General features: G+C 62.9%; 101 protein-coding genes (2 of these 101 cut by a window edge). 56 read left to right on the forward strand and 45 right to left on the reverse strand.

The window, feature by feature from the left end:
• Positions 1-343: the 3' end of an alpha/beta fold hydrolase gene (locus ACFSJC_RS01895; protein ID WP_386022397.1), read on the forward strand. It extends 530 nt beyond the left edge of the window; only the last 343 of its 873 coding nucleotides appear in the window; the start codon falls outside the window, past its left edge; its stop codon occupies positions 341-343.
• A gap of 18 nt (positions 344-361) precedes the next feature.
• On the opposite strand, the gene ACFSJC_RS01900 is transcribed toward ACFSJC_RS01895, so the two are convergent.
• Positions 362-1,021, reverse strand: coding sequence for a thiopurine S-methyltransferase (locus ACFSJC_RS01900; RefSeq protein ID WP_386022400.1), 660 nt, complete (start codon positions 1,019-1,021; stop codon positions 362-364).
• A 246-nt stretch (positions 1,022-1,267) separates the two neighbouring features.
• Between ACFSJC_RS01900 and ACFSJC_RS01905 the strand changes: the two genes are divergently transcribed.
• From ACFSJC_RS01905 to lysS, 3 genes are all read left to right on the forward strand, one after another.
• Positions 1,268-2,161 (forward strand): HDOD domain-containing protein, encoded by an 894-nt coding sequence (locus ACFSJC_RS01905; RefSeq protein WP_386022403.1) that lies wholly within the window; start codon positions 1,268-1,270, stop codon positions 2,159-2,161.
• Positions 2,162-2,223: 62 nt separating this feature from the next.
• Positions 2,224-3,322, forward strand: a protein-coding gene (gene prfB, locus ACFSJC_RS01910; RefSeq protein WP_386022406.1) for a peptide chain release factor 2 whose coding sequence is annotated in 2 segments (ribosomal slippage) — positions 2,224-2,298 and positions 2,300-3,322 — 1,098 coding nt in all. Because the reading frame shifts where the segments join, the coding sequence is not laid out codon by codon here.
• 20 nt (positions 3,323-3,342) lie between these two features.
• On the forward strand, positions 3,343-4,884 hold the full coding sequence (gene lysS, locus ACFSJC_RS01915) for a lysine--tRNA ligase (RefSeq protein ID WP_386022409.1): 1,542 nt from the start codon (positions 3,343-3,345) through the stop codon (positions 4,882-4,884).
• 53 nt (positions 4,885-4,937) lie between these two features.
• Here the strand turns inward: lysS and ygfZ are convergent, their stop codons facing one another.
• The gene (ygfZ, locus tag ACFSJC_RS01920; RefSeq protein ID WP_386022412.1) at positions 4,938-5,942 is read right to left on the reverse strand and encodes a CAF17-like 4Fe-4S cluster assembly/insertion protein YgfZ; all 1,005 of its coding nucleotides are present in this window, start codon (positions 5,940-5,942) and stop codon (positions 4,938-4,940) included.
• A gap of 296 nt (positions 5,943-6,238) precedes the next feature.
• Between ygfZ and ACFSJC_RS01925 the strand changes: the two genes are divergently transcribed.
• The gene (locus ACFSJC_RS01925) at positions 6,239-8,065 is read left to right on the forward strand and encodes an RNB domain-containing ribonuclease (RefSeq protein WP_386022414.1); all 1,827 of its coding nucleotides are present in this window, start codon (positions 6,239-6,241) and stop codon (positions 8,063-8,065) included.
• 179 nt (positions 8,066-8,244) lie between these two features.
• Here ACFSJC_RS01925 and mepK read toward each other — a convergent pair whose 3' ends face one another.
• Entirely contained in the window at positions 8,245-8,772 is a 528-nt protein-coding gene (mepK, locus tag ACFSJC_RS01930) for a peptidoglycan L,D-endopeptidase MepK (RefSeq protein ID WP_386022417.1), read from the reverse strand.
• A 357-nt stretch (positions 8,773-9,129) separates the two neighbouring features.
• On the opposite strand from mepK, the gene ACFSJC_RS01935 reads away from it, so the two are divergent.
• Positions 9,130-9,828, forward strand: coding sequence for a transglycosylase SLT domain-containing protein (locus ACFSJC_RS01935; RefSeq protein ID WP_386022419.1), 699 nt, complete (start codon positions 9,130-9,132; stop codon positions 9,826-9,828).
• 30 nt (positions 9,829-9,858) lie between these two features.
• Here the strand turns inward: ACFSJC_RS01935 and ACFSJC_RS01940 are convergent, their stop codons facing one another.
• A complete protein-coding gene (locus ACFSJC_RS01940; RefSeq protein ID WP_386022422.1) occupies positions 9,859-10,077 on the reverse strand; it encodes a hypothetical protein in 219 nt (72 codons plus the stop codon).
• A gap of 354 nt (positions 10,078-10,431) precedes the next feature.
• Here ACFSJC_RS01940 and sat point away from each other — a divergent pair, with 354 nt between their 5' ends.
• The gene (sat, locus tag ACFSJC_RS01945; RefSeq protein ID WP_386022425.1) at positions 10,432-11,622 is read left to right on the forward strand and encodes a sulfate adenylyltransferase; all 1,191 of its coding nucleotides are present in this window, start codon (positions 10,432-10,434) and stop codon (positions 11,620-11,622) included.
• Positions 11,623-11,653: 31 nt separating this feature from the next.
• Here sat and ACFSJC_RS01950 read toward each other — a convergent pair whose 3' ends face one another.
• On the reverse strand, positions 11,654-12,508 hold the full coding sequence (locus ACFSJC_RS01950; RefSeq protein ID WP_386022428.1) for a pentapeptide repeat-containing protein: 855 nt from the start codon (positions 12,506-12,508) through the stop codon (positions 11,654-11,656).
• A 248-nt stretch (positions 12,509-12,756) separates the two neighbouring features.
• Between ACFSJC_RS01950 and ACFSJC_RS01955 the strand changes: the two genes are divergently transcribed.
• Positions 12,757-14,037 (forward strand): bifunctional O-acetylhomoserine aminocarboxypropyltransferase/cysteine synthase, encoded by a 1,281-nt coding sequence (locus ACFSJC_RS01955; RefSeq protein ID WP_386022430.1) that lies wholly within the window; start codon positions 12,757-12,759, stop codon positions 14,035-14,037.
• Positions 14,038-14,059: 22 nt separating this feature from the next.
• Entirely contained in the window at positions 14,060-14,965 is a 906-nt protein-coding gene (locus tag ACFSJC_RS01960) for a bile acid:sodium symporter family protein (RefSeq protein WP_386022433.1), read from the forward strand.
• Positions 14,966-15,033: 68 nt separating this feature from the next.
• On the opposite strand, the gene ACFSJC_RS01965 is transcribed toward ACFSJC_RS01960, so the two are convergent.
• Positions 15,034-15,624, reverse strand: coding sequence for a hypothetical protein (locus ACFSJC_RS01965; RefSeq protein ID WP_386022436.1), 591 nt, complete (start codon positions 15,622-15,624; stop codon positions 15,034-15,036).
• A 322-nt stretch (positions 15,625-15,946) separates the two neighbouring features.
• Between ACFSJC_RS01965 and ACFSJC_RS01970 the strand changes: the two genes are divergently transcribed.
• On the forward strand, positions 15,947-17,341 hold the full coding sequence (locus tag ACFSJC_RS01970; protein WP_386022438.1) for a ribulose-bisphosphate carboxylase: 1,395 nt from the start codon (positions 15,947-15,949) through the stop codon (positions 17,339-17,341).
• A gap of 151 nt (positions 17,342-17,492) precedes the next feature.
• Positions 17,493-18,524, forward strand: coding sequence for an alpha/beta fold hydrolase (locus tag ACFSJC_RS01975; RefSeq protein WP_386022441.1), 1,032 nt, complete (start codon positions 17,493-17,495; stop codon positions 18,522-18,524).
• 31 nt (positions 18,525-18,555) lie between these two features.
• Here ACFSJC_RS01975 and ACFSJC_RS01980 read toward each other — a convergent pair whose 3' ends face one another.
• Positions 18,556-19,494 (reverse strand): DUF808 domain-containing protein, encoded by a 939-nt coding sequence (locus ACFSJC_RS01980; protein ID WP_386022443.1) that lies wholly within the window; start codon positions 19,492-19,494, stop codon positions 18,556-18,558.
• A 127-nt stretch (positions 19,495-19,621) separates the two neighbouring features.
• On the opposite strand from ACFSJC_RS01980, the gene ubiT reads away from it, so the two are divergent.
• On the forward strand, positions 19,622-20,089 hold the full coding sequence (ubiT, locus tag ACFSJC_RS01985) for a ubiquinone anaerobic biosynthesis accessory factor UbiT (RefSeq protein ID WP_386022446.1): 468 nt from the start codon (positions 19,622-19,624) through the stop codon (positions 20,087-20,089).
• A 164-nt stretch (positions 20,090-20,253) separates the two neighbouring features.
• Here ubiT and ACFSJC_RS01990 read toward each other — a convergent pair whose 3' ends face one another.
• The gene (locus ACFSJC_RS01990) at positions 20,254-20,907 is read right to left on the reverse strand and encodes a cytochrome b/b6 domain-containing protein (protein ID WP_386022448.1); all 654 of its coding nucleotides are present in this window, start codon (positions 20,905-20,907) and stop codon (positions 20,254-20,256) included.
• The gene (locus ACFSJC_RS01995; RefSeq protein WP_386022450.1) at positions 20,907-22,541 is read right to left on the reverse strand and encodes a tetrathionate reductase family octaheme c-type cytochrome; all 1,635 of its coding nucleotides are present in this window, start codon (positions 22,539-22,541) and stop codon (positions 20,907-20,909) included. Before ACFSJC_RS01995 ends, ACFSJC_RS01990 begins: the two co-directional genes overlap by 1 nt.
• 329 nt (positions 22,542-22,870) lie before the next feature.
• Here ACFSJC_RS01995 and ACFSJC_RS02000 point away from each other — a divergent pair, with 329 nt between their 5' ends.
• Positions 22,871-23,389: a TIGR00645 family protein gene (locus ACFSJC_RS02000; RefSeq protein ID WP_465324565.1), complete on the forward strand. Its 519-nt coding sequence runs from the start codon at positions 22,871-22,873 to the stop codon at positions 23,387-23,389.
• A 33-nt stretch (positions 23,390-23,422) separates the two neighbouring features.
• On the opposite strand, the gene ACFSJC_RS02005 is transcribed toward ACFSJC_RS02000, so the two are convergent.
• The 4 genes from ACFSJC_RS02005 to ACFSJC_RS02020 all read right to left on the reverse strand — a co-directional run bounded on the left by ACFSJC_RS02005 (position 23,423) and on the right by ACFSJC_RS02020 (position 27,416).
• Positions 23,423-24,589, reverse strand: a complete 1,167-nt coding sequence (locus ACFSJC_RS02005) for a GGDEF domain-containing protein (RefSeq protein WP_386022455.1) — start codon at positions 24,587-24,589, stop codon at positions 23,423-23,425.
• Positions 24,590-24,757: 168 nt separating this feature from the next.
• Positions 24,758-24,937, reverse strand: a complete 180-nt coding sequence (locus ACFSJC_RS02010) for a YgaP family membrane protein (protein WP_386022458.1) — start codon at positions 24,935-24,937, stop codon at positions 24,758-24,760.
• 184 nt (positions 24,938-25,121) lie between these two features.
• Positions 25,122-26,333, reverse strand: a complete 1,212-nt coding sequence (locus tag ACFSJC_RS02015; protein ID WP_386022461.1) for a Bcr/CflA family multidrug efflux MFS transporter — start codon at positions 26,331-26,333, stop codon at positions 25,122-25,124.
• A gap of 291 nt (positions 26,334-26,624) precedes the next feature.
• The gene (locus ACFSJC_RS02020) at positions 26,625-27,416 is read right to left on the reverse strand and encodes an alpha/beta fold hydrolase (RefSeq protein ID WP_386022464.1); all 792 of its coding nucleotides are present in this window, start codon (positions 27,414-27,416) and stop codon (positions 26,625-26,627) included.
• Positions 27,417-27,760: 344 nt separating this feature from the next.
• On the opposite strand from ACFSJC_RS02020, the gene ACFSJC_RS02025 reads away from it, so the two are divergent.
• Genes ACFSJC_RS02025 through ACFSJC_RS02035 form a run of 3 tightly spaced genes read left to right on the forward strand, consistent with a single transcriptional unit; the run spans position 27,761 to position 31,324 of the window.
• Complete coding sequence (locus ACFSJC_RS02025; RefSeq protein ID WP_386022467.1) at positions 27,761-29,005, forward strand: paraquat-inducible protein A; 1,245 nt, start codon at positions 27,761-27,763, stop codon at positions 29,003-29,005.
• Positions 28,998-30,680 carry a PqiB family protein gene (locus ACFSJC_RS02030; RefSeq protein WP_386022469.1) on the forward strand — a complete coding sequence of 561 codons (1,683 nt, stop codon included), beginning with the start codon at positions 28,998-29,000 and terminating at the stop codon, positions 30,678-30,680. Before ACFSJC_RS02025 ends, ACFSJC_RS02030 begins: the two co-directional genes overlap by 8 nt.
• Positions 30,681-30,709: 29 nt before the next feature.
• Positions 30,710-31,324, forward strand: a complete 615-nt coding sequence (locus ACFSJC_RS02035) for a PqiC family protein (protein ID WP_386022472.1) — start codon at positions 30,710-30,712, stop codon at positions 31,322-31,324.
• Here the strand turns inward: ACFSJC_RS02035 and ACFSJC_RS02040 are convergent.
• Complete coding sequence (locus ACFSJC_RS02040) at positions 31,312-32,988, reverse strand: methyl-accepting chemotaxis protein (protein WP_386022474.1); 1,677 nt, start codon at positions 32,986-32,988, stop codon at positions 31,312-31,314. The two genes, ACFSJC_RS02035 and ACFSJC_RS02040, sit on opposite strands and share 13 nt — an antisense overlap.
• A 535-nt stretch (positions 32,989-33,523) precedes the next feature.
• Here ACFSJC_RS02040 and ACFSJC_RS02045 point away from each other — a divergent pair.
• On the forward strand, positions 33,524-34,729 hold the full coding sequence (locus tag ACFSJC_RS02045) for an ammonium transporter (RefSeq protein ID WP_386022477.1): 1,206 nt from the start codon (positions 33,524-33,526) through the stop codon (positions 34,727-34,729).
• Between the two features lie 2 nt (positions 34,730-34,731).
• Here ACFSJC_RS02045 and ACFSJC_RS02050 read toward each other — a convergent pair whose 3' ends face one another.
• The 6 genes from ACFSJC_RS02050 to ACFSJC_RS02075 form a co-directional block, all read right to left on the reverse strand.
• Positions 34,732-35,034, reverse strand: a complete 303-nt coding sequence (locus ACFSJC_RS02050) for a TusE/DsrC/DsvC family sulfur relay protein (protein WP_386022480.1) — start codon at positions 35,032-35,034, stop codon at positions 34,732-34,734.
• Between the two features lie 79 nt (positions 35,035-35,113).
• On the reverse strand, positions 35,114-35,896 hold the full coding sequence (locus ACFSJC_RS02055) for a DUF3050 domain-containing protein (RefSeq protein WP_386022483.1): 783 nt from the start codon (positions 35,894-35,896) through the stop codon (positions 35,114-35,116).
• Positions 35,897-36,004: 108 nt separating this feature from the next.
• Entirely contained in the window at positions 36,005-36,973 is a 969-nt protein-coding gene (locus ACFSJC_RS02060; RefSeq protein WP_386022485.1) for an energy transducer TonB, read from the reverse strand.
• Positions 36,970-37,344, reverse strand: a complete 375-nt coding sequence (locus tag ACFSJC_RS02065; RefSeq protein ID WP_386022487.1) for a biopolymer transporter ExbD — start codon at positions 37,342-37,344, stop codon at positions 36,970-36,972. The genes ACFSJC_RS02060 and ACFSJC_RS02065 overlap by 4 nt, the downstream gene beginning before the upstream one ends.
• On the reverse strand, positions 37,341-37,766 hold the full coding sequence (gene exbB, locus ACFSJC_RS02070) for a TonB-system energizer ExbB (RefSeq protein WP_386022490.1): 426 nt from the start codon (positions 37,764-37,766) through the stop codon (positions 37,341-37,343). The genes ACFSJC_RS02065 and exbB overlap by 4 nt, the downstream gene beginning before the upstream one ends.
• A gap of 359 nt (positions 37,767-38,125) precedes the next feature.
• On the reverse strand, positions 38,126-38,857 hold the full coding sequence (locus ACFSJC_RS02075) for a hypothetical protein (protein ID WP_386022493.1): 732 nt from the start codon (positions 38,855-38,857) through the stop codon (positions 38,126-38,128).
• A gap of 153 nt (positions 38,858-39,010) precedes the next feature.
• Between ACFSJC_RS02075 and ACFSJC_RS02080 the strand changes: the two genes are divergently transcribed.
• From ACFSJC_RS02080 to rluB, 7 genes are all read left to right on the forward strand, one after another.
• Positions 39,011-39,886, forward strand: coding sequence for a PHP domain-containing protein (locus ACFSJC_RS02080; protein ID WP_386022496.1), 876 nt, complete (start codon positions 39,011-39,013; stop codon positions 39,884-39,886).
• 21 nt (positions 39,887-39,907) lie between these two features.
• Positions 39,908-40,531 (forward strand): L-threonylcarbamoyladenylate synthase, encoded by a 624-nt coding sequence (locus tag ACFSJC_RS02085; RefSeq protein ID WP_386022498.1) that lies wholly within the window; start codon positions 39,908-39,910, stop codon positions 40,529-40,531.
• Positions 40,531-41,202, forward strand: a complete 672-nt coding sequence (locus ACFSJC_RS02090; RefSeq protein ID WP_386022500.1) for a site-2 protease family protein — start codon at positions 40,531-40,533, stop codon at positions 41,200-41,202. Before ACFSJC_RS02085 ends, ACFSJC_RS02090 begins: the two co-directional genes overlap by 1 nt.
• A gap of 66 nt (positions 41,203-41,268) precedes the next feature.
• Entirely contained in the window at positions 41,269-42,486 is a 1,218-nt protein-coding gene (locus ACFSJC_RS02095) for a tryptophan--tRNA ligase (RefSeq protein WP_386022503.1), read from the forward strand.
• Positions 42,487-42,599: 113 nt separating this feature from the next.
• Complete coding sequence (locus ACFSJC_RS02100) at positions 42,600-43,442, forward strand: segregation and condensation protein A (protein WP_386022925.1); 843 nt, start codon at positions 42,600-42,602, stop codon at positions 43,440-43,442.
• Positions 43,423-44,028: an SMC-Scp complex subunit ScpB gene (gene scpB / locus ACFSJC_RS02105; RefSeq protein WP_386022506.1), complete on the forward strand. Its 606-nt coding sequence runs from the start codon at positions 43,423-43,425 to the stop codon at positions 44,026-44,028. The genes ACFSJC_RS02100 and scpB overlap by 20 nt, the downstream gene beginning before the upstream one ends.
• A 111-nt stretch (positions 44,029-44,139) precedes the next feature.
• Positions 44,140-45,030: a 23S rRNA pseudouridine(2605) synthase RluB gene (rluB, locus tag ACFSJC_RS02110; protein WP_386022509.1), complete on the forward strand. Its 891-nt coding sequence runs from the start codon at positions 44,140-44,142 to the stop codon at positions 45,028-45,030.
• On the opposite strand, the gene ACFSJC_RS02115 is transcribed toward rluB, so the two are convergent.
• The 6 genes from ACFSJC_RS02115 to ACFSJC_RS02140 all read right to left on the reverse strand — a co-directional run bounded on the left by ACFSJC_RS02115 (position 45,027) and on the right by ACFSJC_RS02140 (position 51,205).
• Complete coding sequence (locus ACFSJC_RS02115; protein ID WP_386022512.1) at positions 45,027-47,444, reverse strand: putative bifunctional diguanylate cyclase/phosphodiesterase; 2,418 nt, start codon at positions 47,442-47,444, stop codon at positions 45,027-45,029. The two genes, rluB and ACFSJC_RS02115, sit on opposite strands and share 4 nt — an antisense overlap.
• A 9-nt stretch (positions 47,445-47,453) precedes the next feature.
• Positions 47,454-47,903, reverse strand: coding sequence for a hypothetical protein (locus tag ACFSJC_RS02120; RefSeq protein WP_386022515.1), 450 nt, complete (start codon positions 47,901-47,903; stop codon positions 47,454-47,456).
• On the reverse strand, positions 47,903-49,120 hold the full coding sequence (locus ACFSJC_RS02125; RefSeq protein ID WP_386022518.1) for a hypothetical protein: 1,218 nt from the start codon (positions 49,118-49,120) through the stop codon (positions 47,903-47,905). The genes ACFSJC_RS02120 and ACFSJC_RS02125 overlap by 1 nt, the downstream gene beginning before the upstream one ends.
• Positions 49,121-49,374: 254 nt before the next feature.
• Positions 49,375-49,596, reverse strand: a complete 222-nt coding sequence (locus ACFSJC_RS02130) for a SlyX family protein (protein WP_386022520.1) — start codon at positions 49,594-49,596, stop codon at positions 49,375-49,377.
• 13 nt (positions 49,597-49,609) lie between these two features.
• Complete coding sequence (gene trhA, locus ACFSJC_RS02135) at positions 49,610-50,224, reverse strand: PAQR family membrane homeostasis protein TrhA (protein ID WP_386022523.1); 615 nt, start codon at positions 50,222-50,224, stop codon at positions 49,610-49,612.
• Positions 50,225-50,230: 6 nt separating this feature from the next.
• Positions 50,231-51,205, reverse strand: coding sequence for a serine hydrolase (locus tag ACFSJC_RS02140; RefSeq protein WP_386022526.1), 975 nt, complete (start codon positions 51,203-51,205; stop codon positions 50,231-50,233).
• A gap of 284 nt (positions 51,206-51,489) precedes the next feature.
• On the opposite strand from ACFSJC_RS02140, the gene ACFSJC_RS02145 reads away from it, so the two are divergent.
• Positions 51,490-52,641 carry a GTPase family protein gene (locus ACFSJC_RS02145; RefSeq protein WP_386022529.1) on the forward strand — a complete coding sequence of 384 codons (1,152 nt, stop codon included), beginning with the start codon at positions 51,490-51,492 and terminating at the stop codon, positions 52,639-52,641.
• Between the two features lie 102 nt (positions 52,642-52,743).
• Positions 52,744-55,188, forward strand: a complete 2,445-nt coding sequence (locus tag ACFSJC_RS02150) for a methyl-accepting chemotaxis protein (protein ID WP_386022531.1) — start codon at positions 52,744-52,746, stop codon at positions 55,186-55,188.
• Here ACFSJC_RS02150 and ACFSJC_RS02155 read toward each other — a convergent pair.
• The gene (locus ACFSJC_RS02155) at positions 55,170-58,724 is read right to left on the reverse strand and encodes a sulfite exporter TauE/SafE family protein (RefSeq protein WP_386022533.1); all 3,555 of its coding nucleotides are present in this window, start codon (positions 58,722-58,724) and stop codon (positions 55,170-55,172) included. The genes ACFSJC_RS02150 and ACFSJC_RS02155 overlap by 19 nt on opposite strands.
• A gap of 152 nt (positions 58,725-58,876) precedes the next feature.
• Between ACFSJC_RS02155 and ACFSJC_RS02160 the strand changes: the two genes are divergently transcribed.
• On the forward strand, positions 58,877-59,212 hold the full coding sequence (locus tag ACFSJC_RS02160) for a hypothetical protein (RefSeq protein WP_386022535.1): 336 nt from the start codon (positions 58,877-58,879) through the stop codon (positions 59,210-59,212).
• 9 nt (positions 59,213-59,221) lie between these two features.
• Here ACFSJC_RS02160 and ACFSJC_RS02165 read toward each other — a convergent pair whose 3' ends face one another.
• Positions 59,222-59,872 carry an Lcl C-terminal domain-containing protein gene (locus ACFSJC_RS02165; RefSeq protein WP_386022537.1) on the reverse strand — a complete coding sequence of 217 codons (651 nt, stop codon included), beginning with the start codon at positions 59,870-59,872 and terminating at the stop codon, positions 59,222-59,224.
• A 370-nt stretch (positions 59,873-60,242) separates the two neighbouring features.
• Here ACFSJC_RS02165 and ACFSJC_RS02170 point away from each other — a divergent pair, with 370 nt between their 5' ends.
• From ACFSJC_RS02170 to ACFSJC_RS02190, 5 genes are all read left to right on the forward strand, one after another.
• A complete protein-coding gene (locus ACFSJC_RS02170; RefSeq protein WP_386022539.1) occupies positions 60,243-60,815 on the forward strand; it encodes a copper-binding protein in 573 nt (190 codons plus the stop codon).
• Positions 60,816-61,356: 541 nt separating this feature from the next.
• A complete protein-coding gene (locus ACFSJC_RS02175; protein WP_386022541.1) occupies positions 61,357-65,364 on the forward strand; it encodes a hypothetical protein in 4,008 nt (1,335 codons plus the stop codon).
• A gap of 130 nt (positions 65,365-65,494) precedes the next feature.
• Positions 65,495-65,932, forward strand: a complete 438-nt coding sequence (locus ACFSJC_RS02180; RefSeq protein WP_386022543.1) for a hemerythrin domain-containing protein — start codon at positions 65,495-65,497, stop codon at positions 65,930-65,932.
• The gene (locus tag ACFSJC_RS02185; protein WP_386022545.1) at positions 65,925-66,200 is read left to right on the forward strand and encodes a DUF2249 domain-containing protein; all 276 of its coding nucleotides are present in this window, start codon (positions 65,925-65,927) and stop codon (positions 66,198-66,200) included. Before ACFSJC_RS02180 ends, ACFSJC_RS02185 begins: the two co-directional genes overlap by 8 nt.
• On the forward strand, positions 66,194-67,486 hold the full coding sequence (locus ACFSJC_RS02190) for a hypothetical protein (RefSeq protein ID WP_386022548.1): 1,293 nt from the start codon (positions 66,194-66,196) through the stop codon (positions 67,484-67,486). Before ACFSJC_RS02185 ends, ACFSJC_RS02190 begins: the two co-directional genes overlap by 7 nt.
• On the opposite strand, the gene ACFSJC_RS02195 is transcribed toward ACFSJC_RS02190, so the two are convergent.
• The 3 genes from ACFSJC_RS02195 to ACFSJC_RS02205 form a co-directional block, all read right to left on the reverse strand.
• The gene (locus tag ACFSJC_RS02195; protein ID WP_386022551.1) at positions 67,467-68,315 is read right to left on the reverse strand and encodes a sirohydrochlorin chelatase; all 849 of its coding nucleotides are present in this window, start codon (positions 68,313-68,315) and stop codon (positions 67,467-67,469) included. The two genes, ACFSJC_RS02190 and ACFSJC_RS02195, sit on opposite strands and share 20 nt — an antisense overlap.
• Positions 68,316-68,318: 3 nt before the next feature.
• Positions 68,319-68,828, reverse strand: coding sequence for a YbaN family protein (locus tag ACFSJC_RS02200; RefSeq protein ID WP_386022554.1), 510 nt, complete (start codon positions 68,826-68,828; stop codon positions 68,319-68,321).
• Positions 68,829-69,110: 282 nt separating this feature from the next.
• On the reverse strand, positions 69,111-69,551 hold the full coding sequence (locus ACFSJC_RS02205; protein WP_386022556.1) for a hypothetical protein: 441 nt from the start codon (positions 69,549-69,551) through the stop codon (positions 69,111-69,113).
• Between the two features lie 160 nt (positions 69,552-69,711).
• Between ACFSJC_RS02205 and ACFSJC_RS02210 the strand changes: the two genes are divergently transcribed.
• Entirely contained in the window at positions 69,712-70,794 is a 1,083-nt protein-coding gene (locus tag ACFSJC_RS02210; protein ID WP_386022558.1) for an adenylate/guanylate cyclase domain-containing protein, read from the forward strand.
• A 14-nt stretch (positions 70,795-70,808) separates the two neighbouring features.
• On the opposite strand, the gene ACFSJC_RS02215 is transcribed toward ACFSJC_RS02210, so the two are convergent.
• A complete protein-coding gene (locus ACFSJC_RS02215) occupies positions 70,809-71,810 on the reverse strand; it encodes a hydrolase (protein WP_386022561.1) in 1,002 nt (333 codons plus the stop codon).
• 222 nt (positions 71,811-72,032) lie between these two features.
• On the opposite strand from ACFSJC_RS02215, the gene ACFSJC_RS02220 reads away from it, so the two are divergent.
• The 5 genes from ACFSJC_RS02220 (at position 72,033) to ACFSJC_RS02240 (ending at position 79,385) form a co-directional block, all read left to right on the forward strand.
• Positions 72,033-73,376, forward strand: coding sequence for a TolC family outer membrane protein (locus ACFSJC_RS02220; RefSeq protein ID WP_386022563.1), 1,344 nt, complete (start codon positions 72,033-72,035; stop codon positions 73,374-73,376).
• Between the two features lie 2 nt (positions 73,377-73,378).
• Complete coding sequence (gene aroC, locus ACFSJC_RS02225) at positions 73,379-74,485, forward strand: chorismate synthase (protein ID WP_386022566.1); 1,107 nt, start codon at positions 73,379-73,381, stop codon at positions 74,483-74,485.
• Between the two features lie 109 nt (positions 74,486-74,594).
• Positions 74,595-75,740 carry an MFS transporter gene (locus ACFSJC_RS02230; RefSeq protein ID WP_386022569.1) on the forward strand — a complete coding sequence of 382 codons (1,146 nt, stop codon included), beginning with the start codon at positions 74,595-74,597 and terminating at the stop codon, positions 75,738-75,740.
• Between the two features lie 174 nt (positions 75,741-75,914).
• The gene (gene glgX / locus ACFSJC_RS02235; RefSeq protein WP_386022573.1) at positions 75,915-78,005 is read left to right on the forward strand and encodes a glycogen debranching protein GlgX; all 2,091 of its coding nucleotides are present in this window, start codon (positions 75,915-75,917) and stop codon (positions 78,003-78,005) included.
• A gap of 195 nt (positions 78,006-78,200) precedes the next feature.
• On the forward strand, positions 78,201-79,385 hold the full coding sequence (locus ACFSJC_RS02240) for a glycoside hydrolase family 57 (RefSeq protein WP_386022576.1): 1,185 nt from the start codon (positions 78,201-78,203) through the stop codon (positions 79,383-79,385).
• A gap of 411 nt (positions 79,386-79,796) precedes the next feature.
• On the opposite strand, the gene ACFSJC_RS02245 is transcribed toward ACFSJC_RS02240, so the two are convergent.
• Positions 79,797-79,988, reverse strand: a complete 192-nt coding sequence (locus tag ACFSJC_RS02245) for a hypothetical protein (protein WP_386022579.1) — start codon at positions 79,986-79,988, stop codon at positions 79,797-79,799.
• A gap of 72 nt (positions 79,989-80,060) precedes the next feature.
• On the opposite strand from ACFSJC_RS02245, the gene ACFSJC_RS02250 reads away from it, so the two are divergent.
• Positions 80,061-80,510, forward strand: a complete 450-nt coding sequence (locus tag ACFSJC_RS02250) for a hypothetical protein (RefSeq protein ID WP_386022582.1) — start codon at positions 80,061-80,063, stop codon at positions 80,508-80,510.
• 69 nt (positions 80,511-80,579) lie between these two features.
• Positions 80,580-82,046, forward strand: a complete 1,467-nt coding sequence (locus ACFSJC_RS02255; protein ID WP_386022585.1) for a glycogen synthase — start codon at positions 80,580-80,582, stop codon at positions 82,044-82,046.
• Here ACFSJC_RS02255 and ACFSJC_RS02260 read toward each other — a convergent pair.
• Positions 82,043-82,537, reverse strand: coding sequence for a PilZ domain-containing protein (locus ACFSJC_RS02260; protein WP_386022588.1), 495 nt, complete (start codon positions 82,535-82,537; stop codon positions 82,043-82,045). The two genes, ACFSJC_RS02255 and ACFSJC_RS02260, sit on opposite strands and share 4 nt — an antisense overlap.
• A 175-nt stretch (positions 82,538-82,712) precedes the next feature.
• Here ACFSJC_RS02260 and folP point away from each other — a divergent pair, with 175 nt between their 5' ends.
• From folP to ACFSJC_RS02285, 5 genes are all read left to right on the forward strand, one after another.
• Positions 82,713-83,543: a dihydropteroate synthase gene (gene folP, locus ACFSJC_RS02265; RefSeq protein ID WP_386022591.1), complete on the forward strand. Its 831-nt coding sequence runs from the start codon at positions 82,713-82,715 to the stop codon at positions 83,541-83,543.
• A 317-nt stretch (positions 83,544-83,860) separates the two neighbouring features.
• The gene (locus tag ACFSJC_RS02270) at positions 83,861-86,257 is read left to right on the forward strand and encodes a penicillin-binding protein 1A (protein ID WP_386022594.1); all 2,397 of its coding nucleotides are present in this window, start codon (positions 83,861-83,863) and stop codon (positions 86,255-86,257) included.
• Between the two features lie 140 nt (positions 86,258-86,397).
• Positions 86,398-87,600 carry an alanine transaminase gene (alaC, locus tag ACFSJC_RS02275; protein WP_386022928.1) on the forward strand — a complete coding sequence of 401 codons (1,203 nt, stop codon included), beginning with the start codon at positions 86,398-86,400 and terminating at the stop codon, positions 87,598-87,600.
• 146 nt (positions 87,601-87,746) lie between these two features.
• On the forward strand, positions 87,747-89,063 hold the full coding sequence (locus ACFSJC_RS02280; RefSeq protein ID WP_386022597.1) for a homoserine dehydrogenase: 1,317 nt from the start codon (positions 87,747-87,749) through the stop codon (positions 89,061-89,063).
• A 114-nt stretch (positions 89,064-89,177) separates the two neighbouring features.
• Complete coding sequence (locus ACFSJC_RS02285; protein WP_386022600.1) at positions 89,178-91,316, forward strand: diguanylate cyclase; 2,139 nt, start codon at positions 89,178-89,180, stop codon at positions 91,314-91,316.
• A gap of 36 nt (positions 91,317-91,352) precedes the next feature.
• Here ACFSJC_RS02285 and ACFSJC_RS02290 read toward each other — a convergent pair whose 3' ends face one another.
• The 3 genes from ACFSJC_RS02290 to ACFSJC_RS02300 form a co-directional block, all read right to left on the reverse strand.
• Positions 91,353-91,916, reverse strand: a complete 564-nt coding sequence (locus ACFSJC_RS02290) for a cytochrome b/b6 domain-containing protein (RefSeq protein WP_386022603.1) — start codon at positions 91,914-91,916, stop codon at positions 91,353-91,355.
• 194 nt (positions 91,917-92,110) lie between these two features.
• Complete coding sequence (gene rsgA / locus ACFSJC_RS02295) at positions 92,111-93,121, reverse strand: ribosome small subunit-dependent GTPase A (protein WP_386022606.1); 1,011 nt, start codon at positions 93,119-93,121, stop codon at positions 92,111-92,113.
• A gap of 4 nt (positions 93,122-93,125) precedes the next feature.
• Positions 93,126-93,410 (reverse strand): cytochrome c, encoded by a 285-nt coding sequence (locus tag ACFSJC_RS02300; RefSeq protein WP_386022609.1) that lies wholly within the window; start codon positions 93,408-93,410, stop codon positions 93,126-93,128.
• Between the two features lie 179 nt (positions 93,411-93,589).
• Here ACFSJC_RS02300 and orn point away from each other — a divergent pair, with 179 nt between their 5' ends.
• From orn to ACFSJC_RS02315, 3 genes are all read left to right on the forward strand, one after another.
• On the forward strand, positions 93,590-94,138 hold the full coding sequence (orn, locus tag ACFSJC_RS02305) for an oligoribonuclease (protein WP_386022612.1): 549 nt from the start codon (positions 93,590-93,592) through the stop codon (positions 94,136-94,138).
• Between the two features lie 302 nt (positions 94,139-94,440).
• Positions 94,441-95,823 carry a KamA family radical SAM protein gene (locus ACFSJC_RS02310; protein ID WP_386022615.1) on the forward strand — a complete coding sequence of 461 codons (1,383 nt, stop codon included), beginning with the start codon at positions 94,441-94,443 and terminating at the stop codon, positions 95,821-95,823.
• A gap of 121 nt (positions 95,824-95,944) precedes the next feature.
• Positions 95,945-96,730 carry an FRG domain-containing protein gene (locus tag ACFSJC_RS02315; protein WP_007040577.1) on the forward strand — a complete coding sequence of 262 codons (786 nt, stop codon included), beginning with the start codon at positions 95,945-95,947 and terminating at the stop codon, positions 96,728-96,730.
• Between the two features lie 60 nt (positions 96,731-96,790).
• Here ACFSJC_RS02315 and pap read toward each other — a convergent pair whose 3' ends face one another.
• Complete coding sequence (pap, locus tag ACFSJC_RS02320) at positions 96,791-98,341, reverse strand: polyphosphate:AMP phosphotransferase (RefSeq protein WP_386022618.1); 1,551 nt, start codon at positions 98,339-98,341, stop codon at positions 96,791-96,793.
• Between the two features lie 289 nt (positions 98,342-98,630).
• Here pap and ACFSJC_RS02325 point away from each other — a divergent pair, with 289 nt between their 5' ends.
• From ACFSJC_RS02325 to ACFSJC_RS02350, 6 genes are all read left to right on the forward strand, one after another.
• The gene (locus ACFSJC_RS02325; protein WP_386022621.1) at positions 98,631-101,405 is read left to right on the forward strand and encodes a molybdopterin-dependent oxidoreductase; all 2,775 of its coding nucleotides are present in this window, start codon (positions 98,631-98,633) and stop codon (positions 101,403-101,405) included.
• Between the two features lie 13 nt (positions 101,406-101,418).
• Positions 101,419-102,036 carry a 4Fe-4S dicluster domain-containing protein gene (locus ACFSJC_RS02330; RefSeq protein ID WP_386022623.1) on the forward strand — a complete coding sequence of 206 codons (618 nt, stop codon included), beginning with the start codon at positions 101,419-101,421 and terminating at the stop codon, positions 102,034-102,036.
• A 3-nt stretch (positions 102,037-102,039) separates the two neighbouring features.
• A complete protein-coding gene (gene nrfD, locus ACFSJC_RS02335) occupies positions 102,040-102,999 on the forward strand; it encodes an NrfD/PsrC family molybdoenzyme membrane anchor subunit (RefSeq protein WP_386022626.1) in 960 nt (319 codons plus the stop codon).
• Positions 102,993-103,580 (forward strand): TorD/DmsD family molecular chaperone, encoded by a 588-nt coding sequence (locus tag ACFSJC_RS02340; protein WP_386022629.1) that lies wholly within the window; start codon positions 102,993-102,995, stop codon positions 103,578-103,580. The genes nrfD and ACFSJC_RS02340 overlap by 7 nt, the downstream gene beginning before the upstream one ends.
• Positions 103,567-104,130, forward strand: coding sequence for a [NiFe]-hydrogenase assembly chaperone HybE (gene hybE / locus ACFSJC_RS02345; RefSeq protein ID WP_386022632.1), 564 nt, complete (start codon positions 103,567-103,569; stop codon positions 104,128-104,130). The genes ACFSJC_RS02340 and hybE overlap by 14 nt, the downstream gene beginning before the upstream one ends.
• Positions 104,131-104,362: 232 nt before the next feature.
• Positions 104,363-104,548, forward strand: a complete 186-nt coding sequence (locus ACFSJC_RS02350) for a hypothetical protein (protein WP_386022635.1) — start codon at positions 104,363-104,365, stop codon at positions 104,546-104,548.
• 126 nt (positions 104,549-104,674) lie between these two features.
• Here the strand turns inward: ACFSJC_RS02350 and ACFSJC_RS02355 are convergent, their stop codons facing one another.
• The 5 genes from ACFSJC_RS02355 to ACFSJC_RS02375 all read right to left on the reverse strand — a co-directional run bounded on the left by ACFSJC_RS02355 (position 104,675) and on the right by ACFSJC_RS02375 (position 107,696).
• Positions 104,675-105,556, reverse strand: a complete 882-nt coding sequence (locus ACFSJC_RS02355) for a nucleotide-binding protein (protein ID WP_386022638.1) — start codon at positions 105,554-105,556, stop codon at positions 104,675-104,677.
• Entirely contained in the window at positions 105,553-106,413 is an 861-nt protein-coding gene (locus ACFSJC_RS02360) for an ATP-binding protein (protein ID WP_386022641.1), read from the reverse strand. Before ACFSJC_RS02360 ends, ACFSJC_RS02355 begins: the two co-directional genes overlap by 4 nt.
• 3 nt (positions 106,414-106,416) lie before the next feature.
• On the reverse strand, positions 106,417-106,890 hold the full coding sequence (locus ACFSJC_RS02365) for a NifB/NifX family molybdenum-iron cluster-binding protein (protein WP_386022644.1): 474 nt from the start codon (positions 106,888-106,890) through the stop codon (positions 106,417-106,419).
• A 70-nt stretch (positions 106,891-106,960) separates the two neighbouring features.
• The gene (locus ACFSJC_RS02370; RefSeq protein ID WP_386022647.1) at positions 106,961-107,323 is read right to left on the reverse strand and encodes a NifB/NifX family molybdenum-iron cluster-binding protein; all 363 of its coding nucleotides are present in this window, start codon (positions 107,321-107,323) and stop codon (positions 106,961-106,963) included.
• Complete coding sequence (locus ACFSJC_RS02375) at positions 107,295-107,696, reverse strand: DUF134 domain-containing protein (RefSeq protein ID WP_386022650.1); 402 nt, start codon at positions 107,694-107,696, stop codon at positions 107,295-107,297. Before ACFSJC_RS02375 ends, ACFSJC_RS02370 begins: the two co-directional genes overlap by 29 nt.
• A 278-nt stretch (positions 107,697-107,974) precedes the next feature.
• Between ACFSJC_RS02375 and ACFSJC_RS02380 the strand changes: the two genes are divergently transcribed.
• On the forward strand, positions 107,975-109,540 hold the full coding sequence (locus ACFSJC_RS02380) for an ArnT family glycosyltransferase (RefSeq protein WP_386022653.1): 1,566 nt from the start codon (positions 107,975-107,977) through the stop codon (positions 109,538-109,540).
• A gap of 109 nt (positions 109,541-109,649) precedes the next feature.
• On the opposite strand, the gene ACFSJC_RS02385 is transcribed toward ACFSJC_RS02380, so the two are convergent.
• Complete coding sequence (locus ACFSJC_RS02385) at positions 109,650-111,662, reverse strand: sensor histidine kinase (protein ID WP_386022655.1); 2,013 nt, start codon at positions 111,660-111,662, stop codon at positions 109,650-109,652.
• An 11-nt stretch (positions 111,663-111,673) separates the two neighbouring features.
• Positions 111,674-112,375, reverse strand: a complete 702-nt coding sequence (locus ACFSJC_RS02390) for a response regulator transcription factor (RefSeq protein WP_386022658.1) — start codon at positions 112,373-112,375, stop codon at positions 111,674-111,676.
• A 179-nt stretch (positions 112,376-112,554) separates the two neighbouring features.
• Between ACFSJC_RS02390 and ACFSJC_RS02395 the strand changes: the two genes are divergently transcribed.
• A protein-coding gene (locus ACFSJC_RS02395; RefSeq protein ID WP_386022660.1) for a PspA/IM30 family protein crosses the window boundary here: on the forward strand, positions 112,555-113,068 show its 5' portion. Its footprint extends 32 nt past the window's final position; only the first 514 of its 546 coding nucleotides appear in the window; the start codon lies at positions 112,555-112,557; its stop codon lies off the right edge, out of view.

Genomic DNA, 113,068 nt, shown 5'->3' on the forward strand with positions numbered 1-113,068 from the left:
CGGTCGATCCTTGACGGCTGGCGTTCCTTCGGACTTGATCGATTACGCCTACGCGACCGCACACCAACCGGGCGCGAGACATGCCCCGCTGACCTTCCTCTCGACCCAGCTCTTTACCGCCAACGCGGTCGCCTCTCTCTATGATCGTCTGACGGATCTGCCGGTTCTGGCGATCGCCGATCGCGACCCCTACGTCACCTTCGAGCACCTGCCCGAGCTGTTGGCCAGACGGCCGAATTGGCGTTCGGTCTCGTTGGCGCCGAATCTCGGGCTTCCGCATTGGGAACGGCCCGAAGAGACGATGAAGGCGCTCGACGACTTTTGGTCGACCGCTCTCGGCTGACCGCATCTCGGTCTCGGATCAGGGTCCGGGGCTGAGTCGGTAGACCTGCTCATGCAGGCACGTCATGCGTCGCTTGAGAAATGCCGGAGATTCTTCGAGAACGTCCAGCCTGGCGAGGGATTCGACTCGGTAACGCGCATCGAAGAGCGCATGAACCTCCTCCGGCTGAACGGAGAAGGGCGGTCCAGGCCGCTCATGTTGGGCGTATTCCAGCGTCACGAGCAGGGTCGGGACCGGGATCGGCATCAGAGAGGCGAGCGTGTCGGCGTATCGCTGGCGCATCTCGGGCGGGAAGGCGATCAGCGAGGCCCGGTCGAATAGGGCGCCTACCCCGGCCAGATGCTCGGGCGTGAGCGCAAAGAAGTCGCCGCATAGGATGCGGAGCTCGTCGAGCTGATAGAGCCGAAAGGGTGGGATGTCGGTGACGATTGGCGTCAGTCCCTGCTCGGCGAAGATCTCTTGGACGGCCGTCTCGACCAGCTCGACCCCGATCACGCGGTGTCCCTGGCTGACCAGCCAGAGGAGATCCAGTGTTTTGCCGCACAGCGGGACGAAGACCAGGGTGTTCGCATCCACGCCGAGACTCGGCCAATATTCCTGAAGATGGGCGTTGATGTCGTCCTGGTGCCAGCCGATCTCGCGGCGCTGCCATCGTTCCAACCAAAATTCGGCGTCCATCGTGTGCGCAGGCCCTCTACCGTCGTCGTGAGTTGAAGCGCATCATCATAGGGCGTGTCTCGATATGGCGGTAGGTCTCCGCTTCTTCTGTGCACGCCTTTGTCCGTATCGCGCACGGTTGCTTTTCGCCGACCTGTTGACTTGGGTTAAGCTTGGGCGTAACTCGATCGCCTCATGCATGCGATGACGGCGTGACCCACTCCTCGCATCCGCTCGAACAGCGTCATATACGCGAACAGAATCATCATGTCTGAAATGCCTTCCGATCATTCGATGCCGTCCGCTTCCTGTCGATATCCACCCAAGCCCGATCTGGAGCTTGCCTTTCAGGCCGTGCGCAAGGCCCGGATTCCGCAGATTCCGGATGTCGTGTTCGCCTTGCGCGATGAGCTCGGACGTCCCGAGCCGGATATTCGGGTGGCGGCCGAACTCATTTCACGGGACGTGTCTCTGACCGGTCAGGTCATGAAGGCGGTCAATTCGCCGCTGTTCCGCTGTCGCACCAAGATCACCAATATGCATCAAGCGGTCACCATGATGGGGATCGCTCGCCTGACGAATCTGGTGACCGCTCAAGCGATCCAGCGCATGCTTGGCGTGACCGAGGGGCCGGCGCAGGTGGTTTGGGACGGCATGATGGTACGCGCCCGGGCGATACTCACGGTCGCCGAGGTGGTCGGCGGCGTGGCGCCCGACGAGGCGTTTCTGTTCGGCATCATGCAGAATGCCGGCAGCCTGATCTTCGTCGAGATGGCGCCCGACTATGGCGCTGAATGGGTGCTGCGCAACGAGACGGATCCGCTCGGTCTGATGGATTACGAACGTAAGCGTCTCGGTGTCGACCATGTGACCGTCGGTTTCCTGTTGGCCGGCAACTGGCGGCTTCCCGAGCACATCGCCTTGGCCATCTATCATCACCATGATTCGAATTTTGATTTTTCCGCCGATTCGGCAGTTGGTGTTCTGGTCGCGCTGTCCAAGCTTGCGCACTCTCTGGTCGCCATGAGTCTCGGCAACCCCGAGCATGTGGAGCTGCCGGCGGATCAGGAGCGCGCACTGCGCGACCTGGCGATCGATGACGAGGATTGGTTGGCTCTGTGCGATCGGGCCCAAGCGGGGGAGTGGGCCGCGCAATTGTGACGGATTGGCGCCCATCCAGGGATAGCCGCTATACTGCCTGGTTTTACCGGCCGGAGCCCACCATGATCGACATCAATCCGATCGCACACCAAATCAACGACCTGAAGGGACGCCTGGAGTCCCTCAGGGGGTATCTTTGACTACGCGGAACGTCAAGATCGTCTGACCGAGGTCCTGCGGGAGCTCGAAGATCCCGAGGTCTGGAACGATCCCAGTCGTGCGCAGGCGCTCGGTCGTGAGCGCGCGACCCTGGAGGCCGTGGTGTTGACCATCGACGAGATGACCTCAGCGCTGACGGATGCGGACGAGTTGCTCGAAATGGCGGCCGAGGAGGCCGACGAGGAGACGCTCACGTCCCTGGTTGCGGACCTCGAAACCTATGAGTCGCGCGTGGCCGAGCTCGAATTCCGTCGGATGTTCTCCGGCGAGATGGATTCGAAGAACGCCTTCGTCGACATCCAGGCCGGTTCCGGCGGAACCGAGGCCCAGGACTGGGCCGAGATGCTGCTGCGCATGTATCTGCGCTGGGGCGAGCGTCGCGGCTTCAAGACCGAGCTGATGGAGGCATCCCCAGGCGAGGTCGCCGGCATCAAGTCCGCGACCGTCAAGTTCGAGGGCGAGTACGCCTTCGGCTGGCTCCGTACCGAAACCGGCGTGCATCGTCTGGTGCGCAAGTCGCCGTTCGATTCGGGCAACCGTCGGCATACCTCCTTTGCCTCCTTGTTCGTCTCGCCCGAGGTCGATGACAGCGTCGAGATCGAGATCAACCCGGCCGATCTGCGCATCGACGTCTATCGCGCCAGCGGCGCTGGCGGTCAGCACGTCAACCGGACCGAATCGGCGGTGCGTATCACCCATTTGCCGACGAACATCGTGACCCAGTGTCAGAACGACCGCTCGCAGCACAAGAACAAAGACCAGGCCATGAAGCAGCTCAAGGCCAAGCTCTACGAGCTGGAGATGCAAAAGCGTCAGGCGAGCCAGCAGGCACTGGAGGACACCAAGTCCGACATCGGCTGGGGCAGCCAGATCCGCTCCTACGTGCTGGACCAGTCACGTATCAAGGATCTGCGTACCGGGGTGGAGATCGCGAATACCCAGTCCGTGCTGGACGGCAATCTCGATCCCTTTATCGAAGCCAGTCTCAAGAGCGGGCTCTAAATCCCAGAGAATTCATGCCGATGAGCCAACAGGCAGAACAGAACCCGAACCCTGACTCCAAGCCAGGCGCCAGCGAGGCGCTGGACGAGAACAAGCTGATCGCGCAACGGCGCGAGAAGCTGGCGCAGTTGCGCGCCCAGGGTGTCGCCTTCCCCAACGATTTTCGTCGCGATGCGCTCGCCGGCGACCTCCATGCCGCGCATGGAGACACGGATGTCGAAACCCTCGAAGCGCAGGGCGTTCGGGTCCGGATCGCCGGCCGTCTCATGACGCGCCGCGTCATGGGCAAGGCGAGCTTCGCCCACATCCAGGACATGTCGGGGCGCATCCAGCTCTTCGTCCAGCGCGATCAGATCGGGCAGGATGCCTACGCGTCCTTCAAGCGCGACCTGGATCTCGGCGACATCCTCGGTGCCGAGGGCGTGCTCTTCAAGACCAAGACCGGCGAGCTGTCCATCCGCTGCGAATCCATTCGGTTGCTGACCAAGGCGTTGCGACCGCTACCGGAGAAATTCCACGGTCTGACCGACATGGAGAGCCGCTATCGTCAGCGGTATCTGGATCTCATCATGAACTCCACCGCGCGCGAGACCTTTCGCGTGCGCACCGCCATCGTTCAGTTTATCCGCGATTATCTGAACGCCCGCAGCTTCCTGGAGGTCGAGACCCCAATGATGCAGGTGATTCCGGGCGGTGCCGTGGCGCGTCCCTTCGTCACCCATCACAATGCGCTCGACATGCAGCTGTTCCTGCGCATCGCGCCCGAACTCTTCCTCAAGCGTCTGGTGGTCGGCGGATTCGAGCGGGTTTACGAGATCAATCGCAATTTCCGCAACGAAGGCTTGTCGACGCGTCACAATCCCGAGTTCACCATGCTGGAGTTCTACGAGGCCTATGCGGACTACCGCGACCTCATGGACCTGACCGAGGACATGCTGCGCCGCATGGCCCTGGAAGTGCTCGGTCGCACCGAGATCCAGTATCAGGGCGAGAGCTACGACTTCGGCAAGCCTTTCGCTCGCATGAGCGTGCGTGACTCGATCCTGCGCTTCAATCCGGATCTGACCGCCGAGGATATCGACGATCTGGACCGGGCCAAGCAGGTGGCGGAGCGGCTCGGCATCAAGCTGAAACCGACCTGGGGGTTGGGCAAGGTACAGATCGAGATCTTCGAGATGACCGTCGAGAGTCGTCTCATGGATCCGACCTTCATCACGCGCTATCCGACCGAGGTCTCGCCGTTGGCGCGACGCAACGACGAAGATCCGTTCGTCACCGATCGTTTCGAGTTCTTCGTCGGCGGACGCGAGATCGCCAACGGATTCTCGGAGCTGAACGACGCGGAGGACCAGGCCGAGCGGTTCCGTCAGCAGGTGGCGGAAAAGGACGCGGGCGATCAGGAGGCGATGTACTACGACGCCGACTATGTCCGCGCTCTGGAGCACGGCATGCCGCCGACGGCGGGCGAGGGGATCGGTATCGACCGGCTGGTCATGCTCTTCACGGATTCGCCCTCGATCCGTGATGTCCTGCTGTTCCCGCACATGCGTCCGGAAACCTGATGCGATCGATCGCGAGGACGCGCCTCTGGACGCGTCCTCGCGGTGCACGATCATCAGTCCTTGCTGGGAAAGCCGTAGGGTGGGGGCTGTAGCTGGAGGGTCGGGCCGTCGTGCCCGAGCCTGGTTTCGCCGCTCTCGGCAGCGGCGATCTCGGCCACCGCCAGCAGGGCGAAACGTCCCTCGGACAGGGGGGCCGCATCGACGATCCAGCCGTTGCCCTGCTGCGAGGTGCTGGAGGATGCGTAAAGCTCGTCGCCGGGTTTCGGCTGGGCGGGCAGATCGGCCTCGGCCAGATACATGCGGCGTTTGAGTTTGCCGAGGAACTGCATTCGGGCGACGACCTCCTGGCCGGTATAGCAGCCCTTGTTGAAGCTGACGCCGTCGATGTGCTGCAGATTGAGCATCTGCGGGATGAATGTCTCGGCCGTCTCCGAATAGACGTTGGGTAGACCGGCCTGGATATCGAGTCGTCTCCAGGTGTCCGCGTTTGCCACGCCGCTCTGGTCGCTCAGGCGCTCCCAAAGCTGGCGCATGGGGTCGAACGGACCCAGGATTTCGAATCTGGGGACGTCGCCGGGGATTCGAATCAGCGTGATCCCATCGGCGGCGGTCACGTCATTCTCCATCTCGGGTACAGGCAGGTCCTGGTCCGCGAGTCGACGTGGTGCATCCTCGCCCGCAAGGCCGATGCGGATGCAGGTCTCGCTGGCGTCGGCGAGCGTCACCTTGCTGCGCAGCACGAAGATGCTCAGGCGTTTCAGGATGTCGGGGACGCGTTCGGCCGGTATCTGGAGATAGAAGGTGTCGTCGCGGCGGATCATGCGGAAGAGGGCAAGCAGGCGGCCCTTGTTGCTGCAATGACCGCTGAGCTGGCTACGGGTCGGCGAAAGCTCGCGGATGTCGTTAGTGAGCTGGCCTTGGAGAAAGGCCTCGGCATCGGCGCCCTGAATGGCGACGAGTCCGAGATGGGTGAGATCGATCAGCTGGCAGTTGCCGCCTGGACTCGCGTCTCTCTCTCGGGGCTGCTCGGCGAGAAAGGCTTGCCATTGTTTCATCATGTGGATGGGACCTCGATACGGATGATGCCGACGCGCGGCGTATGGATCGCTCGTTGAAGGCCGGATTCTGGTGACCCTATGCCGCTGGACGCCGCCGACTGGAGGCTGGCCTGTTCCGGTCGGGATGATACGCAAGGATGGTGGCGAACACCGAACGGCTCGTGCTGCCTGTAGCGGACGCGGAGCCTTCACTTCAGCTCGGCGTCGCGCATGGCCCGCCGAGACTATTGCACATTGTCCTCGCATTCGGGTCGATCACGGTCGAGCCCGGCTGCTCATACGGAGATAACAGCGTCTTGGCGACACATCAAGCCAATCCACCTGTCGACAGTCTGGTTCTCTACAAGAATCGGCCCGCCCGCGTTGCGAGCGTCGGCGAGAAGATCGAAATCGAGCTCGATGGCGATCAAAGCAAGCGGGTGCGTCCCAAGGACGTGGAGCTGCTTCATCCCGGTCCGCTACGCCGTTTGGCCGACCTGATTCCTCAGGAGGGCGAACTGACCGAGGCATGGGAACTGCTCGAAGGCACCGAGACGACTCTGCGGGATCTCGCCGAGTTGGCGTTCGACAGCTTCACCCCCTCGACGGCTTGGGCTGTCTGGGAGCGCGTCGCCGAGGGTTTGGCATTCGTCGGCACGCCATCCGCGATCCAGGTGCGCTCGCGCGAGCTCGTCGAGCGTGAGCGTGCCGAGCGCGAGGCGAAGCAGACCGCAGAGGCGGACTGGAAGGCGTTCCTGGAGCGCATGGGCGCCTCGGCGCCCACGGCGGAGGATGCCAAGCGTCTCGGCGAGGTGGAGCGGCTTGCGCTGGGCCGGATCGAGCACAGTCGTATCTTGGAGGCGCTGGGTCATCAATCGAGTCCGGAGAATGCCCATCGCGCATTGGTTCAGGTCGGCTACTGGCTCAAGAATCACAATCCCCATCCGTTGCGTTGTGGTGCGACGCTCGTCGACCCGGATCTGCCTGTTCCAGAACTCGGCACGGAGAACGCGCGTCTGGATTTGACCCATCTTCCCGCCTACGCCATCGATGACGAGGGCAACCAGGATCCAGACGATGCGCTGAGTCTCGACGGCGATCGGCTCTGGGTGCATGTGGCCGATGTCGCGGCCTTGGTGGAGGCCGGTAGCGATTTGGAGCGGGAGGCGCGCACGCGCGGCGCCAATCTCTATCTGCCCGAGGGCGTCGTCAATATGCTGCCCGCCGCTATCACGGAGCGGCTCGGTTTGGGACTGCACGAGGTTTCGCCCGCCTTGTCATTCGGGTTCCGTTGCGATGAGCAGGGCGAGCTTCGGGATATTCAGGTCGTGGCCTCTTGGGTTCGGGTCGAGCGGTGTACCTACGAGGGTGTCGAGACCCAGCTCGACCAATCGCCGTTCGCCGAAATGCTGGCGGTGGTCGAGCGCTTCCAGTCGCGGCGCAAGGCCAATGGCGCGAGCAGCCTGGCGCTTCCCGAGGTCAGCGTTCGCGTTCTGGATGGGCGGGTCACGATTCGTCCCTTGCCGCGTCTGCGCAGCCGGGAACTGGTGACGAATGCCATGCTCATGGCGGGTGAGGTGGCGGCACGGTTCTGTGCCGAGCGCGAGATCGCGATTCCCTTTGCGACCCAGGCGCCTCCGGACTCGGGAGCAGAGGCGGAGGATCTTGCGAGCATGTTCGCGCGCCGACGCTGCTTCAAGCCGACCCGTCTGGCGATGACGCCCGAGCCGCATTCGGGTTTAGGGCTTCCGATCTACACTCGGGCGACCAGTCCGCTGCGGCGTTATTCGGATCTGCTCGTCCATCAGCAGATTCGCGCCAGCCTCGCCGGACGCGACCTGCTCGGTGCCGAGTCTGTCCACGAGCGCGTGGCCGAAGCGGATGTGGCTTCCAAGGTGATTCGGCGCAGCGAGCGCTTTTCCAATCAGCATTGGAAGCTGGTGTTCCTGCGCGATCACTCGGGCTGGAAAGGAGAGGGTGTGGTCGTGGGAATCGAGGACAGAAAGGCGGTCGTGCTGGTTCCGGAGATTGCCCTTGAGACCCGAATCCGGTTCCGCGATCCGGTTGCGCTGAATCAGCGTGTACGCATCGCCCTGAACGAGGTCGATCTTCCCGGTCTGACGGCAAGCTTCCGCATCCTCTGATAGAGGCCGTCGGCGTGCTGGATTACTTGATTCAGGTCAATTGAGGCTCAAACGGGATCCGCTTAACCTTCGGGGCAAGGCGGATCCCGTTTGTTTTGAAAATTCCTCGGGGCGATTCGCGCGGCGTACCCGTATCCCTTACGTTCGGCTAAGCTCGAACCGGAAGAGGATGACCCGATTCAGGCTCGCCACTGACGCACTGCGCCGGTATCCAGATGCACGAAATTGGAGCGCGGATAATAGCCCACGCCGCCTCTGCTGAGTTCGATTGCCGTGTCGCGCAGATGTCGCGTCGACAGATCAGGGAAACGAATATCGATGGCCTGTCCCTTCAGATGAAGGCTTTTCTTGGCCACGCCGCTCGATGAGCGTCGCAACATGTTGTTGGTCGCAGGCGAACGGTAGGCGCTCAGAACGTGATAGCGGGCATCCGGGTCTCCGAGCGTGATCTTGAGGTCGTAGAGCAGATCGAGCAGACGGGGATCCATGGCGATGGTGTCGCCAGTGCGGAAATCGCGGAAGAAATAGTTGAGCCGCTGAAGGGCCGATCGCTGGTAGCGGTCACCGATGCGGTAGGTGACGTCGATACGGTCTTCGGTATGCAGGTGATAGAAGGATAGGACGCGAGGCTTATCGAAGGTCTTTCGTGCGAAAACGGGTGTTGCCGCTGTCGATAAGGCGAGTCCCAGGAAATAACGTCGATTCATGTTCCCCCCGGTACATTCGGGACGTTAACTAGCTAGAAGGCTCAAATTATAGAGACCGAGGCGCATAAATCAATTGAAATCGACATCCGGCGATGCGTTTGAAAAACTTAAAGTGTTACATGAAGAAAAAAATATAAATATTATGATTTGGAGGCGTTCTGTGTGCGTAGTTGATAAATAACGTAATTCGACCTTAAATGCATTGATAATTGTGATTTTTATGGCATTTTGTGTGTTTTGGTCGGGTATTTCGACCTTGGTACGTTGAGATTTTTCACTGAGCTGTATCGATGCGTGGGATACACTAGTACGGTCGATGGACTGGATAGTCATGTTCGCTGATTGCGGGGGTAAGCGATGCGCGGAACGAAGCGGATGCTTGGGGGACGGACGAGGGCGGTCGTGATCGCGGGGGCGATGGCGTTCCTAGGGCCAGGGGGGGCGGTTGCGGACGTCTTCAAATACGTGGACGGTTCGGGTAACGTCTATTTCACGGATACGCCGCTGAAAGGAAGCAGATACAAACTCGCATGGCATCGCGAGGCGAAAAAGCTCGTTCGCGAGAGCAAGCGGAAGTATGCCAGTTTGACCCAGGGTCGAACCCATGGCCAGGTCCGCTCCAGCAAGGCGCTACGCCAGCGGCGCGCGAGCTACGAGCATCTGGTGCAGGCGAACGCGCGCCGCTACAGACTTTCGCCGGCCTTGCTGCATGCCGTCATCCGGGCCGAATCGGCCTACAATCCATCGGCCGTCTCCTCCGCCGGGGCGCAGGGCATGATGCAGTTGATGCCGGCCACGGCGGCCCGTTACGGGGTTTCCGACAGCTTCGATCCGGTCGAGAACATCAGAGGTGGGGCGGCCTACCTGCGTTATCTGCTGGATCTCTTCGATAACGATCTACAACTGGCGGTCGCGGGCTATAACGCAGGCGAAGGGGCCGTGATGAAGTATGGCCGCAAGATTCCGCCCTATGCCGAGACGCAGAGCTATGTGCGCAAGGTGCTCCAGTACTATCGCGCCGAGCAGCCTGCCAGCATTGCCATGACCGTGCGCTGAGGAGCGCGATTCGTCCTTCGCTCGTCCCCCTCAATCCTCTCCGATCACGCGCTCGTCGCGCGGGATGGAGAGGAGCTTCTCCGCTTCTCCTTGCTGTTTCGCGAAAATGAGCCGGTATTCGATGCCCGTCTCGCGCGGTTCGTTGAGCCGTCGGTTGCGGACGATCTCACGCGCGTCTTGATAACGCTCCTTGGTGTCGAGGTGTTCAAGCTGGCGGGGCGGGGATATCTTATAAACAAAATAGGGCATGGCTTCGAGCGTCTTATGCGTTGAAATTCTTATGGTTACATCGGAATATTCGCGCGTTCGCGCGCTCCTTCCGTATGGTGTCGCCGCGTTAGTGCACAGGGCTCGGGGCCAAGTCTAACCCATCTCGTCGCGCTTCGATCCATTAGACCTCGGTAAAATTGTTGAGCGCATAAAGACAACCTGGGAGAGTCGGGGTTTCACGCGTGGTAGGGTTTCTCCGCCGATGTCCGTGTCCGCCAGGCGTTATCCTGGACGCGGGTTTGGAAGCAACTCGTACAGAAAACCGTTTCATCCGCTGCGTTCCATGTCGTACTGGGCGCGTCGCGATGACGCTGTCGAAAGGAGAGCCGGGCAATGATTACTCCAGTGGGTTCCGATGTCCTGAAGCCCTTGTTCGTCGACGATCCTGATCGCCATCAAGCCCTGATGCGCGAGGCCGAGACTCTTCCTCGGGTCGTCATCAGCTCCCAGGCCGCCGGTAACGCGGTCATGATGGGCGGCGGCTATTTCAGTCCGTTGGCCGGGTTCATGAATGTGGCGGATGCGGTGAGCGTCGCCGAGTCGATGCACACTCGGGACGGACGCTTCTTCCCCGTTCCGATCCTCTGCCTGCTTCAGGATGTGGATGCCATTCGCGGGGCGGATCGAATCGCGCTGCTCGATCCGAGCCTCGACGGCAACCCCCCGCTCGCGATCATGGACGTCGAGGCGATCGAACCGGTCACCGATGCCCAAATGGCTCTGATGACCGAGAAGGTCTACCGCACCCTGGATCCCGAACATCCGGGTGTCGCGACCTTCAACGCTCAGGGACGGTATGCCGTTTCCGGCTCCATTCAGGTCTTGAATTTTTCCTATTTTCAGAACGACTTCCCGAGTACATTTCGCACGGCGGTCGAGATCCGCAACGAAATCGCCGAGCGTGGCTGGAAACGGGTCGTCGCCTTTCAGACCCGCAACCCCATGCATCTCGCGCACGAGGAGCTCTGCCACATGGCCATGGAGCGGCTGGATTGCGACGGTCTGGTCATCCACATGCTGCTTGGCAAGCTCAAGCCGGGCGATATCCCGGCCTCGGTGCGCGACGCGGCCATTCGCACGATGGTCGAGCTCTACTTTCCGCCCAATAGCGCCATGGTGACGGGCTACGGCTTCGACATGCTCTACGCGGGTCCGCGCGAGGCCGTACTGCATGCCTATTTCCGCCAGAATATGGGTGCGACCCACTTCATCATCGGTCGCGATCACGCCGGTGTAGGCGACTATTACGGCGCCTTCGATGCCCAGACCATCTTCGAGGACGAGGTTCCGGAGGGTGCGTTGCAGATCGAGATCTTCCGTGCCGATCACACGGCCTATTCGAAGAAGCTCAACCGCGTCGTCATGATGTGCGAGGCGCCGGATCACACCAAGGACGATTTCGTCCTGCTGTCCGGAACCCGGGTGCGCGAGATGCTGGGGCAGGGTATCGCCCCGCCGCCCGAGTTCTCGCGCCCCGAGGTGGCGCAGATCCTGATCGACTATTACCAGACGCTTGATGCCTGAGCGTCTGGATCTGGCGCGGGAGAGATGCCGGTCAACGCAGGTTCTGCTTATAAGAGGGGATCTGGGCGTTGCGGGCCTTGGAGATGTTGGCGAATTCGAGCGTGACGCTCGCCAGTTCGACCCCTGAGAAATCGGTGTTGGTGAGGTTGGTGCGATGGAGGATGGCCCCGCCGAGGATGGCGTTGGTCAGATCGACATCGGTCAGGTCGGCGCGACTGAAGTTGGTATCCTGCGCCGAGATGTTGCGCAGCTTGGATCCGCGCAGGTCGGCACCCTCCAGATTGGCCAGATTGATGACCGCGAAGCCGTCGGGGGTGAGGCTGGTCAGATCGGCCTCGTGCATGCGGGCCTGGACCAGATTGGCGTCGTTCAGATGGGCGTCGCGCAGATCCGCGCGGCAGAGGTCGGCCTCGCGCAGATTGGCGCGGATCAGGAGCGCCTTGATGGCGACCATGCGCGACAGATCGCTGCCGTGGAAGTCCGTTCCGCGCAGGTCTGCATGGCTCACATTGGCGCCCTTGAGCGTGGCGTAGCGGATCTCGGCGCCACGTAGATCGGCACCGGTCAGTTGTGCGTCTGAGAGATCCGCGCCGTTCAGCATCGCGGCCCGCGAGGGTTGCTCCGATCCAAGGCGGGCGCGCGAGAGATCCGCCGAGCGCAGGTCGGCACCCTTGAGATTTGCGCCAACCAGGATTGCGTCGGCCAGCCGCGCGTGGGACAGGCTGGCGCCGGCTAGATCGCTCGATGTCAGATTGGCTCCGGTCAGATCCTGGCCGCTCAGGTCTGCGCCATTCAGGCGCATGTCGCGTAGGTCGGCTCCGGCGAGCGTCGACCCGTCGATGGCTTCCAAGACCTCTCCCGTTTCGCGATGCTTGATCTCGATCATGTCGCAGTTCCTGTGGATGGCGTCCGGGGGCGTCGGATCGATCGGCGGCAGGGATCCGATGCGATGATCCGACCACCTCACTATAGGCCATCCAGTATTCGGGCGGCGTTGCGGACGCAGATCGACAGTCGAGGTTTCCCTGGATACCATCCCACGGGTTTCGCGGGCGACGGGCCACATCACTGACCCTGGACCTTCGCGCGCGATCGACGCCACGATGACAAAGACCACCGAAGAGGCACATGACCATGAAGCTCGAAACCCTCGCCATCCACGCGGGGTTCGCCCCTGACCCGACCACTCGGGCAGCCGCCACGCCGATCTATCAGACCACCAGCTATACCTTCGACGATACCCAGTACGGTGCCGATCTGTTCGACCTCAAGATTCCGGGCAATATCTACACCCGCATCATGAACCCAACCAGCGACGTGCTCGAACAGCGTGTTGCAGCGATGGAGGGTGGCGTTGGCGGCTTGGCGGTGGCATCCGGTATGTCCGCCGTGACCTATGCCATCTTCACCCTGGCCCAGGCCGGCGACAACATCGTGGCGGTCTCCACGCTTTACGGTGGGAGTTACAACCTCTTCGCCCATACGCTGCCTCGGCTCGGAATCAAGGTGCGCTTCGCTGCGCCGAACGACATCGCCGGTATGGAGTCCCAGATCGACGCCAATACCAAGGCGGTTTTCTGCGAATCGATCGGCAATCCGGCCGGCAACGTGGCCGACATCCAGGCGATCGCCGACATGGCGCATGCGCACGGTGTGCCGCTGATCGTCGACAATACGGTGCCGAGCCCCTACCTCTGCCGTCCGTTCGAGCATGGTGCCGACATCGTGGTCCATGCCCTGACCAAGTACCTGGCCGGACATGGGACCACCATCGGCGGCATGCTGGTCGACTCGGGTAAGTTCCCCTGGGCCGAGCACGCCGATCGTTTCCCTATGCTCAACGAGCCCGACGTTTCCTATCACGGTGTGGTCTACACCAAGGAGTTCGGCCCGGCGGCCTTCATCGGGCGGGCTCGCGTGGTGCCGCTGCGCAACATGGGCGCAGCCATTTCGCCCTTCAACAGTTTCCTGGTGCTCCAGGGCATCGAGACCCTGCCGGTGCGCATGGATCGCCATTGCGAGAATGCCGTGACCGTCGCCAATTTCCTCAAGGACCACCCAGGCGTCGAGTGGGTGCGTTATGCCGGTCTCCCGGACAACCCGGACTATCCGTTGGTGCAGAAATACATGGATGGCGGCAAGGCGAGTTCCATTCTGTCATTCGGCATCAAGGGCGGTCGCGAGGCCGGGGCCAAGTTCGTCGATGCGCTGAAGCTCATCCTGCGTCTCGTCAACATCGGCGACTCCAAGACGCTCGCCTGCCATCCGGCGACCACCACGCATCGCCAGTTGTCGTCGGAAGAGCTGGCCCGGGCCGGGGTGTCCGAGGATCTGATCCGGCTCTCGATCGGCATCGAGCACGCCGACGACATCATTGCCGACCTGGATCAGGCCCTGGCCGCCGCCGCTCAGTGAAATCGGTCCTCGAGCCGCGACGATGAACGCGATCACCGGTCTCTTTCCGTTTTGGGCGCTGCTCGGGGTCGGTTGCGCCACTCTGTTCCCCGAGTGGTTCGTGGGCGCCAAGCCGGCGATCGTGCCGCTGTTGGGGCTGGTGATGTTCGGCATGGGGGCGACCCTCGATTCGAGCGGCTTCGCTCGGGTCGTGCGCCGTCCGCGCGGGGTGCTGATCGGTTTGGCGCTCCAGTACGGCGTCATGCCGCTGGCGGGTTGGTCGATCGGTATCGCCTTCGGGTTTCCGCCGGAGCTGCTGGTCGGGTTCGTCCTGCTCGGGGCCAGCCCCGGCGGGACGGCCTCGAACGTCATTTGCTATCTCGCGCGGGGCGATGTCGCCCTCTCGATCACGCTGACCACCGCCTCGACCCTGCTGGCGGTCGTGCTGACCCCCGCCTTGACCTGGCTCTATGTCGGGGAGCGGGTGCCCGTGCCCGCGTTGGATATGCTCTGGTCGATCGCCGAGATCATTCTCCTCCCTGTGGCCGCAGGTTTGCTGGTGCGGCGCTGGCTCGGGCCACGCATCGCGCCCGTGGAGCGGGTTTTCCCGTCGATCTCGGTTGGGGCCATCGTCCTCATCATCGCCATCATCGTGGCGCTCAACCGCAATCATCTCGCCGAGGTCGGATTGGTCGTCGCGTTTGCCGTCGTGCTGCACAATGCGATCGGTCTGGCGGTCGGCTATTGGATGGCCCGTGTGCTGCGAGAAGACGCGCAAAGCGCGCGGACCATCGCCATCGAGGTCGGGATGCAGAACTCGGGGCTCGCGGTCGCGCTCGCCATCAAGTATTTCTCCGCCGCGTCGGCACTGCCGGGCGCCATCTTTTCCATCTGGCACAATCTGTCCGGATCGCTCCTCGCCGCCTGGTGGTCGCGCCGACAGGCGTAGCCTGGGCGGAGCGCAGCGAACCCCAGGGTTCTACCGCGCTCGCCGATTCATCCGACAGCGGCACCACCTCATACCTCTGCGGCATCCCTGGATTCCGCTCGCGTTTCATCCAGCCTACAGGGTCTCAGGACGAGTGATTGCCGCATGCCGCAATGCGGGCAGACGGCTTCGGCATCGGGCAGCAAGCGGTCGCAGAGCGGGTTGACGCACCGCACCGCCGATTGGCTGGCGACGGTTTCGGCCATCTCGCTGGAGATTTTGCTCGACGAGGGCGAGGGACCTGATCTATCCGCCGTGCTGCTGGATCTGGGCTTGGAGCGGGGCTCTCCTGGGTGCTCTGACGCCATCTCGTGCGCGAGGCTGTAATACATTTCCTGGGACCAGAGTCGATCGCGGATCTCGCGGGTGTGATCGGCCGTATCCAGATTGGCCCGGATCCATTGACCCAGCGCGACGACCAGCAGACCCCCGAACGCTCCAATGCCCCCCAGGATAGCGACGAGCGGATCGCGCAGATGCCACGCCAATGCCGCCCCGAGCGTGAGTAGGACGACGAGTATCGACCAGCCAATGCCGGAGATCAGGCGCGCGACGAGCCGTGCCGTGCGATAGCTCGGGCGGCGTGTCGGATGGTGAGGCCCTCGACTCTGTTTCCGCATGATGTCTTCTTCTGGTGCTCGGTCGCGTCCGAGATGTGATCCGGCGATATTCCACCGTCTCAGCGATTGTCTCGCAAGGCGAAGGTCTTCCTGGGGCGGGCATCCGGGTCCCTTCGGTCGGCCAGGGCGGCAAAGATAGATTTTTGCTTATAGTTTAGATAAGAAATACGAAATATATTTATGCAAAAATTACCTGTAATCTTCATGGAAATATCGAGAGGGGGACAGGCCGAAGGACGCTCGAATCCCAAGGCTTCCCGTTGATATCGAGGGCATTCCGCCCGGTACAACAATCAATAACGACAACGAAGAGACGAATCACATGGCACTCGACCAGTCCAAGCGTTACGCCGATCTCAGCCTCAAAGAAGCCGATCTGATCGCCGGCGGCAAGCATATCCTCTGCGCCTACAAGATGAAGCCCAAGGTCGGCACCGGGTATCTGGAGGCCGCCGCGCACTTCGCCGCCGAGTCCTCGACCGGGACCAACGTCGAGGTCTGCACCACCGACGATTTCACCAAGGGCGTGGACGCGCTGGTCTACTACATCGACGAGAAGACCGAGGATATGCGCATCGCCTATCCGCTGGATCTCTTCGATCGCAACGTCACCGACGGTCGTATGATGCTGGTGTCCTTTCTGACGCTCACCATCGGCAACAACCAGGGCATGGGCGACATCGAGTACGGCCAGATGATCGACTTCTGGGTGCCGCCTCGCGCGCTCCAGCTGTTCGACGGCCCGTCCAAGAATATCGCCGACCTCTGGCGCATCCTCGGTCGTCCGGTCGAGGATGGCGGCTATATCGCCGGTACCATCATCAAACCCAAGCTGGGTCTGCGTCCCGAACCCTTCGCCGAGGCGGCCTACCAGTTCTGGTTGGGTGGCGACTTCATCAAGAACGACGAGCCGCAGGGCAATCAGACCTTCGCCCCGATCAAGAAGGTCATTCCTCTGGTCTATGACGCCATGAAGCGCGCTCAGGATGAGACTGGCGAGGCCAAGCTGTTCTCCATGAACATCACCGCCGACGACCACTTCGAGATGTGCGCCCGCGCCGATTTCGCGCTGGAGACCTTCGGTTCCGACGCCGACAAGCTCGCCTTCCTGGTCGACGGTTTCGTCGGCGGCCCCGGCATGATCACCACCGCGCGCCGTCAGTATCCCAACCAGTACCTGCACTATCACCGCGCCGGTCACGGCATGATCACCTCGCCGTCGTCCAAGCGCGGCTACACGGCCTTCGTGCTGGCCAAGATGGCGCGCTTGCAGGGCGCTTCAGGCATCCATGTCGGGACCATGGGCTACGGCAAGATGGAGGGTGGGGCTGATGACCGCGTCATCGCCTACATGATCGAACGCGATGCCTGCGAGGGTCCGATCTACTACCAGGAGTGGTACGGCATGAAGGCCACCACCCCGATCATCTCCGGCGGCATGAACGCATTGCGTCTGCCCGGCTTCTTCAAGAACCTGGGCCACGGCAACGTCATCAACACCGCCGGCGGTGGCTCCTACGGCCATCTCGATTCCCCGGCGGCCGGTGCCAAGTCGCTGCGTCAGGCCTACGAGTGCTGGAAGGCTGGTGCCGATCCGATCGAGTACGCCAAGGAGCATAAGGAGTTCGCGCGCGCCTTCGCCTCCTTCCCGCACGACGCCGATGCGCTCTTCCCGGGCTGGCGCGAGCAGTTGGGGTCCTTCGCGACCGAGGCCTGATCCGCCTCCGCAAGATCGACCTGGAGCCCCCGCGATGCGGGGGTTTCGCGTTTGGGGCCGGCGGTTCCGAGACTGGTTGCCGTTTGGCTTTTGCGCGCGTCGCACCAAGATCCCGACGGAACATCGATCGTGCGATATTTGGAGGAGCACTATGACCCGCACCGTCGCCACGCTGCTCGGCCTCGCCCTGTTCTTGCTCGTCGGATCCGGACTGGCGCGCGCAACCCCGGATCTCGGCGCCAGACTCGAAGGCTTCGACTATCCCTATCAGGTCAGGTTCTACCGCTTCGATTCCCAGGGCCAATCCCTGGAAATGGCCTATCTGGACGTGGCACCGTCCGAGGGGCGGTCGAACGGACGCAGCGTTCTGCTGCTGCACGGCAAGAATTTCTGCGCCGCGACCTGGGAGGGTGTCATCTCGGCCCTGCATGAGGCCGGCTTTCGGGTCATCGCGCCCGATCAGATCGGTTTCTGCAAATCCTCGAAACCGCGTCGCTATCAGTTCAGCTTCAACCAGCTCGCGGCCAACACCCATGCATTGCTCGATGCGCTCGGGGTCGAGCGGCCGATCGTCATGGGGCATTCGATGGGCGGCATGCTGGCGGTGCGCTATGTCCTCCAGTATCCCGATCAGGTCGAGCGGCTGGTGCTGGCCAATCCGATCGGGCTGGAAGACTGGCTGGAGAAGGGCGTTCCCTATCGCACGATCGATCAGTGGTACCAAGGCCAGTTGAAGACGAGCGCGGACGGCATTCGGGCCTATCAGCGAGACACCTATTACGCGGGCGGCTGGGAGCCGCGCTACGATCGCTGGGTCGAGATGCTCGCCGGGCAGTTCGAGGGCGATCGGGATCTGATGGCCTGGGAGTCGGCCTTGACCTACGACATGATCCTGACCCAGCCGGTGGTGCACCAGTTCGGCGATATCGCCGTGCCGACCCTGCTGCTGATCGGCGAGCAGGACAACACGGCGATCGGCAAATCGGTCGCCCCGGAGGCGGTCGCGCGGACCCTCGGCGACTATCCGGTGCTCGCCCGCGAGGCCGCCGCACGTATCCCGAACGCCACCCTGGTCACCTTTTCCGACCTGGGGCATTCACCGCAGATCCAGGATCCGGAACGCTTCAATCGCACGCTTCTAGATCATCTCCTCAAGACGTCTCCCGGCGCCGCGCCGAGATAGGCGCGTCGTCGGGCGCCAGTCTCTTGGCGGCTCAGCCCTTGCCGAGCATCCGCTGGATCGGGCTGTAGACCGTGAGCGCGGCGGCGCCCGCCAGCAGGCCGGCGAGGGCGTTGACGAGCAGGGGCGCGATGGCCGACAGGGCCGGTCCGATCGCGGGGATGGCGTTGAATGCCGCGCCGATCTGATCGGTCAGATGGTGGGTCATGGGGAGGCCGTGCAGGATGATGCCGCCGCCGACCAGGAACATGGCGATGGTCCCCGCGATCGAGAGCCCCTTCATCAGGAGCGGTGCGGCGTGTAGCAGTCCGCGTCCGATCCCGCGCAGGGTCTCGCCGAGCGGGCCGTCCTGATCGCGTCGGCTCAGATAGAGCCCGGCATCGTCCAGCTTGACGATGCCGGCGACCAGTCCGTAGACGCCCGCAGTTATGAGGATGGCGATGCCGCTCAGGACCAGGAGTTGAGTGAGTAGACTCGCCGATTCGACCGTGCCGAGTGTGATGACGATGATCTCGGCCGAGAGGATGAAATCGGTGCGGATCGCGCCCTTGATCTTGTTGCGTTCCAGTGCGGCCAGGTCGGTGTTCGGGTTTGCGAGCGCGGCCGCCAGCTCGGCGCGTTGCTGGTCGTCCGAGGGTCGATGGCGAACGGCGTGGGCGACCTTTTCGAATCCCTCGAAACAGAGATAGAGACCGCCGACCATCAGCAGCGGCACGATGGCCCAGGGCGCCAATGCGCTGATGGTCAGAGCGAGCGGGACCGGGATCGCCTTGTTGATCAGCGAGCCCTTGAAGACGGCCCAGACCACGGGCAGTTCGCGCTCGGCGCGGACGCCTTGCACCTGCTCCGCGTTGAGCGCCAGGTCGTCGCCGAGCACGCTGGCGGTCTTGCGGGCCGCGACCTTGGCGAGTAGCGAGACGTCGTCGAGAACGGAGGCGATGTCGTCGAGCAAGGCGAGCAGGCTGGTGGCCATGATGCGAGTGCGTCCTGTGGTCGGGGAGTGATCGCGGAAATCTGTCACAGCAGGGCGACTTGTGTCGAGCGTCGCGAGGCGCGAGAATCCGCTGCTATTTTTGAACGATTCCATCGAGATGACGACCATGCCTGATCCACAACGCTTTTTATACCCATTGACCTTTCCGCTACGGCTGGTGCCGGGCGTGCTGCACAGTCGGGCGCTCGCCGGTATTCTCAACCAGGTCATGAAAGAGGCATTGGCGGAGGGTGAGCTCGATTTCCTCGAAGGGCGTCGCATGGCGATCGAGATCGAAGACATCGGCGTGCGTTACCGCCTCGGTCTGACCGAGGGGCGCATCCGGGGCTATGGTGACGATACGCCGCCCGATTCCAGCATCTCTGGCGGACTGCACGAGTTCCTGTTGTTGGCCGCCCGTCGCGAGGACGCGGACACGCTCTTCTTTCAGCGCCGGTTGCGGATGTCGGGCGACACCGAACTGGGGCTGTATCTCAAGAACTTCCTCGATGCCTTCGAGCCGCCGGAGAAGTATCAGCCCTTGATGCGGGGGCTGGAGAAGATGGCGAGCATCCGCTTTCCGGGCAAGTCCTGATTCCCGCAAAACGCCTGTCTCGACGGTTGTGAGCCGTCGATGAGCCGAGCTGGCATGCCGCGCGGAGTTTTTGGCTTCCGGTTGCGCGTTCGGCATCAAAAAAGGCGAGCCGGGATCCCCGGCTCGCCCTCATGCGAGGCCAATAGCGCGCCTTCGTTCCTGTCTCAGCGAATAACCCCCGGTTCGTCCTTGAGCAGATAGGCCTCTTCCTCGGGGCTCAAATCCACGTCGTCGAATCCGCTGATCATGGGCATCACGTGCTCTTTGAAGGAGTGCCCCGTGGTGAGCATGTAGACGTGGATCATGACGAAGACGAGGATCGTGAAGGCCGCACCCGTGTGCACCAGCGCCACGCCGTTCAGCAATTGGGTGGCATGGGGGATGTCCCGCCACAGGAAATAGAAGAGATAGACCAGGCCCGAGATCCAGATCAGCGGGAAGAGCACGATCTTGAGCATCAGATAGGCCAGTGCCTGTAGCGGGTTGTGCTTGCGCCAGTACGCCTTGCGATAGGGATGATGCTCGCCCTGAAAGATGCCGAAGCTGTAGAAGCGCAGCACTTGCCACATGCCCTTGACGGTCGGGATGAAGTGGCGCCAGTTCCGGGTGGTGAAGAGCCAGAAGATGCTGAAGGCCCAGAGCAGCAGGAGCAGGAAGGCCGCGAGTGTATGGATGGTCACCGCCTGCTTGAAGTCGAGCAGATGATGGAATCCGTGCAGCCCGAATCCGCTGAACATGAGGACGAGGATCAGAAACATCTGCGTCCAGTGCCAGAAACGCTCGAACAGGCTGAAGATTCTTACACGACGAATGGTCATCAGTGCTTGGCTCCCTTGGGCGAGAAGAGGCGGACCAGGGCGTGGCCCAGGATCACGAGGAAGGTTCCGGCAACCGAGATGATGCCGATCAGATCGAGCCAGCGGTTGTTGTCCCGGCCCGGCATGTAGACGCCTTCGACTCCTTGGAGTCGTCCATTCTTGGAATGGCAGTCGGCGCAGTCGAGGGCCTGTTCCTTGGGTGCAACCATGTGGGTGATGGGCCAGTAGGAATAGGTTTCGACGAATCCGTATTCGCCCGAGTAGGGAAGATTGAACGCCTTCATGCCATGGGCGATCGATTTGCCCATGTCATAGTTGCCCCAGTAGGAATCGTCGTCCTCGCCCCAGAGATGGTTGTAGACCAGTGTGCCGTTACCCATGTCGGCAGGCATCCAGGTCGTCATCTTCTTGAACGGCCAGATCCGCGACCTGGAATCCTCGCGCGAGCCGGTGAAGTCGTTGATCGCGACGGGCTTGGTGATGTCGAACTTGGTGTCGATGGTGGTGTAGTTCATCTGGCCGTCGAACCAGCGATAGAGCGGTACCAGATTCTCGCCGTAGGTGAAGGTCCCCTTGATCGACTTGTAGGTGTAACGCTCCTCGCCGTTGCCCTGGGTGTAGCCGTGCTCGTGATAGCCCTCGCCGTTGCGGGTCTTGCCGGCGGTGCGCCAATCCCAGTCGGTGATGGTTGCCACGCCGCCGCGGGCGAACTCGGGGATGTGGCAGGTCTGGCAGGCGACGCTGGAAATATGATCGTTGAGCTTGAAGGGCGCCAGCGAGTTGATTGGGTGCGGGGATGTGCCATGACAGGATTCGCAGGTCGCCACGTCGCGGCGTTCGCCTGGTTTGCCGGTGCCGCCTTGATCCTTGGCGATGACGTGATAGCGGCTGCCGGCCCAGACGTGGGATTTGGTGATATGGCAGGCGGTACAGGCGAAGTTGAGCCCCTTGGCGTCCATGTGCACGTCGAGCTCGCGGGGTGGATCCGTCATGGCCGAGGAGAGGTCGCCGTGCTTGACGTTGTCTCCGCCGCCTCCGTGGAAATGACAGGTGCCGCAATTGGCACGCTGCGGCAGGCCAACGCTTTCGGCGACCAGGTTGTAATCGATCGGGGCGCGTCCTTCGAACATGACCGAGCAGGCGGGGCTTCCGGCGCTGTTGGGCGTCTTGTAATAGGTTCCGGTCGTGTCGTGACAGACCAGACAGTCGATGTTGTCTTCGTTGGTGAAGTCGAAGCTTTCGTCCTTCCAACCGTAGCCTGCATGGCATTGGGCGCACATGCCTTCGTTGCCGCGTGCATTGGTGCAGAAATTGTTGATGAGGTGCTTCTTGCCGAGCAGTTGACCGGTGTCTGGATTGCGATACTCCCAAGTCCAGTGGATGTTCTTCATGAAGTGCTTGCCGGTCTCGGTGTGGCAGCTCAGGCAAGCCTTGGTGACCTCCGGGCCGGAGGCGAAGGGCTGCTTTAGGACTTCGTACTTGGTGTGATCGCCGGTGCCGCCGGTGAGCGGTCCGGAGACCTGATCGGGCGGCTTGGACGCAGGTGGCGTGGGCCATTGATCCGTGGCTTGAGTCGTAGTCAGTACGAGCGTGCCCAGCAGGCATGCCAGGACGTGTCCGGAAAAGGGTCGCATAGCGCGTGCTCCGCAAGTAATGGCCTGATGGACCTGGTGCATCGGCGATCTTGACGTCGCCTGACGCACACAATGCAGTCGCATGCTGATGTCACGGACTCGACATGTCCATGACATACGACAAGCTAGAGGCTTGGGCTGAGGTGCTATGGCTCTGGATTGCCCGACGGGAAGGGGCTGGCGAGACGGCGGGCTGAGTCATTACAATGCATCGAATCGCCCCGGATCTTGAGTTCCTGCGTCGATTCCTTCTGGCGCCGCCGTTCGTGTCCGAGCCGCGCGGCCTTCCCATACCCTTAATCCCTCTATCTGCACGGAGACATACTCAGGTGCTGGAACGTTTCGTCGAACGTCTGCTCTACGGCAGCCGCTGGCTGTTGGCGCCCATCTATCTCGGACTGGCCCTGGTGCTGGTTGCGATTGGCGTCAAATTCTTTCAGGAGATCTACCACCTGCTCACCCATCTTCTGGAGATGACCGAGTCGAACATGGTGCTCCTCATTCTGGGGCTGATCGATCTGTCGCTGGTCGGGAGTCTGGTGGTGATGGTCATGTTCTCCGGGTACGAGAACTTCGTCTCCCAGATCGATATCGAGGAAGGGGACGACAAGCTAGCCTGGCTCGGCAAACTGGATGCCGGCACCCTGAAGCTGAAGCTGGCGGCCTCGATCGTGGCCATCTCGTCGATCCATCTGCTGCAGGAGTTCGTCAACATCCCCCATGTGCCGAGCGAGCAGCTCATGTGGTACGTCATCATTCACCTGACCTTCGTGGTCTCGGCGCTGCTGCTGGGGCTGCTGGACCGCATGTCGTTCGCCAGCCATCGCGACCACGGCAAGGATCATTGATCGGGGCTGGGGCCGAGTGTCTTCCACCCTTGGTCAGATCGTGATCCCTTGGGTGACGAGGCGGTCGCGGCCCGAATTCTTGGCTTGGTAAAGCGCCTTGTCGGCTGCCTGGAGCCAGTCGCTGGATGTGGGGCTCGCATTGAGTTCGGCGATGCCGATCGAGACGGTGATGCGCAGGGTTTCCTGCTCGTACTCGATTTCCATGTCGCGTACCACGTCCAGCAGACGCTCGGCGAGCTGGACCGCCGTTTTGGTTGTGGTGTCCTGCAACACGACGGCGAATTCCTCGCCGCCGTAGCGGGCGACGAAGTCCGTCTTGCGCGGAAAACTCTGTACGCAGCAGTTCGCGAGCCGTTTCAGCACCAGGTCTCCCGCCGGGTGTCCGAAGGTGTCGTTGATGCGTTTGAAGTGATCCGCGTCCACCATCATCAGGCAGGCCGGCTGTCCGGAGAGCTTGCAGAGTTCGAAGACGCGTTCGAGTTGGATATCGAACGCCTTGCGGTTGTAGAGCCGGGTTAGCGGATCCAGCTCCATCTCGCGCTGGGCGGCATCGAGTTCGCCGCGCATCTCCTGCAGCTTGCCGGTGAGCTCGCTGAGCAGTCCCTGATTGCGTCGGGCGCGTTCCTTGGCGATATCTGTGATGAGGTCGATGGCGTGCAACGCCGTCTCGCTCAGCGTCTCGATCGGGGCGTTATCCTCGATGGCGGTGCGCAGTTGTCCGATCGCCGAGAGGACCCGTGCCTGTTCCTCCTGATCCTCCGCCAGCACGCGCCCCAGGGTCTGGACGAAGTCACCCATGACCTGCCGCGTTCCGACAACCTGTCGGTTGACGTATGACTGCTCGTTGCGTCTGAGTCGCGAGACGAAGGCGTTCAATCCCGGCCAGTCGCGTCGCGCGGTGCGTTCGGGATCCCCATCCCCGCTCTCATCCTCTGGAGCGGGCTCCAGGCCGGGACGCGGGGTGGCCATGAGGATGTGACGCACCCAGCCATCGATCTGCTCGTTGATGCTGCTGGCCTTGATCTCGTCCAGATCGAAGGCGTACTGACCCCAGGTCTTGAGAACCGCAGCCAGCTGGTCCAGCGCGGTCCGTTCCATCACCGGCGCGGTTGGGGTCGCCTTCTGGCTTTTCTCGTTCGAGTCCTGGGTGGCCTCGGGTGATTCCGATGCGCTCTTGCCTCGCTTCCAGAATTTCGCCATCTCGCGTGCCACGGAAGAAGTGTCTTGGGAATCGCAAGACTAGCGGTTCTTGCCTTGTTCGACGAGCCTTGGAAACGAACAAATTGCCGGGACTGGATCGGCGGGGGTGTCGACACGTCCATGTGTCGCGGTCTTGGGCGCGGTTGAAGCGCCCAAGACCGTTTGGACTCAGCGCGTGGTATCGACATCCATGGGGATGTAGACCGGGCACCAGCGCAGATAGGCCGTTGCCAGCAGGGCGAATCCAATCAGGCCCCAGGCGTTGCCGGTGGAGAGGCCCCACAACAGGAATAGGATACCCGCGATCGCGCGGTACTTGCGGTCGTTGTCGCCGATGTTCTTGTTCATGTCGATGCTCCAGTCAGGCTCGATTCTTAATGATGGCCCGCTGGCTCGGTATGGCCGCAGGCCGACCTGGATCGGTTGCTTCGTTCTTCGTGACGCATGGTCACGAAGCTGCAACCATAAAACAAATAGGGTATCTGTGAAAAGCGGTCGCGCCACATTGGTGAGGTGGATGCCGCCAGGCCATTCAGCCGGTGTCGTCTGTTGTCTGTCCGCCGAACTGGGGCCGGGAGCGGCAGAGCGTCGCGTAGGCGGTCAATCCAAGGATTCCGCAGATGCCCATGCCGATCAGCAGCGGGGCCGACGTACCGTTGTGGGCGACGCTGACGAGCGTTCCCATGGCAGCTCCGGCGCCGAATCTGGCTGCGCCGGCGAAGGCCGAGGCGGTTCCCGCTGCCTTGGAAAAGAAGGCCATATAGCCCGCCATGGCGTTTCCGAGCACGATGCCGGTCATGCCCAGAAAGAGGACGGCCATCAGTGCGATCGCCCAGAGGGGCGGAGAGCCCGCCAGGAGGAGCGCGAAGGCCATCAGAGCGGATAGACTCTGTACGCTCAGGGCCCAGAGCAGCAGACGATCCGCGCCGAGTCGCTTCGCGAAACGTGCATTGAGCGCCGAGAACAGCATCCCCACGGCGACATTGGCGCCGAAGGCGAGCCCAAACCAGGTCGCTGGAAGTTGATGGAGCTCGATGTAGACATAGGGCGAGGTGACCACGAAGGTCATCATGCCGGCGAAGCTGCAAACCCCGGTCAGCAGATATCCCACAGCCGCCCGGTTGCGCATGATCCGCAGATAGTTGCGCAGGATCAGTCCGGTATCGAAGGTATGACGATGCTGAGGGTGGAGCGTCTCTCTGACCAGAGCGAAATAGAGCGCCGTCGCGATTAAGGCGATGGCGAATAGGGCCAGGAATACGATTCGCCAGGAGGCGAAACCGATGATCAGCGAGCCCAGGCTGGGTGCGACCAGTGGCGCCATCGCCATGACCAGCATCACGAGCGACATGACGCGGGCGTAATCGTCCTTCTCGTAGAGATCCCTGACCAGCGCGGGGACGGTCACCGCGACGGCCGCACCGCCGAGCGCCTGGAAGCCGCGTGCGATGAGTAGGACCTCGATTTGGGGCGCGAGCATGCAGGCGAGGTCGGCTGCGAGGAAGAGGAAGAGTCCGCCGCCGATGGTCGCGCGTCGGCCCAGCACGTCCGAGAGCGGCCCCAGGAAGAGATGCGCGCAGGCGAAGACGCCCAGATAGATGGTCACGCTGAGCTGTGCCACCTCGATGGAGGTGCCGAGATCTTTCGCGATCGCGGGCAGGCTCGGCAGATAGAGGTCGATCGCGAAGGGCGTCAGACCGGACAGAAGTGCGAGCACGATCAGGAGGCTGGGTCGGATCTGCATGGAGGGCTCGCTTTCGGGACTGACCACCGGTCCGACGCGGCCGTGGATCGAGCCGGCGCTGGCCGCAGGTGTGATAAGGGGTCGAGGCCAGTGGATCATAGCCTCCGTCTCATCGGCGCGAAAGGATGCTGGATGGGGGGCTGATGGATCCGTCGAGCACCTTCTCGGCTAAGGTGCCGATCGAGGGCCGCTCGGCGAAGATGTGGGATGCCTGATGGAGACCTCATCCGTACCGCAGGGGGTGACGCGCGGTCCGGATGAGGTGAGTGCGAGACCCGTTAGTATCGATTCTTAGCGGGTTGGATCGGGGTAGAAGAGCTCCCGCAGTCCGCTACGTTCGAACGGCTTCCACTCGCCCTCGGGTTGCGCCAGGCGGTCGGCGACGGCATAGAGCACGGTCGGATTGACTGCGAGGCCGAGATGGCTGGATTCGACCTCGATGTTTTCCGCCGACGCGCCCTGGTGCGTTTGGCTGCTGTTCCAGGGAACGATACCGTCGGTTCGGCTATAGATAGAGGTCGTGGGCACGGGGGGCGAGGTCTCCAAGGGGCCGCTGTTCTTGGGTAGGCCGATGTGGTCGCCGGTCAGGTCCTCGTAGGCATTCCATATCTCGGTTGGACTCGGGTGGCCGGCGAATGGCGAGCCCAGCGTGATGACCTGCCGTACCTGATCCGGGGCCAGCTTGGCAAGCTCCCGGGCGTAGAGCCCACCGAGGCTCCAGCCGATCAGGCTCACCTTGCGTCCGTAGCGTTTTTCCAGGGTGGTCAGTCGACGCAGACAGGCCGACATGACGCCCGCGCGCGGCCCCATATTGACTCCCAGTTCCCAGGGATGGGCCTCATAACCCATCTGGCTCAGGAAGGAGCGCAGTGGCTGGGTCGAGAAATCGCACCCGAGCAGTCTCGGCAGGACCAGAACCGGATGTCCGTCACCGTGTGGCGCCATCGTCAGTAACGGCTGGGTTGCGAGCAGTGCGCCGAACTCCCAGGTTGCGCGGCTTTCGAGTGCAAGGCGCCAGGGAGCGGTCGCTAGGTTCCAAAATTCGTCGAGGGCGGTGGGCGTGAGCTGAGCGGCGTGAGACAACGGGAACTCCTTAAGGGTGCTGTTTTGTGCGGATCGATCGATGCCTGAGCATCGGTTTGGGTGGATGGTTGATGCCGGTGTTGGTCGGCATTGCTTTCGGTGACGGCCGGGTGATGAGGCGGTTTCGTCGTTTGCATCGTCAGGCCCGGACTGGCGATCGCCGGCGGGTGATGGATACTCCAGGAAGATGTGCGATTATGCTCCCTTTACGTCCTTTTGTGCAGTCGCAGCAAAATGTCGATCCTGGGCGGACTCCGGACCTCCTCGGGAGGTATCCCGCGCTCGGCTGTCATGCGTCTGCCTTTTCGCGCCTCGCTGTGCGTGTCGTCCCGGATTATTGATCCATGAACCGAGATGCCTTGACCGAATGCCTCGAATGCGGGCTGTTGCAGCGCAATCCGGCACTTCCTCCGGGCGGGACGGCGGTGTGCGTGCGTTGCGGCAACGTGCTGCATCGCGATCGTCCCGACAGCCTCAATCGGACCCTGGCCCTGACGATCGCCGGCATCGTGCTCTTCGTCATCGCCAACGCCTTTCCCTTCCTCGCGTTCGAGATGCGCGGGCAGGAGACGCAGACGACGCTCATGACCGGCGTCATGGATCTCTGGCGGGGCGGAAATGTCTTCATCGCCTCGGTCGTTTTCTTCACCAGTGTCCTTGCACCCGGGTTGCAACTGGTCCTTTTGCTCATGGTGCTGGTGCCGCTCATGCTGGAGCGCGTGCCGCCCTGGCTCCCGAGACTGTTTCGCTGGGTGCGCACGCTCACGCCCTGGGGCATGATGGATGTCTTCATGGTCGGGATCTTGGTCTCGGTGGTGAAACTGTCGGAGATGGCGACCATGGTGCCCGGGGCCGCACTGTTCGCCTTCGGGGCGCTCATCCTGGTCCTGGCGGGTGCCCAGTCGGCGCTGGATCCGGATCAGGTCTGGTCGCGCGTGCCGTTGGCGCAGGGGGGGGCTAAACCGCCCTGTGCGGGCGATGGTCACCTGACATGCGACGTCTGCGAGCTGGTGATGTCTCGCGAATCGGCTCTATGGGACGGAGGTCATCTGCGCTGTCCGCGCTGCACCGATGTGCTGCACGCCCGCAAGCCGAACAGCTTGCAGCATACCTGGGCGCTGGTCGTGGCGGCGATCGCCTTCTATATCCCGGCCAATCTGCTGCCCATCATGACGGTGACCTCGCTCGGGCAGAGCCAGTCGGATACCATCTTGAGCGGGGTCATCTTTCTCTTCGAGAATGGGATGTGGCCCCTGGCCGTCATCGTCTTCATCGCCAGCATCTTCGTCCCGATCCTGAAGCTCCTGATCCTCCTGTCGCTACTGCTCTCGGTGCAATTCGGCTGGCGCTGGAGTCCACGCGAACGGACCCGGCTCTACCGGATCACCGAGGCGATCGGGCGTTGGTCGATGGTCGATATCTACGTGGTCACCATCCTGGTCGCGCTGGTGCGTCTCGGGAATCTGGCCTCGGTCCAAGCCGAAGCAGGGGCCGTTTATTTCTGTGCCGTGGTCATGCTGACGATGCTCGCGGCGATGTCATTCGATTCCAGGTTGATCTGGGACGGTTTGGAGCGAAAGCATGTCTGAGACCCAGGGCGGTCGAAGCGCGACGAATGAAGACGGGGCGGGCGCCGACGCCATGCCGCAGGCGGTTGTCAGGCCGGCCAGCCGTCTGTCTCTGGTCTGGCTGATCCCCTTGATCGCTGTGGCGGTCGGCGCCTGGCTGGCGGTCAAGACGCTGAGCGAGCGGGGACCGACGGTCACCATCGAGTTCAAGACCGCGTCCGGGTTGTCGGCCGGGCAGACCAAGGTCAAGTTCAAGGACGTGGATGTCGGTCAGGTCACGGCGATCGACGTGGGGGCGGATCTCAAGACGGTGATCGTGACCGCAGAGCTCAAACATGGCTTCGCCGAACATCTGAGCGAGAACACCCGTTTCTGGGTCGAGCGCCCAAGGGTCAGCGCGAGCGGGATCTCGGGTCTGGATACCCTCTTGTCCGGCGTCTTCATCGCCATGGATCCTGGCGAGAAGGGGCGTGACCGACGCCGCTTCAAGGGCTTGGAGGAGCCGCCGCTGTTCAGCACCGCCGAGCCCGGCACCCAGTTCGTGCTGCGTTCGCCCACCCTCGGATCGCTCAACATCGGTTCGCCCGTCTATTACCGTCAGATTCAGGTCGGACAGGTCGTTGGCTACTCGCTCGATGCGGACGGACGCGCGGTGAGCATCGAGGTCTTCGTGTCCTCGCCCCACGATGCGCTGGTGTCCGGCGATACCCGCTTCTGGAACGCCAGCGGAATCGATTTCTCCATGTCGGGCGCCGGATTCAGTTTCGACACCCAGTCGCTGCTTTCGATCGTGATCGGTGGCATCGGATTCGACACTCCAGAGACCATCGGTTCGGCGGCCTCTGGCAGTCCCGTGCCGGAGAATTTCCCGCTCTATGCGAGCCGCGAGGCGGCCCATGCCAAAACCTATTCGCGCAAAGAGCGGTATCTGCTGTTCTTCGAGGGCTCGGTACGCGGACTTGTCATCGGCGCACCCGTTTTGCTCAAGGGGATCGACATCGGCAAGGTGTTGGATATCCAACTGCAGTACAGCGTCGAGAATCTGGCCTTTCAGATTCCGGTGCTGGTCGAGGTGGAGCCGGATCGCATTGCGATCCGAGGCGATTCGACCGAGCTGGAGGGCGTCAATCTGGTCGATCGCCTGGTGTCGGGCGGTCTGCGGGGTCAGCTCAAATTCGACAGCCTGCTGACCGGCGATCTCTACGTGGACCTCGATGTCTATCCCGACGCCCCCGCCGCGACGGTGGCCAAGTACGGCGGTTACGACGTGATTCCGACCATTCCGACGCCGCTGGAGGCCCTGACCACCAAGATCACGGACATCCTCGGCAAGCTGGACGCGATTCCGCTCGATCAGATCGGTCGCGATCTCGCCTCCGCCGCGTCTGGTGCCAACGCGCTGGTGAACTCGCCCGAACTCAAACAGACGCTCGACGAACTGCAGGGCACGCTGAAACAGGTGCGCGGGACGGCGGAGCAGCTCAATCTCAAGATCGCGCCCGAACTCGCGAAGACCTTGGAAGAGGGGACGCGTGCGCTGGAGCGGGCCGGGTCGATGCTCTCGACGACCTCGTCCTTCCATTCGGACATGCAGCGCATGTTCCAGGAGGTCTCATCGGCCGCGCGCTCGGTGCGGCTCATGGCCGACTATTTGGAGCGGCATCCGGATGCATTGTTGAAAGGCAAGGGGAGGTGAGGATGAGGCGCTGTCTTTGGGCTGGATGGATGTCGACCGGTTGTCTCGCGGTCCTGCTGCTGCTCGGCTGCGCGAGTACCCCGCCGTCGAGCTTCTATACGTTGACCTCGCTGTCGCCCGACACCGTCGGCGGCAAGGTGGTCCCTGGGGCTGAATTGAGCGTGGGGCTCGGCCCCGTTTCCTTTCCGGTGTTTCTCGATCGCCCGCAGATCGTGGCGCGCGAGGGCGGTAATCGTCTCACGATCGACGAATTCCACCGCTGGGGTGGAACCCTGCAGGACGATTTCCTGCGCGTCTGGAGCGAAAACCTGGCCCTGTTGCTCGGAACCAGTCGCATCCTGGTGTTTCCGAGCGATATCCGCTATCCGCTCGATTTTCGGGTCGCCGCCGAGGTGCTGGCGTTCGAGGGCACCCAGGGCGGCGACGCCGTGCTGAAGGTGCGCTGGTTCGTCCTCGACCCCAATCTCGACCGGGTGCTTCTGGTGCGGGAGGCGCTCTATCGGCGCCCCTGGGATAGCTCGGGCGATCCCGGCGCATCGATCGCGGCGCTGAGCGGTGCCTTGGCCGACTTCAGCCGGGATGTGGCAGCGGCGCTGCGTACGCGGCCGCGACCCGTCGATCCGGTCCAGGATCAGGCGCGATAGCCGATCCGGCATCCGCCCCAGTGACGACCCTGGACATAGACCGGCGCCGAGATGTCGTGGACGATCTCGCCGGTGTCGCGGCGATAGGTCTGGATCAGGAATGACAGCTCGTGTGCGCCGCACTGTCGCCCGACAGGGTCGTCGAAGATGCGCTTGGTGCGGTTGTGGATCAAGTCGACGGCCGGATCGCCGGTCAGCGGCTGTGCGAAGCGTCGGTTGTGGGTCGGCACATATCCCTTGCGGTCGCAGCCGATGACGTAGACGAGCGCCGAATCGCGATCCAGGATGGGTTCCTGGATCGGGGGGAAGAGCGTGTCCGTCAGGCTGTCGAAGCCGGTGGTGAACTTTTTCGGCTCGGTATTGGGGATCGGCGTGTAGCTGGGCTCGAAGAGTGCGTGCTCTTCGATATGCCCTTGGCTCAGTGCCTGTTCGAGCGCCTTGCCGAGCGCGGCGGCGGCTTGCTGGACGATGTCGGGCATCCGTTTATGGATGGCGATGGCCTCGGTGCCCGTATCGCCCAACTTGAAGACCTTGCTGATCTCGTGGAGATTCACGGCCAGACTCTCCAGCTCTTGCGCCTCCTGCAGGGTTTCGGCCGCGCCGGATGCGTTGCGTTCGACCATCGACATGATCTCGTGGACCGCTCCGACCACCTGCTCGCTCTCGCGTCCTTGCTCGGCGATGACGGAGGCGATCTCGTCGACGCGCTCCATGGTTTCCTGTGCGCCTTGATTGATGTGGTCGAGCGAATCCGCCGCCTGGCGGGCCAGAGTCGCGCCGCTGTGTGCCTGCTCGCTGCCCTGACGGATCGAGGCGATTGCGGTTTGGGTCTCCTGCTGGATGGCGGCGATCATGGAGGCGATCTCGCTGGTCGATGTCGCGGTGCGCTCGGCGAGGCTTCTCACCTCGTCCGCGACCACGGCGAATCCGCGCCCCTGCTCGCCGGCTCGGGCCGCCTCGATCGCGGCGTTGAGCGCGAGCAGGTTGGTCTGCTCGGCGATCTCGCGGATGACGCTCACGATTCCGCCGATCGCCTGGGAGCGCTCGCCGAGCGCGGCGATCACCTGGGCGGATCCCTCCACGGAGCGTGCGATGCGCTCGATCTCGTTGGATGCCTCGGCGGCGGTACGGGTTCCCTCCTGTGAGAGGTCGTGGGCATTCTGGGCGTTCTCCGCAGTTCGGCTTGCGTGCTCGGCGGCCGCATTGACGCTTGTGGTCATGCGCTCGATCCGCTCGACCAGAGCGCCCGAGGTCTCGCGCTGGGCGTTGGATCCGTCGGCGACGGCGCGGGCATGCTGGGCGAGTGCGTCCGCCGTCGCCGCGACCCGTTCGGCGTCGAAGATGACCTTGCCTATGATGCCCTGAAAGCTCTCGATCAGGGCGTTGAAGAGCAAGGCCGAGCGGGCTGCGGGCCCCTTGATCTCGGGTGCGCGGCGCGACAGATCCCCGTCCGCATGCATATGCGACAGGGTGCTTTCGAGTCCGTGCAGTGCCTGGCCCAGGGTCTTCTTGAGCAGCCATGTGGTGATCGAGGCGATCGCGACACCGAGCGTCAGATGCGATGCAAGACTCGGATAGAGTCCTTCTCCCCCGAGGGTTGCCGCCAAAAACCCACCTGCGCCCGCGAGGGCGCCGACCAACGTTCCGATTAACCAATAGCCCATAGTGTTTGCCTCATCGCCCTGGGGCAACGTTTCCTTGAATCTTGACGTGGGTTTGGAGTCCGCCGATCGATCGACGTCTGCTGGCCGTTCAGCGAGGCCGTCGTCGGATTATTCGCAGATTCCCGCTTTCTCGTGCCGTGTTTATTTTGAATCTGTGATGGGGTCCTCGTCACGCCATAGGGGGCGGAATCCGCTTGTGTCGTTCGACTGGCATCCGGCGTGTCGCATGTCGTGACTGATAATGGTGCGCGCTCGGTGCCTCTGTGATCCATGATGGTGCTTTTTCGGAGTGCCTGGGTCGCGCCACTGGTGCTTTGGAATAGTGCGGTCAGGGGCCGGAAGTCATCGACTCATGGTCCATCATCGCAGACCGAGTCGCGCCCAACTCATTCATGCTAGGGACGGTTGTCACCTGTTTGGTGCATGTATGCGTCATCGTGTCAGGTTTCGGAGCACGGAAATTGCGCTCCCCGATGATAATTGGCCTGATACCTGCTTATGGCATGCACCAAAATTGTTCGCATGAGAGTTGACGATGGAGTCACTGCAGGCAGGTACAGACGTCTTGTTCATTCTAGTCGGCGCCGTGATGGTGCTGGCTATGCACGCTGGGTTTGCGTTCCTCGAGGTCGGGACGGTTCGCGCCAAGAATCAGGTCAACGCGCTCTCGAAAATCATGAGCGACTTCGCGATCTCGACCATAGCCTATTTTTTCGTCGGATATAGCTTGGCGTACGGGGTCGACTTCTTTTCGGATGCGGCCGTGCTGCAGGATAAGAGTGGCTACGCGTTGGTGAAGTTCTTCTTCCTGCTGACCTTCGCGGCGGCCATTCCGGCGATCATCTCGGGAGGGATCGCTGAACGTGCGCGCTTCTATCCCCAATTGCTCGCCTCCTTTCTGATCGTCGGATTCCTCTATCCGACGTTCGAGGGCATGACCTGGAACGGCAATCTGGGGATGCAGGCACTGATCGAGCGGCTGTTCGGCGCCCCCTTCCATGATTTCGCCGGCTCGGTAGTGGTGCATGCGGTCGGTGGCTGGATCGCGCTTGCCGCCGTCCTCCTGCTTGGGCCAAGGATCGGGCGCTACCGTAAGGACGGCGGCATAACGGCCCATCCGCCGTCCTCCATTCCCTTTCTGTCGCTCGGCGCCTGGACCCTAACCGTGGGCTGGTTCGGATTCAACGTGATGTCGGCGCAGACCGTTGGGGCTGTCAATGGGCTGGTTGCGGTCAATTCGTTGATGGCCATGGTGGGCGGGATCCTGGCGGCGATGGTCGCTGGCAAGAACGACCCTGGCTTCCTGCATAACGGACCGCTTGCCGGACTGGTGGCCGTGTGCGCGGGCTCGGACCTGATGCATCCGATCGGCGCCTTGATCACCGGAGCGATTGCGGGTGGTCTCTTCGTCTACGCCTTTACCTTGACCCAGAACAGGTGGCGTATCGATGACGTGCTGGGCGTTTGGCCGCTGCACGGTCTCTGTGGGCTTTGGGGAGGCATCGCCGCTGGCATTTTCGGGCTCAAGGCGCTCGGCGGCGTCGGTGGCGTGAGCTTCCTTGCTCAGCTCACCGGCAGTCTGATCGGCGTCGTTCTGGCCTTCGTCGGTGGCGGGCTGGTCTATGGCCTTATCAAGATATCGATCGGGATGCGTCTGAGCGAGGAGGAGGAGTACAACGGCGCCGATCTCAGTATCCACAAGATCACCGCGCAGCCCGATTACAATCGCGGTGAGGTTTGATCCTAAACGCAGCCTGTCGGTTTCGGCAGGCCGCCCCATTTGCAGATCAGCTTCATGGGGCCTTTCTTGAAGATGTCGTAGAGATCCTTGGTGGAGACCTTCTGCTTCTTGGCGAAGATGCGAATGGGCGGAACCACGCCATTCTCTTCGTACATGGAGCGTGCCTCGCGAATGAAGGTCATCACCTGATCGGTCATCTCGAAGTCGTCGGCCTTGGCGAGCTCGATCGCGATCTCTTCGCTCCAGTCGTCGCGGTCGAGCAGGAATCCTTCATTGTCCAGGGGCACGGCTAGCGCTGCGTTCATGTCTTCTCGCCTCGTCGGTTGTTCGGTTTCTGTGTGCGAAACAATCTGGAGGCGAGAAAAAACATGTCAAGCCGGTTGGTTATTGGGGGCGATGCGACGACTCGATCGACTCCAGTACCCCGTCCCAGAAGCGGATACGGGCGCAGATCGCCTCTTCGGCTGCTGTTTCCGCCTCTTCGATGCGCTCGGGATCGTCGGCGCAGAGTCGTTCCAGCAGCTTCATCGACAGGGGGCCGTGGAAGTCCTGGTCGAGATGGATGTGTCGGTTCAGATAGGCATGGAAGGTCGGGGCCTGTTCGGGGGTGATCCCCATGCGCTCTAGGAAGCGTCGAAACATCTCCGGGATCAGATTCTCTCGCCCGAGCGCGAGCGCAGCCGCCGCCATATGCGGCTTGTCCGCGCGGATGAAGCCGAATGTCGTTTCGCTGAAATAGCGCGCCGGGCTGGGGACCTGATCCGAATAGAGCGCCTTGTCCACGCCCAGTGCGGCGACCTCGTCGAGAAAGCGTCGCGGCATCTCGGCATCCGCGCCAATCTCACGCATGGCCTGGCAGTAGAACTCGAAATGGCTGGCGTAATGGAGTTCGCCGTCGGGAAGCGGGATGGCATCCGACTCCTCCTCCAGTACCAGTTGATTGATGAAATATCGCAGGTCGGGATCCTCGGTCGGTATCCAGGGTACCCGGACCGGGGCGATGGAGGATTGGAGGTATTTGATTAGGGACATAAAGTCCCAGACCGAGAAGACATGATGGTGCATGAAGATTCGCAGGTCCTCAACGCGCTCGATCGCCCCGTAGATCGCATGATTGGCGAGTTGATCCTGCAGGGGGCGCAAATGCTCAAGGTCGAGTGATGCCATGTTCGTGTCCTCGTTATTTAAGCGTTTCAGCGGATGCTGAACCAATGATACTCAAGGTCCCTCGAATCGGTCAGTTCTGGTGCGTCGGCCGTTCGAGTCGGTGCGATCTCATTGGAGGTCGAAACGAATCGGAACCTGGAGTGCCCAGGTTCTGCGGTTCAGTTCGGTCGGAATCGGCTTGAAGCGCCCGAGCCGGCGCATGGCGTCGAGTGCGGCCCGGTCGATCGATGGATGCCCGGAACTTTTGACGATACGGATCTGACCGATGTGTCCGTTTGCCTGAATGACGAAGGCCAGGGTCGTCGTCCCCGTTTGCTGACGGCGTCTGGCACTGGCTGGATAGCGTTGCTGGCGCGAGATCGCACGTTGAAGCGCGGACAGATAGGTGCGCTCGGATGCCTGTTGGCGTGCCTTCGACACCCCTGGGGATGTGCCGCTGCCTTTGCCATTTCCGTCCGCCGAGCCTTGGGCGCGCGATCCGCTGCCCCTCGTATCGCCGTGATCGGGTGTGCGCTTGGTCTTTGCCGGCGCCGGATTATTTGTGGGGGACGCGGCTTTTCGCACCTTCGGCTTCGGGGTTGGCTTGGGCGGTCGTTTCGTCGTCTTGTTGGCCGTCTTGGCCTCTGGCGCCTTGTCGTGGTGTGGTTTCGTGCTCCGGCGTTCCGTGTTGGGTTCCAGAGGGCGGGGCGTCGGGGTGGGTTTAGGCTGAAGCTTGGGCGCGACCGTTGGCGCCACTGGGATCGGGGGAGGTGGTGGCTCGGGGTGGTCAGCGCTCGAATCCGTTGGCTCCGTCTCCGTCTCCGGCTCCGGCTCGGTTTTGCTTGGTGGCGTCTCGTCGCGTGCGGTTGCTGGTGACGGCTGGGTGCCGGGCGTTTCGGTTGTCGCCGGGGCATCTGCCGCTGCGGGTTCGGGGTTACCGAACATGCCAAGCTCGATCGGGACGGTTGTCTCACCTTGGTGTGGCGGATCGGCTGGCGTGCCGAGTCGCAAGAGCGCGGCGGCCCCGGCCGCGTGCAGCACTGCGGAGCATGCGATTCCGGCCCAGATGCAGCGTCGGCAGCGCTGGATTCGGCTCATGACTTGCGAGTCAGGATGGTCAGGCGCTCCAGCTTGCGGGTCTTGAGCTGATCGACGACGGCGACGAAGCGTTCGAAACGGGTCGCTGCGTCGACGCGCAGAACGATGGGAGTCGATGTCTCCAGGCCGTCCAATGCCGTGGCGAGCCGTTCCTCGGTGACGGGCTCCGCGTCCAGGTAGAAGGCGCCATCGGCGTCGATCGCGATCTCGACCGAGTGCGGGGGAGGCGTGTCGGGTTGGCTCGTCGACGTGGGTAGCCGGATCTCCAGGCGCCCCTCGCTGATGAAGGTCGCCGTCGTCAGCACGATGGCGAGCAGCACCAGCATGATGTCGATGAAAGGCAGGACATTGATCTGATCGATGCGTTTCATGGACGCTTCACCCTGCGCCAGCGCACCTTGAGCGATTCGGTTCGCCGCAGCAGTGCGTTGTAGAAGACGAGCGATGGGATGGCGACGACCAGGCCCAGCGCGGTGGCCTTGAGCGCCAGGGCCAGCCCCATCATCATGGTGGCGGTCTCGATCTCGCCCGTGCGACCGATATCGTAGAAGGCGATGAGAATGCCCAGTACGGTGCCGAGCAGTCCGATATAGGGCGCGTTGGCTCCGATGGTGGCGATGGTGGTGAGGTTGCGGGTGAGTGCCAGTTCCAGATCCTCCGCGTCATCGAATGCGGCCAGGTCTACACGGGCGAAATAGAGCAATCGTTCGATGACGAATGCGATCATGACGAAACTCATCAGCCCCAAGAGGCCCATCACCCCCAGGTCCAGATTGGACTTCAGGAACTCCACGCGAATCTCTCCTCGGTCGATGCCGTTCGTTTTTTGTTTATTGTGAATCCGGCTGCTTTATTGGCATTCTTGGACCAATCGATCCCTGTTCCGCACCCACTGCAGTATGCACTCTACCCGATCCTCTTCAATCTGGGGCGCATCGACTCAGTGCGGCGTCGAGGCGCACTTGGGGTGGGTCTGGGCGTGTCGGATGCGACGGTCGATGGTTCGGGGGCAGGTGCAAGGTGCGTCCGTGCCGCGCTGAACGGGCTATCTGAATGCTTGGCCAGTCTCCGACCTGGAAGCGGATTGAATCCGTCAGGCGCTCGTGCTGGTTGGTGGAAGCACGCGCTCGGGGCCTATCGGTGTAGACTCGGTCAGTGCAGCCGCTGTCCGCTGCAACAGCGTTCGAAATAGTGCTGCATGACCTGTCGAATCTGGTCGGGGTAGTCCAGTGCCTCCATCTGTCCCATGCCCTCGCGAAAGAAGTCGGGCGCCTCGTCGCCAAGATGCTCGACGACGTCCTCGAAGGCTGTCTCCATCAGGGCGGTTTGATAGCTGCGGGTGGCGACGATGGCGCGGTTGAGGATGAGGATGCGCCACGGCTGTGTCGTGGCTGGCTCGGGCTCAAGACGCATCCCTTCCATGAGTTCCGTCATGAGGCCGAACAGCTCGGTCAACTCCTCGGGATCCTTCGCTTGATTGGCGAGAATGGCGGCGGCATTGATCGCGGGTTCGGGACGAATCAGCTCGGTGCCGTGCCGAATCATCCAGCAACTGAAGGTTAGGGCGAGTTGGTCGAGTACGCGCACCGATTGCGGTAGCCCCAGTCGTCTGGCGAGGTCCGACAGATCATGGAGCAGATCGAGACCATGATCGAGCAGCGCCTCCGGCTCCGAGCCTGTGAGTGTCCTTAGCGCCTGCGCCGAGGCGGTTGGCGTGGGCCGTTCCGCAGTCCGCAGGATGTCGAGCAGTCGGTCGAGTCCGTTCAGCAGGACCTGTGGGGTCGGTTCCGGTCGGGGGGCGGTCTCCTCGAAGAGGCGCTGGATCTCCTCGCCCTGCTCGGATATTTGGTCTGCGATGTAACTGATATCGATCGGTGGCAGCATAGCGGTCGGTCATCCCTCGATGAGATCGGCGGGCGAGTCACGCACCCTAATGGTGCGTTTCGGACCTTGCATCTCGCAAGGATAGCAACCAGATTGGTCTTCGTCTTGCTTATCGGCATCACGCGATGTCGCGCCTTCAGTTAAACTATGCCGATGACCGCGATTCCCGATTTACATACCCACTCCACCGCTTCCGACGGCACCCTGTCGCCGACGGATCTGGTCGCGCGCGCGGCCTCGGCTGGTGTGACGGTTTTGGCGCTCACCGATCACGACACCACGTCCGGTCTGGGCGAGGCGCGCCAGGAGGCGCATGCCCAAGGGATCAGGCTCGTATCGGGGGTCGAGGTCTCGGTGACCTGGGGCGACCGGACGATCCATGTCGTCGGATTGGGGGTCGATCCTGAGAATGCCGTTTTGCAGCAAGGTCTTGCGGGTTTGCTCGAATACCGTGGCTGGCGTGCTGAGGAGATCGGACGCCGCCTCGCCAAGCAGGGCATCGAAGGTGCCTACGAAGGGGCTCGGGCACTGTCGAATGGGACCCTGATCGGTCGCACCCACTTCGCTCGGTTCTTGGTGAGTCGCCGTCTCGCTAAAGACACGGCCGATGTCTTCAAGCACTTTCTCACCACGGGCAAGCCCGGATATGTGGCGGGCCGCTGGGCCAGTTTGGAGGCCGCTGTCGGTTGGATTCGCGAGGCGGGTGGACAGGCGGTCGTCGCCCATCCGGCGCGCTATGGTCTGACCCGGACTCGGGTGCAGCGTCTGCTCGGCGAGTTTCGCGAGCACGGCGGTGTCGGCGTCGAGGTGGTCACCGGCACCCATTCGCGCGATGACGCCTTCACCTTTGCTCGACATGCCCGCGAGCAGCGTCTGCTTGCCTCGGCGGGCTCGGACTATCACGGCCCCATCTATCCCTGGCTCGAACTCGGGCGTTTGCCGTCGCTTCCCGAGGGCTGCACCCCCATCTGGCATGACTGGCCCGAGATGGCGAGCGAGACCGTCGCCCATCGGGTCGCCGCTGTCTGACCCTTTACTTCACGTCAACCCATGGCCCAATTCTTTCAGATTCATCCCGAGAATCCGCAGCCCCGGCTGATCCGTCGCGCGGTCGAAATCCTTTTGGAGGGTGGCGTCATCGTCTACCCAACCGACTCCTCCTACGCGCTGGGTTGTCAGATCGGGGAGAAATCGGCGATGGAGCGTATCCGGCGTATCCGCCGGGTCGACGACAAGCATTATTTCACCCTGGTATGCCGTGACCTCTCCGAGATCACTACCTATGCCAAGGTCGACAACCAGGCGTTTCGATTGCTCAAGACGCTCACGCCTGGGCCCTATACCTTCATCCACGAGGCGACCAAGCAGGTGCCGCGCCGTTTGCAGCATCCCAAGCGCAAGGCGATCGGACTGCGGGTGCCGGACAACCCGATCTGCCGCGCGCTTCTGAGTGAGCTGGATCAGCCGATTTTGAGCACCACGCTGATCTTGCCGGACGACGATCTGCCGATGACGGATCCCTACGAGATGCGCGAGGTCTTGGACAAGCATCTGGAGTTGGTGATCGACGGCGGTTTCTGCGGCCTGGAGCCGACCACCGTGATCGATATGATCGCCGATCCGCCCGCATTGATTCGCCGCGGTAAGGGCGATGCCACTCTGATCGAGGAATGATGAACGCACTCAATCATTTGCAGCTTCTGGCCGTGCTCGCCGTCCCCGTCCTCTTCGCCATCACGGTGCACGAGGCGGCACACGGCTGGGTTGCCAATCGCCTGGGCGATCGCACGGCCTTCATGCTTGGGCGCGTTACGTTCAATCCGCTGCGTCATGTGGATCCGATCGGGACCATTCTGGTGCCGACGGTCACCTTCCTGCTCGCTGGTTTCCTCTTTGGCTGGGCCAAGCCGGTCCCGGTCAATTGGCGCAATCTCGGCCATCCGCGCCGGGATATGGCGCTGGTCGCGGTCGCAGGTCCCGGGGCGAATCTGCTGATGGCATTGGCCTGGGGGCTGGCGATCCAGCTCGGACTGGTGCTGATGCCGTTCAGTCAGTGGATTGCCTTGCCGCTGATCTATACGGGGGCCTCCGGTGTTCTGATCAATGTCTTTCTCATGGTGTTGAATCTTTTTCCGTTGCTGCCGCTCGACGGCGGACGGATACTGAACGCGCTTCTGCCTCCTCGGATTGCCTACTATTTCTCGCGACTCGAGCCCTTTGGGCTCATCGTCCTCCTGGCCTTGCTCGCGACCGGATTGCTGGGGGCCATACTAATGCCTCTGGCGGTCCTGGCGATCGACCTGCTGCCGGGCTCGGAGATCGTGAAGGAACTGTTTCTTGCCTGAGGTCTTTCCGGCCTGAATGCGTTCGGGTCCGAACTCTTTCCAGCTCTGACGCGAGGACGTCCATCCTTGACTTCCGTTTCTACTCAAAATTCGCGCGTGCTATCCGGCATGCGTCCCACAGGCCGTCTGCATCTCGGACACTATCATGGTGTGCTGAAGAACTGGCTCGAACTCCAGCATGAGTACGAGTGCTTCTTCTTCGTTGCCGATTGGCATGCGCTGACGACCCATTACGAGGATCCCTCGATCATCCCGGGCAGTACCCGCGAGATGGTCATCGATTGGCTGGCGGCCGGCATCAATCCGGGCTCGGCGACGCTCTTCGTTCAATCGCAGGTCCCCGAGCACGCCGAGCTGCATCTGCTGCTGTCGATGATCACCCCCGTCGGCTGGTTGGAGCGTGTGCCGACCTACAAGGATCAGCAGGAAAAGCTCAAGGAGCACGATCTTTCGACCTACGGCTTCCTGGGTTATCCGCTGCTGCAGAGCGCCGACATCCTCATCTACAAGGCTGGTCGGGTTCCGGTTGGCGAGGATCAGATCGCGCACGTCGAATTGACTCGCGAGGTGGCGCGTCGCTTCAACCACGTCTACGGTCGCGAGCCCGACTTCGAGGTCAAGGCCGAAGAGGCCAAGAAGAAGATGGGCAAGAAGAACGCCAAGCTGTTCGACTCGCTCAAGCGGCGCTATCAGGAACAGGGCGATCAGGAGGCGCTGGGTGTGGCGCGCGCCCTGCTCGAAGGTCAGGGCAATATCACCATGGCCGACCGCGAGCGTCTGCTCGGCTATCTGGAGGGGGGCGGGCGCGTGATTCTGCCCGAGCCTCAGGCGCTGCTGACCAAGGCGTCCAAAATGCCTGGGCTCGACGGCCAGAAGATGTCCAAGTCCTACGCCAACACCATCGCCCTGCGCGATTCGCCGGCCGAGGTGGAGAAATCGCTGCGGACCATGCCGACCGATCCCGCGCGGGTGCGCCTTACCGATCCAGGCGACCCGGAGAAGTGCCCGGTGTGGCAGTTCCATCAGGTCTATTCCAACGACGAGGTGCGCGCCTGGGTCCAGGAGGGCTGTCGCTCGGCCGGAATCGGTTGTTTGGAATGCAAACAGCCGGTGATCGACGGCGTGCTGGCGGAGCTCCTGCCGATGCAGCAGCGCGCCCACGAATACGAGGCGCAGCCGGACCTGGTGCGTAGCGTCCTCAACGAGGGCTGCGAGAAGGCCCGTGACGTGGCGCGCGAAACCATCGACGAGGTGCGTCACGCCATGTCGCTGGTGATGGCCTGAGTCGTGACGGCGGACCCGGCCGAACGCTAGGGCGTCTGAACGCATCCGAGTCCGCAGGAATGGAGCGCAGGGAAGAGGAGCGAGAGCATCCAGCCTCGGAAGAGGCTGGAGCGATGGCGTTGGAGTCCCCACCCACGGGGCTCCAGCAGGAGATGCCGTTCGCAGTCGTGCAGGGGGCGCCGTTCATGACGCTACCGCAGGATCTCTACATTCCGCCGGATGCGCTGGAGGTGTTTCTCGACGCCTTCGAGGGACCGCTCGACCTCCTGCTCTATCTCATCAAGCGCCAGAATCTGGATATCCTAGACATACCGGTCGCCGCGATTACGGATCAGTACATGGAGTACGTGGAGTTGATGCAGGAGCTGCGTCTGGAGCTGGCGGCCGAGTATCTGGTGATGGCCGCCATGCTGGCCGAGATCAAATCGCGCATGCTGTTGCCTCGCATCGAGTCCGAGGACGAGGAGGGCGCGGACCCGCGCGCGGAACTCATCCGTCGGCTCTTGGAGTACGAGCGCTTCAAGCAGGCCGCCGAGGACCTCGACGCCCTGCCGCGACTGGAGCGGGACCTCTTCATCGTGCACGCCGGGGTTCCGCCTGGTTTCATCCAGCGTCAGCCGCCCGATGTGGATCTGCGCGAGTTGCTGGTAGCGTTGCGTGGCGTGCTCGCCCGGGCCCAGCTCTTTACCAGCCACCGGGTCGAAAAGGAGTCGCTCTCGTTGCGCGAGCGCATGTCGCAGGTGATGGAGCGGTTGCGCGGTCGCGGTTTCGTCGACTTCGCGGCCTTGTTCGATTTCGCCGAAGGGCGGGCCGGTGTCGTGGTCACCTTTCTCGCCACGCTGGAGCTGACCAAGTCGAGCGTGCTGGAACTGGTCCAGTCCGAGCCTTTCTCGCCGATCCATGTCCGTTTGCGTGAGTCCAACGATCAGGAAACCGATGACATCGCCGTCGCTTAAGCTCATCGTCGAGGCAGCGCTGATCGCTGCGGGCGGTCCGCTGACGCTCGATCAGATCCTGGCGCTCTTCTCCGAGGAGGAGCGGCCCGAGCGCGGTCGGGTGATGGATGTCATCCGCGAACTGGAGCGCGATTACACCGATCGCGGGGTCGAGATCGCCGAGGTCGCCGGCGGATTCCGCGTCCAGGTTCGCTCTCAGGTCGCGCCCTGGGTGGCGCGGCTGTGGGACGAGAAGGCGCCGCGCTATTCGCGCGCCCTATTGGAGACCCTGTCGCTGATCGCCTATCGCCAGCCGATCACCCGCGGCGAGATCGAGGAGATTCGTGGCGTCGCGGTGAGCACCAACATCATCAAGACGCTGACCGAACGCGAATGGGTCAGGGTGGTTGGGCACCGCGACGTGCCGGGAAGGCCGGCGCTCTATGCGACCACGCGCAAGTTTCTCGACTATTTCGGGCTGCGCTCGCTCAACGATCTGCCGCCATTGTCGGAGATCCGCGATCCAGAGGCGCTGTTCGACCGGGAATTGCCGCTGGACGACCCGCCCGAGACAGGCGCTCGGTCCATCACCGAGCTCGAATCCTGAGCGCGATGTCTGGCGCTCTCCCGGAAGCGTGCGCTATGCGTGATCAACTCTGTGTTTTTTATTGGCGCTTTTGCGCATTGACGATTCCCGATTAGGGATTTAGGCCCAGACATGAGAAACAACCGTCGCCCCCCCCAATTCCCCAGCACCGAGGAGCCGGTCCGGCTCCAGAAGCTGCTCGCCGAGGCGGGTCTCGGGTCGCGTCGCGAGATCGATGCCTGGATCGCCGAGGGGCGCGTGCGCGTCAACGGCGATCTGGCCAAGCTAGGAGATCGGGCGACCTCATCGGACCGGATCCGAGTCGACGGCCGCGATGTTCGGCTCCAGCGCAAGCGCGAGTCCCTGCAACAGGTCATCGCCTACCACAAGCCCGAGGGCGAGCTGGTGACTCGGCGTGATCCGGAGGAGCGCCCGACCGTCTTCAAGCGTCTGCCGCGCCCCAAGGATGGCCGCTGGATTGCGGTCGGGCGACTGGATATCAATACCTCCGGGCTGATCCTCTTCACGACGGATGGCGAGCTGGCCAACCGCCTTATGCATCCGTCGAGCGAGATCGAGCGGGAATACGCCGTGCGTATCCTGGGCGAGGTCTCGCCGGAGACGCTGACGCGTCTTGCCGAGGGAATCGAGCTGGAGGACGGACCGGCCAAGCTCGACTCCGTCGTCGAACGTGGCGGGTCGGGAGCGAACCGCTGGTTCCATGTGGTGCTGCGCGAGGGGCGCAACCGCGAGGTGCGTCGACTCTGGGAGGCCGCCGGCTGCACCGTGAGCCGATTGATTCGCGTGCGTTATGGCAACATCGAGCTGGGACGTCGGCTCTTTCCCGGAAACTGGCGTCCGCTCACCGATGAGGAGCGTGCGGTCCTGATGGCGCAGGCGGGCATGTCCGCTCCTCAGCCCGCTGGGCGTAAGCCGGTCGTGCGTTCTTGGAATCCCAGGGGTGAGGGGTATTCGGCGCCGAGCAGGGGACCCAAATTGGGCGGTCCCGGTCGTCGTCGCTAGTGAGAGAACCTTTCCTCGGTGTTCCGTAGCAAGAGCGGTATGTCATCACTGAGGGCGCAGAATTCGTCGATCGGCAGTGGGCGCGAGAAGAAGTAGCCCTGGGCGTACCTGCAACCCATTCCGCGCAGCAGTCGGACGTGTTCGGCATCCTCGACGCCTTCGGCGACCACCTCGATGCCGAGGCTCTTGGCCATGGCGATGACCGCCTCCACCAGGGCGCGGTCGCTGGTGTTGGTGGCGATGTCACGCACGAAGCTCTTGTCCACCTTGAGCCGGTCCACGGCAAAACGCTTCAGATAGGAGAGGGATGAATAGCCGGTTCCGAAGTCGTCGAGATAGACCGGAAAACCCTGCTCGCGAATCTCTTCCAGCCACTGGGCCGCGCTGCCGAGGTCGCTCAGCAGAACGCCTTCGGTGATTTCGAGCGCGAGCGACTCGGGAGCGAAGCCGTGGCGCCGGGCGGTCTCGAAGAGCGTCTCGGGTGGCAATCCATCCGGGATCTGTCGCGCCGAGACGTTGAGCGAGAGATAGAGCTGCGTTTCGTGTTTGCGCCACTGCGCCAGTTGTTCCGAGGCGACCTCCAGCGCCCAGAGTCCGATCTCGCCGATGAGACCGCTTTCCTCGGCGAGCGGAATGAAATCGTCCGGCGGCACCAGTCCGCGCTCGGGGTGACGCCAGCGGATCAGTGCCTCGGCGCCCACCAGCCTGTTCTGCACCAGATCGACGATCGGCTGATAGAAGAGGACGAATTCGCGCTCGCGTATCGCCCGGCGTAGCTCGCTCTCCAAGCGTCGGCGCTCCTCGATCGCGAGCGCGAGCAGCGGATCGAAGAACTGCATCAGGTTGCCGCCCTTCTCCTTGGCGTGCGCGAGTGCGAGCTCGGCGTGGTGGAGCAGACCGCTCGCGCCCTCGTTGGTGTCCTGGGGATAGATGGCGATTCCCAGGCTGGCATGCAGCAGGACGGGCGATCCGGTGATGAGAAAGGGTGGCTGCAGACGCTGTTGGATGCGTTTGGCTACGCATTCGATGTCGAGACCGCAGTGTAGATTGGACAGTGCGACGGCGAATTGGTCGGCACCCAGGCGCGCGATCAGGTCGGTGTTCTTGACGCAAGCCGAGAGCCGGCTGGCTGTCTCTTTCAGGATGTCGTCGCCGAGCGCGAGACCGTAGCTGTCGTTGATGCGGGTGAAGTCGTCGAAATCGACCAGAATCAGGGAGAATCCGAGCGCATGCGGCTGGCCGCAGCGCTCGACCAGATCCGCAAGCCGCCGCTCAAGCCCAAGACGGTTGGCGAGGCCGGTGAGCGGATCGGTGACAGCCAGGCGTTTGGCCGACTCCTCGGCCTGTTTGTGCTCGGTGACGTCGTGGATCACGCCCTGGAAAGAGCCGTTACCGATCGGCGTGAGTACCATGCTGAACCAGGTGTCGTCCTCGTCCGCACGCTGATGGGCCAAGTCCCTGGATACGCTGCTTCCACTGTTCAGGCAATTCAGTAGGGTTTCGGCGAGTGCGATCGGTTCCTTCCAGCCGAGATCGAGTATGGCGATCGGCTGTTCCGGTTGCGTCTCGATCGAGAGCCGCAGGAGGCGCGCGAAGGCGGGATTCCAGGAGGTGAGCAGACCCTCGCGGTCGATGATGAAGATTCCGGTCTCCACGTTCTGGAAGATGGCGTGATAACGGCGCTCATCCATCTCGCGCTGAATGCGCAAGTTGCGCTCCTTGTCGAGTGCGCGAACCAGATCGTCCGCCAGGAGGTTGACATCCTCGACCAGGAATCCGATCTCCGAGCTTTTGTGGTGCAACGGGGTGGGGAGGCGCTCTCCGTGCGTGGCATCCATCCGGTGCAATCCGTCCGAGATCTTCTTGATCGGGCGGACGACCTGCAGCAGCACGACCGCAACGACCGCGAGTGCGACCAGAGCCAGCAGGACGGCCGTTTGGATGGTTGCGAGTTGCAGTTCGGAGCGCATGCTCTGCTCGATCAGAGCCCGATTCGGCCTCAAGCGAATCTGGCCTACGCGCAGATCCGGGCTGAAGGGCGAAAAGACGTCGCGCACCAGGGGCGGCTCGTCAAGCACATCCGATGTGTTCGAACGGGGCGCGCCGGCGCGTCGCCGACCGGTCAGTTTCTCGTCTCCGGCGAAGATGTCGACTGCGAGCACCTCCGCGTTCTTGAGCAGACCATTGGCGAGTTCCGTGGCGAGGACTTCGTCCTTGGCGAAGCAGGCTACGCTCGCGGTGCTCTCGACCGTATCCAGCAGCTGATCGAGCCGCGCGATGGATGCCTCCTCTGCGCGGGACTGGTTGAGCTCGAAGGTGACGGTCAGGGCGAGGACGCCGAGGAAGAGAAACAGGACGACCAGGGTCGACGCGGTACGAAAAAGGATGCTGCGGTGCCAGCTGAGTCTACGCATCGGTAAGGATCACTGGTCCAGGGTGAAGACGGCCTTGAGCGGCTCTCGCAGCCGGTCGGTGGGCAGATAGCCGATGGCGCCGGGTTGTGTCATGAGCCACTCGATCATTTGCTCTTCGCTCTTTGCTTCGCGCGGGGGGGCGGTCTTCCCGGAGAAGATCAATCTGGCCCAGTAGGCGCGGATCTCAGCTGGATTCTTGCCTACCAGTCGACGATAGAATTCGGCCTTCATCGGGTGATCCGAATCCTGGTCGATCGGGATGGCTAAGTGGCCGTTGGGGAGCTTGCGAAACCGTCCGAGAAAGATGTTGATGACCTGATCGCGCGTCAGGGTCTCGATGCCCGCACCGGCATGCATGACCACGACCAGAGCGGCCTCGTCGGCGATCGCCGACGAGGCCAGGGTCAGCATGCCCAGCAGGAGCGGCGGGATGAGACGGCGCGATCTCAAGGGTGCCACTAGAAGATGAAGTCCAGGGCCAAGCTGAAGACCGTCATGCTGCCGTCCCAATCATCGGGGTTTTCCCAGCGATAGAGGAAGCGCGACTCGGGCTTGCCCCGCACGATATCCGTCTGGACCTTGAGGCAGAGGTTCTTCATGAAGTCCCAGCGCGTGCCGAGGAGGAGGGTGCGCTGGTCGTTGTAGAAGTCGGCCTGGAAGGCGTCAGTATATCCGGGGATCGGGTTGTCGAGTTCCTTGGGTGAGGATTTGGCCGCCGAGAGACCGATGAACGGCGTGAGCGTGCGCATTCGATAGCTCAGGATCAGATAGCCTGCCCAGGCATCCTGAAAGGCACCGTGGTGGCTCAGGGTCCTGCTGAGCATGAACTGTGTTTGCAGCGGCCCCGAATCGTAGACCGCGCCGAACGCGGTGAAGCTGGTACTTTTGTCGGCGACCCGCAGCTCGTCGGCAGTGGCTGGCGGCAGGGCGCTATAGAAATCTTCGACGGGTAGATCCTGATCGAATCGCAGATTGGCATGGCCCAGGCGGAACTGCCAGGGACCCTTGATGAAGTCCAGATAGGCGCCGACCAGCAGGGAGCCGCTCATGTTGAACTGCAGCTCTGCCCAGGGCGACTGCTCGCGGCTCAGGCCCGCGTAGACCTTGGCCTTGAAGAGGCCGCCTGCGAGCGGTTTTGCGGCCCCAAGATCCAGCCCGTCGAAATAGTTGAAGGGCAGCGTCCCGAAATAGTCCACTGGCGGACGCACGGTGACGTAGGAGTAACCGACCAGGCGCGAGTCGGCGAGCATGTAGAACTCGTTGCCCAGACGGCCGGCGCGGATGGTGACGGCAGGCGATGGGGTGTAGCTGAGGAAGGCCCAGGTGAGTTCGGGCTTAAAATTGCCCTGCGGGTTGTAGCGGGAGGCGGCCTGGACGACGCCCTCGAATTCGGGATTGAGATGCAGATTGGCCTGGAGGCCGAGCACCGAGTCGGTCTCGAAGCTCCAGGTTTCGGTCAGGCCGTCGGGTTGCGAGAGGTCACGGACGAATTGGGCCGAGTCGTCGGTCGAGCGGGCAAGGCCGAGCGTTCCGAACCCATGGAGCGAAAAGGCCGATTCGCGTTCGCTGGCGCGTCCCAGGGCCGGTTGTCCGACGACGAGGCAGAGCAGGCAGAGCGCCTGGAAACCGCGTCCCAAGCTGGCCGTCAAGGGAAGGCCTGCCGGATCGGCATCCATTCGGTGTCTTCGAGGTTTGGGGCTGGGGGCTCGTCGTTCGACTCTGGGCCTCGTGGGGTCTGCATCGTGCAATCGCCATGGTTCCTGCCAATTTAGGCGTTCAATAATCCGATGTCATTGCACGCAGGGCAAGGGCTTTAGGCCATCTGTGAGGATGCGTGGCCCGAGCCGGAAGGAGAACAATGATGCATTCCGGGCTAGAGAGAATAGGGGGCTCTCGCGAGCGAATCCAATGCGCCTAGATCGCGATGGGGTCAATAATGCGGGGGTGATTCGTGAGCTGGGGCGGGGCTTGAGCCGTTCTGAGCCTGCGAGGCGATCAGTTCCCTCAGTCGCTGCAACTCCTGTCGCAGCGAATCGATCTCCTGCTGCTGGCGGGCGACGGTCAGGTTGAGCTGACTCAGGTCGTCCTCCTGATAGGTCAGGCGGACCTGGAGGTCGGCGATTGCCGTTTCTGGCGCGTGCGTTGATTCCACGTCGGTCGTCCTTTCAGATAAAGAGCAGAACGGTGAAATAGTGGCTGACGCTTCCGGCCAGTACGAAGAGGTGCCAGATCCCGTGGCACCAGGGGTAGCGGTCGTCGAGGACGTAGAAGATGACGCCGAAGGTGTAGAAGAGCCCTCCGGCGAGCAGGACCCAGAAGCCGGCCGGGGGCAGGGCGGCAATCAGCGGATCCAGGGCGAAGAGAATCAGCCAGCCCATGCCCAAATAGATCGCCAGCGAAACGATACGCGGTCCCTTGCGCGGCAGTGAGTCGATGATCATTCCGATCAAGGCCAGGGTCCAGACCGCGCCGAACATCCACCAACCGGTCGCGCCCTTCAGAACGAGCAAGGTGAAGGGGGTATAGGTGCCCGCGATCAACAAATAGATGGCATTGTGGTCGAGGATCTGGAAGATGCGCTTCGCTCGTCCCTGCAGGCTGTGGTAGAGGGTCGAAAAGAGATAGAGCAGAAAGAGGGTCACGCCGTAGATGGTCAGGCTGGTGATCCGCAACGCGCCTCCCTCCGTGCCTGCCAGGGTGACCATGACGGTGACCCCGATCAATGCCAGAAAGGCACCCACGAGGTGAGAGATGCTATTGAAGAACTCTCCAGCGTACATGGCCGCTTACCTCGATACCGTTTGGCTGGATGCCAACAGCCAGTTGCGTATTCGGTTGGAGTCTCCGACCGGGGTCAGTTTGCCCGAGCCATGCAATAGGACGATATAGACCCGGCGATCGTTGATGACGGTGCCCATCACCAGACAGCGGCCCGCCTCGTTGATGAACCCGGTCTTGCTGACCTCGATCTGCCATTCCGGGTTGCGAACCAGTGGATTGGTGTTTCGGTACTGTAGTGGTGGCTTGCCGGCAAAGGGGTAGAGCTGCATCTCGCCGGTCGCGGCGGCCTGGCGGATGGCGGAATAGCGCGCCGCAGCCCGTACCATCTTCACCAGATCCTCCGCCGTCGAGCGGTTGCGCGCGTCGAGTCCGCTACAGTCGGCGAAAAAGGTGTTGCGCATCCCGAGCGCGCGGGCCTTGCGGTTCATCGCCTTGATGAATTCCGGCATGCCTCCGCGGAAGGTGGTTCGGCCGAGGGCATGCGCGGCGCGGTTGTCGGAGGAGACCAGCGCTGCCCGTATCATGTCGGCGCGGGTGAGGCGCGCCTCGCCGATCCGCAGACGTGAGCGGCTGTTGCGCAGCCGGTCGCGATCCTGGTCGATGATGGTGATGGTGCGGTCGAGCGACACGCCGGAATCGAGCACGATCATGGCGGTCATCAGCTTGGTGACGGAGGCGATCGGGGTCACCATGTTGGCGTTTTTGGCATAAAGCTGCCTGCCGTTCTCGTCGACGACGATGGCGCTGGCGACCTGGATCTGCAACGCCTTATGGTTGAGGCCGCCCCAAACGTCGCGGCGTTGGCTTGTGCTGGTTCCTCCCCAATGGCCCAAGGCGTTGCTGGTGTTGGTGGAGGTCGTGCGCTCCGGCGCGTGCAGTCGGCTTGAGATCACCGGGGCGTGGGGACCCTCCTGATTGTTTCCGGCACAGGCGCTGCCGGTGAGAATCAGGGGGCCGAGGATCAATGCCATCAGGAGCATGCGACCCACTTCGCCGCCGAGACGTTTAGGGAGGCGAGAGACGATGGATCGCAATGGATGCAACCTAGACATGGCAGAAAAAACCTTCGGTCAAATGGGTTGGTAAGAGTGGTTAAAGTCAAATTATCGCATACCCGTGCGTGAACGCGATGCCAATCCATTGGCTCGATCGGTCTGATTCGGTTGCCGCATCGGTGCATAGAAACCATCGGTGCTGGCGTCGCGTCCTTCATGCCGCCGACGCAAGGCGTAGAATGGGAACACTGCATGAGGATGCCAGCGAGATGACGATTTTTCATCGTAAGACCGGGATGACTCCATGGCGCAGGCTGCGAGAGGGACTGCCGGATCTTGGGCGGTCTCAGGCCAGAGCGATCTTGGAGTGTCTCTTGGAAGGTGTCGAGCGCCACGGTTCGGTACCTTTGGTGCTATGGGCGATGCCGGTCGTCGTCCTGTTGCCGCTCGGTGTGCTGTGGCTCCTCGAAGGCGGCTGGTTTTTGGTTTGGATCGGGGTTCTGGCGATGTTCGCGGGCCTGGGCGTTTGGCTGCAATCCTGGATCGCTTCCCAGATCCGGCGGCCTGCCCAACGCGGACGTCCGGATTCGGCCGAACCCCGTTTGCAAGCGCCGGAGCCGATTCAGCAAGCCGAAATTCTGTCGCCGGCTCCGCCCACGTCACCACCGCAAACGTCGGTGACGACCGAGACGCGTCCTGTCGCTGAGGGCTCCCTGCGTATATTGCTGCTCGGATGCTCCAATTCGGGTAAATCCACCCTTATCGGCGCCCTTTTCGGCAAGCTGCGTGTGGCGACCGATCTCACCCCGGATCCCAATCGCGCCCTGACTCCCTACCGCTTGGAGCACCAGGGACGAGAGCTTGCCATCATCTACGATACCCCCGGTTCCGAGCGGTTGGCCCACAAGAGCTTGCACGAGGTGGCGAACGTGGCCGATTTCATCATCTGGGTCAGCGCCGCGCATCGCCCCGAGCGCCAATCCGAGCGTCAGATCCTGGACGCGTTACGGCTTGCCCAGACCGCTCGGGTCGATCGCCGTCCGCCGCCGCTACTGCTCGTGGTCACCCACATCGACCGGCTGCGTCCGCTGCGTGAATGGCAGCCTCCCTATGACCTCACGAACCCGGATGATCTCAAGGCCATGAGCATTCAAGCCGCAGTGACGGCCTTCTCGGCCGATTTCGAGGTGCCGATCGCCTCCGTCGTTCCAGTCTGTCTCGCCGAGGGGCGTGTCTACAATGTGGACGACACCCTTTGGGCGGCGATGCTGGACCTGATGGATCGCGACCAGCGGACACGGCTGCTGCGCTGTCTGGACGCTGGACGCCGCGAGGAGAACTGGACCCTGCTGCGCCGACAGCTCGCCAACGCGGGTCGCTTGCTCCTCGCGTTCCCTGGCCGTGCACCTCGCCGCCTCTGACTTTGTGGGCTTTTCCGGTCAACGTCGGTCGCTGAATGCGACGTCGTTTCTGGGGCCGGTATCTCATTCGCGCACGTCGATCACTGGGAGAGTCTAGTCAAGATGCGAACTAACCTACCTGTCACGCAGATCGAACATCGGATGGAGGACGATCGGCTGATCGTCTCGCGTACCGATCTCAATGGGCGAATCACGAAGGTCAATCTCGACTTTATCGAGATCAGCGGCTTCACCGAGAAGGAGTTGATCGGCGCCCCGCACAACATCGTGCGGCATCCGGACATGCCATCGGCGGCCTTCGAGGATCTATGGACGACCGTCAAATCGGGTCGGCCCTGGACGGGCGTGGTGAAGAATCGCTGTAAGAACGGCGACTTCTACTGGGTGGAGGCCAACATCTCGCCGTTTCGCGAACAGGGCGCTGTCGTCGGCTATATCTCGGTGCGGCGCAAGCCGACCCGCGAGCAGATCGCCGAGGCCGAGGCGCTCTACGCCCGTCTGCGGGCCGGCAAGGCGGCCAAGCCGCTCTATGCGCGTCTCCTCTCGCGCATCAACGATATCTACATCACGCGCGCCTTGTCTGGAGGTCTCGTTCTCATCGCGCTGCTGTTCATCCTGGCGTCGAGTGTGTCGCTTCTGAGCCTTCGGCATGCGACCGAGCGCATGATTCAGTTCACGGAACAGGCCCAGGTTCTGGATGATTCGAAACAGCTGAAGGCGCTCTTCGATGAAGAGCGCGCGAAGTTGGACTCGATCGCGCGCCGTGCCCAGGTTCAGGCGGGCGCCTATACCCTTTTCGCCATGCTTTTTTCGGCGTTGCTCGGCATCTGGCTGGTTCGCAAGATCTCCCACCCATTGAAGGCGTTCTCCCGGCATCTGGACGTCTTGGCGGAAGGAGACTACGGCAAACCGATCGTCGCTGGCAGTCGTGACGAACTCGGCAATCTATTGATGTCGCTTAAATCGGTTCAGGCCCGACTCGATTTCGATATGCAAGAGACCAAGCGCGTCGCCTTGGAGAATTTCACCATTCGAACCGGGTTGGACAACGTCTCCATCCCCGTGAGCCTTTCGGACGAGCTGAACCAGGTCACCTACTTGAATCGGGCGGCGACGGCGTTCTGGAACCAGTTGTCGGGTGAGATCTCGCGTCGTGTTCCGGGCTTCAGCGTCGCGGGATTGCTCGGGACCAGTCTGGCCGACTCTTTCGAGGACGAGGCCGTTGCTTCGGCCTATCGCGAGAAGCTGACCTCGCTACGGACCTTTGAGATGGTGCTCGGCAGACGCAATCTGCGTCTGACCGCTATTCCCATGCACGATGCGTCCGGCAAATACCGAGGGCGCGTGACCCAGTGGGAGGACCGTACCCTGGAGGTGATGGCGGAGGGTGAGATCGCGCAGCTGGTGGTCGCCGCGTCTCAGGGTGATTTCGGTACCCGTCTTGAGTTGGAGGGTAAGGATGGCTTTTTCCTCCAGCTCGGCGAGGGGCTGAACCGGCTACTCGACATCATGTCGGCCGGACTGGCCGACGTTGCCGCCGTACTCAACGCCGTTGCCCGGGGCGATCTGACCCAAGGCATCGAGGCCGATTACGTTGGCACCTTCGGTCAGCTCAAGGATGACACCAACCTCACCGTTGGACGCCTGCGCGAGGTCGTCGGTCGCATCCGCGAGGTTTCCGAGGCCATCCGCAGCGCCGCCGGCGAGATCGCCACCGGCAACGCCGACCTCTCTGGGCGTACCGAGGAGCAGGCCGCCAGCCTGGAAGAGACGGCCAGCTCGATGGAGGAACTCAACGCGACCGTCAAACAGAACGTCCAGAACGCCGATCAGGCCAACGTCCTGGCGCAGGGTGCCAACGATGTTGCCACCAAGGGCGGCGACATGGTCCAGCGCGTGGTCGAGACCATGGGCGAGATACAGCAATCGAGCCGACGGATCGCCGACATCATCAGCGTCATCGACGGCATCGCCTTTCAGACCAACATCCTCGCGCTCAATGCTGCGGTCGAGGCCGCGCGAGCGGGCGAGCAGGGACGCGGATTCGCCGTCGTTGCTGCCGAGGTGCGCGCTCTGGCGCAGCGCAGCGCTCAGGCGGCCAAGGAAATCAAGGATCTGATCATCGATTCGGTGGGCAAAGTCGAGGACGGTGCAAAACTGGCCGGTGAGGCCGGGACGACGATGCGAGAGATGGTCGAGCGCTTCAGTCAGCTGGTGCTGCTGGTCGATGAGATCACGCAGGCCTCGCGCGAACAGAGCTCGGGTATCGGCCAGGTCACGCTCGCGGTGGCGCAGATGGATGAGGTGACGCAGCAGAATGCGGCGCTGGTCGAGGAGGCGGCGGCTGCAGCCGAGAGCCTGGAGGACCAGACGAGCGTTCTGGTCCGTGCGGTATCGGTGTTCGATCTGGGCGACGGCTCGAATCGCTCCGGCAGTGCTTCTCGGACGCCGTCCGCTGTGGCGGCGTTGTCGGCGCCGCGTCCGTCCGCGCCGTCGGTTATGGATGACGCCTCTGGGCGCGGTCGGGCTCAGATCGGTTCGAGCTGAGTGCGCGTCGCTCCGGCACGCCCGCTGAAGACGCGTAGATCCTCGTTGATGCGTTCCCAGCAGGTTCCGCTCAGACGGTCGATCGGCCCCGAGACGCTGGCCGAGAGATGCAGGTCGGGCTCCAGCAGATAGAGCTTCAGCAGTAGCTCGATCGGTTCGTCGGCATCGTGGGGGTAGAGTTCCATCTCCAGTTCGAATGAGGTTGTGGCCAGACGCGGGCGTCTGGTCTCGACCCTGGCCAGGTTGCAACTCGGCTCCGCGCAGCGCTGGCTCAGGGCATAGGCCAGCTCGCGATCGCAGAAGACGCAGATCTGGGTCTCGATGTCGGCCAGATGCCGCTCGGCGTCGCGAAGGCGCTGGGGTGTGTCGATCTCGTCGCGGATCTGGTTGCGCAGCACCCGACGCAAGCGGTCGAACGCCTTGGGAAGCGTTCCGCTGTGGAATCCACGTCGTAGGAATCCGCGCATGGTCTCGCCGTGGAGTCCGACGATCGCGGGTTCGATCAGGGCCTGGGGCAGATCCGGTCGGCGTACCACCATCAGTTCCGGTCTTGGTCCAGCCTTGTCTGTAATCAGCCCGTGGTTCGCCGCATAGACCTTCCAGTTTTCCTTCAGCTCCCAGACCAGGAAGCCGGCCAGACCCGGCAAGAGCAGCACCGTGAGCGTGATGAACGGATAGGAGATCCACTTGGGTAGCAGGGATTCCAGAAGATCCAGCATGAACCCGGTGATCACCGGCAGGAAGGGCAACATCAGCTTGTGGGCGATGGTTACGAGCGGAAAGTGCTTGACGGGGTTGATCTGTGGCTCGACCAGCACCGTGACGTAGAACTGGATCAGCGACTGGAGCAGGCTCCAGATCGGCACCAGCAGCGACTTGAGGGCGAGTTGCAGGGCCGATTCGCCCAGATGGTGGCTGAGCAGTTCCTCGATGCGGTGCAGACCCTGCTGGAAGCGGCGGGTCAATTCCTTGAAGAATCGCATCAATTCCTTGATCAGCCCCATCACTAGGGCCTGATTCAGACGACGCAGGATCTGCATGCTCGAACTGGCCATATTGTCGAGCAGTCGCCGCCCTCCTGGCGTGTTGTGGGCCAGCGTCCCCAGCGCGAGCGTGAGTGCCAGGAGCGACACGCTCGGTTTGATCGGCGTGTCTTGGATGAGTGCGGCGAGCCCGGCTACGGGCAGCACCATCAGTGCGCCGGTCAGCGCGGGTCTCATCAGATAGCGATCCAGCCCTCGGATCAGGCCGGTGTTGAGCAGGGTGTTCACCGGACGCCAACGTATCAGCCGACGTAGCCCGTCGTAGAGGACGAGTCGCAGCGTCCACCAGAGCGACACCATGAAGACGTGGAATCCGGTCCGCCCGACGCGCGTATGGGCGATGCCGTTGATGGCGAGTCCCAGGACACCGACCAGCCAGAGGGTCTCCAGATGGAGTCTGGAATGATGGTCCGTGATGAGTGCCGCGACGACATCGATCGTCTTGAGGCCGAGAAAGGCAAGACCGAACGGCAGGATCAGGTGACGCAGCACCAGACGTCCGGGCGGCGTGCCGAACAGCGGGGCGCTGAGCTGCTGCAACCCCTTGATATAGAACTCGCCTGGTTGATAGAGCCCGGGCAGTGATCGCGCGGCCTGTCGGTCGAAGCGCGAGAGTCGGTCGCCGATCACGAATTCGCGTGGACGGAGGTCCTGCAGCCGCAGCGCGTTGCGCGCGACCATGTCGCGGAAATCCGTGAATCGGAGATGGCGCCGCCGCCGCACTACGTCCATGAGTTCGCACAGCAGCTTGTTGAAGGCGACCTGTTCGCGGTGATTCGATGGGGTGAAGTCGGCCTGCCGCAGCGCGTGCTCCAGGAGGGGCTTGAGTTCCTTTTCGTTCTGTACGTTGATCCGCTCGGCGAGCGCCTGCAGCGTGAGCCTGTAGCCCTCTGTCTGCTGTGCGGACCAGCCTAAGCGTTCCAGTCGATTCATGGCGCTGTCGAGCGCGCGCAACGCCTTGAGATTCGCCTGAAAGGGGAGGATTTGGCGCAGCTGCTCCCTGCCCAGGGTCAGCATCCAATGCACTGGACGCAGCCGATAATAGGTCGCGCGGCTCTCCAGCAGAACGCGCTCGAGGTTCTTCAGCAGGCTGCGGGCGGTGCGGGATCGGCGCGAGTCGTGCACAGCCTCGCCCAGACGCTTGGTCAATCCGTGCAGCTCGCGGGCGGTGATTGGGGGGAGCTTCCATTGCGCTGCCAGCGGGTCGGCCAACGCCTGTTCGATGCCTGATCGGCGCAGCGCCAGGATGCGTCTGACGCGATCGGCGTCGGGGGCGCAGGGTTCGCCCATGGCCTCGAAGCGATGCTGGGCGCGGGCGAGGCGCGCGATGGCGACCGAGTAGCGATCCGCATGCTCGGCCCGTTGGGCGAGCCGGATCTCGCGGCTGAAGAGGGTTAGATGGGCGCTCAGGCGCATGCCCCTTGCCGGTTTACGCGGCCTCCAGGGCCAGCGGAAGAGGCCGGTGAGGATCAGCATCAGGATCAGGAAAGGAACCGAGAACGCCAGGAACAGATCGCGCAATCGCATCCGCCAGTCGCGGCGCGGCAGTTGCAACCCCTGACTTAGCGCCGCCAAACAACGCGCCTCGGCGCCGTCGCTCGCACCCTGGATCAGTGTTTCCAGGGATGTGGCATCGAGCACCGTGTTCTGATCGCCACGCGGCATCAAGGATGTGCGGCTGTCTATGGCATGTGACGGATCCGTTTCTCGATCTGGGTCTCCGTTCAGATAGCTGAGTCCGATTGGCCGGGGCGGGTGCCGGGCCGGAGGTCCGCAGCGATGGTCGGGGCGTGATCGTTCGAGCAGTTGGGGCAGCTGGCCGTTCGTTTCTGGTGGTGGCAGGTCGAGTCCACTCTCGCTCAGCCACCGATCGAGCTCCGCCCAATCGTGAATGGCCGGAAAGAAATAGCCGCGAATACCTGGGCTGAAATAGCGCAGCCGTGCAATCAAGGCGACGAAGGCGCGGCAGACCCGTGCATCGTCCAGTCCGGGTGGGACGATGCCGTCGTGCTCGAGTACCTCGCGGACCTCGCTGAAGGCGCGCAGACCGACCATGGCCCGCAGCGCGGTCGGTCCGAAGCGTTCCTGGTCCTGATTGTCGTTGCGTGCCGACTGCCAGGACCGAGCGACCTCGCCCTCGAAGCGCCGTGCCCAGTAGTCTCGCAGCAGGTGGATGAAGCTCGCCGTGTCGGATCGAACACTGAAGGGCGTCGGCAGCAGAATGACCTGATCCGGCAGGTTGAGTCCTTCGACGACGGTCAGCGCCTCTGGATTCTCCGTCTCCAGCCCTTCGAGGAATGACCGGGTCGGCATCAGATAATAGGGCAGGGCCGGGATCGAGCCGTCGAGATCCGTGTCGTCCAGATGCTGAGCGATCAGGCGCTCCATGGCGCGAGGGTGGAAGAGAAAGATGCCTTCGGCGGGTTTGAAGACGCGGGCTCGAAACTGCCGCTCTGCGGACTCGGCGCTGGTCGGAGGGGAATGATGTGGCACGGGGCGATCCGTTGGCGGGTGAGGGCGGGCTCGGGCGGCTTGCAAGGGCCGATAAAATAGACGATGTCGACGATGATTGCGGATAGGATCAGCGTTATAATCAACCGCTTCGGGGCATTTCGGATTACTTTAAGGAGCAATGACCCTCGATCATGCACTACCGAGTCTTCTATCTGTTCGACCGGTCCGGGGAATCCATCTCATCGGCGAGCGCCGTGGAGATGAGTGCCCGTGCCATTTGCGAGCAACTGCTTCCGCGTCTGCAAAGTGCGGACGACTATCTGGGGATCATCGATACCCAGGAGAATACCTTGCAGATCTTATGCGATCCAGACAGCGAACGTTATTGGGTCGAGTTGCCGCTCGATGCGGCCAAAGCATCCTATGGGCGCCACATGGGCTTCGACGAGCTGCGCGATCTCATGTTGACGTTGCCAGCGGTGTTCGACCGCGAGGCCATCCCTGGGCTCGAATACCGACCTTGGTGAGAGGTCACCTCATTGTTTCGGGGGCTCATTCTTCATGGTGCCGCGCACCAGGCGGATGAGCCCATTCTGCGATTCTCCGGGACGATAGTAGCTTCCCTTGAAGAAACTGACGCTCCACACCCGCCCTAAACCGCCGCTGTCGATCGATGAGGTCCAATAAAGCGCTCCCCGGGTGTTCGGGAATACTTGGGGGTTGATTGCGGGGGATGGGTGGCAGCGCTCCACGATGCTGAGCAATTCCTCTCCGGTCGGCAGACGCCAGCCATCCTTCGTTTGCGTCTCGATGAGTTTGTTGGCCCTGTCCCAGGTGACCGATTTGGGGCGACCGCTACAGACGTTCTTTTTGGCATCCCACTTCTGACCCAGAGCGCACCGCTGCCATTCCAAGCTCGTGGTGTCGTGTTTCACGATCTTGCCGTCCTCAATGACCGAGAAATCGCTCGACGGTGTGGTCTCGGCTACGCCCTTGAGGCAGGCATCTGCGGCATCCGGGATATCGGCTGCGAGTACTGATCCAGTCAGTGCTAGGACCAGACATCCGGTCGAAAGAACGGTGATCGCGTGTCGGGTAGGTCGCATAGGGCTTCGCAAGTGCTTCAACGGATCCGTGTGGAGATCGGTCCGTTCAGGGTAACAAAGTGGCCCCCTGGTCTTCAGCATGCGCGGATCGGTTCTGTGATCCGGTTTGAATCGCGACACACTGGCTTCATACGCACAATAGGCCGCGATCCAAGAGGGTCTTCGCGGCCGGGGCGATCCCGTCGGGCATGCAGCTCGCTGCTTCGGGGCGCGAATGTGCAGGCTTGTATACCGTGCAATTCGACCCACTTCGGTTATGGCCGGTACTGTGAATCCGTTAAACTGGCCCCATGATTATCGACTCACCAGGCGTCATGGATCGATGCGCCGCAGGTATGGCGGCTGTTTCGATCTGACGCTATCGATCTTTTTAGCCGGGTGTCACCGCTTCGGCGGCTTCGGACACCAATCCACGCGTCTTTCGTTGAGACGCTTCAATCAGGAGGATCAGATGTCGAGAAAGATTTTCACCGGACTGTGTGTTGGGATGCTGACGGTTGGGGCGCTCGGCGTTCTGCCGATGGCCAGTGCGCAGACGTCCGTCCCGGTTGCGGGGACCGCCACCAGTACCACGTTGAGCGGCACGGTTACCGTGGTCAATGTGGACAAGCGTATGCTGACCATCAAGACGGATGAGGGGCGTTTCGTGGTGCTTCGCGTTCCGCCCGAGGTTCAGCGGCTCGATCAGATCAAGATCGGCAATGCCTTGACCGTCACCAAGACCCATCTGTTGCTGCTCGATCTCGTGAAGGGAGATGCGGCCGCCGGGGTCGGTGTTGGCAAGGAGTCGTCCATCATCCAAGGGCCAGAAACCAAACCCTCGGGTGCGATCATCGATTCGGTCACCATCAAGGGGGTCGTCGAATCGGTCGATCGTGAGGCATCGACCGTGACGGTTCGTGGTCCCTCTGAGGTGCGAACCTTCAAGGTCGAGGATCCTGCCCTGCTGGATGCGGTCGCCCCGGGCGACGGCGTCACCGCGACCTATGCGACAGTCATCGATGGCGAGGTCACGTTCCAGTAAGTCGCGTTCCATAAGCGTTACGCCATCAAGGCTTGATGGCGCTTGCGTTCGCCCCGTTCTCCGTGGGGCCTGCCTCCACGGAGAACATTCGGAATGAGGTGGACCAAGTTACCCAATGACGAAAATCAGGTAGCATGTCGCCGCTGATCTTAGACGGCGCAAGACCGAGGATGCCGGATCATATGGGCGCATCCTGTACCGGTGAAATCGCCGGATTCAATTAGGTGGCAGCTGTGACGCTGACTGCTCGATCATTCCGAAAGCCATCCCCTCGGTTTCCGACTGCAGTCTGTCTTGCGCGATCACCATCCTATTTACGCTTCCCCTTCGTCCACGCCTTTCGTCCGTCGCGCTCCATTCGGCGATGGAGCACTGCGTCTTGCGTTGCGAGGCGGTTTGGGCGCAGTTCTAGTTCAAGCGGCGAGCGTTCCGACACGAGGGGCGCAAAGAGGGCAGCATCATGTTCGGGTCCATAAGACGAATGGCGTTGGCGTTGGCGGCTTTGATGGCGGTTGCGTCGCCTGTTTGGTTGCAGACGTTCTTGTTTGCGGACGAATTCGAGGTCGCGGTTCCCGAGGCGTTGCGCGATTGGATTCCCTGGGTGCTCGACGGAGGACGGGGTGGCGATCGTCGTGCCTGTCCACTGGAACCGAACGGCCCCGCCCGGATCTGCGTTTGGCCGGGTCCTTTGGTGCTGGATCTGGGCTCGCGGGGTGGGCGTTTTTCTCAGGACTGGCATCTGTTCGCCGAGGATTGGGTTCGGCTTCCCGGCGACGCGGATGCTTGGCCCGCAAATGTGGTGGACGGCGATCGTCCGATTCCAGTGGTCGAGCGGGACGGACATCCGGCGGTGAAGTTGAGTGCCGGGGTCCATGCGTTGAGCGGCGATTTTGTCTGGTCGGAGACGCCGGCATCGCTTGCCATGGCCCCTGGCACCGGGCTGTTGAACCTGACACTGGATGGCGTGCCGCAACCGCAGCCGCGTCTGGAGGGAAAGGCGCGCCTCTGGCTCACCGATGCGGCGCGGTCGCGTTCGGCGGATCTGGAGGAGCGGCTGAGTGTCCAGGTCTTTCGACGCCTGGATGACAGCCTGCCTCTGCGGGTCCTGACACGTCTTGAGTTACAGGTATCCGGCGGCGTCAGAGAAGAGCGCCTGGGTCCGGTGACCTTGCCGGGCGGTGTCCCCATCGCGATCGAGAGCCCGCTTCCCGCGCGGCTCGGTTCGGACGGCTCATTGCGGCTGGAGGCGCGGCCTGGTCGCTGGGTGGTCGAGGTGACCGCCTATCACGCGGGCTCGGTCCAGTCTCTGGCGCGACGCCCATTGCCGCCGCCCTGGCCGGCGCGGGAGGTGTGGGCCTTCGCCGCGCATCCCGAGCTGCGCCGGGTCGAGATCCAGGGTGTGGAATCCATCGATCCCAGGCAGACCTCCATTCCAGACGATTGGGCGCGTCTGCCGATCTATCTCGTCGGCCCCGAAGACCGGATGCGTCTGATCGAGCAGCGCCGGGGCGATCCGGATCCCGGCCCGGACCGACTTACCCTGGAGCGCGACATCTGGCTGGATTTCGACGGCGCGGGCTACAGCGTCCGGGATCGGATGCGGGGGAGTCTGAACCGGCTCTGGCGCCTGGATGTCGACTCCGAGTTGCATCTGGGGCAGGTCAGGGTGAATGGCACGCCATCGCTCATCACACGGCTCGATTCCTCGGCTCCTGCCGGTGTCGAGGTGCGTCAGGGACGTTTGGATCTGATCGCCGACTTTCGGATCGAGGGTGAGCCGGGGCGGCTTCCGGCCTCCGGGTGGCAGCCGACGTTGGATCAGGTGCGTGGCCATCTGCATCTTCCTCCTGGTTGGGATCTTCTCGCCGTGTCGGGCGTCGACAACGATGCCCGGACCTGGCTGACACGCTGGACGCTGCTGGATCTCTTCCTGGTTCTCATCCTGACGCTCGGCGTCGGCCGACTTTGGGGGTGGGGCTGGGGTCTGTTGGCCTGGGTCGGACTGAGTCTCACCTGGCACGCACCGGGCGCCCCCCAACTGGTGTGGCTTAGCCTGTTGGCCGCCGCAGCCCTGCTCAGGCTGCTGCCTGCGGATGCGAGTCAGAAGGGCGTAGCGAGACTCAGATGGCTGGTGCTTTGGTACAAACGACTGACGTTGGTCGCGCTTCTGGTCATCGGATTGCCTTTCCTGGTTTCCGAGGTGCGTAGCGCACTCTATCCGCAGCTAGAGCCTAGTGGCGGATTCGGGATGGCGGACACTGCGGTGGCTGGATTCGGGCGCGATGCAGTGCCGGAAGCCGCGCCCAATTTCGAATTCCAGGAGATCCTGAGCGATACCGAGGTCGCCGTGAAACGTGCGCCGGCCTCATCTTCACCGTCACCCGAGCCGCTTTCTCCGCCGCCGATGCTGGATCCGAAGGCACGCATCCAGACCGGACAGGGCGTGCCCGACTGGCACTGGAACCGTTTCGATCTCCACTGGAACGGGCCGGTCGGCACCTCGGATGTGGCGCAGCTCTGGTTGTTGACGCCGACCTGGAATCTGGTGCTCTCCTTCCTGGGGTGTGCGCTGCTGATTCTGCTCGCTTTGCGTCTGGCTGGGATCGCCTTTCCCAGGCGTGCCGGACGTTTCGCCCCGCTGTCGATCCTGGTGCTCGGCGTCTGGCTGGCGGCCCCGGTTGACCGCGCGATTGCGGCTGAACTGCCTTCGCCCGAGCTCCTTCAGCAGCTTCGAACGCGTTTGCTCGCTCCGCCCGATTGTCTGCCGAGCTGTCTCGACCTCCCCATGCTCGGGGTGCGGGCGACGCCGGATCGGCTGACTCTGGAGCTCACGCTGGATGCCGCAGTCGACATGGCGGCACCCGTGCCGGGTGGCGGAGACTGGACGCCAGTCGATGCGCGGCTCGACGATCGGCCGCTCAAGGGCATGAGCCGGGATTCGGCAGGCCATCTGCTGGTTCCGCTGGAGGCCGGTCGGCATCGGCTGACGCTCGACGGTCCGCTGCCCGCGACCAATCAATTCGACCTGCCATTGCCGCTGGTGCCCCGAACCCTGACACGGGATGTCCAGGGCTGGCGGATCGAGGGTTTGGATGCGCGGGGGCGCGCCTCCGATCAGGTTCGATTCGTGCGGCTGTCCGAGACGCCGCTGTCCGCCGAGCGCGAACTGGTTCAGGAGGCCCTGCCGCCGCTGATTCAGGTCGATCGCCGACTGTCGCTCGGGCTCGATTGGCGGGTCCAGACCCAGGTGACCCGGCTCTCATCGCTCGGCTCTCCCATCGTGACCGAGGTGCCATTGCTGCCGGGCGAGTCGGTTCAGACGCCGGGTCTGAGGGTGCGTGACGGGCGGATCCAGGTCGCGCTGACTCCAGGTCAGACGCGCCTCGATTGGTCCTCGCGGCTTGAGCCGAGCGCCGAACTCGATCTGAGCGCAACCTCCGATGCGGGTGTGGCCGAGGTCTGGCATCTCAACGTCAGTCCCATCTGGCATCTCGATTACGAGGGACTGTCACCGATCCATCCTCCGGGCGAGGGGCGGATCTTGCCGACCTGGAGACCGCTACCGGGCGAGCAGTTGCGGCTCAGGATCGTCCGACCGGTCGGCGAACCGGGTCCGACGTTGACCATCGATCGTGTCGACCTCAAGGTCGAGCCCGGACCGCGCGGGAGCGACGTCCAGCTCGATCTGGCGGTGCGTGGCAGTCAGGGCGGTTCGCATGCGGTCCGGCTGCCCGAGGGCGCCGAGCCGATCGAGATCCGTGTCGATGGCCGCAGTCTGGCCGTGCCCTCCGGGACGCGCCAGATCGATCTGCCACTGGTCCCGGGCGAACAGCAGATGCAGCTCACCTGGCGCGATCCGGCGCCGCTTTCGCTCGGCTTCACGCCGGCTGGGCCGGATCTGGGGAGCACGGCGGTCAATCTGAATCTGTCGCTGCAACTGCCCCGGGATCGCTGGGTGCTGTTCGCCACAGGACCCCGGCTGGGGCCGGCGGTGCTCTTTTGGGGTGTGCTGTTGGTTCTGACCGTGCTGTCCTGGGGTTTGGGACGCAGTCGAATGACGCCCTTGCGGATGCACGATTGGTTGCTGCTCGGGGTCGGGCTGGCGCTGGCCGAGGTGTGGGTCGGATTGCTGGTCGCGGGATGGCTCTTCGCCCTGGGACTGCGGCGCAGACTCGACGAGACCGCCGGCGCTTGGCGCTACAACCTGACCCAAGTCGGGCTGATGCTCTTGACCCTGGTGGCGCTGGCGGGTCTGGTCGGGGCGGTACAGCAGGGGTTGCTTGGTCGGCCCGAGATGCAGATTACCGGCAATGGGTCATCCGGCACCTTGCTGCGGTGGTACGCGGACAGAGGTGGTCCGAGTCTGCCGGAGGTCTGGGTGCTCTCGGTGCCCATGTGGGTCTATCGGGCACTGATGCTCGGCTGGGCGCTCTGGCTCGCTTTTCGACTGCTCGACTGGTTGCGTTGGGGTTGGGAGGGATTTGCCCATCCCCAACTTTGGCGTGAGCGCAAGACCGTCAAGGTGGCCGCCGAGCGGTCGCCCGGTTGACCATGACTTGAGTCAAGGCGAGCGCCGATCAGTCTGTCGAGAATCAGCGCATCGCAAGCCACCAGCGGCCGTCCTCGATTCCGAAGACGGCCGCTGGTGGCCGAAACCTCTGCTCCAACAGGACCCGGCCATGTCTTCTCGTATCACCGACACCTTTGCCCAGGATCACCACCGCTGCGACCATCGACTGGCGGCGGCCGAGTCAGCGGCGAAGGATGGCGACTGGGCACTCATGAAAGAGGCTGCACGAGAGCTGGTCGAGGCGATGGAGCGGCACTTCGAGCAGGAAGAGTCCTCGCTGTTTCCCGCCTTGTCGGAGCGCTTTCCGGGCTCGGCGAGTCCGATCGAGGTCATGTGCTCCGAGCATGCCCAGATGCGCCATCTGTTCGAGGATCTCCAGGAGTCCGTCCAAGGCCAGGATCGCACCGCCTATCTCGGTATCCTCGAAACGCTGCATTTTCTGGTGCAGCAGCACAACTACAAGGAAGAGAGCGTGCTCTATCCCATGGCGGACAAGGTGCTGGGCGGGCGCGCTGGCGATTTCGCCGAGCGTATGGCCGATGTCTGAGCCTCCTGTCGTGCCCCAGGTTCTGGATGTGAGCCGGCTGGCGCCTCCAGCGCCCTTGGAGCGCGTGCTGGACGCGCTGGCGGATCTTCCGCCCGGGCGGCCGCTCTGGGTGCTGCATCGGCGCGAGCCCTTTCCGCTCTACGATCTGCTCCGGCGCATGGGGTATGGCTGGCGCACGCTGGGCGAGGATCCGCGTGTCGAGATCCTCATCTGGCCGCTCGCCAACCCGCCCTCGCAGGCCGATCTGGCCTGGAGAATTCCATGCTGAACACCGCCGGGCTCAGTCTCGATCAGGCCCCCCCGATCGGCATTCCGTTCGCCTTCTTCATGGCGGCCCCGCTGTTCGCGCTGCTTGCGGCCCTGGTGATGGTGCTGGAAGGCGATCAGATTCTGGCGACGCGCTGGAGCCCGGCGGCCCTGGCGACGATCCATCTGCTGGCCCTGGGATTTCTGACCCAGATCATGTGCGGCGCGCTCTTTCAGATGCTGCCGGTCTTGGCGGGTTCTCCCGTGGCGCGCGCGCTTCTGGTCGGGCGCTCGACTCAGATCCTGCTGACCCTTGGAACGCTATTCCTCTGTGTTGGGCTCTATTGGGGGCGCCATGGACTGCTGGTGCTCGGCGGCCTGACGCTTGCCGTCTGCGTGCTCCTGTTCGGCTGGGCGATCGGTGCCGCGCTGCGGCGTGCCCGGGGCGCTCGATACACGGTGATTGCGATGCGTTTTGCCCTGGCCGGTCTCTTCGCGACATTGGCGCTCGGGCTGTTGCTGATCGCCGGTCTGCTGGGCGCCGACAGCGTCCGCTTTGTGCGATCCGACTTCGCCCATTGGGTGAATCTGCATCTGGCCTGGGGACTGTTGGGCTGGGTTGGGGTGCTCGTCATGGGGGTCGCCTATCAGGTCGTGCCTATGTTCCATGTGACACCTGGGTATCCGCGTTGGCTGATGCAGGGCGCGGTTCCGGTCGTGGTCGCCGGGCTCGCGCTGGCCTCGCTGGCGATGGGAAGCGGAAGGGGCGCCTGGGCCGGGTTCGGGTTGGCGCTGATGGGAGTCATCGCCTTTGCGCTGGTGACGCTGGACCGCCAGTATCGGCGCGAACGCCCACGGATCGATGCCACCTTGCTCTATTGGTGGACGGCGATGACCTCGGCCCTGTTGGCCGTGTTGCTTTGGGTGTGGGGCGGTCGGGCCGAGCCGATCGGCGTTCTGGCCTTCGTCGGGGTCGGCATCGCGCTGCCGAGCGGGATGCTGTTCAAGATCATGCCTTTCCTCAGCTGGTTTCATCTCCAGTATCGGCAGCTCTCCGGGCGCCGTTTCGACGTGCGCATTCCGCACATGCACGCCTTCATTCCCGAGTGTTCGGCGTTGATCCAGTTCGGCCTCTATCTGGTGGCGCTGTTCTTGCTGCTGCTGGCGGCGGCCTGGCCGGAACGCGTCTTTTCGGTCTGGCTCGTCCGGCTGGGCGGGCTCGCCACGGTGGGCGCGATCGGCTTTCTCTGGTGGTTACAGTGGCGCTGCTATGCCCAGTATCGGAGCTTCAGTCGGCGCTTGGCCTGATCGGCGGGCGGTTTTCCGCCTCGCTAAAGCGGGAGAGAAGGATGTCGATCAGTCCCGGATGGGTTCCGACCAGTGGGGCGATGTGAAGCTGCAATCCAGGATGGCGCCCCTGAATGGCGTCGCAGATGTCCCTGATATCGCCACCGGGACCTGCGTGTCGTCCCGGCCCGAGAAAGAGCATGGAGAGCAGAATGGGGCCGCGATTCTCTCGGGCGATGCGATCGAGCACCGCTTCGAGCAGCGGGCCGTTGAAATCGTACGCCGCGCCCGGACGGCGTTCCATCACAGCCTCTTGGAGCTGAACGTCGGGGCCGAGTCGTTCGGCGAGGCGCGCGCCGAGCCAGCGGCGGACCTGGTTCACCTCTGGGGTGGGCGAGCCGTGATCGACCAGAACGATGCTCGTGCGCTCGATACCCGCCTCCTGGGCTGCCTGATCGAGATTGTCGAGAAGGATATCCACCAGACGTGGTTCACCCTCTGGCAGTGGACAGAGTTCGGGTGCGATCCGCAGCCGGCAGGGGCCGAATCGGCGCTCGACTTCGGCGACCGATTCGGGAATGAAGCGCGAGAGCGCGCGCGTCGGGCCGAAAAAGAGCGGGAGCAGGACGAGATCGCGCTGGTCCGCTGCAAGCAGCTGTTCGAGCGCTTGTCTGAAGGTCTCGGTCGGTTGTCCGTCGAGTCGCTCGGGAGCGATTTGGTCCGAGTGGAGCAGGGAGACGGGCTGGACAGGTTCGCCGGTGCGTTCTGACAGCAACGCGGCGATCCGGCGCAGATTGAGCGTCGATTCAGCGCGCTTGGATCCGTTATCGACCAGCAGGATGCGGCGCATCGTTCAACCTGGCGGGTTGCTCGGCGAGGCGTTTGTGGCCGCTCGATTGCGTGACCAGGCGTTTGGATCGAGCGTCACTGTGGTCTGGGCTGGCGCCTTGGGCGAGCCCTCGGGGCGAGTGCCGATCCAGAGCGCGACCAGTCCGAGTATGCCGCCGACCAGCAGGGCGATCGGCCAGGTTGGCCGGACGAGCACGAGCCAGATGAGCAGACTTGAGCTCATTCCGATGATGGCGGCCTTCTTCCCGGTTCGGCAGATTTCTCCGCTCTCGAGGAAGCGTCGGATGGATTCGCCGAAGCGCGGATGGTCGACGAGGAAACGAACGCGTTGCGGGCGGCTACGCAGCCACAACCAGGCCGCGCAGATCCAGAAGACGGTGGTCGGCATCAGCGGCACCAGGATGCCGACGAATCCCAGACCGAAGCAGAGCCATGCCAGCAGGTTGTACACCATGCGCCGTTTAGGGCTGATGTGCGCGTGTTTGGATTCGAGTGGCTGCTTATCGGCCTGCATGGTGGGCTGCTCCGGGTTGGTGTCTTGCGTCCGGTCTGCGAAGCCGCTTCAATGCGTGCTCGAAATCCCGCCGCGCGGCGCGCAGGTGAAACCGGATGAAATCGGTAAGGTTTAGGCGTGCAACTATAGCCGGTTTCGGTCCGGGTTGTCTTTCGGGCGCGCCTGCGTTGCCTGGAGTCGGAGCGGAAGCCTGAGTGCAGGGTTCGCTGATGAAGCAGGACCTCAGTGAATGGTGCCGCCAGAAGGCACGGCGAGCGCCGTGCCTGATCGTCAAGACGCGGATCAGGATCCGGGTCGAGTACGCGACGGAACCTGGACCCCGTGATCCGCCAACCACTGGGTGTCGAGCTGCCAGTCCACGCTCTTCACTTGGGGTTGAGCCAGCATCAGCCCCATGGCCCGCTTTTGGTGATTGATGAGATCCTGCTGGGCGGCGACCATCTTGGGGTCGTCCTGCGCCAGGCCCGCGAGATTCGGATGGATGATTTCGAGGAAGCGCATTGCAGGGATGTCATAGGAGCGCGGTGTCGAGATGGTGGCCACGCCGTCCTTCAGCGAGCGTACTCGGAACTGGTAGGGATAAGAGGCGAGCGTGGCGTCCGATGTCAAGATTTTGTCGAGATCCCACGTGTGCGGCTGCCAGGAGGATTTGATCCAGAACACCAAAGCCACCATGATGAGGAGGCCGAGTGCGATACTGTAATTTCGTGTAAAACGATCCATGCGTTTTTCTCGATAGGTGGAGGGTTTTCGAAAGGGTTGCGCCGCTAGGATGGCTTGCGATAGCCGAATGTGGTGCGCGTTCTTTGTAGAATGGCGCTATTGACGGGTTAAGACCCATGAAGATTGTCAATTTCTGGTCCGACGGAGTGAGTTCGCGGCTATGCAGTACAAAGACAGACAGTTGCTACTTGCCGGTTTGTCCGGCGCCCTGGAGGGGGTGAATGGGGTAGCGGCTCCTGCCCAGCTTGAAGAGGTCGCACGCGAGCGTCTCGCGGCGAAGCTCGTCGATTTTCTGCAGGTATCCAAGACCATCGTCGGGACTCAAGCCACTATCCTGATCGCGGATCTGCGTGGTTTTACCGCCATGATGGAATCGCTGCCGACGGTCCAGATGGTGGAGCTTCTGAATCGCTTTTTCGCCGCAATGTCGCAGGTTGTGGAGCGCAATGGCGGTATCGTCGATAAGTTCATGGGCGACTCGGTCATGGCGCTCTTCGGTGCCCCGGTGCGGCGTAGCGACGATCTGTTGCGGGCCTTGACCTGTGCGGTCGAGATGCAGCAAGCCATGGCGGATCTGAACCGCCAAAGCGAGGCGCGGGGCGAGCCTCGGATCTACGCTGGAATTGCGGTCAGTACGGGTGACGTCATGGCCGGCAGCTTCGGTTCCGACGTCTATCGCGAGTACACGGTGATCGGCGATCCAGTCAATCTGGCGGCCCGGATCGAGTCCTATACGCTGCGCGGACAGGTCCTGTTGAGCGAGGCGGTCTATCGTGGCGCGGTCGAACAGATCAAAATCGGTGCCGTCAACGAGGTGATGGTCAAGGGCAAGTCGAATCCGATCAAGCTTTACGAACTGAAGGCGGTCACCCATCCTCGAACGCTCGCGGTACCCTCCATCGAGGTGCGTAAATCGCCGCGTATCCTGGTCGACTTTCCGGTCGTCTTCCGCCGTATCGAGGACAAGCGCATCCTCTCGGAGCGCTTCGTCGGCAAGGTCAATGACCTCGGCTACTTCGGGATGAGCGCCGATCTGCCATTGATCCTGCCGACCTACTCGGAGGTCGTCATGTCCTTGTCGCCGGACTTTGGCGGCGAGAATCCGGTCGAGGTCTATGCGCGGGTCCTGCGCTCCAGGCGCGACCGGGGCAGCTATCGCACCAATCTACAGTTCACGACCATCGACACCCCAGGGCACCGTAAGGTGAAGCAGTACGTCGATCACATGCTCTGGGGGAAGTGAGACCGCCTCTTGGGTCAGGTGTCGCGGCGACGGATCTCGGCGAGGAATTCGGGAATACGCTGCTCCAGCCAATAGACGGGTTGTCTGGGTGAGCGTCCGGCGACGAAACCGACATGTCCCCCATGCTCGGCGAGTTCGAGCGTCACTCCCGGACCGAGTTCGTGTTCCCAGGGCAGGGTGGTGGGAAACATGAAGGGGTCGTCCTTGGCCTGGATGATGAGGGTGGGTGTGGCGATGGTCTGCAGGAAGGGCCGACAGCTCGCTCGATTGTAGTAATCGAAGACGCCATCGAATCCGTTCAATGGGGCCGTAATAAGCTCGTCGAACTGATTGAAGTCCTGGATTTCATCCAGATTGACCGAGAGCGGCATGGGGCGTTTGGCGAACTTGCGTCGCAGATTGTGCCTCAGCTTGTCCAGCAGGTAGCGCCGGTAAATGCGCGAGGCCCCCATGTCGAGACGGAGCATGGCGTCGCGCAGAACGAACGGAACCGAGACGGCGATCCCTGCTCTAACGAGCGGCGTGGCCCGCTCGCCCAGATATTTGAGTAGCAGATTCGCTCCGAGCGAGAAGCCGATCGCCGCCAGCGGCATCCCCTCCGGATCCTGTTCGAGTTCCGCCAGAACCTCGGCTAGATCCTCGCTCGCCCCAGAATGGTAGGCGTGGTCCAGACGGTTGGGCTCGTCCGAGCATCCGCGTAGATGCATGAAGATCGGCTGGTAACCGGCCGATTCGAGTGCTTGCAGCAGCGTGCCGGCGTAATGGGATTCGAGATTGCCTTCAAGCCCGTGGATCACCAGGACGCGCGGTCCGAGCGGACGTCCGACGGCCAGGTCGATGAAGTCCCCGTCGGCGAGTTCGACGCGGCGTGGGGTCAAGGGCAGCTTGGGCCGAGGTCGGGTCAGGCTCGGCCAGAGCGTCTGAAGGTGAGGGCCGGGTAGCCACCAGGCTGGCTGGAAACCGCTCTTGATGATACGTCCGTGGTTAGGGGAGAGGTGTGCGTCGGCGCTGTTCACTAGGATGGTGTCGAAAATTCTGGGTGCCCCAGTTTCGCACAAAGGGGACGGGGTTCGCTGCTCAGGCTACATCGATGGGGCGAAAGCGTGCCTGGTCTCTTCACAGGTCGGTCGTGGTGGTCGTGCGTTTCGCCGACGCGTTGAGGGCGATAGCACTTGTCCCCTATACTGATTACTTATATGAATATGCGGTTTTTCCGCTTGGATCAGGAACCAACAGTGATGCGGAAACTCTTTCCGGCCCTGCTCACCCTATGCCTCTGCGGTGTCGCCAATGCAGAGGATCTCCTCCAAATCTACGACATGGCTGTGGTGAGCGATCCCAAGCTGCGCGAGGCGGAGCAAACCCTGTTCGCGACCCGAGAGGCGAAGCCTCAGGCGCGCGCATTGTTGCTGCCGTCCTTCAGTGTGTCGGGCGACACCAGGTATCAAAACGTGGACAGCTCTGGCCGTTCCACCAACGGGCTCTCCTATGATCGCCAGGACAATTATTCCTCTCAGGGGCTGCAGGCGGTAGTCAAGCAGTCCGTCTACAGCCGGGCCAACTGGCTCAGTCTCAAGCAGTCGGACAATGTCATCGCTCAGGCCGAAGCCCAGTTTCGAAATAATCAGATCGATCTCATGGTGAGAACCACCGAGGCCTATTTCGACGTCCTGCGAGCCGCTGATGCCGTTACCGTCCAGGAGGCGTATCTGCGCGCCAACGAGCGTCAGCTGGAACAGTCCAGGCAGCGCTTCGAAGTGGGGTTGGTCGCCATCACGGACGTCAACGAGAGTCAAGCCGCCTACGATAGCGCGCGTGCCGAACTGATCACTGCCAAGAACGTCCTGAACAATGCCTGGGAGGCATTGCGCACCATCGTGGGGCCGGCGAGCGTCCCGCTTGCGCGATTGGGCGACACACTTCCGCTGGCGCCGCCGAAGCCCAATTCGCTCGACGCCTGGGCGAACACGGCGATTCGGAGCAACTACGGCATCATCGCCGCGAGCGAGGCGGCGAATTCGGCCAAGCGTGAGATCGATATCCAGCGCGCTGGCCATTATCCGACGGTCGATCTTCAGGCGGGCTATGACCTGACGCGCTCCGACGCCGAATACAATTCGGATACCGACACCGCGTTCGTCGGCCTTTCGGTCAACGTGCCTATCTTCCAGGGTGGTGCCGTGACCTCGCGTACCCGCCAGGCCGGTTATCAGTTCCGGGCCGCACAGGATCGTCTCGATCAGACTCGGCGTTCCGTCAATCAACAGGTTCGCGATGCCTTTCGCGGCGTTCTTTCCAACATCGAGGACGTGAAGGCCCGACAGGCGGCGATCGTTTCGGCGCGCTCGGCCCTCGAATCGACCCAGGCAGGACTGGAGGTCGGTACGCGCACCCAGGTCGACGTGCTCAATGCGCAGCGCAATCTGTTCCAGGCCGAATACGACTACCTGAGCGCCCGCTACAACTATATTATCAACGGGGTCAAACTCCATCAGGCGACCAGCACCCTGACGCGCGATGTGCTGGCCAAGGGCAACGCCTGGTTGAATCCTTCGGACCTCATTACGCCTCCCGTCAACTGATCATGTCTGGAAGCAGTTTTGGAAAGCTCTTCGTCGTCACCGGATTTGGTGAGAGCCATGGTCCGGCGATCGGTGGGGTGGTGGATGGCTGCCCCCCGGGGCTGGAGCTCTCGGCGGCGGATCTACAGGTCGATCTCGACCGACGCAAGCCGGGCCAGTCACGCCATACGACGCAACGCAGGGAGTCGGACACCGTCGAAATCCTGTCAGGGATCTTCGAGGGACGAACCACGGGCACGCCGATCGGGCTGCTGATTCGCAATGAGGATCAGCGTTCGAAGGATTACTCCGAGATCGCCGACCGCTATCGACCGGGGCATGCCGACTACACCTACGAACAGAAGTTCGGCGTGCGCGACTATCGTGGTGGCGGGCGTTCGTCGGCGCGCGAGACGGCAGTGCGCGTCGCGGCCGGGGCCATCGCCAAGAAATATCTGGCCGAGCGCTGCGGTATCCGGATACGCGGTCATCTGTCGCAGCTGGGCGCGATCCGTCCGGTCGGTTTCGATTGGGATCAGGTCGAACGGAACCCCTTCTTCTGGCCCTGCGCCGAGTCCGTTCCCCAGCTCGAATCCTACATGGACGATCTGCGTCGCGAGGGCAACTCGGTCGGTGCGGCGGTGACCGTCGTCGCGAGCGGTGTTCCGACCGGTCTTGGCGAGCCTATCTTCGATCGGCTGGATGCCGACATCGCACATGCCATGATGAGCATCAATGCCGTCAAGGGTGTCGAGATCGGCGACGGTTTCGCCTGCGTTGCGCAGAAAGGGACCGAGCATCGCGATGAGATGACGCCGGACGGCTTCCTCTCCAATCATGCAGGCGGCATCCTGGGTGGTATCTCCTCGGGGCAGGATGTCGTCGTGCGGATCGCGCTCAAGCCGACGTCGAGCATGCGTCTTCCGGGGCGCAGCATCGATCGCTCCGGGTCTTCGGTCGAGGTGGTCACCACCGGGCGTCACGATCCCTGTGTCGGCATTCGCGCTACGCCGATCGCCGAGGCCATGCTGGCACTGGTGCTCATGGATCATCTGTTGCGCCAACGCGGCCAGAATGCCGACGCGATTGCGCCGATCCAGTCGATTCCGCCCCGCGCGTCGTCCAGCTGACGTCGCGTTTGGGTCCGCCTTCGTCGCTCTGATGCGGTGAAGGCGGATCGCCTCCTTCTCCACTCCCCGACAAGGACCTCGTCCAGGTCCGTGACGAGCCCCTCATCCCATGCCCTACTGGCGTTTGTCCGGCTACTATTTCTTCTATTTCGCCTCGCTTGGCGCACTCGTGCCCTTTTGGGGGCTCTATCTTCAGGCCGACGGATTCGATGCGCTGGCGATCGGTCAGTTGATGGCCATCCTCTCGGCCACCAAGATCGTTGCCCCCATGCTCTGGGGGCACGTCGCCGACCGGACGGGGCGGCGGATTCGGTTGGTTCAGGTCGGGTCTTTGCTGTCGCTGCTGGGCTTTCTCTGTGTCTTCGTCGCCGAGGGCTTCTGGGGCATGGCCTTGGCCCTGCTGCTCTTCAGTTTCTTCTGGAATGCCTCGCTGCCGCAGATGGAGGCCATTACCTTCAATCATCTGCGTGCGCGTCCGACAGGTTATGCGCTGGTCCGTGTCTGGGGCTCCGTCGGGTTTGTCCTCGTGGTGGTCGCGCTTGGGGCCTTCGTCGAGCATGGCTCGCTGGAAATCGTGCCCATTTGGGTGCTCTTCTTGGTGCTGGGGATCTTTGCGATCACCCTGGTGATCCCCGACAACGCTTCGACGGCGGGGGATCGCACCTCGCCGTCGCTGCGGGATCTGCTGCGTCGGCCGGAGGTTCTGGCCTTTTTTGCGGCCTGCTTCCTGATGCAGTTCAGTCACGGCATCTATTACGCCTTCTATTCCATTCATCTCGAATCGGCCGGCTATTCCAGCACGGCGGTCGGTCAGCTCTGGGCGCTTGGCGTCGTTGCCGAGGTGATCATCTTCCTGGTGATGCACCGTCTGCTCGAACGTTTCGGCGCGCGACGGGTGGTGCTCTGGAGCCTGGGGCTGGCCGTGGTGCGCTGGTTGGCGATCGGGGCCTTCGTCGACATTCTCCTCGTCCAGATCGGTGCGCAGCTTCTGCATGCGGCGACGTTCGGGACCTTTCATGCTGCGGCTATCCATCTGGTTCATCATCTCTTTCCGGGGCGAACCCAGGGGCGGGGGCAGGCGCTTTACAACAGTCTCAGCTTCGGTGCCGGCGGGGCGGCGGGAAGTCTGATCGGCGGAGTCCTCTGGGCCGGATCGGGGCCGCTCGTCACCTTTGGGGTTGGTGCGCTGATGTCGGCTCTGGGGTTTTACATCCTGTGGCGCTGGACCCGGGAGTCGTTCGGGCAGGACGCATGAGCGTCCTTTCAGGCGTCTTGGATCGATCGGTGAAAAGGAATGACGCGCCGCTTCAGCATGTTATGATCGACAGAACTCACGCCCGGCGCATCGTCCGATGTGGCTGTCCGGCTACTGGCTGCGTTCAGGCACTCCCTATTTCGTAACGTCCATATCGACAGGCGCACCGCTGCCATGCCAGTCTCTCAGGGTTCTTATCGCGTTCGTTCGGGACGCCGTTATCCTCCAGGAGCGACTGTGGAGGACGACGGCGTCAATTTCTCCGTCTTCAGTCGTCATGCCACCGGGGCCGAGCTACTGCTCTACGAGGGCGCCGACAGCGAGGCGCCCTTCCAGGTCATTCGGCTGGATCCTCGGATCAATCGCACCTTCTTTTCCTGGCATCTGTTGGTCGTCGATCTTCCGCCGGGGACGCATTACACCTGGCGCATGGAGGGGCCGAACGATCCGCATATTCACGGCTGGCGCTTTGATGAGCGTATCGAGTTGGTGGATCCTTGGGCGCGAGGGGTCAACGTCAGCGCCTGGGATCGTTGGCGTCGGCAGCGCGAGGGCGTCATCGACCACGATTCGCCCAGGGGAATCGTGTTGGCCGAGGAATACAACTGGGAAGGCGATACGCCGCTGCGACTGGCGTCGGAGCAGACCATCATCTACGAGGTGCATGTCGGCGGCTTCACGCGTCATCCGAATTCGGGTGTCCGGCATCCGGGGACCTTTCTCGGTCTGATCGAGAAGATTCCCTACCTCAAAGAGCTGGGCATCACACATGTCGAGTTGATGCCGGTCATGGCCTTCGATGAGCAGGACGTGCCCGAGGCCGGTTGGGATGCGGGATTGCGCAATTTCTGGGGCTACAGCACGTTCGGATTCTTCTCGCCACATCCCGGCTACTGCGTCACGCCCGAACAGGGCACGCACCGTCGCGAATTCCGCGACATGGTCAAGGCGCTGCACCGGGCCGGTATCGGGGTGATCCTCGATGTGGTCTTCAACCACACCAGCGAGGGGGGGGGCGAAGGGCCGGCCCTGACCTTCAAGGGATTCGGCAACGAGACCTTCTATTGTCTGGACGGTATCGACAAAGGCATCTATCTGGACTTCACCGGCTGCGGAAATACCGTCAACGCCAATCATCCGATGGTGACCCATTTCATCCTCGATGCGCTGGAATACTGGGTGCGCGCGATGCACGTCGACGGTTTCCGCTTCGATCTGGCGAGCGCGATGGCGCGAGATGCCGACGGGCGTCCCATGGCCAATCCGCCGGTGCTCTGGGAGATCGAGCTCTCCGATACCCTGGCGGCCTCCAAGATCATCGCCGAGGCTTGGGATGCGGCCGGGCTCTATCAAGTCGGCAGCTTCCCCGGCTATCGCTGGATGGAATGGAACGGGCGCTATCGGGATACGATCCGCCGTTTCGTTCGCGGCGACACGGGATTGGTGCCGGAGGTGGCGACCCGTCTATCGGGGAGCAGCGATCTCTACCAGGCCAATTTGCGTAAGCCGACCAACAGCATCAATTTCGTCACCTGTCACGACGGTTTCACGCTCTGGGATCTGGTTTCTTTCAATCGCAAGCACAACCTCGCCAATTGCGAGGGCAATCGTGATGGGACCAACGACAATCTGAGCTGGAATTGCGGCGTGGAGGGCGAGACCAAGGATGCCGAAGTCCTACGTCTGCGTCGACGCCAGGCCAAGAACCTGCTCTCCCTGCTGTTCCTGAGTCAGGGCATTCCCATGCTGCTGGCCGGCGACGAGGTGCTTCGGACCCAGCAGGGCAACAACAACGTCTGGTGTCAGGACAACGCGCTCGGTTGGTTCGATTGGTCGCTGGTCGAGACCAATGCCTCGATGCTGCGGTTCGTCCGTGGGCTGATCGCGCTGCGCAAGCGTCATCCGAGTCTGCAGCGGCGCCATTTCCTGTCCGGTCAGCCAGTTTCCGGCAGCGATCTGCCGGACGTGATCTGGCACGGCGAAAAAATCGGCGAGCCCAACTGGGATGATCCCGGGAACCAGGTTCTGGCCTTCACGCTCGGGCCGGCCACCCCGGACGAGGCCATGCTGCACGTGATGGTCAATATGAGTCCGGGGGCGCGCTGCTTCGAGATTCCCGCGACCGATGGTTTGCGCTGGTGTTTGGCCCTGGATACGGCGCGTGCTGCGCCGACCGACCTCATGGAGCCAGCCGATCAGACACCGGTCGAGTCCAACGCCTTGCTGATTCGTTCGCATAGCCTCGTGGTTCTGGAAGGGCGCTGATCCGGCATCTTCGATAGGCCGAGTTGCGCGGCGACTCTGGCGGGTCGGCCTTTGACCCTCATCCGCGCTTTGTTTAATGTTGTCGCGAGCGGCGTCCGATCGCATCCGCGACCCTTTCGCTCGGTCGATCGCTCGTGGCCGGCCGACCGTTGCCGAGATGCCGAAGGTGATGTGGTCTGCTCACTGTGAGGATCCATGACTGAGACCAACCTCTACCACGCGCTCGGTCTGCAAATGCATCAGCCTCCGGGCAATCTGCGCTCGCTCATTGAATGCAGCCCGGACGAGGCCGAGGCGATCATGCGCTGTTACGAGCGTGCCGTTCGCTATGCCGAGCGATACCGAGACGTGGCTAAGCTGCATGTCGGATTCTCGGGGGTGCTGCTTGAGCAGCTGCTGGATCCGGACATCGTCGATCGCTATCGGCATGTCGTCGACATTCCGGCTATGCTGCAGCGCTATCGTGACGCCGAGAACGTCGAGCTGGTCGGGACGGGCTACTATCATCCGATCTTTCCGCTGATCTCCAGGCTGGACTGGCCCGAGCAGCTTGAGCGCGGCTGCGCCATCATGGAGCGTGTGTTCGGTCGCGCCCCGCGCGGTTTCTGGCCGCCGGAGCTGGCCTTTTCGGTCGAGATGATTCCGGATCTGGTTCGCGCCGGCTACGAGTATGTCGTCATCGACGGTGTGCATGCGCGCCCCGAGGACGGCCTCAGCGATATCTTTCGACCCTACGAGGTCTGTTACGATGGGGTCTGTATTAGCGTCGTCCCCCGCGACCGCGATCTGTCGCAGGCTCAGGGTAGCGGATTGGATCTCGTCTGGTTCCAGGGCGAGGTGACCTGGCGGGCCGCCGCCTCGCCGCGCCCCGAGGCTCGACGCCTGGCGACGAGCTGGTCGGATGGCGAGAACGGTGGCTGGTTCCGGCAGCAGCAGGAGTCTTCGGGGTTCTTCGGCTATTTCTTTGCCCCCTACATGGAGGGGCGGCGTTCCGGGGGGTGTCCGATTGAGCCGGTGTGTCTGAGCCAGTATCTCTCCGAGATGCGTCCCCTGCCGCGTGCGAGCTTTCAGACCAGCGCCTGGGGGGCGGTCGAGGGCGAAGATCTGTCGCGCTGGGCTGGAAGCCCGCGCCAGAGCGAGGCGCTGACCGAGGTTTGGCGGCTTGCCGCGCGTTACTGGGAGTTCTGTCGGGCTAGACCCAGTGGCTACGAGGTCGCCGCCGAGTCCATGGTGCGCGCGCGGCGTCTGATTCTGGAGGCCGAGACCAGTTGCTTTCTCTTCTGGGGAGATGCCTGGCTTCCTCATCTCTATGCTCGTACCCAGCCGGCCGAACACGCCTTGGCCGAGGTGGAGCGAGTCTTGGTGGGGCGGCACGGATGACGTCTAGATGTCTGGCCCCATCGACCTCTCTTTGGGTTTGACTCTTCGATACATAGGATTCCAAAACCTTTTGATTCGAAAACCAGTGTTTGACTCGACAACCCAAACGGTTGTGCTGTTTCTGCGGGGGATCTGACAATCGACAGCCATTCGGATCTCACCAAGGGGGCTGTTGCTTTTGGCGCTCGGGCTCGAGGCGAGACCGCCGATTCGCAAAGGGCCTCCGATCTAGCTCCTCCCTCGCATCGGCTCGATCCGGTCTTCCCGCATGTCATCAGCGGGACGCGGGTCGCCATCTTTACCGGCGAAAATGGTCGGCTGCATGCCAGTTGGGCGCTGCAACCGAACGATCTCTTCAGGTTCGCCGACTCCTTTCCACCGGATGGCGGGACTCTGTTTCCGATCCTGCGTCTACAGCGGATAGATGCGGAAGGGCGGTCGACGCCGGTCGAGGAGAAACGGCTTTTCCTGTCGGGGATCGGTGGGGAAGGCGAGACCATCTTCCACGTTGGACAGGATCATGCCCGCTTCCAGGTCGAGCTTGGACTCGTCAACGCCAAGGGGGGATGGCTCTCTCTGGCCCGCTCGAACGGGCTGCAGCATGTCTCCAGCCTCGGTCTGCCCTTTTATGCGAACGAGGGACGGACGCATGCACGGGAGGAGGGTACGGGACTCGTGTCCTATCCTTCAGAGGCGAGGGACTCCGCCGGGTTGTTGGACGTCGACCACCATGATCCAGCCGAACCACTTCAGGGCGGTGCCGTTCGGGCGCTAGGGGCCGGGCGCCTGGAATCGGTCGATGACGAACATCGCGCGGCTTCCGAAACGCAGGGTGGCCTGGAGCAGCAGGCGTCGCCGCAGAGTGAGACCGATCGCGCATTCAAGATCCCGCGTTTGGATTATGGTCAGCCGGCATCGAGAGGTACGCAGCTACTGCTTGAGGCCGAGCTTCGCATCCAAGGTTGGGCGGCGCCCAATTCCGAGGTCGATCTGTTCGGACATCGCTATCTCGTTGGGCCTGGAGGGCGTTTCCAGTTTTTGGTCAAGGTCGATGATCCCGATCTGTTGCGTCGGGCGTTGGACCTTCAACCGCCTCCCGAATTGAGCCGCTCACGCGAAGATTGAGACCGCGCGAGGATCGGAATCGAACATCGTCGGACCGCTCGGACATCAGCGGGCAAGGAGATCGGGCGTATGCATATCGCCATGGTGAGCGCCGAGTGCGCCCCCATTGCCAAGGCCGGTGGCCTCGGGGATTTTGTACAGGGCTTGAGTCACGAACTGCTCAAGCGCGGCGAATGGGTCGAGGTCTTGCTTCCCTATTACGACGTCGCCAATCTCGACGCCGTCGAGAATCTGTACGAGATCCAGCCCAGTCTGTCGGTTCCGCATCATGACGCCCGCATCGACTGTAGGGTGCTCGCGGGCGAGATCGGTGGCGTTTCCGTGCGTTTCATCGATCCTCTGGGGCGAGACTATTTCCGCAGAGGGCGGATCTACGGCGAGCCCGACGATGCCGAGCGCTTCGTCTTCTTCTCCCGCGCCGTTCTGGAATATCTGCTGCAATCGGGGCGCCCTCCGGACATTCTGCATTGTCACGATTGGCAGACCGGGCTGATTCCCGTGCTCTGGTCGGAGGTCTACAAGCACTCGGCGCTCGCCGAGATGCGTCTGTGCTACACCCTGCACAATCTGGGCTATCAGGGGCGGGTGGACGCGCCGATTTTGCGTCAGGTGGGGCTCGATCCGGCCAGGCTGATGCACTCGGATCGGTTGCTGGATCCTGGTGACGACCGTCTGGCAAATCTCATGAAGGGCGGTATCGTCTTCTCCCATTTCATCAATACGGTCTCGCCGCGCTATGCCTGGGAGGTACAGAATACCGATCAAGGAATGGGGCTGCAGTCGCTGTTCCAGACTTATGCGGACAAGTTCGGCGGGGTGCTCAACGGGATCGACGACGCCGTCTGGAATCCCGAGCGCGATCCGCTGATCCCGGTCAACTTCGGCCCCGATACGCTTCCGCTCAAGGTGATCAATCGCCGGACTCTGCGCACGCGCGTGGGGTTGCCCGAGGTCGATACGCCGATCTTCGCCGTCGTCAGTCGTCTGGACCGTCAGAAGGGTGTCGATCTCATCCGTCATGCGATTCGCTTTCTTGCCGCAGCGGAGTGTCAGTTCGTCCTGCTCGGATCGGCGCTCGATCCGGCGATCGCGGCTGAATTCAGCCGGCTCAAGGCAGAGACGGACGACAGTGCCGGCTGCCGTCTCGTGCTGGCCTATGACGAGGCATTGGCGCATCTCATCTTCGCCGGATGCGACATGCTCCTCATCCCCAGTCTCTACGAGCCCTGCGGCCTTACCCAGATGATCGCCATGAAATACGGCGCAGTGCCGATCGTGCGTCGCGTGGGCGGACTGGCGGATACGGTGCACGATGCCAACTACTCGGACAAGCCGTTCGAGTCGCGCAACGGCTATGTCTTCGACGATCCGACGGAGGAGGGGCTGGAGGGAGCCCTGAGGCGCGCCTTGGGACTGTGGCGCCGTTTTCCGGAATACTTCCGGCAGCTCAGGGTCAATGGCATGCGGACCGACTTCTCATGGAGTCGGCCCGCCGATCAATACAGGGACATCTACGCCCACGTTCGTTCGCGTTAGAGCGCCTGCGCCGTCGTGATCGTGCGTCGACGTTGGATGGGCCGTTTATCCTGATGCATGAGGACGCGGATGCTGGTCAAGGCGCTGTCGCCCACGTCCGAGAACTCGATGCCGAGGCACCAACGGTTCTCGGATGTCGTGGGCGAAACCCAGGTAACGGACCCGACCGCCTGGATGCCTTCCGGTATTTCGGGCGACTCCATCTCGACGAGCAGTCTGGACTTGAGCGGGAAGAGGCGGTCGCTGCAGATCTGAAGACCGCCCTCGCTGATATTGCGTCCCTCCACTTGGTGCATGCTTACGACGCGGCTCTGGAGTTCGAGGCTTAGTGGGAGCAAGCGTGCTAGGCACTCCCAGGAAACACGTTTCGACGTGCGTCGTTCGTCCGCGCTCGTATCCGAGATCATCGCATGCTCCCCTGGTCGTGTTGATAAGCGGCGTCTAACCGGGCGAGAAGTATAGACCGCTTCAAAGACTTTGTAACAGGTCATCAATGAACGTATTTTTCTTAATGAAATAAGGATCTTCGGTCAACGCTGTGGTTGTTGCTTTTCTGGTGTGCTTCGGCGATCCGGTTGATACGCGACTCGCCAGGACCGGGCGCTCGGCTTATCCTGCCCGATTTCTGCAAGACCAGACCTTCAACACCGAATTCGGACCGCCGCGATGACCCCGTCCTCCTGTTCTTATCGCCCCCAGATCATGGGTATCCTCAACCTGACGCCTGACAGCTTCTCGGACGCTGGTCGCTATCTGGATCCCGCCGACGCCTTGGCTCGGGCGCTCCAGATGCTGGAAGAGGGCGCCGATATCATTGATGTCGGCGGCGAATCGACGCGCCCCGGATCCCAGTCGGTTGCAGCGGATGAGCAGATACGTCGCGTGCTCGGTGTCATTCGTCGTTTGCGGGAGCGTATCCCGGCCGAGGTGCCCATCAGCATCGATACGACCCTGTCCGAGGTGGCCGAATCGGCCCTGGATGCAGGGGCGAATTGGATCAACGACATCTCCGCCGGGCTGGACGATCCGCGCATGCTGGCCCTGGCCGCCGAACGCGAGGTGCCCATCGTGCTCATGCATCGCCAGGGTCGGCCCGACCGGATGCAGGACGATCCGCGCTATGAGGACGTCGTGATCGAGGTGCGCGATCATCTGTCCTCAAGGATCGAAGCGGCTCTGACGGTCGGCGTGAAGACATCCAATATCCTGCTCGATCCAGGTATTGGATTCGGCAAGCGCTCCGAGCACAATCTGTCGTTGCTCGCGCGACTCCAGTGCTTGGTGGATCTCGGTTTTCCTGTCCTCCTCGGTACCAGCCGCAAACGTTTCATGGGCGCCATCTGTGGTGGTGTCGAGGCGGCTGAGCTCATGCCTGCGACCTGCGCGACGACCACGATCGGCGTGATGGCGGGGGTGCGCGTCTTCCGCGTCCATGATGTCGCCGGTAATCGCCAGGCGGCGGATGTGGCCTGGGCGATTCGCAAGGCCGGTCTCTGATCTGCGTCCTTGCTGTTTCGTCGACCGTCAGGCGCGTCCTCTGGGCTCGGCGGTTCTCCGCCTTGGTGTACAATCCTGGCCCTGTCATGCCCCGGATCCGTGCGAGATAGCAGACCCAGGGCCTTTGGTATCGGTCATGGGCGGAGTGGAATTTGGTGAGAGCATCCGATCCAGCAACGGCGCATGCCCGTCTTCCGTCTGACACAAGCGAGATTCAGCCCAAGGCAACGAAGCAGCCGAAGCGCCCCCCGTCTGAGCGCGCGCGGCGGCGTTTGGGTCGTGCGCCGTGCTCCGTCGTTGGATGGTTCCTGCACTTCTTGTCCAGTGCCTTCGGGCAGCCGCTGCAGATCCTGGTCATCGGTCTCGTCGGGGCGGCGGTCTTCGTCGACGTCACGCTGCCCGAGATGCCGGACGTCGAGACCCTGCGCAACGTCCAGTTCAAGGAACCGCTGCGCGTGTACGCATCGGATGGTGCCCTGATCTCCGAGTTCGGGATCCAGCGCCGCCGACCGGTTGCGCTCAAGGATGTGCCTCCGATCGTCATCCAGGCCTTTCTCGCCACCGAGGACAGCCGTTTCTTCGAGCACCAAGGGGTTGACGCAGTCGGCATGGGGCGTGCGCTGCTCAGCTATCTGCAGACCGGCGCCAAGGCACAGGGTGCCAGCACCATCAGCATGCAGGTCACGCGCAACTTCTTCCTCACGCCGGAGAAGACCTTCCAGCGCAAGCTGATGGAGGTGCTGCTGACGCTCCATGTGGAGCAGACCCTGACCAAGGAGGAGATCCTCGCGCTCTATCTGAACAAGATTTTCTTCGGGCATCGGGCCTATGGAATCAGCGCCGCTGCGGCGCTCTATTACGACAAGCCGCTCGATCGGCTGACCGTTGCCGAGGCGGCGATGCTGGCCGGTATTCCCAAGGCCCCCTCGGCCAATAATCCGACGACCAATCCCAAACGCGCGCTGGAGCGTCGCGATTACATCCTTGGACGCATGCTCGAACTGGGATACATCGGCCAGGAGGAATACGCGATCTCGATCGCGACGCCTGACATGGCGAGCCTGCACGCCCGCGAGCCGGACCTGGAGGCTGGCTATGTCGCCGAGATGGCGCGTGCCGAAATGCTTCGTTTCTATGGCGAGGACGCCATCAGCCAGGGCTATCGGGTGACCACCACCATCGACCCCCGTTTGCAGACGCAGGCCCAGGAGGCGGTGCGCACCTCCTTGAGGCAGTACGACCGACGTCATGGCTACCGTGGTCCCGAGGATGTGGTCCAGATCGCTGGCATGAGCGAAGACGACATGGACGCCTATCTCGCCAAGGCCATGGAGATCCCCGACCTGGTTCCTGCCTTGGTGACGCGGATGAGCGCGCGTGGGGCGGATCTCTATCTCGGTCAGGGCAAGCGTCTCTCGCTCGGCGCCAGGCAGCTCTCCTGGGCCCGTGGCAACCGCAATCTGGCGCGCTGGCGCGGCCCGAAACGCCGCGCGTCCAACGCCGTCGCCGCAGGCGATCTGATTCGTCTCAAGGAGGACGGGAAGGGCGGTTGGACCCTGAGCCAGATTCCGGCCGTCGCCGGGGCTCTGATCTCCATCGATCCGCACGATGGGGCGGTGCGCGCCCTGGTCGGCGGCTACGCCTTTACCGACACTAAATTCAATCGCGCGGTCGATATGCGCCGCCAGCCGGGGTCCAGCTTCAAGCCCTTCGTCTACGCCGCCGCACTCTCCAGGGGATGGACCCCGGCGAGCCTTGTGAAGGATCAGGCCGTCAGGCTGCCTAGCCGCGAGCGCTGGCGTCCCAAGAACGCCGACCACAAGGAGCTGGGTCCCATTCGTCTGCGCAAGGCGCTGGCCCTCTCGCGCAACCTGGCCAGCATCAATCTGCTACAGAGTCTCGGGATCGAGGAGGCCCAGTCGTACATCGGCCGGTTCGGGTTCGGCCCGGAGGCCATGCCCAAGGGACTGTCGATGGTGCTCGGCACCGGGGAGCTCTCGCCGGTAAAACTGGCCGAGGGTTATGCGGTGTTCGCCAACGGCGGCTATCACGTCATCCCCTATTTCATCCAGCGGATCGAGGACGGCAACGGACGGGTCCTGTTCCAGGCCAACCCGCCGACCGCCTGTCTCGATTGCTGGTACAAGCGGGGGGCGGACTCCGCGACGACCCAGGGCCTCGATCCGGTGCGCCAGGCCGAGCGGATCATCGATCCGCGCACCGCCTTTCAGATGGCCTCTCTGCTGCGCGAGGTCGTCGAGCACGGCACCGGCCGACGCGCCTTGAAGCTCGATCGTCCCGATGTCGTCGGCAAGACGGGCACGACCAACGACGTTCGGGATTCCTGGTTCGCCGGATTTCAGGCGGATTTCGTCACCGTCGCCTGGATGGGCTTCGACGATTTCGGCAAGCTCGGTCGCGGTGAGGGCGGCGGCAAGGCCGCGCTCGGGATGTGGGTCGATTTCATGAAGCAGGCGCTGGATGGGCATCCGGTCGCGACGCTCGATCCGCCATCCGGTCTGATCGAGGTGCGTGTCGATCCGGCCCGCGGGGTGGAGACGAACGCCAAAAACGGGGTGCTGGAGTACGTTCAGGAGGAGTTCAGGCCGATGCAGGCCGAGTCGGAGCCGGTCGCGGTTGCGCCGTCCGCCTCCAGGCAATCCTCTGCCTCGGTCAAACGCTCGGCGCCCCGGGTGATGGACGATCTTTTCTGAGTCCGCTGGCGTCGAGGTCGATGCGAATCCCGGTTTGACTGGGGGCGTGGGGCCATTTGTGTCTTGAGCTTGTTTGAATCTCGCGTCCGCAGCGGTAGACTCTCAATCTTTTCACCCAACCACCATCAATGAGGTCCTCCGTGGTCGCCCCCGAGTCAGATTTCCACCGCATCAAGCGGTTGCCGCCCTACGTCTTCAATATCGTCAACGAATTGAAGGCCGAGGCACGAGCGCGGGGGGAGGACATCATCGATTTCGGCATGGGGAATCCCGACCAGCCGACCCCCCAGCACATCGTCGACAAGCTGGTCGAGGCATCGGCCCGCAAGGATACCCACCGTTATTCGGTGTCGCGTGGTATTCCGCGCCTGCGTCGCGCTATCTGTCACTGGTACCGCGATCGTTTCGACGTGCATCTGGACCCGGAGACCGAGGCGATCGTCACCATCGGCTCCAAGGAGGGTCTGGCCCATCTGGCGCTCGCCACCATGAGCGCCGGGGATACGGTTCTGGTTCCCAACCCGGCCTATCCGATCCATCCCTATGGCTTCATCATCGCCGGGGCCGACGTGCGCCATGTGCGACTGACGCCTGAGGTCGATTTCTTCGAGGAGCTGCTGAAGGCGATCCAGGAGTCCTGGCCCAAGCCCAAGATGCTGGTCATCAACTTCCCCGGCAATCCGACCACCCAATGCGTCGAGCTGGATTTCTTCCAGAAGGTCATCGACATCGCCAGCGAGCACGGCATCTGGGTGGTGCACGACATCGCCTATGGCGACATCGCCTTCGACGGCTATAAGCCGCCATCGATCCTGCAGGTTCCGGGGGCGAAGGAGATCGCCGTCGAATTCTTCTCCATGTCCAAGAGCTACAACATGCCCGGCTGGCGTGTCGGCTTCATGTGCGGCAACAAGACCCTGGTCTCGGCGCTCGCGCGCATCAAATCCTATCTGGATTACGGCACCTTCACGCCGATCCAGATCGCGGCCATCGCCGCCCTGGAGGGACCGCAGGATTGCGTGCGCGAGATCAGCGACATGTATCAGAGCCGGCGCGACGTGCTCTGTTCGGGTCTCAACGCGGCGGGCTGGCCGATCGAGCCACCCAAGGCCACCATGTTCGCCTGGGCTCCGATCCCGGAACCGTATCGCCACATGGGCTCGCTCGAATTCTCCAAAAAGCTCCTGCGCGAGGCCAAGGTGGCCGTATCGCCCGGAATCGGTTTCGGCGAATACGGCGACACCCACGTCCGTTTCGGCCTGATCGAAAACGAGCACCGCATCCGTCAGGCCGTTCGTGGCATCAAGGAGATGTTCCGCCGGGATTCGCGCGCAGGGGCCTGATCCCGCATTCTGAAATTTGGAACCGCGAAGGTTCGTGCCGCCTGGCATGCCGAAGCTGCATGCCAGGCCATGTGGCGCGCGTCCCCGACGGGAGTGCCTACGGGGTGACGTCTTTGCGGTCCATCAAGGCTATTGAGGTGAGATGAATGGAACCGGTGAAGGTCGGATTGTTGGGTCTTGGGACGGTCGGCGGTGGGACGGTCGATGTCCTGACCTCGAACGCGGCCGAGATCGCGCGACGCGCCGGGCGCGGCATCGAGATCGCATTCGCTGCGGCGCGTGAATATCGCCCCGAGACCATCAGTGGACTGGATCGCATCGGTCGAATCGGCGACGACGCCTTCGCCGTGGTCGAAGATCCGGAGATCGAGATCGTCATTGAGTTGATCGGGGGCTATTCCCCGGCACGCGAGCTGGTGCTCAAGGCGATCGAAAACGGTAAGCACGTGGTGACCGCCAACAAGGCGCTGATCGCCAAGCACGGCAACGAGATCTTTGCGGCGGCGCGCGAGCGTGGTGTGGTGGTGGGATTCGAGGCGGCGGTTGCCGGCGGTATTCCCATCATCAAGGCGCTGCGCGAGGGTTTGGCCGCCAATCACATCGAATGGATCGCCGGCATCATCAACGGCACCGGCAACTTCATTCTCACCGAGATGCGCGACAAGGGCCGCGATTTTGCCGACGTGTTGGCCGAGGCCCAGGCGCTGGGCTATGCCGAGGCGGATCCGACCTTCGATGTCGAGGGTATCGACGCCGCGCACAAGCTCACCATCATGGGCTCGCTGGCCTTCGGCATTCCCTTGCAGTTCGAGCGGTGTTTCACCGAGGGGATCTCCAAGATCGGCGCGATGGATGTCGTCTATGCCGCCGAGCTGGGCTACCGGATCAAGCATCTGGGAATCGCCCGGCGTTCCGAGACCGGGATCGAGTTGCGGGTGCATCCGACCCTGGTCCCGGAGCGGCGTCTGTTGGCCAATGTCGAAGGGGTCATGAACGCGGTGCTGGTCAAGGGCGATGCCGTGGGACCGACGCTCTATTACGGCGCCGGCGCCGGCGCGCTGCCGACCGCATCCGCCGTGGTCGCGGATCTGGTCGATGTGGTGCGCGGTCTCACCACCGATCCGAACAATCGCGTACCCCATCTCGGCTTTCAGCCGGACGCACTGGCCGATACGCCGGTGCTGCGCATCGAGGAGGTCGAAACCGCCTATTACCTGCGGATCTCCGCGCTGGATCAGCCGGGCGTCATGGCCCGCATCGCCAGCATCCTCGGCGAGCAGGGCATCAGTATCGAGGCCATCAAGCAGAAGGAGCCTGGAGAGGGCGAGACCTATGTGACGATGGTGATGCTGACTCACCGTGTGCTCGAAGGCCGCATGAACGAGGCGCTTTCCCGCATCGAGGCGCTCGATTCCGTGCAGGAACCGGTCATGAGGATCCGCATGGAAACCCTGTCGGGCTAAATGTCGACGGGTCGGGCGCGGTAGCCCGCGACAGTGAGATACCTCTTCGCGGTCCTATTGACGCTGATCTCTTGGTCTCACTGGCAATCGTGCTGGGCGGGTGCCGAGATCGAGGTGGATCAGGGCTGGGAATATCGCTGGGGGGATTCACCCTTCACGGCGGATGGGATTCCGGTGTGGACGCAGGAGACGGGCGCGGATCGATGGTCCCCCATTGCCTTTCCATCCAATCCGCCGGGGCGCGGGTCGCGGACGAATGTCTGGTACCGCGTTATCCTGCCGGACGGGGATTGGCGCGATCCGGTGCTCTATGTCTTCAGCGTCGATCTGATCGTCGAGGTCTATCTCGATGGACGCAAGATCTACCAGTTCGGCCATTTCGATGATGCGGGCAAGGGGCGGTTCGAGGGCTGGCCCTGGCACATGATTCCGCTGCCGGTCGGTTGCTCGGGAAAGCCCCTCTATTTTCGTCTCTATTCCGATTATATGGATATCGGTCTATGGGGGCAGGTCCGAATCATGGAGCGGGTGGATCTCTTTCAGGAGATTCTTCGCAACTCGATCGAGCGTCTGATCACCAGCGGTTTTTCGATTTTGATCGCCTTCCTGTCGTTGATCTTCGGGTTATTTAATCGGGGTCGCGGCAACTTCATCGCCATTGCGCTCTTTTCTCTGGCGTCCGGCTGCCTGGTGCTCAGCGGCAGCCAGCTCAATCTCCTGCTCATCGACCGACCCCTGTTCTGGGATTACATGGGCGCGATCGGCTATTTCACGATTCCAGTGGCCATGGCCATCTTGCTGGAGCGCTGGCTGAAGCCGGCTCGGGTGTTGTTGGTGAGCGTGATCTGGAGGTTCCATCTCCTCTATCTGATTGGGGCTGTCGGGCTATCGCTGATGGGCCTGGTGTCGCTTGCCGATACCTATCCGCTTTTCGATGGATGCTTCGCGATCAGCTTGACCCTGTTGCTGATCCCGGCGGCGCAGGTTGCTGCGCGCGGTAGCACCGATCATAAGGCGATCCTGACGGCTTACGCCGTGCTGAGTCTGCTGCTCCTGCTCGATATGGCGGTCGCGCATAATCTGGTGAGGTGGTTTCAGGTGCCGGTCGCCTGGGGGGCGCTCGCATTCTCGCTGGCGATCGTCATCATCTCCTTGCGTCACTATGCGCGCACCCAAACGGCCTTGCGGGCGATGAACGTCTCCCTGGAGCATGAAGTCAGGAAGCGCACGGCCGCGCTCGCCAGACTGGTGCGCCGCGAGCGGCAACGAGCGAAGATGCTTGGAATCGAGAATCAGAAGCGTGCGGAACTCGAAAAAATACTCTCCGATCTTCAGAACAGTGGCGGGGTGAGTGAGGCGAATGAGATCCTGATCCACTGTCTTCCGGCGCTCTGTCGACCCCTTGCCGGGGCCTATTACCAGCGCGATGAGCGCGAAGGCGCCTATCGTCTGCTGGACTTATGGCTCGATCCCTCTGGCCCGGATAGAGCGCAGCCGCCCGCGTTGGTTCCGGTCACTGAGGTGTTTCGTCTGTTGTCCGACGACAACCACTGGCGCCTTTCAGTCCTCTATGAGGATCCTCGCCATGGCGAACGCGAATTGGGCATGCTCTGGCTGCGGATACCGGAGGCCCGGGGCGACGGAGAACTTTCGGATACCGGAACCCCATGGCGACAGCTCATCGAGCTGGGCCTGGAGAAGATCGGTCTCGTCTTCTCGCAGCTGAGCCTGCATTCGGAGCTTCGCCGGCTGTCCTATGAGGATGGTCTGACCGGGGTCAAGAATCGCCGTTTCCTCGACGAGGTGTTCGAGCGCGAGACCGCGCTGGCCAAGAGGCACGGGCGCTCCCTGTCGGTCATCATGTGCGACGTCGACCTTTTCAAGCGTTTCAACGACACCTATGGCCATGCCGCCGGCGATATCGTGCTCAAGCGGCTCGCCGCGCTCCTCGCGAGCGTCTTTCGCCAAACCGACCTGGTCTGCCGTTACGGCGGCGAGGAATTCTGCGTCCTGATGCCCGGGACGCAGGCCAAGGATTGCCGACAACGCGCCGAGGACCTGCGGCAGCGCGTCGAGTCGGAGTCCTTCGAGTACGAGGGGCACTCGCTTGGACCAATCACCGTTTCTGTCGGAATCGCCGTCTGGCCCGAGATGCCGATCGCGCCCGAGACGCTGATCCTGTTCGCGGACCAGGCGCTCTATCGAGCCAAGCAGTCGGGGCGGAATCGGGTCGAAATCTACATTGACCGCTGATCGGCGGCTTCCGTCCTCTCTGCGTTCGAGTCGCGCTCAGACGTCCCGCCGTTTGTAGCCGCTGATCATGCCGGCGATGAGGTTCTCGCCATGGGCGAGGCTGGAGAAGAGCACGCCGCCCACATGGGCCAGGATCAGGCCAAGCGAGAGGAAGGCGAAGAACTCGTGGACCTCTTCCAGCTCTTCGCCTGCGAATCCGCGCGCATCGACGAGCGAGAGCCCCGTCAGTCCGGTCGCCCCGATGCTGATCAGGAGCGCCAGGATCATGGCGCCGCCCGCCGGGTTGTGTCCGAGGTAGCGTGGTGCGCGGAAGGCGATGGCGTCCTTGAGATAGGCGAGCACCGCACCCGGTCCGCGCACGAAGTCGGTGAAGCGTGCGTGGCGGGTTCCGATCAGACCCCAGAGGATACGTACCCCGATGAGTCCGAGCGCCAGGTAGCCCGCCCAGATGTGGACGCCGAGCAGTTCGTCCTCGACGATGAAGGCCGTTGCGAAGGCGGCGACCAGGGTCCAGTGGAAGACCCTGACCAATGGGTCCCAGACTCGGACCCGTGTTTCGGGTTGCGGATCGGTTTTGGCTTGAGCGATGTCTGTATTCATGGATGGGATTCCTCGATGGATGTGGGGGTGATCGCGTTCGCTGATGTACGCGACCTGGGGTCACGATAGGGGATGACCCCTGACCGAGCGCTATCGGGGACTGTCAGCGTTCGGTCAGTCGAGGAGGAGATGAGCGGGGTGGGTGTGGGGCTGTGCGCCAATCCCTGGCACTCTGCGTTGTCGTGCGTGCGCGGTCAGCCTGTCGGCTGTTTGAGCCCGAGTAGATGATGGAAGTTGGCCAGACGCTCGGGTGCGATGGATCCCGACTCCACGGCCTCGCGGATGGCGCAGTCCGGCTCATGGGCGTGATCGCAGTCGGTGAAGCGGCATTGGCCGATGTGGGGTTTGAATTCGCGGAATCCCCGATGCAGCCCATCTCGGTCGATGGCCCCGAGTCGGAAGCTGCGCACTCCGGGCGAATCGATCAGCGATCCGTCTCCCGACAGCCGGTAGCAGGTCGCCGCCGAGGTGGTGTGACGGCCGAGCCCGGTGGCCTTGGAGAGTCGACCGATCTGGATCTCACGATCCGGTAGCAACGCCTTGACCAGCGAGGATTTTCCGACCCCCGACTGACCGACCAGGATGCTGGTCTCGCGCGCCAGACGGGCGATCAGCTGGCCGAGCGATTCGGGCTCGCGCAGGCTGACCCAATGGGTCTCGTAACCGATGGCGGCATAATGCGAGAACTGCGTCTTGAAGGCCACCTGGGCGTCTGCGTCCAGCAGGTCCATCTTGTTGCCGACGATCATCGCCTCGACCCCCATCAGCTCGGCTGCGACCAGATATTGGTCGACCAGATAGCCGCTGGGTGCGGGCTCGGGTGCGATCAGGATCACCAGGCGGGTGAGGTTCGCCGCCAGCGGTTTGTCCCGTCCGTTGAAATCCGGGCGGCTGAGCAGGGTCGTGCGCGGCTGGATGGCGGTGACCACGCCCTGACCTTCGCCCGTCACCTGCCAAACCACGCGGTCGCCGCACACCGGGTGCCCGATGTTCTGGCGCGAGAGGCAGTGGACGATCTGTCCCTTATCGTCCTCTACGGCTAGGTTGGCTCCGTGCCGAACCACGACCCGGCCTTCTTGGGGCTCGGATTCGGCATCGGATTCGGCCAGCACCGCGTCCGTTCGGGCCGCGAGCCGTTCGCGACGCCGTTCCTGGATGGTGCGGATGCGCTCGATCTGTCGTTCGGAAAGCCGACGCTTTGGCATCGGATCAGTGCGCGAAGTGGTAGAACTGCTGATTCAGATAGCTAGCGACCTGGTCGACGTCCTCGTCGAACCATTGGAGTCCCAGATCGAGCTCGCAGCGCTGAACCTGGGTCTTGAGTCCCTCGATCGAGGTGATCTTGTGGTCCGTTCGGGTGTAGACCTCGCTGCCGTGACAGCCGAGACAGTTGTTCTTGTAGAGCGTTTCGGCCGATTCTTCGGCGCTCGCGTCGACGGCACAGACGAGCAGTCCGGCGCAGGCAAGGATGCGGAGATGATGGCGTTGGGTCATTCGATTGGGCTCCTGGTGAGGGGAATTCGCGGTCTGCGTTCTCGGGTCTATTGTAGAGGCTGTTGCTGCGCCTCACAGCCTTCGGCATGTGACAGGCGTGCGCGATGAGGATGGGGCGAGTGAGATAGACTCCTTCATCCATCACCCTTCAACCGAGCTGCGACGAGAGTAATTGGAGCATGAGCGAGAGCGATAACAACCTCATCTGGATCGATCTGGAGATGACCGGGCTGGATCCATCCAGCGACCGTATTCTTGAGATCGCCACCATCGTCACCGACAGCAATCTCCAGATCCTGGACGAAGGCCCGGTGTTCGCGATCCACCAGGACGAGGCGATTCTGTCCGGCATGGACGACTGGAACTGCGAGCATCACGGCGCCTCCGGTCTGCTGGACCGGGTGCGTGCCAGCCGTGTGACCGAGGGCCAGGCCGAGGCGGCGACGCTCGCCTTTCTCGCCCATTATGTCCCGGCCGGGGCATCCCCGTTGTGTGGCAACAGCATCTGTCAGGACCGGCGCTTTCTCGCTGGCTGGATGCCCAAGCTGGAAGCCTACTGCCATTACCGCAACCTGGACGTGAGCTCGCTCAAGATCCTGGCGCAACGCTGGGCGCCCGAGGTGGCGCGCAGCTTCAAGAAGACCGGGCGCCACCTCGCGCTCGACGACATTCGCGAATCGATCGAAGAACTCCGTCACTATCGGACGCACTTCATCCGTTCCTTCTGAGCCCGAGGGCGAGCGAAAAGCCGACCGCGTCATTTCCCCGTAATCCGGTCGGACTTGCGGATCGCCCAGGCGCTCTTTAACATTGCCGGCCTTTTCCTCTGCCAACCGACCCAACCCGGTCGGTCGGATGCGCTTGCAACGCAGGTATCCGCCTCGTCCCGGATGCAGGCATGTCTGGGGATCGCCTGACGACAGGACTCTCCGCTGGGTGTGCATCACCCGACGCTCTTTTGGGCGCTCGTGGACTGAGCGTCCGATCCATTCACCAACTGACAGCCGTGGATTGGCTGAGGGAGGTTGCCATGCTGACCACTCATAACGTCGCCGATGCCGCCAGGCACAACGACGGCATCCTGAAGCCTCGACGGTTTCAGGTCTTTACCGACCGCCAGTTCGATCAGATCGATCAGCTGAAGCGGTTGGATTCGGAACACCGTTTCGCCATGCGGGTCGTGGCGAGCGTCATGCCCTTTCGCGTCAACCAATATGTGCTCGACGAACTGATCGATTGGGATCGGGTTCCCGAGGATCCGCTCTTTCAATTGACCTTCCCCCAGCGGGGCATGTTGTCCGAGTCCGATTTCGACCGCATGGCCGATCTGCATCGGCGGGATGCGAGCAAGGACGAAATTCAGTCCTTGGCCAACGAGATCTGGGTGCGACTCAATCCGCACCCGGCCGGCCAGATGGATCTCAACACGCCCATGGAGGAGGGGCGTCCGCTTGAGGGGCTCCAGCACAAATACCGCGAAACCGTGCTCTTCTTCCCCACGCAGGGTCAGACCTGTCACGCCTATTGCAGCTTCTGCTTCCGTTGGGCGCAGTTCGTCGGCGACAAGACGCTCAAGATCGCCAGCAACGAGGTCGGCATGCTGCACCGCTATCTGCGTCAGCATCGCCAGGTCTCGGACCTGTTGGTGACCGGTGGCGATCCCATGGTCATGAAGGCCCGCCACCTGTCGTCCTATCTGACGCCCTTGTTGAACGCCGATCTGGAACACGTTCAAAGCATTCGTATCGGTACCAAGTCGCTAACTTTTTGGCCCCATCGATTCGTCACCGACGAGGATGCGGACGAGATGCTCGGGCTGTTCGAGCGGCTCATCGCGGGCGGCAAACATGTAGCCATCATGGCCCATTACAATCATCCGACGGAGCTCTCGACCCGAGTCGCGCGCGAGGCGATTCGCCGGCTACGCGACGTGGGGGTCGAGATCCGCAGCCAGGGACCGCTGCTGCGCCACATCAACGACGATCCGCGCGCCTGGTCCGATCTCTGGTCGACCCAGGTCAAGCTCGGGATCATCCCCTATTACATGTTCGTCGAGCGCGATACCGGTGCCCAGCACTACTTCGCGGTGCCGCTGGGGCGGGCCTGGGAGATCTATCGCCAGGCCATGCAGCGCGTATCCGGGCTCGGCCGCACGGCGCGCGGCCCCTCGATGTCGGCAGGCCCAGGCAAGGTGGAGATCCAGGGTGTCGCCGAGATTCGGGGCGAGAAGGTCTTCGTCCTGCGCTTCATTCAGGCACGCGATTCAGACTGGGTGCAGCGACCCTTCTTCGCCAAGTACGACCCGGAGGCGACCTGGCTCGATCAGCTCCAGCCGGCCTTCGGAGAGGATCGCTTCTTCTACGAGGACGAGTATCTCGCTATGCGCAAGGGGCAGGTGAGACCCATCCAATAAGTTGTGAGCCCCATTCGGGTTGCATCCTGACAGGCCGCGTCGTTCGACGTCCCCTTTTAGGGGCGTCGGCGCGTCCTGTGCGTTAGAGTCTATGGCATTCCGTTACCTGGGAGATCGTCGATTGGAAACCTTTACCGTTTCGTCGTGGAGCGAGCTGCAAGAGGTGCTGTTCGCCGATTCCTGGGTGCCCGAGATCGGACGTTTCCGCTCGCGCTACGCCTTTCGGGGGCTCTCGGATGTCGACTATGCACTGGAGACGACCCTGATGCGCCTGGGCGGAGGCTATGCCCAGCTTGAACGCCATCTGCTGCGCAACTTTCGCAAATATGCCCATCGGCGGGTGGTGGAGCGCGATTCGGTCTGGCACTGGCTCTCGGTGGCCCAGCACTATGGTCTGCCGACCCGGCTGCTCGACTGGACCTATTCGCCTTTCGTCGCCTTGCATTTCGCCACGGCGCACATCGACAAGATCGATCGCGACGCCGTCATCTGGGCGGTCAATTATCTCGAAACCCACCGTATGGCGCCGGAACGGCTGCACTCGCGACTGGAGATGGAGGGTGCGAACGTCTTCACCGTGGAAATGCTGTCGGAGACGGTCAAGTCGCTTCAAGAGCTGGATCAGCTATCCGAACAGCCCTTTACGCTCTTCTTCGAGCCGCCCTCGATCGACGACCGCATCGTCAACCAATTCGCCTTCTTCTCGGTCAGCTCGGATCCTATGTTGGCCATGGACCGCTGGCTCCTGGACTATCCGGAGATCTGTCGACGGATCGTCATTCCCGCCGAACTGAAGTGGGAGATTCGCGACAAACTGGATCAGTCGAACGTGACCGAGCGGGTGTTCTTTCCGGGGCTGGAGGGGTTGACCGCCTGGTTGAAACGCCACTACAGCCCACGCTGCTAACGCACGGCGCGGTCCGCCGACCCGAAAGCCGAGCGATCCGCACAGCCTGGGTGGCGCGGCCTATTTTTCGTTTTGGATGCGCTTCTCGCCGCACGGCAGATAGCCGGCGGTTGGGGCGGGGGGATTCTTGAGCGCCTCGGTCAGGGTGTCGCAGATGGTGCTCAGGACCTTGATTCGGGCATAGGGCTTGTCATTGCCCTCGACCAGGGTCCAGGGGGCGTGTTTGGTGCTGGTTCGCACGACCATCTCGTTGACCGCTTCCTTGTATTGGGGCCATTTCTCGCGGTTGCGCCAGTCCTCGTCGGTGATCTTGTAGCGCTTGTAGGGCACGTCTTCGCGGTCCTTGAAGCGCTTGAGCTGTTCGTCCTGGCTGATGTGGAGCCAGAACTTGAGCAGGACGACGCCGCTGTCGACGAGCTGTTCCTCGAATCGGTTGATTTCGGAGTAGGCGCGACGCCACTCGGCATCAGCGGCGAAGCCCTCGACCCGTTCGACCAGGACGCGCCCGTACCAGGAGCGGTCGTAGATGGTCATGTGTCCAGCGCGGGGGAGGTGACGCCAGAAGCGCCAGAGATAGTGGTGGGCCTTCTCCTCGTCGGTGGGGGCGGCGACCGGAATGGAGCGGAACAGCCGGGCATCGACCGAGCTGGTGATGCGCCGGATGGCGCCGCCCTTGCCGCCCGCATCCATGCCCTCGAAGACCAGCACGATGGAGCGCTTCTGGTTGTAGGCGGTCCAGGCGAGTTCGTTGATCTCGGCCTGCAGCTTCTTGAGGCGGCTCTTGTAGTCGTCGCGATCGATGCTGCGGGATAGGTCGAGCTGGTCGAGCAGCGTGATCTGGGCGCTGGAGCTCTCCGGGAGCTCCGGGCCGCCGAGCTGTCCGTTCGGCTCTTCCGTCGTGGATTCGGCGAGCCGCGAGCGAATGGCGTGCAGCAGGGTCTTGCCGACCGTGAGATCGCGATAGCGGCGGTCGCCGGCCTCGATCAGGTACCAGGGCGAGATGCCTCGGTCGGTATGGAGAATGATCCGCTCGGCGACCTGCTCGAAGGCGGCATAGTGCTCGGAGAATTTGCTCTTGTCCGGCGCCATCTTCCAGCGGCTCTTGTCGTCGCGGGAAAGCTCCTTGAGCCTGGCCTTTTGATCCTGCTCCGACATGTGGAACCAGAACTTGACGATGAGCGCCCCGTCCTGGGTCAGCATGCGCTCGAAGTCGACGATGCGGTTGAGCTCGCCGTCGAGTTCGGCCTCGCTGCAATACCCCTTGAAGCGGTGCTCGATGGGTGTCTGATACCAGCCGCCGAAGAGGATGGCGATCTCGCCGCGCGGCGGCATGGAGCGCCAGAAGCGCCAGTAGCGCGGGCGTTCGCGTTCCTCGTCGGATTCGTCCCAGAAGGCGAAGCTCTGGACGCCGCGGGTGTCCAGCCATTCGTTCAGTCGGTTGACGACCTCGCCCTTGCCTGCGGCCTCGATCCCCGAAACCAGCACGATGACCGGAATGTTGGAGGCTCTCAGATCACGCTGCACGGCCAGGAGCTGTGTGCGCAGCTCCTCCTGCTGTTCCTTGTAGTCCTGTTTGCTGACCGTGCGGCCGACCTTCGTTGCTTCGAACATGCCTCGTTTCCTCATGGGACTGGATTCAGGCGAGTGAGTGTAGGCCAAATTGGGGGCGTCTCGGCACATCGAGAAGAGGCGCCCGAACCGCTCGTCGACCGCCGGATCAGGGGCTGCGATGGAGTTCGCTTGATTCATATCAAGATTTTAGAATCTTCTGATGGAGCGGCCTCCAGGCATTATTTTAATGTTGCGCTCCGCGCGCTCGCTCGTCGATGTACCGCAAGTATGCCAATCAGATCCTGCGGCCATGACCCGGGATCACAACGACCACCTTGGAGGACTTCTCATGGCTTGGAGCATTCCACGCCTGTCCCGTCGTGCGTTCCTGAAAACATCGGGATATGGCGCGGCCGGTCTGACGCTCTTATCGCCGATTTCGCAGGCCGTGAAGGATGCCGTCGCCAAGGACGAGGTGACGGAAGAGGTTTCCTACAGCATCTGCAATTTCTGCTCGTCGCTGTGCAACCTGAAGGTGACCAGCCATACCCGCAACGGAGACAAGCGGGTGGTGAAGCTCGACGGCAATCCGCACTCGACGCTCAACCGAGGCAAGATCTGCGCTCGCGGTCAATCCGGATTGCGTCAGACCTACGATACCGACCGCCTCAAGACCCCGCTGATTCGTGTCGAGGGCAGCAAGCGCGGCGAGTACGCCTTCCGCGCCGCAACCTGGGAAGAGGCTTACGACTACATCGCCCAGAAGTCGCAGGCGGCCGAGCTCAAGCCCTGGGAATGGACCATGGTCGGCGGCTGGACCTCCTGTATCTTCTACATGAGCTGGGCCGTGCCCTTCGCCATGGCCAACGAGGTCCCGAACATCGTCGCCTCGCCGATGCAGCATTGCGTCACCACGGGTCACATCGGCACCGACCTGGTCACCGGCAACTTCAACATCCACGACGAGATGCTGCCGGACTTCGACAACGCCAAGTACATCCTCTTCATGGGCAACAACGCCTCGATCGGCGGGGTTTCGACCTGTCGTATGGTGCGCTTCGCCCAAGGGCGCAAGAAGGGGGCGAAGATCGTGTCTTTCGATCCCCGACGCTCCGAGACGGCGGCCAAGGCCGACGAATGGATTCAGATCAGGCCGGGGACCGATCTGGCCTTTCTGCTGGCCATGATGCGTATCCTGATGGAGGAGGGGCTCTACGACGCGAGTTTTCTGCGCAAGCACACCAACATGCCCTTCCTCGCCTATCGCGACGAGGATGGCGAGCTGCGGCTGTTGAACGACCCCGAAGGGCGTCCGCAGGTCCTGGTCGAGGGTACCAACGAGGTCCGCGCGCTCAAGGCCTTCACCAACGACAACAACATCGATGTCGATGGCAACGCCTTCACGCCGTCATTGCTGAGCCCCGTGGCCTACAGTCTGGACGGCAAGGCGGTGATGACCGTCTTCGAGGCCCAGCTTCAGGAGCTCGCCTCCTATACGCCCGAATGGGCCGCCGAGATCACCGGCGTTCCGGCGCAGACCATCGTGCGCATCGCCCACGAGTTCGGCACCACGCGTCCGGCCATCATCGATCCGGGTTGGCACGGCGCCCGTTACGGCAGCATCATGATGCAGCGCCGCGTTCAGGCCATGATCCAGGCCCTGACCGGCGGTCTCGACCGCACCGGCGGCTGGATGAACTCGGCCGAGGTCCATCACAAGGCCGCGCACATGTACGAGGCCATGGAGCACGGCTACGAGATGGGCTCGCCGCTCGCGACGCTTGCCGGGATGGCCTTCGCCAAGATGGTCATCGGCGCGCTCTCCAATGGCGACAACTTCTCGCACGGCAAGCCGGGCTGGGCCTGGGCCTGGAACGCCCAGGAGAAGGCGGCGGGGCGTTTTAACGTCGCGCTTCCGGTCATGACCGAGTCCGGCCTGAAGGAGTCGGTCGAGGGCCGCGTCAAGTACAAGGACGAGCCCTATCTGACCCGCGCCTTCCTGATCAACGCCTCCAATCCGGTGCGCCACTATTATCCGGATTCGCGCTGGAAGGAGACGCTCGGTCACGAGAACGTCGAGCTGGTGGTCATGATCGAGGTCCTGCCCTCGGACACCGCGCCCTATGCCGATGTCATCCTGCCCAACACCACCTATCTGGAACGCGACGAGCCGGCCATCTACGGCAACGGGGTCAATCACGACCTGGCGCTGACCACGCGTTACGCGGCCATCCCGCCGCTCTACGACACCGAGGAAACGGCCGACATCCTGCTGCGCATGACCGAGATCATCTCGGGCAACACCGATGTCTTCCACGATTGGGTCGAGAAGCTCACCGGGCTCAAGGCGGAGCCGATCAAGGCCGTCCTGGAGCGCAACCGCCAGACGATGAAGAAGGGCGCCTATCAGCTCGCCTGCCGCGAAGTGGCCTTCAATCAGACGGCCGAGCGTCTCGGCGTGACCCCCGAGCATATCGACGAGGTGCTGCGGACCAAGGGCGTCTATCACGAGCGCGACCGCGAATACATTCTCGATCGTCACGCCATGCCCTGGCGCATGCCGGTGCCGACCGAGTGCGGACGGGTGGAGTTCTTCTCCAGCCTCATGCGCCAATTGCGCGACGACGGTCATCTGGAGCCCAACTTCGGCGTCCTGGCGACCTATATCCCGATCAAGTTGCGCTCCGGTTCGCCCCAGGAGGTGTCGGCCCCGCTGGCCAAGGACGAGTTTTATTTCACCTACGGCAAGACCCCGACCGTCTCGCACGCCTCGACCAACAACAACAACCCGGTTCTGGCCGCGATCAACGACTTCAAGAGCGACGTCTACAAGGGGGTCTGGATCCATCCGGAGCGTGCCGAGAAGCTGGGCATCGCCATGGGCGATCCCATTCAGATCACCAACACCCAGTCCGGTCAGCAGACCGGCGGACACGCCTACGTGACCCGGCTGATCCATCCGGACGTCATCTTCATTTACAGCTCGTTCGGGGTGGAGAACAAGGCCCTCTCGCGTACCCACGGAGACGGCACCGCCACCAGCAAGCTCATTCCCTACCAGGTGGAGCCCGTGGTGGCAGGCTTCCGCTCGCAGGAATTCACCGTTCGCATCGCCAGGGCCTGAGGAGGACCGAGACATGCCACATTTCGCGATGGTCATCGACCTCAACACCTGCGTCGGCTGCAACGCCTGCATGGCGGCTTGCGCGATGGAGAATCAGGCGCCGGTCTGGGACAAGGACAAATGGCGCACCTATGTGCACGACAAGGAGATCGGTCTCGGCTCCGACGTCAACCGCCGCTTCTTCCCCCGGCTGTGCAACCACTGCGACAACCCGCCCTGCATGTCGGTCTGTCCGACCGGCGCGACCCAGAAGAAGGCCAATGGCATCGTCTTCGTCGACCAGGAGCTGTGCATGGGGTGCCGTGCCTGCGCCATGGCCTGTCCCTACCATGCTCGGGTCGCTATCACCCGCGACGACATGCGCGAGGGCCGGGAGTTCTACGGCTCGGACTATCGTCGCACCAGTCCCAGCATGGACAAATGCTCCTTCTGCGATCACCGCGTCGAGCAGGGCATCAAGCCCGCCTGCGTCGAGACCTGTGTCGGCTCGGCACGCATGTTCGGCGACCTGGACGACCCCAACGATCCGGTCGCTCAGATGGTGGCGAGCGGCGCCGCTCGGGCGCTGATGCCCCATATCGGCACCCGGCCGAACGTCTATTACATCGACGACATCAAGTGGAGGGGCTGAGCGATGGACGTCAACATGACCTATGCCACCCAGGACATCTGGACCTGGTGGCTCGCCATCTATCTCTATTTCGGCGGTTTGGGCGCGGCGACGCTGGCGGTGACCTTCCTGACCGATATGTATCTCAAGCCCCACCGCCATCTGGTGATCTGGGGCGCCGGTGCCGGCGTGGTGCTGCTGGCGCTGGGTTCGCTCATGTTGTTCGGCCATCTGCTCGACAAGGTCGCGGTGCTGCACGTCCTCAATCCCATGATCCTCTTCCGCAAGCCGGACGCCTGGATCGCCTGGGGCACCCAGTTCATCATCTGGATGATGGTGTGGGGCGTGCTCTATGCGCTGCCCTACGTGCGCGAGACCGAGTTTCCGCGCAAGGTGCCCGGACTCAGAAGCCTCATCGATCGGCCCTTCGTCGTCGCTATCGGCACGCTGGTGCAGCGTTTCCATTACACGGTCGGCTGGCTCGCGGTCATCAACGGGGTTGGGGTCGCGGTCTATACGGGTCTGCTGCTCCAGTCCTTCCCGGCCGTTGCGCTCTGGCACAATCCGGCGGTGCCGCTGCTCTTCACCGTCTCGGCCTTCTCGACCGCCATGGCCTTCCTGTTGCTGCTGATGTACACCCTGATCAACGATCAGGCCGACGAGTACATCCGGGTGCTCTATGAGCGTATCGACTTGGTGCTCATCGCCGCCGAGCTGGTCATCCTCTTCTCGCTCTACCAGTACCTCAAGAACGGGTCCGAGTCCGGGGTCCGCTCGCTGGAGCTGCTCTGGAACGACTACGGCTGGCTGATCGGCTTCATCGGTTTCGGTCTCATCGTGCCCTTCGTCCTGGAGCTCAAAGGCGTCATCAAGGGCTGGGCGACCCGGGTGCCCATCATCACCGCATCGATCCTGGTCCTCACCGGCGGCTATCTGCTGCGCTACTACTTCATGTACGCCGGCGTCTACGCCTATCCATGGTGAGTCAGAATCCGACCTCTGCCGGGACCGCTCAGGGTCCCGCGCATCTGCGCCGTCTCTCCGTCCTGCTGGCCATGCCCGAGGAGGGGGCGCTCGATGCGCTGCGCGAGATGTCCGATCAGGCCCCTTGGCTCGCGGAGGCGGTTGCCGAACTGGAGGGCGTCGCCCTGGATCGCTGGCAGGCCGAGCACACCCGGCTCTTCGTCAGCGGCTATCCCAAGACCCCCTGTCCGCCGTTCGAGTCGGCCTATCGCCAGGGTCAGATGGGGGGCCGCATGGCCTCGGATCTCGTCGCCCTCTATCGGCGCGTCGGTCTCGAACCGCAAGGGGTGCCGGCGGACTATCTGGGAACGCTCCTGGAGTGCGCCGCCTATCTCGCCGACCTGGCTCGGTCGGCTGTGACCGACTCGGATCCCTGTCCGGCGGTCGCGCTGGAGCGCGAGCTGTGGTCGGACCACCTGGGGCGTTGGCTGCCGCGTTTCGCGACCGATCTGGAGCATGCCGCCCAGCTCAAGCTGTACCGCGTGCTCGCCGTCCGGCTCGGCGCGCTGATGGAGGAGGGCGCGATCGATGACGATGGATGAGCTCGGTTGGCGGATGCCGGACCCCGCGTTCGACGACGACGAGTCGCTTTCCGCCGAGGTCTTGGCGGTGCATCGGTCCTTGCTCGATGGTCCATTGGCGGGCGATCCCTCGCTCAATCTGGCCCTGCCGGTCCAGGTTCGTGCCCTGCGGCGCGTTGAGGACTGGCGGGTGCTTCTGCTGCTCACGCCCTGGATGTTCGCGCGCCTGTTCTTTCCCGACCGGCCCCTCGACCTGGATCTGCCGCCCGGCTGGTCCGCGTCCGAGCGCGACCAGGCCGACTATCTGGTTCTGGGGCCTATGCTGACCCCGGAACTCTTGGGACGGGTCCAGCGCGCCCATCTGAACTATCACCGCAGGCTCGGCCATTATCTGCTCCAGCCCATCTGTCTCGATCTGGAGCGCTATGCCGATCCGGAGTCGGTATTCGAGGAATGGAACGCGGTCATTCGGACGCGCGACGAGAACATGGAACAGGCCAAACGCGACTGTCCCATGCAGCGGGAGATCTCGCGCCGCGAACTCTTTCGCCGCCTCAAGCCGAACCCCTGATCGGTCGCTGTTTTCGGTTCGCCTGGGTGTTCGCGCAATCTGCGAACCAGCTCCCGCTTTGTCCCCCTAGGACCTCCTAAGCTGATATCGACAGGAGATGTTGAGGTAGAGCGAAACCGCTGGAGACCAAATCAATGGTGACGGGTCCGAAAGGACCCGCTCCTCCCGGCCTCGGATACCAGATGTGCGATGGATCGCTCCACGCAGTCGGTCAGTCCATGGGAGGTGTCCAATGACATACGTCTATCAGTGGTTCGGTGCGGTCACCGGTTATGCCTTTCTCTACGGCTGCATGCTCGGGATGACCTCGCAGATGATGCGTCAGGCTGCGAACCCGCTCTATCTGCCGCGCTCGACTGGGGCAGTCAGCAAGACGGCATCCAACGATCCGGCGGCCGATCCCCAGCCTCACCGCTGAGGCCCCCTCGGTCGTTCGCGGCGCATGTAGCCTGGATGAAGCGCAGCGGAACCCAGGAGCGATTTCGGTCAGCGCCAAGGTTTCGGCGCAGCGATGTCCCCGGATTGCGCTCACGCCCCATTCGGGCTATGTCAATCCCAATCGGGTTTCGATCCGCTTCCACAAGGCCGTCACGGCCTGTGTGGCGGCGTTGTCTTCGCCTTCGTCGATCAGGCTGTGCCCGTTGGCGAGGGCACGATGCACCGCTGGATCGAAGGGGATGTCTCCGGCGATCTCGACGCCCGCTTCCTCGCACCAGTTGCGAATCATGGCGCTGTTCCGGGGGCTCAGGTCGTGCTTGTTGATGCAGACCGTCAGTGGAACCCGAAAGTGCGTACATAACCCGGCGACCCGTTGCAGGTCGTGCAGACCGGATGGCGTCGGCTCTGTAATGGCCAGGACCAGATCCGCGCCCGTGATGGCCGCCGTCACCGGACAGCCGGTACCTGGCGGTCCGTCGTTCAGGATCAGCGCGGCGTCTTCCGCCTCCGCCAGGCGTCTGGCCTCGCGTCGTACCAGTGTCACCAGTTTGCCGCTGTTGTCCTCGCCGATGCCGAGTCGGGCATGGACCAGGGTGCCGCATCGGGTGTCGGAGATCCGCCAGTCGCCACAGATGCGGTCTTCCATCTGGATCGCCCATTCGGGACAGATACGGGCGCAGAGACCGCAGTGCTCGCAGGCCAGTTCGTCGATGACATAGCCGGAATCGAAATCCAGTTGGATGGCGTCGAAACGGCAGTGCGACTGGCAGATTCCGCACTCGGCGCACAGCTCGGGATCGATGCGCGGGCTGCGCATGGCGCTGAACGGCTCGACGCTCCGGGGCTCGGGATCGAGCAGCAGATGCAGATTGGCGGCGTCCACATCGCAATCGGTCAGCACCTTGCGATGGGCCAGTGCGGCGAAGGCCGCGCTCACCGTGGTCTTGCCGGTGCCGCCCTTGCCGCTGATGAGGGTGAGTTCCTTCATGAGGCCATGCCCTCTTGGATCTGCGCATAGAGTGTCTGAAAGCGCTCGCGCCAGATGGGATCGGCCTCGACCCAAGGCGTGCCCTCTGCGTAGGTCTCGGCGAGCCCTCGGTCGAACGGGATCTCCATCAGTACGGGGACATCCTGTTCCGCGCAGAAGTCCAGCACGGCGCGGTCTCCGATGTCGCTACGGTTGAGGACCAATCCGCAGGGCAGGCCGAGCCGACGTGCCACGGCGAGTGCGAGTTCCAGGTCGTTGAGTCCGAACGGGGTGGGTTCGGTGACTAGCAGGCAGTAATCGGCCCCGTGCAGCGTCTCCACCATGGGGCAGGCCGTGCCGGCCGGTGCGTCGAGAATGCCGATGCGTCCCGATCTCAGACGTCGCTTGGCCGCCTTGATGACGGCTACGGTGGCCGTTTCGCCTAGATTCAGCAGGCCCTGGGCGAATCCGATGGATTGCCGGCCACGTTGGATCTGTCCGTATTCGATCGATCCAATCTCCTGGGCCGTCTCTTCGATCGCCCCCGGTATCCGGCACACCTGTTCGCAGACCCCGCACCCGTGGCAGAGCTCAGGGAACAGCAGGACCCGCTGTTTGGTCAGGGCCAGAGCGTTGAATTCGCAGGCCTCGGCGCAGTCGCCGCAGCGCGTGCAGCGATCGGGGTCGATGCGTGGCAGCGGTTTGGTGACGGCGGAGCGTTCGAGGATCTCCGGGTGCAGAAACAGGTGTCCGTTCGGCGTCTCCACATCGCAGTCGATGTAGTCCGCCTCCGTCAGGGCGAGCGCCAGACTGGTGGCCACCGACGTCTTGCCGGTGCCGCCCTTGCCGCTGGCGACGGCGATCGTCAGTGGTCTCATGGATCAGGTCCGTCCGCGACGGCCCAATCCCTTGCCGGCACCCGTGCCCCGTCCGGCGCCACGGCCTCCACCACATCCGCCACCATTGCCGCCTCCGGCGCGGCGGCAGCGACCGGCACCCCGTCCAGCGCCCATGCTCGACAGGGGGAGGGCGACGGCGGGGTCTGCGGGCGTCACCGAGGCCGATGCCTCGCGCACACTGCCCGAGGTACCCTCGACGATCCGGATACCGCTGTCCCGAAGCACAGCGGTGGCCTTGGGACCGCATTGTCCGGTGAGCAGAACGTCGGCTTCCTGATCCAGGACCCATTGGGCGGCCTGGGTTCCGGCACCGCCGGCGGCGTCGAGGAAGGGATTGGCGATGGCCTCAAGGGCGCCGGAATCGGTGTCGATGAGCACGAAATAGGCGCAGCGTCCGAATCTGGGATCCAAGGCGGCATCCAGATCCTGACCGGTGGATGTGGCGATGATCTTCATGGGTTGACTCCGATGGCGAGGCGCCCGGGGTGCTTGGCGCCGGATGAAGGGGGCTGAATGCGCTTTGGGATCAGTGTTTGTGGTCGCACTCGGCGATGCCGGTGACCGCGCCTGCGAGATAGGCGTCCAGGGTTTCTGCGACACCCAGGCGGGCACCCGTGACGACCTGGATCCCGAGCTGGTTGAACCATTGGATGGCCTTGGCGCCCATGCCGCCGGCGACGACCACGTCGGCGCCGAGCGAGTGGATGAACTCTGGGATCTGACCAGGCTCATGGTGCTCGGCATAGGGATTGGCATGGACCTGGGTGTCGACGACCTTGCCGTCCGCATCGATCTCGGCCAACAGGAAGTGGCTGCAATGTCCGAAATGCATCGACATCTCGCCAGCAAGGCCGCGGTCGTCATTCGCCGTCAGTACGATCTTCTTCATCTTGAATTCCTGAGTGTTCGTTGGGTGATCGATCGGTCGCCGAGTCGAGGGGCTCCCCTTTGGTGCTTCCCGGAGCCGTGCTCGCGTCATGGGTGTCGGGCGCGACCAGTAGTCGCTTGCCATGGATCAGTGCCTCGGCGAGCTTGCGCCGGGCCTCGGCCAGGGTGCGCGACAGGGTGCTGCGCGAGATCCCCATGCGCTGGGCGCTCTGCTCCTGGTAGAGTCCTTCCAGGTCGGTCAAGCGCAATGCCTCCAGCTCGTCGGCGCGCAGGATCAGCGTCTCCAGCTCGCGACCCTCGCGTCCGCAGGGCTTGAAACAGCGCACGCTGGGCGTGAGTCCGATACAGCGGGCGCGTCTTCGTCGGCCTGGCATGGGGTCTCCTTCGTGAGGGTGGGCCGCTCGGCACTCGGTACCCAATTAAAATGCACATATGTGCATTTACGCATTGAGAATTATCAGACCGATCCGGTGGGAGATCCCGGCGGGGTGGATCTCCCATGCATGAAGGGGCACGGTGGAGGGGCGTTTTCCATGCTTGCGGCGCGAGCGATTCGGGCGGCAACGGCATGAAAATTCATAAAATTAGAAGACTCTAAAATTTGATCGAACCGTGTTAAGATCCGCGAGATTTTGGAGCGAGGAATCAACTAATGACCAACGCAGAGAACACATCCGCCGACGTCAAGTCGGCCTCCGGAGCGCCGCGTCCGAAAGGTCGCTCGCTCGTACTATTGACCTTTATCCTGGCGATCGTCTTCGTCGGTTCCGGCCTCGTCGGTCATGCTCCCTGGAAGCTGCACGAGGTGCAGAGTCTGGAGGTGGTGCAGGCGATGGCCGACAGCGGCGATCTCGTGGTGCCCATGCAGGCAGGGCAGCCCGCACTCGATACGCCCCCACTCTATGTCGACACCGCCACCTTGATCACGGAACGGCTGGCGGATGACGTTCCACAGGCCGATGCCGCGCGTGTGACCAGCGGCCTCTTCCTGGCGGTGACATTGCTGTTCGCCGGACTGCTGGGTCGTCTGACCTGGAAACCGGTCGAGTCCAAGGGCGTGGGGCCGGCCGGGTCCATGACCATCCTGCTCCTGATCGGCACGCTGGGCCTCTTCTGGTTCGGGCATGACGCGGTCGCCGACAGCGCCCTGCTTGCAGGCGCCACCATGGGGTTGTACGGTCTCCTGCTGTTGCCGAAACGTGTCCTTTTGGGCGGTCTGTGGTTCGGTACTGGTCTCGGTATCGCCTTCATGGCGAAGGGGCTGCTCTGGCCGGCGATTCTGCTGATCACCGCCCTGGCGATGCCCTTCCTGGCTACCTGGGGTGGACTGGGTCGACAGATTCGCGGAATTTTCGTCGGACTCTTGTTCGCCGCGCCCTGGCTGCTGTTCTGGCCCTGGCTGCTGCATGAGCGCGATCCGCAGCTCTTCGATCAATGGCTGTGGGGCAACACCCTCGACGTCTATCTGAACAACCTCGCCCTCGGGACCCCGGAAGAGAATCTCCGCTGGCTCTGGACCGGGCTCCTCATCGCCTTCCCGGCCTGGTTGCTGGCCCCCTTGGCGCTGCTGGTGCGTCCCTTCGCCTTCTTCGGTCTGCCCGGTGTGCGCCTGGCGCTGCTGGTGTCTCTGGTCGGCTGGGTGGTTATGCTGGTTGCCGAGCCGGCCCAACCGATCGATGCACTGATGTTGCTGGTGCCTCTGGCGGTGCTGGGAGCGGGTGCCGTCACCCGCACGCCGGGCATCCTGGTGCTGCCGATCAAATGGGTCTCCGCGCTCCTGTTCGCCGCCGTGGCCATCGCGCTTTGGGGGCTGTGGGGCTATTTGCGCTTCGGTGCCCAGCTGCCCGAGATCGAACAGCTGAACGCCTTCATCCCGGCCGACTACAGCTTCATCTTCCAGCCTGGGCTCTATCTGGTTGCGGCCTTCGCGACCGTCATCTGGCTCTGGATCGTCATGCGTTTCCGTTCGCCCAATCCGTCGGCGCTGCTGGCCTGGCCGGCCGGTGTCGTCATGGCCTGGGCGTTGCTGACCCTGCATCAGCCTCTGATGGACCAGGTCATCGCCGAGCGTGGCATGATCAAGGAGCCCGTCGTGGGTCAGATCGCGCTCATCTTCCAGCAGCCGACCGAGGCCGATGCCTCTCCGGCCGCTTCGCAGACCTTGGCGGCGCCCGCCACCGAGCAGTCGCCTGCTGCTCAGGCCGTCGAAACGCCTTGAGCCCTGTCCCGGAGGCGCGTTCCACGCGCCTCCGGGTTATCCCTCCTCGATACCCTCTGGTCTGGATGGAGCCGAGGCCGTTCCCTGTTTTCGCTACGCTGCCCCCAGGCTACGCATGTGGCGGGGGCTCGATCCGGGGGAGTTCGATCCTGAATTCGGCGCCTGGATCGCGGTTGACGATCTGGACTCGACCATCCATGGCGCGAGTGAGGCGTCGGACCAAGGCCAGTCCGATACCGGTTCCAGAGATGGCACGCCGTTTGGCTTCCTCGCCACGATAGAAGAGTCTGAAGATGCGGTTGCGCTGGCCTCTGGGGATGCCCGGACCGAAATCGCGCACGCTGAGACAGATCCGTTGTCCGCCCCGTGACTCGCATGCGATCCGGATGCGACGCTCGGGGGCGTCGGCCGCGAATTTGAGCGCGTTGTCGACCAGGTTGATGAAGATCTGGACGAAGGCATCCGCATCTACCTGGATCCAGCCGGGCGTCTCGCACGCGATCTCCAGGGTGAACCCAGCCCGCTCGACCTGTGCAGCGACACGCTCGCGCACCGTTCGCATCAGCGCCTCGACGGCGATCGGCTGGATCTCTAGGACCAGTGCGTCGCGTCCGATACGGGCGAGTTGCAGCACGTTCGCAATGAGTCGCGACAGACGTTCGCTCTCTTCGTGGATCAGGCGGTAATAGGTCTGCTTGCGATGTTCGGCGGCGAATCCGACGCTCAGCATCTCGGCATACATGCGGATCGATGTGAGCGGCGTCTTGAGTTCGTGGCTCACCGATGAGACGAAGTCCTGTTGCTGACGGACCAGCTCGATCTGTCCCATCCCCAGCCGATACATAAGCCAACCGCCGGCCAGGAGCACCGAGGCCAGGGCTGCTGCCATCCAGCCGATGACGGCTGCGCCTGGCGGGTTGGGCAATCGGGTGACGCTGAAGATGAGTTCGAGTCCGCCGAAGGGCTCTTGCATTCGTGTGCGATAGAGCGGGCTGCCGCTCAGCGCCGGCGTGCCGCTGACGAGGGTGCGTTCCGGTGGCGAGCGGAAGCTGGCGAGCGATTCGCCTCGATAGGTCAGTGTCAGATCGCAGTTGCGGGCCAGGGCCGTCGTCTCGAAGGTCTCTCCGGCGATCGCCTCCAGGAAGGCCCCTTGCTCGATGAGCGCGCCCTGGATGATGCGCTCGCCGTCGCGCCAGACGCTGCGGAACAGCAGGAAGTGCCCGCTGTCGAGCCGACCGACCTCCATGGGCTCGATAGCGGTGTCGAAAAGCTGAACGGGGTGTCGGTTCGACAACTCGGCAACCGGTGCGTTGGGCGTGCTTGCAGTCGCTGGCGGTTCCTCAAGCCCAAGGGTGTCACTCGGTTCGCTCGGTGATGATTTGGCCTGTGCTGTTTCGGCCTGTTCGCTCAGCTCGGCAGACCGCTTGGCACGTCGCTTTGTGAGCGACGAGACGTCGCTCGTCGCATCCTCGGCGAGTCGCTCGAAGGCGGCCTGAGAGAGTCGATTGGATGCCGGACGGGGTGATGGGGGCGCGTCGAGCGAATTGTCCTGGGTCCTGTCGTATCGGTAGGCGCTCTGTTCGTTCGCATGTCGTTCCAGCTCCGCAGTCTGGATATCGGTCCGAGCGGTGGGGGTGTCGAGTTCGCGCGCGCCGCGCTCGACCAGCCGATTGCCGACCAGGATGTCTTCGATCCGCTGAGATTGTGCCTGGCGTAGCGCGATCTGGCCCGAGTCGAGCCCGAAATCGGATGGCGATACGCCGGGTTCCGGGACCAGCGGTGAGCTGAAGCGGCCGTCCGCGCGGACCTGGAACCAGCCGACGAGTCCGGGGATGGCCTGGGTCGCCGTCAGCTCGGACAGTGGCGAGCGGCGAGGATAGGCGCTTGCGGTCCCGATGACGAAACCATAGTCGTCGATCCCGCGCGATTCCTCGTAGCGAACCAGTTGGGCCAGGGCGCGGTCGATCCGGGCAGCGAATTCCTCGGCGGCGATCTGTTGCTGGCGGAAGGACTCCCATTTGATCTGGTCGTAGGCCTTGTCGACCAGCAGGAGGCTCGGGATGGCGAGCGCGAGCACGAACGACAGGATTCCGAGCCGCAGCCGGGTCCGGGCGTTGCTCATCTCCAGTCCGCTCATTCGACCAGGCGGTAGCCGACACCGCGCACCGTGATCAGGCGAGACGGATCGCTCGGGTCCGGTTCGATCTTACGGCGCAGCTTGGCGATATGGATGTCGACGGTGCGTGTCTCCAGACCGCAATCGCGGGCGTATCCCCAGACCTTGTTCAAGAGTTCCTCGCGCGAGACCGTGCGTCCGCGATGCGCGGCCAGGTAGGCGAGGATGTCCATTTCGCGGCGGGTGAAGAGGAGTTCTTCGTCGCCGCGTCGTCCGCACAGCGACTGGTTGTCCAGCTCAAGATCGCCGATACGGATCGGCGACTCGGTGTCCTCGCGTCCCTGAGCGCGGCGCAACACGGCCTGGACCCGTAGAACCAGTTCGGTGACCGAGAAAGGCTTGGAGACATAGTCGTCGGCCCCGAGCCGCAGCCCTTGAATGATGTCGCTGTCCGCGCTTCGGGCAGTCAGCATGATGATCGGCTGGGTGCGGTCGACCGCGCGGATGCGGTCGCAGATGGCGAATCCGTCGAGTCCAGGCAACATGATGTCGAGGAGCAGCATGTCGAAGGTCCCGGTCAGCGCCTTGGCGAGCCCGTTCGGTCCGTCGGAGGCCGTTCCGACCTCGAACCCGTGGTAGACGAAGAGGTCCTCCAGTCCGATGCGGATGGCCGCTTCGTCCTCGACGATCAGGATGCGCGGCTTGGTCGAGGTGCTCATGGTCGGTGAGAGATGCTCCGGTTTGGGCGCTTTCGGAAGGCTAACACCCGTGCGTTCTGGCACGGGTAAATTCACTGTAAAAGATGCGTGTCGGGTTTTACCAAACCCTGTCTGGGTGCGTCGCCGCGTTCTCCATAGACTGAAATCGCTATCACACGAGCGATGTCGGAGGTACGACGATGACGATCCTGTTCCGAATGGCGCGACTGCTGCGCGCCGATATCCATGCGCTGCTCGATCGGTTCGAGGCGCCCGATCTCATTCTGTCCCAGGCACTGCGCGAGATGGAGCAGTCGCTGGATCGCGGCCGTCAGGAACTGGCGCGACTGGAGCGCGAGTCCAGATGGTTCGCCGAGCGCGAGGCCGAGTTGCAGCGCCAGGTACGGGACGAGGAGGGGGCGCTGGCCGACTGTCTCGGCGCCGATCAGGACGATCTGGCACGTTCGGTCATCCGGCGTCGTCTGGAACGCGAGCGCCAGGCCGAATCGGTTCGTCGCGGCGCGGCGCGCATCGCCGAGACCCGCGAGGAGCTGGAGCGAGAGATTGCGGCAAGGTCGGGGCGTCTCGCCGAGCTGCGCGCCCAGGCCGCGCTCCATGAAGAGACCCGAGCCGAGGATCCGGTGAGTCCGCGTGCGTTCGACCTGGATGCCGTCTCGGTCGTGCGCGATGCCGATGTCGAGGTCGCCCTGTTGC

Source organism: Thiorhodococcus fuscus, from assembly GCF_042682685.1.
Classification (GTDB): domain Bacteria; phylum Pseudomonadota; class Gammaproteobacteria; order Chromatiales; family Chromatiaceae; genus Imhoffiella; species Imhoffiella fuscus.

What these genes read in the sequence shown, in the direction of transcription:
- ACFSJC_RS01995 (WP_386022450.1), bottom strand. Translation starts at nt 22,541, where the DNA reads ATGCGACCCTTTTCCGGACACGTCCTGGCATGCCTGCTGGGCACGCTC.
- rluB (WP_386022509.1), top strand. Translation starts at nt 44,140, where the DNA reads ATGAGAAACAACCGTCGCCCCCCCCAATTCCCCAGCACCGAGGAGCCG.
- hybE (WP_386022632.1), top strand. Translation starts at nt 103,567, where the DNA reads ATGACGATGGATGAGCTCGGTTGGCGGATGCCGGACCCCGCGTTCGAC.
- ACFSJC_RS02005 (WP_386022455.1), bottom strand. Translation starts at nt 24,589, where the DNA reads ATGGCGAAATTCTGGAAGCGAGGCAAGAGCGCATCGGAATCACCCGAG.
- ACFSJC_RS02375 (WP_386022650.1), bottom strand. Translation starts at nt 107,696, where the DNA reads ATGCCAGGCCGACGAAGACGCGCCCGCTGTATCGGACTCACGCCCAGC.
- ACFSJC_RS02160 (WP_386022535.1), top strand. Translation starts at nt 58,877, where the DNA reads ATGCACTACCGAGTCTTCTATCTGTTCGACCGGTCCGGGGAATCCATC.
- ACFSJC_RS02350 (WP_386022635.1), top strand. Translation starts at nt 104,363, where the DNA reads ATGACATACGTCTATCAGTGGTTCGGTGCGGTCACCGGTTATGCCTTT.
- ACFSJC_RS02190 (WP_386022548.1), top strand. Translation starts at nt 66,194, where the DNA reads ATGCTGAACACCGCCGGGCTCAGTCTCGATCAGGCCCCCCCGATCGGC.
- ACFSJC_RS02355 (WP_386022638.1), bottom strand. Translation starts at nt 105,556, where the DNA reads ATGAAGGAACTCACCCTCATCAGCGGCAAGGGCGGCACCGGCAAGACC.
- ACFSJC_RS02180 (WP_386022543.1), top strand. Translation starts at nt 65,495, where the DNA reads ATGTCTTCTCGTATCACCGACACCTTTGCCCAGGATCACCACCGCTGC.
- ACFSJC_RS02060 (WP_386022485.1), bottom strand. Translation starts at nt 36,973, where the DNA reads ATGAGCCGAATCCAGCGCTGCCGACGCTGCATCTGGGCCGGAATCGCA.
- ACFSJC_RS02115 (WP_386022512.1), bottom strand. Translation starts at nt 47,444, where the DNA reads ATGCGTAGACTCAGCTGGCACCGCAGCATCCTTTTTCGTACCGCGTCG.
- ACFSJC_RS02325 (WP_386022621.1), top strand. Translation starts at nt 98,631, where the DNA reads ATGGCTTGGAGCATTCCACGCCTGTCCCGTCGTGCGTTCCTGAAAACA.
- ACFSJC_RS02055 (WP_386022483.1), bottom strand. Translation starts at nt 35,896, where the DNA reads ATGGCATCACTCGACCTTGAGCATTTGCGCCCCCTGCAGGATCAACTC.
- ACFSJC_RS02165 (WP_386022537.1), bottom strand. Translation starts at nt 59,872, where the DNA reads ATGCTGAAGACCAGGGGGCCACTTTGTTACCCTGAACGGACCGATCTC.
- ACFSJC_RS02030 (WP_386022469.1), top strand. Translation starts at nt 28,998, where the DNA reads ATGTCTGAGACCCAGGGCGGTCGAAGCGCGACGAATGAAGACGGGGCG.
- ygfZ (WP_386022412.1), bottom strand. Translation starts at nt 5,942, where the DNA reads ATGATGAAACAATGGCAAGCCTTTCTCGCCGAGCAGCCCCGAGAGAGA.
- ACFSJC_RS02150 (WP_386022531.1), top strand. Translation starts at nt 52,744, where the DNA reads ATGCGAACTAACCTACCTGTCACGCAGATCGAACATCGGATGGAGGAC.
- ACFSJC_RS02050 (WP_386022480.1), bottom strand. Translation starts at nt 35,034, where the DNA reads ATGAACGCAGCGCTAGCCGTGCCCCTGGACAATGAAGGATTCCTGCTC.
- ACFSJC_RS02340 (WP_386022629.1), top strand. Translation starts at nt 102,993, where the DNA reads ATGGTGAGTCAGAATCCGACCTCTGCCGGGACCGCTCAGGGTCCCGCG.
- ACFSJC_RS02170 (WP_386022539.1), top strand. Translation starts at nt 60,243, where the DNA reads ATGTCGAGAAAGATTTTCACCGGACTGTGTGTTGGGATGCTGACGGTT.
- orn (WP_386022612.1), top strand. Translation starts at nt 93,590, where the DNA reads ATGAGCGAGAGCGATAACAACCTCATCTGGATCGATCTGGAGATGACC.
- ACFSJC_RS02260 (WP_386022588.1), bottom strand. Translation starts at nt 82,537, where the DNA reads ATGACCTGTTACAAAGTCTTTGAAGCGGTCTATACTTCTCGCCCGGTT.
- ACFSJC_RS01940 (WP_386022422.1), bottom strand. Translation starts at nt 10,077, where the DNA reads ATGCCCTATTTTGTTTATAAGATATCCCCGCCCCGCCAGCTTGAACAC.
- ACFSJC_RS02280 (WP_386022597.1), top strand. Translation starts at nt 87,747, where the DNA reads ATGGAACCGGTGAAGGTCGGATTGTTGGGTCTTGGGACGGTCGGCGGT.
- ACFSJC_RS02390 (WP_386022658.1), bottom strand. Translation starts at nt 112,375, where the DNA reads ATGAGCACCTCGACCAAGCCGCGCATCCTGATCGTCGAGGACGAAGCG.
- ACFSJC_RS02240 (WP_386022576.1), top strand. Translation starts at nt 78,201, where the DNA reads ATGACTGAGACCAACCTCTACCACGCGCTCGGTCTGCAAATGCATCAG.
- pap (WP_386022618.1), bottom strand. Translation starts at nt 98,341, where the DNA reads ATGTTCGAAGCAACGAAGGTCGGCCGCACGGTCAGCAAACAGGACTAC.
- ACFSJC_RS02100 (WP_386022925.1), top strand. Translation starts at nt 42,600, where the DNA reads ATGGCGTTGGAGTCCCCACCCACGGGGCTCCAGCAGGAGATGCCGTTC.
- ACFSJC_RS02065 (WP_386022487.1), bottom strand. Translation starts at nt 37,344, where the DNA reads ATGAAACGCATCGATCAGATCAATGTCCTGCCTTTCATCGACATCATG.
- ACFSJC_RS02035 (WP_386022472.1), top strand. Translation starts at nt 30,710, where the DNA reads ATGTCGACCGGTTGTCTCGCGGTCCTGCTGCTGCTCGGCTGCGCGAGT.
- ACFSJC_RS02360 (WP_386022641.1), bottom strand. Translation starts at nt 106,413, where the DNA reads ATGAGACCACTGACGATCGCCGTCGCCAGCGGCAAGGGCGGCACCGGC.
- ACFSJC_RS02380 (WP_386022653.1), top strand. Translation starts at nt 107,975, where the DNA reads ATGACCAACGCAGAGAACACATCCGCCGACGTCAAGTCGGCCTCCGGA.
- scpB (WP_386022506.1), top strand. Translation starts at nt 43,423, where the DNA reads ATGACATCGCCGTCGCTTAAGCTCATCGTCGAGGCAGCGCTGATCGCT.
- ACFSJC_RS02075 (WP_386022493.1), bottom strand. Translation starts at nt 38,857, where the DNA reads ATGCTGCCACCGATCGATATCAGTTACATCGCAGACCAAATATCCGAG.
- ACFSJC_RS02220 (WP_386022563.1), top strand. Translation starts at nt 72,033, where the DNA reads ATGCGGAAACTCTTTCCGGCCCTGCTCACCCTATGCCTCTGCGGTGTC.
- trhA (WP_386022523.1), bottom strand. Translation starts at nt 50,224, where the DNA reads ATGTACGCTGGAGAGTTCTTCAATAGCATCTCTCACCTCGTGGGTGCC.
- ACFSJC_RS02310 (WP_386022615.1), top strand. Translation starts at nt 94,441, where the DNA reads ATGCTGACCACTCATAACGTCGCCGATGCCGCCAGGCACAACGACGGC.
- ACFSJC_RS01950 (WP_386022428.1), bottom strand. Translation starts at nt 12,508, where the DNA reads ATGATCGAGATCAAGCATCGCGAAACGGGAGAGGTCTTGGAAGCCATC.
- ACFSJC_RS02245 (WP_386022579.1), bottom strand. Translation starts at nt 79,988, where the DNA reads ATGCTGCAGCCCGTTCGAGCGGGCCAGAGAGAGCCATCCCCCCTTGGC.
- ACFSJC_RS02255 (WP_386022585.1), top strand. Translation starts at nt 80,580, where the DNA reads ATGCATATCGCCATGGTGAGCGCCGAGTGCGCCCCCATTGCCAAGGCC.
- ACFSJC_RS01960 (WP_386022433.1), top strand. Translation starts at nt 14,060, where the DNA reads ATGAACGCGATCACCGGTCTCTTTCCGTTTTGGGCGCTGCTCGGGGTC.
- ACFSJC_RS02045 (WP_386022477.1), top strand. Translation starts at nt 33,524, where the DNA reads ATGGAGTCACTGCAGGCAGGTACAGACGTCTTGTTCATTCTAGTCGGC.
- ACFSJC_RS01955 (WP_386022430.1), top strand. Translation starts at nt 12,757, where the DNA reads ATGAAGCTCGAAACCCTCGCCATCCACGCGGGGTTCGCCCCTGACCCG.
- ACFSJC_RS02210 (WP_386022558.1), top strand. Translation starts at nt 69,712, where the DNA reads ATGCAGTACAAAGACAGACAGTTGCTACTTGCCGGTTTGTCCGGCGCC.
- ACFSJC_RS02010 (WP_386022458.1), bottom strand. Translation starts at nt 24,937, where the DNA reads ATGAACAAGAACATCGGCGACAACGACCGCAAGTACCGCGCGATCGCG.
- folP (WP_386022591.1), top strand. Translation starts at nt 82,713, where the DNA reads ATGACCCCGTCCTCCTGTTCTTATCGCCCCCAGATCATGGGTATCCTC.
- ACFSJC_RS02015 (WP_386022461.1), bottom strand. Translation starts at nt 26,333, where the DNA reads ATGCAGATCCGACCCAGCCTCCTGATCGTGCTCGCACTTCTGTCCGGT.
- ACFSJC_RS01965 (WP_386022436.1), bottom strand. Translation starts at nt 15,624, where the DNA reads ATGCGGAAACAGAGTCGAGGGCCTCACCATCCGACACGCCGCCCGAGC.
- lysS (WP_386022409.1), top strand. Translation starts at nt 3,343, where the DNA reads ATGAGCCAACAGGCAGAACAGAACCCGAACCCTGACTCCAAGCCAGGC.
- nrfD (WP_386022626.1), top strand. Translation starts at nt 102,040, where the DNA reads ATGGACGTCAACATGACCTATGCCACCCAGGACATCTGGACCTGGTGG.
- ACFSJC_RS02145 (WP_386022529.1), top strand. Translation starts at nt 51,490, where the DNA reads ATGACGATTTTTCATCGTAAGACCGGGATGACTCCATGGCGCAGGCTG.
- ACFSJC_RS01970 (WP_386022438.1), top strand. Translation starts at nt 15,947, where the DNA reads ATGGCACTCGACCAGTCCAAGCGTTACGCCGATCTCAGCCTCAAAGAA.
- rsgA (WP_386022606.1), bottom strand. Translation starts at nt 93,121, where the DNA reads ATGCCAAAGCGTCGGCTTTCCGAACGACAGATCGAGCGCATCCGCACC.
- ACFSJC_RS02025 (WP_386022467.1), top strand. Translation starts at nt 27,761, where the DNA reads ATGAACCGAGATGCCTTGACCGAATGCCTCGAATGCGGGCTGTTGCAG.
- sat (WP_386022425.1), top strand. Translation starts at nt 10,432, where the DNA reads ATGATTACTCCAGTGGGTTCCGATGTCCTGAAGCCCTTGTTCGTCGAC.
- ACFSJC_RS01990 (WP_386022448.1), bottom strand. Translation starts at nt 20,907, where the DNA reads ATGACCATTCGTCGTGTAAGAATCTTCAGCCTGTTCGAGCGTTTCTGG.
- ACFSJC_RS02185 (WP_386022545.1), top strand. Translation starts at nt 65,925, where the DNA reads ATGTCTGAGCCTCCTGTCGTGCCCCAGGTTCTGGATGTGAGCCGGCTG.
- ubiT (WP_386022446.1), top strand. Translation starts at nt 19,622, where the DNA reads ATGCCTGATCCACAACGCTTTTTATACCCATTGACCTTTCCGCTACGG.
- ACFSJC_RS02370 (WP_386022647.1), bottom strand. Translation starts at nt 107,323, where the DNA reads ATGAAGAAGATCGTACTGACGGCGAATGACGACCGCGGCCTTGCTGGC.
- ACFSJC_RS02385 (WP_386022655.1), bottom strand. Translation starts at nt 111,662, where the DNA reads ATGAGCAACGCCCGGACCCGGCTGCGGCTCGGAATCCTGTCGTTCGTG.
- ACFSJC_RS01900 (WP_386022400.1), bottom strand. Translation starts at nt 1,021, where the DNA reads ATGGACGCCGAATTTTGGTTGGAACGATGGCAGCGCCGCGAGATCGGC.
- ACFSJC_RS02080 (WP_386022496.1), top strand. Translation starts at nt 39,011, where the DNA reads ATGACCGCGATTCCCGATTTACATACCCACTCCACCGCTTCCGACGGC.
- glgX (WP_386022573.1), top strand. Translation starts at nt 75,915, where the DNA reads ATGCCAGTCTCTCAGGGTTCTTATCGCGTTCGTTCGGGACGCCGTTAT.
- ACFSJC_RS02300 (WP_386022609.1), bottom strand. Translation starts at nt 93,410, where the DNA reads ATGACCCAACGCCATCATCTCCGCATCCTTGCCTGCGCCGGACTGCTC.
- ACFSJC_RS02290 (WP_386022603.1), bottom strand. Translation starts at nt 91,916, where the DNA reads ATGAATACAGACATCGCTCAAGCCAAAACCGATCCGCAACCCGAAACA.
- ACFSJC_RS01935 (WP_386022419.1), top strand. Translation starts at nt 9,130, where the DNA reads ATGCGCGGAACGAAGCGGATGCTTGGGGGACGGACGAGGGCGGTCGTG.
- ACFSJC_RS01905 (WP_386022403.1), top strand. Translation starts at nt 1,268, where the DNA reads ATGTCTGAAATGCCTTCCGATCATTCGATGCCGTCCGCTTCCTGTCGA.
- ACFSJC_RS02365 (WP_386022644.1), bottom strand. Translation starts at nt 106,890, where the DNA reads ATGAAGATCATCGCCACATCCACCGGTCAGGATCTGGATGCCGCCTTG.
- ACFSJC_RS02090 (WP_386022500.1), top strand. Translation starts at nt 40,531, where the DNA reads ATGAACGCACTCAATCATTTGCAGCTTCTGGCCGTGCTCGCCGTCCCC.
- ACFSJC_RS02085 (WP_386022498.1), top strand. Translation starts at nt 39,908, where the DNA reads ATGGCCCAATTCTTTCAGATTCATCCCGAGAATCCGCAGCCCCGGCTG.
- ACFSJC_RS02125 (WP_386022518.1), bottom strand. Translation starts at nt 49,120, where the DNA reads ATGGATGCCGATCCGGCAGGCCTTCCCTTGACGGCCAGCTTGGGACGC.
- aroC (WP_386022566.1), top strand. Translation starts at nt 73,379, where the DNA reads ATGTCTGGAAGCAGTTTTGGAAAGCTCTTCGTCGTCACCGGATTTGGT.
- ACFSJC_RS02330 (WP_386022623.1), top strand. Translation starts at nt 101,419, where the DNA reads ATGCCACATTTCGCGATGGTCATCGACCTCAACACCTGCGTCGGCTGC.
- ACFSJC_RS02140 (WP_386022526.1), bottom strand. Translation starts at nt 51,205, where the DNA reads ATGCTCCTGATGGCATTGATCCTCGGCCCCCTGATTCTCACCGGCAGC.
- ACFSJC_RS01975 (WP_386022441.1), top strand. Translation starts at nt 17,493, where the DNA reads ATGACCCGCACCGTCGCCACGCTGCTCGGCCTCGCCCTGTTCTTGCTC.
- ACFSJC_RS02040 (WP_386022474.1), bottom strand. Translation starts at nt 32,988, where the DNA reads ATGGGCTATTGGTTAATCGGAACGTTGGTCGGCGCCCTCGCGGGCGCA.
- mepK (WP_386022417.1), bottom strand. Translation starts at nt 8,772, where the DNA reads ATGAATCGACGTTATTTCCTGGGACTCGCCTTATCGACAGCGGCAACA.
- ACFSJC_RS01980 (WP_386022443.1), bottom strand. Translation starts at nt 19,494, where the DNA reads ATGGCCACCAGCCTGCTCGCCTTGCTCGACGACATCGCCTCCGTTCTC.
- ACFSJC_RS02230 (WP_386022569.1), top strand. Translation starts at nt 74,595, where the DNA reads ATGCCCTACTGGCGTTTGTCCGGCTACTATTTCTTCTATTTCGCCTCG.
- ACFSJC_RS02205 (WP_386022556.1), bottom strand. Translation starts at nt 69,551, where the DNA reads ATGGATCGTTTTACACGAAATTACAGTATCGCACTCGGCCTCCTCATC.
- ACFSJC_RS02195 (WP_386022551.1), bottom strand. Translation starts at nt 68,315, where the DNA reads ATGCGCCGCATCCTGCTGGTCGATAACGGATCCAAGCGCGCTGAATCG.
- ACFSJC_RS02200 (WP_386022554.1), bottom strand. Translation starts at nt 68,828, where the DNA reads ATGCAGGCCGATAAGCAGCCACTCGAATCCAAACACGCGCACATCAGC.